This is a genomic window from Polaribacter sp. 2305UL8-11, from assembly GCF_058147165.1.
Window position 1 is genome coordinate 1 of the sequence record NZ_JBYVJW010000002.1, and the last position, 115343, is coordinate 115343.

Here is a 115343-nt window from a genome sequence, read left to right on the forward strand (position 1 = left end):
ATGTCCTGTTCAAATTAACTTTGGGAATATAACAAATCTTGATGTAAAAATTACCAACCATTTTTTGCCACATTACCCTTTTTTTATAAAATAAACCCTACTCTACCTCAAATTTTTCTTTTTTAAAATCTGTTAAGACTTTAGAAATTGCTTCGTCAATTCTTTTTTGTTCAGTATCGTATTTGGGGTTCAACCCTTTCTTTTCTGGAAAATTTTCGATAGTAACTGTTGTTGATGGAAATGCAAAATCTACACCCAATTCTGCTGCTAATTTTACAATAGCAATATGTAATCTATGTTTAGATGATTGTTCTATACCCCAAGCCAAACTTTTAAAATATACATTTACCATTATTAATAAAGCTGAGTCTCCAAAACCAGTAAATTCTACATTATAAGAATCAGACCTTGTTTCTGGGTGTGCAATAACAATTTCTCTTACACCTTTAACAAAAGCTTCTATCAATTCTGGAGGTGTATCATAACGTAAACCAAGATTGGTATTGTAACGTCTAAACAATCGTAAACCTTTATTATTAATTACAATTTCCGACAATCTACTATTTGGAATCTGGTATACAGAAGTATCTGCTGCACGCACTCTTGTAGAACGAAAACCAACTTTTTCTACAGTTCCAACTACTTCTCCAGCCTCTATCCAATCTTCTATATGAAAAGGTTTGTCCAGAAAAATCATTATTGTTCCAATCAGGTTTTTAACAGTGTCTTGAGATGCCAATGCCAAAGCCAAACCACCAATGGTAACACCAGCTAAAAGTGTAGTTGTGTTTACACCAAATAAAGTTAAAAGTTTAAAAAGACCTAGCACTAAAACAATACCTGTAAAAAAACTATGTAAAATAGGCACTAATTGATCATCTAACCTGCTATGAGTCCTTTCTGTAAACTCAGAGTAAATTCGCATAACAACTTGAACTAATTTTAGAAAAACATAAATCCAAAAAACAGTTTTTGCAATATTTAGTCCTAGAAATACCCAAGTATTAATATCTAATCCAAATTGTAATGATGGAAAAACCTTATCAACAAAAGCAACAACAACTAATAAACTTATAGGTCTGGCTAATTTTTTTAAAACTTTGTCAACTTCTAAATTTGTATTTTTTGTAATTTGATGTTGAATTTTCTTCAAAACAAAAAAGGCAATTTTTCTAGCTAATAGAAAAATAAAATAAGCAAGTACAATAAGTAAAATTAAACCAATTAGTTGCCATAATTCTAACCCTAAAAACTTTTTATGACCAGATACAGGAATTATCTTTTGCAATTTTTGAACATACCAAGGAAAAACCTCCTTATATAACCCTTCAATTTTTGCAACAGTTTCTGAAGAATAATACCACTTATCTCCAATTTTCTCTACATAAATCTGTGGCATTCTTTGCGGAAATAAAACATATCTTTTGTAAGAAGAATACCCTATTGTATCTTGATAGTTTGGATTTACAGGAATTTTATTTACATCTACAAAAAGCCCTTTTCCATCTAAAACTTGTTTAATTTGAATTGCTTTTTTTACAGCTTTTTCTTCAGAAAGACCATAAATGGTTTTTGCCGCTTTTTTAGGTTCATAAGAATCTGATTGCAAAAAATACAGATGTGTGTAAATTGTTGCATGTGGGTTTCTTAAATCTATACGTACACTATCTTGAGGATTTGTCTGAGCAAATGCTAAAAAAGGGATAAATAAAAATATCAGAAATAGATTTCTCATAACCATATTTGTTAAAAGCTTGTTAATTTGAGTCGCAAATTTAAACCTTTTCTTTTTTTGTGTGTCAAAGAAGTGTAATTAAAAAAAATAATTTGTTTAAAATGAAAAATATAATAAGCATAATCTTTTTAGTATTTGCTTTTACATTTACTACACAAGCACAAAGAAAAGGTGGTAAAGTTTCTGCAGATAAAATGCTAAAAAAAATGACTAAAGATTTAAATTTAACTGAAGCACAGCAAAGTAAAATTAAACCTTTATTACTTGCTCAAATTGCAGAAAGAAAAGCGATGAATGAAAAAAGAAAAGCAATGAAAGATGCAGGAGAAAAACCATCTAAACAAGATAGAAAGAAAATGAGGCAAGATAGGATGGATGCAGAAATTGCTATGAACAAAAATATGGCGACTATCTTAGATAAAGAACAATTTGAGAAGTTTAAAAAAATTGCAAAAGAAAGAAAAGAAAAATCAAAAAATAAAAAAAGAAAGAAAAGAGACAGTAAATAACTAGTTTTGGGTTGATTAGTTTATACGAAAACTCGAATTCTTAATTGGATTCGAGTTTTTTTTTACAGTAACATTAAAGTGTTAAAAACCTGTTAATCAATTTTTTAAATTAAACTTTTCTCTTTTTATCCAGTCTAAGAAATAGATAAAAACAATAAATAAAATTTATTACCATGAAAAACTTAGCAACAATTTTAGCTTTTGTATTTGCTTTTACATTTACAACACAAGCTCAGAAAAAAAGAAGCAAAAAAATGCCAAAATTAACAGCAGAACAGCATGCAAATTTGGCTATTAAAAAAATGACTTTAGCTTTAGATTTATCAGAAAAGCAACAAAACCAGATTAAACCTCTTTTGTTGGCTCAGATTTCTGAAAAGCAAAAAGCAATGCTAAAAAGAAAAGAAGCTAGAAAAAACAAACAAAAACCAACTGCAGATCAAATTTATGCTTTGAAAAGTAAGCAGCTAGACAATCAAATTATGATGAAAAATAGCATGCAAAAAATCTTGAATAAAGAGCAATTTGAAAAGTTTGAGAAAATACAAAAAAGAAGAAAGATGATGGCAATGAAAAGATTAAAAAAAGGGAAAGAAAAAATGGAGAAAAGAAGAATGAAAAAGCGTAAAAATACAGAAGACGGAAAATAATTTTGGTTGATTAATTTCGTTGTAAAAGTCCTAATTTCAATTTAGAAATTAGGACTTTCTTTTTTATCTTATAAACTTGTAGTATTTTTAGCAAATGAAAAAAAGAATACTATTCTTGTCTATCCTTTTTTTAACAATAACTACACTTTCTTTTGGTCAACAAGAAAAAAGACTAAAAAGTCAACCTTCTAATTTTTTATCAAAATCTTACTACAGTATTAATTTCGGAGCTATTTTTTATCCATTTTCTAATAATAATTTAATAGATGGTTATAAAACCTCAACTTTTAGTAGAAATTTTTTTTCTGGAAGAATGCTATTAGGTCATAAAATAACTCCCAATCTTGCTGTTCAATTTGGTACAATGAGACCTGCAGCTTGGTTTAAATATGACAATATTAATAATATTGGATATGATAGAAGTGTATGGATTAATGTATGGTCTTTATCTTTAAAAAAGAATTTTAATCTAAATAAAAAGTTTTCTTTATATGCAGAAGCTGGTATTGCAAATGTAACTAGAATTGGTTTCGAAATTAACGATATTCCTGTTTATCCTAGTGCTCATTTTGCAAGTATTATTTATGGTTTTGGCGCAAATTATAAATTAAGTGATAAATGGAGATTGTCTTTAAATTCAACTTTTGTCCCAGAATCTAAGAAAAACAACCAACCCTCTATTTCACAAATTTCTGCAGGTTTTGAATACCATATTCAATCGCTTCCAAAAGAATTGGCTTTGGCATATTCTAAAAACAAAAAATACTTTTTCCCAAATAATATTTTACAAGTAAGTTATGGAACTAGTAAAATTGGTTTTGGTGTCAATCGTTTTTTTGGTATGAGTTTAAAAGTAGGTAATTTTGAGAGTTTTGGAATTCCCGTTTTTTGGGTAGGAGAAGTCAAAGCTGCAAATGCTTATTCAATTACCTATCAAAGATTGTTATACAGGTCAGAACGTATTTTTTCTTTAGATTGGGGAGTTAGTGTAACCGCTTTTAATACAGAATTATCTAATAATCATATTTTTGCTTTTTCAATTTTCCCAACTTTTCGATTTTATTTACTTAGAAAACCAAGCTTTGATTTTTATACAAATTACTCTATTATTGGACCTACTTATTTAACAAAAGGCAATATAGATAACTTAAAAACAGGACCAAAAACTACCTTTCAAGACACTATGGGTTTTGGTGTTTTTTTTGGCGAAAAACGCACATACAACTTAGAGCTAAGAATTATGCACTATTCTAATGGAAATATTTTTACTGAAAATTCTGGAGTTGCAATTCCACTACAATTAACTTTAGGAAAAACGTTTTAAAAAATTAAGAGTTGTATTTTTAAACCCAATATGCAAAGAACAATCCGCACTTTTACTGTTGATGATATTAGCCATTTTAAAAATAATTTATTGTCTTGGTCACAACAATTTGAAACCATAATTTGGTTAGATTCTAACCACTATAAACAACAATATTCTAGTTTTGATTGCGCTTTAGCTGCAGATGATTTTACATCCATAAAAACCGATTATTACAACGCTTTCAACAAGTTAAAAGATTATCAAAACATAACCAAAGATTATATTTTTGGCTATATTACCTATGATGTTAAAAACGATGTAGAAAGACTTTCTTCTCATAATTTTGATGGTTTAAACTTTGCAGATTTGTATTTTTTTCAACCTAAAAAGCTCATCTTTATCAATGGAAACTCTGTAGAGTTTAAGTATTTAAAATTTATAGAAGATGAAATTGAAAGTGATTTTAATCAAATTATCAATCTTAAAAATCAAAAAAAGAATACTTCTAAAAGTGATTTAAAAATAAAGTTGAGAATTCATAAGGATGAATATCACTCTAAAGTATCAAAAGTTTTAGACCACATAAAAAGAGGAGATATTTATGAAGCAAATTTCTGTCAAGAATTTTACGCAGAAAACACTCTTATAAATCCTATAGAAGTTTATAAACATTTAAACAAGATTTCTGAACCTCCTTTTGCATCATTTTTAAAAATTGATACTCAGTTTGCTTTATGTGCATCACCAGAAAGATATTTAAAAAAAGAAGGAACTAAAATAATTTCTCAACCAATAAAAGGAACTGCAAAAAGATTGGTTAGCGAGTTTGATGATTTAAAATTGGCAAACGATTTAATGAGAGATGAAAAAGAACGTGCAGAAAATGTGATGATTGTAGATTTGGTAAGAAACGATCTCTCTAAAACTGCAAAAATTGGAAGTGTAAAAGTAGAGGAATTATGCAAAGTATATTCTTTTAAACAAGTGCATCAATTAATTTCTACGGTTGTTTCTGAAGTTGCAGAAAACACAAACCCAATAGATATTATACAAAGTACTTTTCCTATGGGAAGTATGACAGGAGCTCCAAAAGTTTCTGCAATGAAAATTATAGAAGAATTAGAAGAAACTAAACGTGGTTTGTATTCTGGAACCATTGGATATTTTACCCCAGAAAACAATTTCGATTTTAACGTAATTATTAGAAGCATCTTGTACAATGAAGAAGAAAAATATGTTTCTTATTCTGTTGGTGGTGCAATAACAGCAAAGTCTACCCCAGAAAAGGAGTATGAAGAATGTTTATTAAAAGCAAAAGCCATGAAGTATGTTTTGCTAAATTCTAACTAATTTTGAATATTACTGTTGTAAATTTCTAAATAAAAAAAAATTAAAGAGATGAAATTTAACACCAAAACAATTCACGGAGGTCAAAAACCAGAAGAAACTACTGGTGCTTTAATGCCACCTGTTTTTTTTACATCTACTTACGCCCAATCTAGTCCAGGAGTTCATAAAGGTTTTGAGTATTCTAGAGGTGCAAACCCTACAAGAACTGCTTTAGAAAATAATCTTGCAGCCATAGAAAACGGAAAATTTGCTTTTGCTTTTGCATCTGGTTTGTCTGCTATAGATTGTGTTTTACGATTATTAAAACCTGATGATAAAATTATTGCTGGTGATGATTTGTATGGAGGTACATATAGAATGTTTACAAAACTTTTTAAAAAATACGGTTTAGAATTCGATTTTGTAGATATGGATGATGTTGCCAATGTTACAACTGCTATAGATAATAAAACAAAATTGGTTTGGATAGAAACTCCTACTAATCCATTAATGAAAATTGCAGATATAGAAGAAATAGCATCAGCAGTAAAAAAAGTAAATCCTAACATTTTAGTAGCTGTAGATAATACTTTTGCAACTCCATATTTGCAACAACCTTTAAATTTAGGAGCAGATATTGTAATGCATTCTGCCACCAAATATTTAGGAGGGCATTCAGATTTAATCATGGGAGCACTAATTGTAAAAAATGATGCTTTAGCAAAAGAGCTACATTTTATTCAGTTTGCAGCAGGTGCAATTGCTAGTCCAATGGATTCTTTTTTAGCCTTAAGAGGCATAAAAACACTACATATTAGAATGCAAAGACATTGTGAAAATGGAAAAGCAGTTGCTTATTTTTTAAAAAATCATTCTAAAGTAGCAGAAGTGTATTACCCAGGTTTTAAAAACCATCCAAGTTTTAAAACTGCTAAAAAGCAGATGAGAGATTTTGGAGGAATGGTTTCTTTCCGACTAAAAGACGAACATAAAGAGGCAGCATTAAACTTTTTAGAAAATACAAAAATTTTTACGTTGGCAGAATCTTTAGGTGGTGTAGAAAGTTTGGTAAGCCATCCAATAACAATGACACATGCTTCGATTCCTGAAGCAGAAAGACTAAAAATTGGTATTACAGACTCTTTAATTAGGCTTAGTGTGGGTATTGAAGATGTAGAAGATTTGCTAAAAGATTTAGAACAAGCATTAAATGCATAAAAAAAGAGTGCCAATTGCACTCTTTTTTTATTTAAATACTAAATTAGGGGATATATTTAAATACTCTTGGGGGATTTAATAGAATAATGGTGTGCTAAAGTTTAAGTGATAAACCAACCCAAACTGAATATTTAACAACCATTCATTATTTTTATTTTCGAAAACTTCTGCTTGCAACCCATCAATTTTGTCAGAAAAGAAATATTGATAATTAAATTGTGCAACCAAATCTATTTTTGGTGAAATTTTATAGCGCGTTCCAAGTCCCATTTGTAAAGAAAAGGCTTGTCCAGATCCAATAGCTAACGCATTTTTTAAGGTATATTTTTGTGGTAAAACACTTATATCTTGTCGCCAATCTCCAAGTTCAGAAGTCAAACCATTTGTAAATGCAGAATATTTAAAACCAAAGGTAAAAAAGGGATTAAACTTATTGTCTGAATAAGGATATATAAACTCTTCTAAAGGCAATAAAAAGTACTCTAAACTAACACCAACACTTAGCATTCTAACTGTACCTTTCATTGATTTTAATTTTACACCAGCCGCAGATTTTTTCTTAGCCCATTGGCCTTCGTGTCTTAACTGAGTATTTCCTATATAATGTAACTCTGTCTTAACCATTAAATGGTTATGCAGTACATTGTTAGGATCCCAACGTAAAGTTCGGTTATAAAAACTTAAATAATGAGCGACAGAGTATGATATACTATTGTTGTTCCATTCGCTAGCGAAGTTTCCTCGCTCTCCATAATCGCTTTGTAAACTAGTAGAGCCAACAAATGCACCAATTTCATGGGTGTAATGTTGCGCCTTAATTTCTAGAATAAAAACAATTATGAAAATAATTGTTATAGGGGTTTTCAAGATTTAGGGGTCTTAAAGTAAAATTCAAATATATAGTAAAAATATACGAACTACAAAATTTTCTATTCTTTTTTTACAATAAACGTTTCGTTTAAGAAATAATTTGCCCTTAATTTTAGTTCTTCTGGATAATAAATTATTGTTTCTGGCTGGATCCTTTTTAAGAAGTTTCCTGTATCCCACTTTTTGTTATTATTAGAATCTATAATGGCTTTAATAATGTATGTTTTAGGCTCTAATAAGTCAAAAACTAATGTTTCAGATTTAGAAATAAACCTTCTTTCTACTAAATTTTGTTTTTTACCTTCTGTTAATTCTATAATAATGTTTTCTGAATTTGGGTTTGAAACAGACAAAGTAATTCTACCATAATCTTCTATTTCTTTTGTTTTTAAAGAATACTTTAATGTGTCATTTTTATGCTCAAAAATATCTGACAAAGCTTCTGGTAATAATGTTATTGTATATTTCTGTTCTGGTTTTTTATCAAAAATTAAGGCTACTTTGTTTTCTTTTTCGTCAATTATGGTTGTAAATTTTTTAGAAATGGTATCCTTATCAAACAAAGAAATTTTACTTGTATCTAAAGCTATAATAGGATTGTTTGTTTTTAAGAAAAAGGTATCTCTAAAATTTAAAGTACCTCTTAAAGATGCATTTATGGTTAATGAATCTATCTTCTTTTTTCTAAATTTTACAGTAACTGTATCTCTAAAATTAGCATTTGAAACTTCAAAGTTTAGTGAATCTTGCTCTATTGGAGTAAACCAATAATTTAAAGTGTCTTTATCTTTTTCAAATTTTGAGATACTTTTAAAATCTTTTGGAACATCTGACAAGACGTTTATTTTAAAATCTTTCTTTTTTCCTTCAAAACCGAATATGATTTTTCCTTTGGTAACTTCTTTTGCCCTTCTAAATTTATATTCTTGAATTTCTTTAAATAAAATAATCGGAGTTTCTATGACACTATCTTTAGGTAATGTAATTGTGTCTTTGTAAAAACCAATTTTATCTTCTTTAGGGTTAAAAATATAATCGCTAGAACTTTCTTTCAAAGCAATCATTAAATATTTTCCTTCTTGCAAATTGGTAAGTTCAAACCTAGTAGTATCTAATGTATTTGTAACGTAATTTGGTTTCTTTTTAAATACTATAGAATCTGTATAAGAGCTATCAATTTTATACAATAAAATGTTTATATTTTTAGGTGTTTCTTTAAGAACAGCATCTTTTATGTTTCCTTTAGTACTTAAAGAATCTATATAACTTCCTGTAGAAAAGACGTATTTAAAACCCTCTAAAACGTTGTTTTCATTATTATCTTCTACTGCATTTCCAAAATTAAAAATATAGGTTGTGTTTTTTTGTAAAGTATCTAAAATTTCTAATTTTAAAAATTTGCTTGCAGAACCTTGAGGTGTTACTAGTAAAGGATTTTTTAGAGGTGGAGAAACAACTAATTGCTTATTTAAATCTTTGAGTTTTACAAACTCATTAAAATAAATCTTCACCTCATTTTTATCAAAATTAACAGATTCGTAAGGTGGATTTGCAGTTACAAAAAGAGGCGCTTCTTCATCTTTTGGTCCACCTTCTGGCCTACCAGTTCTAGCACAATTAGATAAAATTATGATGGAAAGTGTTAAAAAAATAAATTTTAAAAATGGTTTCACAAAAAAGTAATTTTATACAAATTAACAATATATTTTCGACATTAAAATGATAATTTTTTATTCTGTATATGCCATTGTTAAAACACTAATCTTTACACCCTTTGTTTTCTGTAATTCTTTTGCACAAGCCTCTAAAGTTGCACCTGTAGTAATAACATCATCAATTAATAAAACGTGTTTATTTTTTAAAACCAAAGTATCTTTTAGTTGAAATTTAGTATCATTATTATTAAATCTTTCATACCTAGCTTTAAATGTTTGTGTTTTAGAGGTAGAAGTTCTTTGTAAAATATTTTCTAAAAAAGGTTTTTCTAAATAAAAACTTAATCTTTCGCCAAATTTTGTTAGTTGGTTATAACCTCTAATTTTTATTTTTTTTTGATGTAAAGGAACTGGAATAATTGCGTCTATTTCAGATAATTGTTTGTTTTCTTTTAACATTTCGCCTAACCAATTGCCAATAAAAACACCTACTTGTTCATTGCCTTTGTATTTTAATTCGTGAATTATTTTCTTAGTAATCCCCTCTTTTCTAAATAAAAGGAGAGCAAATCCTTTTTCGATAGCAATTCTTCCATCAAAAATTTTTGTTACTTTATTATTCTTATAATTTGTAAAATTAGTAAGTGGTACATCATGCCTACATAAAGTGCATAAATACAATTCATTTTTTAACAACAAATTGTCGCAACTTACACACAACTTAGGATAAAATATCTCAACTAAATCTTTAATAAAAGGAATCATTTTCTTAGCAATTCTTTTTAAAGATAAAAAAATATTTTTAGATACTTGTTTTTTGAAATAATTTCACAAAACAAGAACTCTTTTTGCTTGACAAATGTGCTTAAACGTGTATCTTTGCGCTCATTATGGCAAAACAAGAAGATCAATTTAAAAAAGTTTTATCGCACGCAAAAGAATACGGTTACGTGTTTCAGTCTTCTGAAATTTATGACGGTTTAAGTGCGGTTTACGATTATGCTCAAAATGGAGTTGAGCTAAAGAAAAATATAAGAGATTACTGGTGGAAAGCAATGGTGCAAATGCACGAAAATATTGTAGGTATTGATGCTGCAATTTTAATGCACCCAACTACTTGGAAAGCTTCTGGACATGTAGATGCTTTTAATGATCCTTTAATCGATAATAAAGATTCTAAAAAGCGTTACAGAGCAGATGTATTAATTGAAGACTATTGTGCCAAAATTGAGGGCAAAATAAATAAAGAAGTTGCCAAAGCAGCCAAACGTTTTGGAGATGCTTTTAATAAAGAAGAATTTCTTGCTACAAATGGCAGGGTTTTAGGTTATCAAGAAAAAATAAACACCATTTTATCAAGAATGGCTAAATCTTTAGAAAATGAAGATTTAGCAGATGTTAAGTTATTAATTGAAGAATTAGAAATTGCAGATCCTTTAACGGGTTCTAGAAATTGGACAGAAGTAAAGCAATTTAACTTAATGTTTGGCACCAAATTAGGTGCATCTGCAGATACTGCAATGGATTTATATTTACGTCCAGAAACCGCTCAAGGTATTTTTGTCAATTTTTTAAATGTGCAAAAAACAGGGCGTATGAAAATTCCTTTTGGAATTGCACAAACTGGTAAAGCTTTTAGAAATGAAATTGTGGCAAGACAATTTATTTTTAGAATGCGTGAGTTTGAACAAATGGAAATGCAGTTTTTTGTAAAACCAGGAACACAAAAAGAGTGGTATGAAGCTTGGAAAGAAACCCGATTAAAATGGCATTTAAGTTTAGGAATGGGTGCAGAAAATTATCGTTTTCATGACCATGAAAAATTGGCTCATTATGCTGATGCTGCTGCAGATATAGAATTTAATTTTCCTTTTGGTTTTAAAGAATTAGAAGGTATACACTCTCGTACAGATTTCGATTTAAAAGCACATGAAGAATATTCTGGTAAAAAATTACAATATTTTGACCATGAAGAAAATAAAAGTTATGTGCCTTATGTTGTAGAAACTTCTATTGGTTTAGACAGAATGTTTTTAGCTGTTTTTTCTAATTCTTTGCAAGAAGAAGCATTAGAAAACGGAACCTCAAGAACCATTTTAAAATTACCAGCAGTTTTAGCACCTTTTAAAGCAGCTGTTTTACCATTAGTTAAAAAAGATGGTTTGCCAGAAGTTGCTCGTAAAATTATGAGCGATTTAAAATGGGATTTCAACGTTTTTTATGATGAAAAAGATGCTGTTGGTAAACGTTATAGAAGGCAAGATGCAGCAGGAACTCCATTTTGTATTACAGTAGATCATGATACTTTAAACGATAATACTGTAACTATAAGACATAGAGATACTATGGAACAAAAAAGAGTTGCTATTGCAGATTTAAAAGAAATTATAAAAGCAGAAGTTGCTGTAAAGACTTGGTTGCAGAAAATGTAAGTCTTTTAAAAATTTTTATTAAAAATGCGATTGTAAAAACTACAATCGCATTTTTTTATAGAAAAAATTCAAGTTTTAAAGTTGATAATTTAAAACTTCAAGGTAACTCCAATTAAGAAATTTCTTGTGGCTTGTGGGTAATAACCTGCACCATCAACAGTGGTTGTAACACCAGGATTAGACCAAGTATCATCAAATGTAAAATAATACCCTCTATCTACATATTCAACATCAAAAATATTATTGATTAAAGCTGTAAATGTAATTGATTCGAATATTCTATTAGGGTTAATTTGATATACAATGTTTATATCATTTATAAAAAAACTATTTAAAACATCAGTATTAGAAATGGCACTGCTAAAATTACTTAGTAATTGTTTGCCAACATATTTAGATAAAAATGAAAACTGTAAATTTTCTAAAGGTTTATAGGTAAAGATGTTTCCTAAAACTATATCTGGAGAAAAAGAAATATCTGTATTTCCTAAGGCTTGTGGTTGTAAGTTTCCATCTTTAGTAATAAAAAAATCTCTGTTTTTATTTGTACTAAAAGCAGCATTTGGTCTAATAGAAATTTGATCTGAGATAGTAATGTCTGCATCAATTTCTAAACCTAATCTGTAACTGCTTCCAGATGTTGCTCTTACTGGCTGGCCAACATCATCTAAAGCACCTGTTAAGACTAATTGATTGTCATAATCCATATAATAGATATTGGTATTTAGTTTAATGTTTTCTGATTTTAAACGCCATCCAAATTCATAATCAAATAAGGTTTCTGGAGTGGTTACTCCACCCTCAAAATTGTTTCTATTGGGTTCTCTGTTTGCCACAGCAAAAGAAGCGTATAAATTATTTTTTTCATTTACATTGTATGTAAATCCTAATTTTGGGTTGAAGAAATCAAAATTTCTATCAACATCAATTGGGTCTCTATCTGAAGTTAAACCAGCAGTTTGATAACTCACAAAGCGTCCTTGTAAATCAATATAACCAGATAATTTTTTATTAATTTCAAAGTTTGCTTTTGCAAAGATGGAAACGTCTGTTTTTTTAGCATCAGAAAAATAATAACGATCTCTAATATTTGTATTTGGTGCTAAATCTTCTCCCCAAATTACTTCTCCAAAATGATCTCCTGTATAATTTGAATAAGAAATTCCCGTAATTAAATTTAAATTTTCTGTTTTATAGTTGGTGTTGAAATTTACCACATAATAATCGTTATCTAACCAACGTCTTACAATAACATCTGTTCCATCAACAATTAAATTGTTAAAGTCTGCTGCATCTTCTTTTTCTTTAAATTGCTCAAAATAACCAGCTCCTTTTGTGTAATTCAATCCAATATTTGTGCTCCATTGCTCACCCCATTTTTCATTCCAGTGTAATTGATAATGATTTTGAGTATAATTATCTGTTTCATTATCATATAAATAATGATTGTATCTTCTGTCTGAATTTCTAATATTTTCTGCTTGTGCAGTATTTAAACCATTGTTTACAATAAAATCTTCAATACCTTGAGTATCTCCAGTTAATCTAACTTTAGGAGTTCCGTACCAAGCTTGATAGGTTTGCTCTTCTCCACCAAAAGTAACTGCTTTTATCAAGGTATTTTCATCAGAATATGAACCTTGTAAAAAATATGATTTTAAATCAACAAAGGCTCTATCTATGTACCCGTCTGTAGATATCTTAGACAATCGTCCAGCAATTTCAAAATGTTCATTTAACTTACCTGTACTAAATTTTACAGTATGTTTTTTAGTGTTAAACGATCCAAAAGAATTGGATATTTCTCCAAAAGCTTTATTAGAAATAGCATCTGTTAAAATATTCAAACTTGCTCCAAAAGCTCCTGAACCGTTTGTAGATGTTCCAACACCACGTTGCAATTGCAAGTTTTCTGTTGAAGATGCAAAATCACCTAAATTTACCCAAAAAGTTCCTTGACTTTCAGCATCGTTATAGGGAATTCCGTTTACAGTTACGTTAATTCGTTCGCTATTTGAACCACGCACATTCATATAGGTGTAACCAATTCCTGCACCACCATCAGAAGATGAAACTACGTTTGGTAAATAGTTCATTAAAACAGGAATGTCTTGTCCTAAATTACGTTTTGCAATTTCTTTTTTAGACAAGTTAGAAAATGTTACTGGCACATCTGCATTTACACGAACTGCAGAAACCAAAACTTCGTCTAAAACAGAATATTCTGCTTTTAATTGAATTAGATAATTCTCGTCTTTTAAAAGTGTAATTTTTTCTGTAATAGACTTGTAACCTAAGTAAGAGACTTCAACAGTATAGTTTCCTTTTTTTAGCTGCATGCTAAAATTACCATCAAAATCTGTTGATGTTCCTTTTTTAATTTCTTTAACTAAAATAGATGCTCCAGCTAAAGGTTTTTTGTTTTCATCTACAACTTTTCCAGAAAGTGTAAATTGTTGGGCGTTTACAAGTATACTTGCAAACAAGAATAAAAAAATAGGTATTTTTTTCATTTTAAATAATTTAAAACGAATAAAAAGAGGTAATTATTCTTGTAATTAATATTGAATAATTGTTTTTTGCAACTTAAAAAAGTTGCTGTTTTCCTAAACAGCATTACCTGTTCCAGGTTCAATGGGTATGATCTCAGCCTTTTCCAGTATTCAGTCATAAGTATGCAGTTTGCAGTTTAACTGCCTACTGAATACTAAAAAACTGCCAACTAAAATTAGCACCCCTTTATGAGAACGCTGCAAAATTAAGTTGGATATTTTTATTATGAAATAGAAAAGTGATTTTTTTTAGAAGCTATTTCCAGCTTTCTGCACTCGCTTTTTTTATGCTGAAATAAATTCAGCATAAAAAAGAGCTCAAACAGAGAGCCTGTCTTGAGCTTGACGAAAGGCTCAATCTGGGCTAAACTTGTTTGTTAACTTTTAGTTTTACTCTAATCTTGGTTTTTTTCTAAGTGCTTTTTTTACAGAATTTCTAATTTTACTTTCTGCATTCTTTTTTCTAACACTTCTGCTTGGTTTTGTAGGTCTTCTTTTTTTGGGTGGTATTAAACTCTTCTTTACTAACTCCAAAAAACGTTTGATAACAATTTCTTTGTTTCTATGTTGAGAGCGAGTTTCATCACAAAATAAAATGAGAAAACTTTCTTTGGTTAATTTGGTTTGAAGTTTTGATTTTAAAAGCTCTTTTTCATTCTCAGAAAGCGATTCAGAATTTTCTAAATCGAAAGTCAGTTCAATTTTAGAAGAAGCTTTATTTACATGTTGTCCTCCAGCACCAGAACTTCTAATGGCTTTGAATTGCAACTCTTTTATGATGTTTTCTTTATCCATAAATAAAATAATTATATCTTCGAGCGCAGTCGAGAACTATTAAAACCTCTCGACTGCGCTCGAGGAGACAGGAATATAATTAATTTTATTTTGTAGTTACAATCAACTCTTAAGACTTAATATTAAAAGCGAAAGCAGTTTTAATTCTCTCTTACTTAATAATCAAAATTAGCACCAAAGTCAGAACTTTGATGCAAAAAATGCATATCAATATCTTGTAAGGTATCTGAAAAAGAAAATAGATTTTCTTTATTAGCAATAATTTTGTCAATTGCTTTTACAGCTTTTTTTAATCGTGTTTCTTTATCTCCTTTTAATAAAATATATGGTCTGTTATGGTCTTTTAAAGATTGTGCAAAAGCATTAAACATTTCTAAACGTAATTCTGGTCTGTCTCTTAAATCATCTGCTTCCCAAGGCGTGTCTATATAAGTTAATAAATACAAATCATATTGGTTTGTATTTGCAGCTTCGTTTAACTTTTCATCAACAAAACCCCCATAAAATTCTTCTGAATAAACTTTTGTTTCCAACAAATCTGTATCACAAATTAACACTTTATCTGCTTTTTTAGCCAAGGAGTTTTCCAATTTCATTTGTCCAATTGCAATCGGAATTAAATCTTCCTTTTCACAAGTCTTTCTTTCATTATTCCATTTGTTTTGCAAATATTCACGCGCAAATTCTGGTGCCCAAACTGTATTGTAGTGACGTGCTAAATGACGAGAAAGTGTTGTTTTTCCAGTAGATTCTGGCCCAAACAAAACAATTTTTACAAGATTGATGGGTTTTTGTTTAAGTTTTTTTTCCATGCTAAATATCCAAAAATGGCAATAAAGGTAAATCCAAAATACTGAAAACTTGTAAAAGTAAATCCTTTATACAAATATAAAGGTACAGAAATTAGGTCTCCAACAATCCAAAAAAGCCAATTTTCTATTTTACGTTTTGCCATTAACCACATACCTACAAAGAAAATTGCAGTTGTAATTGTATCTGCGTAAGCAACCCAACTTGTCCATTTATCGAATGTTTTGTAAACGATATAGACAAAAATTAAAGTAGCTAAAAATATAAAAACAGAAATTCTTTTTTCTTTATTTGTAGTTTTAGAAATAGGTGTAACATGTGTTTCATCTACTTTACGTGTCCAAATGTACCAACCATAAACACTCATTATAAAGTAGTATCCATTAATCATCATATCTCCTAAAAGCTCCCATTTTAGTAGTAAATACACAAAAATTGAGGTGCTAATCATTCCTGTTGGAAATACCCAAATTTTATTTTGTTTCGAAAACCAAACAGATAAAAATCCGAAAATTACAGCAATAATTTCGAGAACAACATCTATGGTTTCGTAGGTTTTGTATTGAGAGAAAAAGAAATCGAAAATTTCTGACATTTCTTATTTTTTTAGTTGATTAAAAAAGTTTTCATCATTTTCAAAAGCAGTACCAATAACTACCAAATCTGCACCCGAATTAAAAGCTGAATCTAATTGTTTTTTAGAGCGAATTCCACCTCCAACAATTATTGGAATTGATAAATTATTTGCCACAAGATTAATAATACTTGCGTCCACAGGCACTGTGGCTCCAGAACCAGCTTCTAAATAAATGAATTTTTTACCAGAAAATTCTCCAGCTAAAGCAGTGTTTAATATTAAGTTTAAATTATGTTGAGCAATTGGTTTTGTATTACTCACTTTTTGAGTAGCAGTTTCTTTATTACCATCTATTAAGATATAACCAGTTGGTAAAATTTCTAAATTAGTGTTTTTTAAAATTGGAGCAGCTGTAACTTGTTGCTCTATTAAATATTCAGGGTTTCTGCCAGAAAGCAAGGTTAAAAATAAAATTGCATCAGCTTTATTCGTGATTTGTTTTACATCACCAGGAAATAAAATAACAGGTAATTTTGTTATATTTTTTATTGCTGAAACTACTTTTTCTGTATCATTATTTTTATCTGTACTTCCACCTACAAAAATATGTGTAGCAATAGATTGATGCACTTTATCAAAAAAAGATTCAATATTTTTTAAATCGGTTTTTTCAGAATCAATTAAAACAGCCAATAATTTTTTGCTGTCTTTTTTTGCTTGTAAAATGTTTTGGTAGATATTCACGCATGCGAAAATACAAAAGATGGTTGTTATTAGTAGAATTATGAAGTAATCTATTTTTTTATAGTTACTTTCTCTCTTACTTTTTTTGCTTTCAATATTCTTTTTGCGGCATTCTCATTTTTTGGATTTAATGATAAGGATTTTTTATAGTTTTTTATTGAATTTTCCCAATCTTGTTTATCAAAATAAGCTTCACCTAAACTATCATAAAGGTTATAATCGTTAGGCATTAAGTTAATACCATATTTAAAAACTTTTATTGCTGTTTCTATGTTCTTTTTATTTTTTAGCCATTCATATCCTACTACATTTATCACCCAATTTATGCCCATATTCTGTAATTCTTTTTCAGAATACTTCTTAAGGTTCATTTTTTCTTGAAGAAATAAAACAGGATTATTAGCATTGTTGTATTTAGAATAATACTGATAAGCTATTGACTCTTTATTCTTAGGAAATAAATCAATCATCATTGTTTTATGGTTGCCTTTTTTTAATTCCTTTTTTAAATCTAATTCTACATACTTAGTAAAATCTGTATATAAATAAACCCTTATTGTAAGAGAAGTTAAATCATAAATTGTAGAAAATTGTGTAGAAGTAACTTCAGAACTTTCGGTTTTCATATGATTCATAACTTTGCTACAGTAATCTAAATTGGCTTTACCTTTTGTTTGATCTAAAAACTTTAAACCTTTTTGAAATCTTGGGATATCAACTTCTTTTAAAGATTTTATTTGGGAATAATAAAAGTTAGAAAATGATTTTTCTGATTCATCACCAGTAATTAATAACTCTCCTTCAACAATTAAATAGGTTCCAGATTTATCTACAAATACTAACATACTGCTTGAAAGAAAACTTAGATCTATAGTTTCTAAATATTTTTTCACTTCTTCTACTGTAGCCATAGATTGCATAATGTTTCTAAGCGCTTTAACAATTGATATTTTAGTTTTGCCTGCAGTATTAGTAATAGGTAATTCTGAATTTGCAAAACCATCAAACACTAAACCAGCTTCATTAATTGCTCCTTGTGCAAAGTTATTTATACGCCCCATATACATTACCCCGAATTTTTTATAACGATCAGCTACTTCAAACCAAAACTGATTGTTGGGACTTAAAAAATCTTCGTTATTACCAACAAATGTTCTTCCATTTTTTGTTATTTTGTACATACTACATGCACTTGTACTAATTGGTTGTATAAGAAGTATCAATACAATAAAAATTACAATTTTCATTTTTAATAGTTTTTATTCTGTAAACTTAATAATTTTCTTTAAAAAGATAATCTAATAATTGATAACCTAATTTTTCTCCGTTTTCAGAATTCGTAAAAAGTACATATCCATTTTTTTTATCTATGTCCATTAAGTAAAAGCAAGTGAAACCATCATTTGTTCCTCCGTGAAAATAGCTTGTAGTAAGGGGTTTACCTGCTGTTGTAAACCCTAAAGTGTAATATAGTTGTATTTTTGCTTCGGGTTTTGATAATGACGAATGATGTTTGAATAATTCCTTGTAACTATTTTTATTAAGTATCTTTTTATTCATTATACCAATCATCCATTTAGAAAAATCAATAGGTTCTGTTCGTATAGAAGAAGCAGGAACGAAAATTCCTTTGTCTTTTTTGTACCAATAATCTTTTTTTAAATCAATCCAATCACCATTATTTTTATAAGGTTCAGCTTTATTTTTAAGTGCATAGTCATCTTCTATAAATGTAGTATGTTTAAGCCCCAATGGTTTTGCTATTCTATTTTGAAAGGCAGTTTCTAAACCATTCCAATCTGTTTTAAGTATATGTTTTAGTACCATTGCTAAATATTGATAGCCTTCTCCTGAATATTCATAACTTGTTCCTGGTTCAAATTTTATAGTTAGCTTTTTATTGGGTTCGTTTTCTCTCCAATTTGGCAATCCTGAACGATGACTTAAAACCATACGAGCAGTAATTTTTTTATATCTATCATCATTTTCAATATCAGGATAAGGTAAATATTGATAAAGAGGTTTGTCTAAATCTAATTTTCTTTCTTCAACAAATGTCATAACAAAAGATGCGAAGACTGATTTGGATAATGAAGCACCTTCGAAAATAGTTTTGTTAGTAACAGGTATTTTTTTTTCTTTATTAGCATATCCGAAATTTTTATGATATGCTATTTTACCATCGTTAATAATTGCTATTGAAAGTCCAGGAATATTTAACGAATCCATTTTCGATTTAAGAAAAATATCTATTGAATTAATTGAAACATCAAATCCTGTCTGATTCTTTATTGTCTTCTGTGAATGACAATTTGTAAGTGAAATTGTTAAAAGCAATAAAACTGATAATCTTAATAAATTAGCTTTCATTCTTATATTATTTATAAGATATACTTTGTTTTTTATTAAGCGTTACAGTATTTTGTAAGAAAATTTGAAATTATAATCCGTAACTACCTTTAGTAGGCAAACACACAAGTAAAACCTTCAAACTCTAAAAACTCAATGGTATATGAGCTTTCTTCACCATTATAACGAATTTCACCAGTAGTTTTTTCATCTTCAAACTTAAAATCTTCAATATAAATATGGTGTAAAAACAACAGTTTTTTCTTACCATAAATTTTATACAAACTCTCTTTTGCACCCCAAACTATAGTCAATTTACTAATTTTAGCATCTACATTGGCAATTGTATTATATTCTTCTATTGGAGTAAACTTATGCGCAATTTTTAAAATTTTTTCACGTTGCTTTTCAATATCTATACCTACATGTAAATCATCAGAAACTATAATTGCTGTAAACGTAAAAGAATGCGTTATCGAAATAAATTTGCCGTCTTTTAAATGTGGTTTTCCAAATTCATCATAAATCAAATCAGCATCTGCATATCCTACTTTTTTTAATAAATGTCTAATACTTAAAAATCCTTTTTGATGTAATTCTGATTTCATAGAATTCAATCGTAATTCACTATTTTCAGAAAGTGTAATTCCAGTTTTTAAATCCTTAATAGATTCTTCAATCTTCCAAATCAAGACTTTAGTTGTTGAGCTAATCGTTAAAGTTTTATAAAGAGCCATAATATTTAAAAAAGTATATTGTATCTTTGCAATCGCAAAAATTAGAATATAAATATACAAAAATATGAGTGCAACTACAGCATACGTGCCATTTAAAGTTAAAGATATTTCTTTAGCTGATTGGGGAAGAAAAGAAATTGAATTGGCAGAAGCAGAAATGCCTGGATTAATGAGTTTAAGAGAAGAATATGGAGATTCTCAGCCTTTAAAAGGGGCAAGAATTGCAGGTTGTTTGCACATGACTATCCAAACTGCAGTTTTAATTGAAACTTTACAAGCTTTGGGTGCAGAAGTTACTTGGAGTTCTTGTAATATTTTCTCAACTCAAGATCAAGCTGCTGCTGCAATTGCTGCAACAGGAACGCCTGTGTATGCTTGGAAAGGAATGAATGAAGAAGAATTTGATTGGTGTATAGAACAAACGTTATTTTTTGGTGAAGACAAAAAACCACTAAATATGATTTTAGATGATGGTGGAGATTTAACCAATATGGTTTTGGATAAATATCCAGAATTGGCTGCAGGAATTAATGGATTGTCTGAAGAAACTACAACAGGAGTTCACAGGTTATATGAAAGAGTAAAGAATGGAACTTTACCAATGCCAGCCATCAATATTAATGATTCTGTGACAAAATCGAAATTCGATAATAAATATGGTTGTAAAGAGTCTGCAGTAGATGCAATCAGAAGAGCAACAGATATTATGTTAGCAGGAAAACGTGTAACAGTTTGTGGTTATGGAGATGTTGGTAAAGGAACAGCAGCTTCTTTTAAAGGTGCAGGTTCTATAGTTACTGTTACAGAAATAGACCCAATTTGTGCATTGCAAGCAGCAATGGATGGTTTTGAAGTTAAAAAATTAGAAACGGTTGTTGCAAATTCTGACATTATTATTACAACAACAGGAAACAAAGGTATTGTTAGAGGAGAGCATTTTGAAGCAATGAAAGACAAAGTTATTGTTTGTAACATTGGTCATTTTGATAACGAAATTGATGTTCCTTATTTAAATAACAATAGCGAAAAAGTAGAAATTAAGCCACAAGTAGACAAATACAATATCAATGGAAAAGATATTATTTTGTTGGCAGAAGGACGTTTGGTAAACTTAGGCTGTGCAACTGGTCACCCAAGTTTTGTAATGTCTAACTCATTTACAAACCAAACTTTGGCACAAATTGAGCTTTGGAATAATGCAGATGCTTACGAAAATAAAGTATACATGTTACCAAAACATTTAGATGAAAAAGTAGCAAAATTACACTTGGCAAAAATTGGTGTAGAGTTAACAGAATTGAGCAAAGACCAAGCAGAATATATTGGTGTTACTGTAGAAGGGCCTTATAAACCTGAGCATTATAGATACTAAATAGTTGTTGGTTTTTGGTTGTTAGTAGCAGCCTGAATTTAAAAACTAAATGTCATTTCGACCTTGTGGAGAAATCTCATAAAACACGAAAACTCTTTCACTTGAGCTGAATTTATTTCAGTTTCTTTGAAAGAGCTTTTTCAATATTGAGCTTGTCGAAATATGGGCGTTTTAACAGGCTAGAGATTTATCTTGAGCGAAGTTGAGAGCCTACTCACTTTTTATACTGAATTTATTTCAGCATCTTGCATTTTAAAAGAAGTAATTTAATTGTTACAACAGATACTAAATTGAGTTTAGTATAAAAAAAGAGCTCAAAAAGTCGTTCAATCCTTAACACGAGCTCAGTCTGCTAAAAAATATGTTGACTCTGATTAAAGATTAGTAAAACAATTTCAATTTTGTTTTTATTTGAAACCCTATAAATTAAGGAAATATGCTTATTTATAACACATTTATGTAAATCTAAATAAGAGGATTTAGGACAAATATGATTGTGTTTTGTAATATTTTCTAATAATTGATTTACTTGAAATTCTAATTTTTCAACAATTTCAATACCCCATTTATTAAAAACTTGTTCAATAATAATTAAGTAAGATTTTTCTGCATGTACAGACCAAACAATTTCCACTATACTTGTTTTAGTGTAGCAATTTTGCTTTTAATAGAAAGCATTACTTCTTCATGAGGTATTACCTTTCCATTTTCAATATCTTGCAAACCTTTGGAAATTGATTCTTTTTCAGCAGTAGAAAGTTTTAAATACCAATCATCATTGTTAGTTTCTTTAGATAAAAATTCACGTAATTTTTTAATAACAGAATTGTCTTGCAATTCTATAATTTGCTGAATTAACTGATATTTTTCTGATTGGATATTCATATTTCAAATATAGTAAAAGTTTTCGTTGTTTTTAATTACCTTTCAAAAAACAAAAAATCTAAATGAAACCAAACACTTCAACTTTAGAAAACCAATTAGCTCAAATAGAAAGCTACATTCCAGATTACGAGCGTATAAATACAAAAGTTTCAAAAGCCAATGTTGCTTGGCATTTGGATCATAGTTTAAAAGTAATTAATTCTGTGATTGGTGTTTTGCAAAAATCTGACCCAAATTTATACGAAGACAATTTTAGTTTTTTAGGAAAAGTATTGTTAAAGTTCAACTATTTTCCAAAAGGAAAAGCGAAAGCACCAAAACATGTAATGCCTCCAGAAATTATTTCAAAAGAGGCTATTATCACTCAATTAGCATCCGCAAAAGAGAATATCCATAAAATTGAAAGTTTAGATAAAAATGTTTTTTTTAAACATCCACTGTTTGGAAATGTAAATAAAAAACGAGTTTTACCATTTTTAAAAGCACACACAAATCATCATTTAAAAATTGTAAAAAGTATTTTGAAATAGTTATTTTGCACAAGCTTAATCAACCAAAATGCAACCAACCAAAAAAATAGGCTTACTACTTGGGCCATTGTTATTTTTTATCATTCAGTTTTTACCCATCACTTTAGTTTCAGAAAAAGCAGATGCAGTAATTGCAGTTGCTATTTGGATGGTTATTTGGTGGATAACAGAAACTGTAAATATCGCAGTAACAGCCTTGTTGCCACTTATTTTATTTCCACTTTTAAAAGTGATGGAAATTGCAGATGTTGGCGCAAATTATGGTAGCCCAATCATCTTTTTATTCTTTGGTGGTTTTGTGTTGGCTTTGGCTTTAGAGAAAGTAAATCTGCATAGAAGAATAGCGCTAAATATTGTGAAATTTACAGGTACAACTCCAGAAAAAGTAGTGTTAGGTTTTATGTTAGCGACAGCTTTTATGAGTATGTGGATTAGCAACACAGCCTCTACAGTTGTTATGTTACCTATTGCTATTTCTGTAATTCGGCTTTTAATAAAAGATAAAGATGGTTTTACAAAAGGTGATAAAAATTTTGCATTAAGCATTATGTTAGGCATCGCTTTTGCTGCAAATGCTGGCGGAATTGCAACTGTTATTGGTACACCTCCAAATTCGGTTTTAATAGGGTTGTTAGAGAACCAATACAACATTCAAATATCATTTGTAACTTGGATGAGTTTTGGTTTGCCTTTTTCAATAATCATGGTCACTGCTGTCTATTTTGTACTCGTAAAATGGATGTTTCCTTGTAAAGATATTTTGTTTAGTTCCTCAGCAAATTTAATTCATCAAGAAGTAGAGAAACTAGGCAACATATCAAAAGAAGAAAAAAGGGTCTTAGTTATTTTTGCAATCACTGTTTTTCTTTGGATTACAAGAACTATAATCAACAGTATTTTTCCAGAATTAAAATTGTCTGATACCATTATAAGTCTAATTGGAGCTCTTTCTTTATTTGCTATTCCAATAAATTCTAAAAAAAGAAATTTTATATTAGAATGGAAAGACACCGAAAAATTAGCTTGGGGAATTTTAATTCTTTTTGGAGGAGGTTTGGCTTTAGCAAAAGGAATGGCTTCAAGTGGATTAGTAGATTTGATAACACAAACAATTGCAGCAGGTAATTTTCCAGTTTTACTCACAGTTTCTCTACTAATTGTATTGATGTTATTTATGACAGAATTGATGAGCAATGTAGCTCTAGTTGCTGTTTTAGCACCAGTTGTAGCTGGAATTGCTATCGGGTTAAATATTCCTGTTTTAAATTTATTAATTCCTGTAACAATGGCAAGTAGTTGTGCGTTTATGTTGCCAATGGCAACACCTCCAAATGCCATTGTTTTTGCAAGTGGTTACGTAAAAGTAAATCAAATGGTAAGAGCTGGAATTGTACTAAACTTAATAGCTGTTGGATTATTGATTTTGTATTATCAATTTGTAATACCTCTATTTTTTTAGCTGTCTTTTCGAGTGAATTTTCGAAGAATGAGAAAATTAGTATCAATAAATCTATGATTTTTAAAATACTGATAATCAAAAACCTCGAAATTTGTTAATTAAATTCTCAAAATTAACAATAACGCATTTCTTTTTCTTGTAATTTTAGTTTGTGAAATCAGGCAAAGTAAATTTAGTAGAAAAATCTAAAAAAAGCTATAGAGTTGCGCGTCCAAAACAGACGGGTTTTTCTAGTCCTGCCACACATTACACAGAACCAAGAATCGATTTAAATGCAGAGTTAATTACCAATCCTTCTGCCACGTTTTATGTAAGAGTAATTGATGATAGTTTCAACGAATTTGATATTTTAAAGAATGATGTTTTAATTATTGATAAATCAATTATCCCCAAAAATAATCAACTCGCACTAATTATTATAGATGGTGGTTTTCAAATTGAAAAAATTGATAATAGCGCTAAAAAAGAGTTTCAGCTTTGGGGTGTAATTACTTATATTATTAAATCTACTTTGTAATGATAGCTTTAGTAGACTGTAACAGTTTTTATGCCTCTTGCGAACAGGTTTTTGAACCCAGTTTACAAGGAAAACCTGTTGTGGTTTTAAGCAATAATGATGGTTGTGTAATAGCTGCTAATAAAGAAGCAAAAGCATTGGCACACATTCCAATGTTTCAGCCTGTTTTTAAAATAAAAGAAATTTTAAAAGCGAATAATGTTACTTGTTTTTCATCAAATTATACATTGTATGCAGATATGTCTCAAAGAGTTATGGATACTTTAAGAGAATTTTCGCCAATCGTAGAAGAATATAGTATAGATGAAAGTTTTGTAGACTTGTCTCATTACCCAACAGATAAACTGCACAAAATTGCACATCAAATTAAAGAACGTGTGCATAAAAATACAGGAATTCCTGTTGGAGTTGGTGTTGCCAAAACAAAATCCCTCTCTAAAATGGCAAATAAATTTGCTAAGAAAATACCTAGTAATAAAGGTGTTTATGTGGTAGAAACAGAAGAAAAAAGAAAACATCTTTTAACTGTAAATAAAGTAAAAGACATTTGGGGAATTGGAAGAAAACATACCATTCGTGTAGAAAATACAGGTGCACAATGTGCCTTAGATTTTGCAGAATTACCTTTGGCTTGGGTACGTAAAGAAATGACAGTAGTTGGTGAGCGTTTATGGAGAGAGCTCAACAATTTTCCTTGTCATGAAATGGTTGTGCAAGTTGATAAGAAAAAAGGAATTGGTACTGCAAAATCTTTTGGTTACAAACTCACAGAGTATAGCTTAATTGAAGAAGCAACCAGTTATTATGTGGCAGAAGTAGCAGATTTACTACGTCAGCAAAATTCTGCTGCACGTTATTTAGAAGTTTTTTTACACACAAACTCTTTTAGTAATAGTGATAAGCAGTATTTTAACAAAACTGTAATTACTTTAGAGGTACCTACAAATAGTACTATAAAACTAACACAAGAAGCTATAAAAGGATTAAAAAGAATTTTTAAGCCTGGATATCGTTATAAAAAAGTAGGTGTAAATTTATTTGGTTTAATTGCAGATACAGACATTCAGACCAATCTATTTTATAAACCACAAAAAAGTGAATCAGAAAAGTTGACCAAAACTATTGATGCTTTAAACAGCAAGTTTGGTAAAAATAAAGTAAAATTAGCGTCAGTTGGCAATCGTGAAAAAGAATGGGCATTAATTAAAGAGCATAGAAGCCCAAGGTTTACCACACAATGGAAAGAGCTGTTAACCATTGGAAAAAACCCATCTTAAACAACAGCAGTAATTTAGTATTTCAACAAAAAAATGCTTTCAAAATAACGCTTATTCTTTTCCCTTTTCTTTAAAAATCTGCATCATTCTAAAATATAAAGTTTGTAACTGCTCCATTATTTTCTTGCAGCTTTTGGTAGATTTTCCAATTACTTCAATTAAAATACTATTATTTTTATTAGTATCATTCTTCTTAATATTAAAAGAACCGTTTGGAAAGTATACCGTTAAAAATTCTGTTTCTTCTTTTAGGTAAAGATCAAATTCACCCATAACCCAATTGGTAAAAAGAGTATAAACTTCTGCAGTATTAACAATTTCTTCTTTTACTAATCTGATTTTAGGAGGATTTAAAACTGATGTACTAAATTGTAAAGACATTTTATCTGATAGTTTTATCATTAAAGATTAATTATAAGCATGATTACTTTTTACATAATCAATTAAATTATCTATAGGTCTTTGTATGATACTGGTTGCACTTAGTCCATTTATTTTCAATTGATTTTTGATATATTTTTTAGCGTAAAAAGCAATCGATCCTACAAAATGAAGCGTAACAGTTTCTAATTCTTTTGAGTATTGTAAAATGTGGTTTTTTATAAACTTATCTATTCCTTCATTAATTAGATTTTTTATAAAAGAATGGTCTTCATTTTCAAATAAAAATAGTGCAAAATCTGCTAAATACTTATTTGGAGTTTTAGATTGATATAACTTTTTTAGTACTTTTTTTTCTTGCAGGTTGTATTTTTTTTCGAATGTAAGACGCAGTTCTAGTGGCATTTGTTTATAGTAATACGCTTTTAAAAGCTCTTTGCCAAAGTAATTTCCACTTCCTTCATCCATCACTAAAAAACCTAAAGAAGGAGATTTTGTTATAATAGAATTACCATTATAAAAACAACAATTAGAGCCTGTACCTAAAATGCAAACCACAGCAGGTTTATTGGTTGTAGCATAAACAGCAGCCATAGTATCTTCTTCTACAATTATGGTTGCATCTTTAAAACAAGAATTTAAAACAAGCTGAACACTGTTTTTACTTTTTGGAGTATTGCAACCTGCTCCAAAAAAATATATAGCTGCAATTTTATTTTTATATTCAGATAACTCTATGTTAGAGGTAATAATTTTTTTAATTCCTTTACTCTTTAAAATTGAAGGATTTAAACCTTTAGTTCTAATTTTTTTAGGTCTTTCTTTTAAAGAATCTATTAAAACCCAATCGCATTTTGTTGAACCGCTTTCTGCTATTAATACCATTAGTGTTTTTTTTATTGAATATTAATGTGAAATGATTTTAAATACTTCTTCCTGGAAATTCTGCAAAGAAAGTTTCAAAATTTCCTCTGTCAGAAATCGTAATAAAGCACTGCTTTCTATCTTTTCCTCCAAATGTAATATTTGTAGGATTTTTACCTTTCAATTTAATTTCTCTTAACGTTTTTCCTTCTGGAGAAAGCATAATTACTGTTCCTTTTCCATATCTACACACATATAAGTTGCCTTTTGTATCACACCTCATTCCATCCATACCAAAATCTGAAAAAGTTTTAAAAAGCTTTTTATTAGTAAGAGTTCCATCAGTATTTATATCATAGCTCCAAATATTTCTTTGAACAGATTCATTTACATACAATGTTTTGTTATTAGGACTTACTTCTATACCATTTGTAGTGCCCATATTGTCTTCTAACAAAATAACTTTATGGTTCTTTATGAGCCATAATTTTCCTGTATTATTTTTCCAATTAGGGTCACTTGCATATAAATAGCCTACAGAGGAAATTGCCAAATCATTAGGTTGATTCATTGTAGAATCTGATGCAAAAACATGTATATTTTTATCGTTATTTTTTACTTGTAGAATATTATGATTTACATAATCTGCAATAAACATATTGTCGTTTTTATCAAAACGAATTCCATTACCAATACTGTTTTCTGGTAGTTTTATAAAAAGAGAAGCTATACCATTTTTGTTAACCTTTCCTATAGTGCCTTCTTCTTTAAAATTAACAGCATATAAATTACCTTTGCTGTCTACTGCTGGACCTTCTATACCTTTTGTGAATAGAAATTCTTTTGTAAAATCGATACTTTTATCAGACAGTTTTTCTTTTTTACACCCAAGTACAATACTAGCCAGCAATATTAAAGCTATTCTAATTTTTAATACGTTTCTAATCAACATCTTATTTTTTAAAGTGTACTGCTAGTTTTTTTAATCCAGTAATAATAGCTAGTTCTGTGTCTGCAATTGGTTTGTCTAATTCTTCAATTAATTTTAATTCTTTTTTGCAGTTACTATTTGATAATTTTCCTGAGATTAATCTATTTTTAAATAGTAAAGAAATTGTTGCCAAGTTTTTAGAAAGAGGCTCTAAATTAGCAAGTGTTGGATTGTTATTTATTTGTTGAAACTCAACATCATTTTCAATCCATTTGTTAAAATAGGTAATTAATTTTGTTTTATTTTCTTCTGATTTTTCAGCTAAAAAATCATCAACAGTATCATTAAAAGGTTTTACATCTTCTGCATCTACATTACAGGCATCTACAAACTGTGTAAATGGCGAATATGACTTGTATTCTTTACCACCTTTATTTCTTTGATACGCTTTTAAAGGTTCGCAAATCTTAGTTAAATTCACTAAAGAATTTATATCTTGATAATTGCTAATATTTCTTAAAATAACATTTTTGTTTCTAATATGTGTTATACCTAATTCTTCTAATCTGTTATTTATTATAGCCAATCTTTTATGCATATTCTCTACATCTCTTACATTTCTAGCAGACCAAAAACGCTCTGCAATAGCTGCTGTTCTTGGCCAAATTCTAGAATCTATAGTTAATGGAGTTACCAATTCTGACCACATAGTAGCCTCGCCACCTAAAATGTTTTTTAATTGATTTACAGTTAAATCATTCTCTTTTTTAATTGGTTCATTTAAATAATGATGCTCAGTAGATTTTAATAAATCTATGTAATATCCTTTAGACAAAACTGTTTTATAACCTTGTTTAGCAGCTTTTAGCATAGCTTCTTTTCCTCTCCAAGAATGGATTACTACGTCTTTTGGTAATGTTGGTTGAAAAATCTCGTCCCAACCCATCATTATTTTGCCATTTTTCTTTAAAATTTTCTGAACTTTAATATTAAAATAGTTTTGTAAATCATGATTGCTTTTTAAATTATGCTTCTTCTTAAAAGATTGAATTTTTTTATTTTCATCCCAATGTTTTCCTTCGTTCTCATCTCCACCAATATGAAAATATTTATCTGGAAAAAGTGGTGCAATTTCAGAAAATACATCTTCTAATACTTCATAAGTTTTATTATTTGTAGGATCTAAAGTTGGGTCAAAAATTCCTGCATAACGTTCAATTGAATAGACAGTATCTTTACTCCCCAACTCAGGATAAGCTGTTAGCCATGCAGTAGCATGTCCAGGAACGTCAAATTCTGGAACAACTCTAATACCCAAATCTGCAGCATAGGCAACAACTTCCTTTATTTGATTGTGAGTATAATATTGCCCATCAGAACCTAAGCCATGTAACTTAGGTCTAGACTTTACTTCTACTCTAAAACCTTGATCATCTGTTAAATGCCAATGAAAAACATTTAATTTTACAGACGCCATTGCATCTAAATTCCTTTTTAAAACACTGACAGGTTGAAAATGACGTGCAACATCTATCATTAATCCACGCCAAGGAAATCTTGGAGCATCATTAATATCTACACCTTCAAAAAAATAATTCTTTTTATTGTAAGACGTAAGCTGTAGCAATGTTTCTAAACCTCTTATTGCACCAATATCTGTTGTTGCAGTAATTGTTATTTGATTCTTTTTTACAGAAAGCTGATAAGATTCGTCTTCATACAATTCTAATTTACCAACTCTTTTATAATTTACTAATACAGACGGGTTTTTGATTTCCGAAGTTTTAACAGCAAACCCCTTTTCAATAAAAACACCAGTTCTTCCAGACAATCTTCTTACAAAACTAGTAGTAGCTTTAAAAATTTTACTATTTTCTGTATCTTTTATACCAATTGTAAAATTAGAATCAATTAAAAATTGTTGCCCATTTTCTGAAATTTCTTGTGGCCAAGGCATCAAATTATATTTCTCTGATAACTTGTTTTGAGAAAATAAAAACTGATGAAAAACACCAAGAAGAATAACTGTAATAAGATTTTTCATAGATTATTTAAGTTTAATATATTTTTCCACAATTTTTCTATTAATTCCTGCAGCATCAACTTTTTCTATTCCTGATTGGATTAAAGTGTCTCCTTTTATCTTAATTTTAAATGGGAATTCATGATTTTTTAGGGTCTTAAAAGTGGTGTATTTAAGTAATTCTGTATACTTATTGTTTTTTAAAGTGTAAGTCCCTGCTCCACTATAAAAGTTTTTATTCCCAGAATTTTCTTGATTAAAAAAAGAAAAATGGGATTTATTTATTATTTTGATAAAAGTGGTATTTGATAAGTCTTTTAACTTTAAAGAGTCATTTTCTACAATTTCTGCATAAACCATTTTCCAAGTTCCTTGGATAGAATTGGATTGATTAACAGAGGTTTTCACCTCTTTTTTTGTACAAGAAAAAATAGATACAAATAAACTTAAAATAAAGCTAAAATTCTTCATGTTTAAAAATGATACCTTTTAAAAGCCTCTATAGCTGCATAATCTGCCAAGCCAAAATCGTTGTATTTTTTTGCTGTTAATCTGTTTCTATCCTCTACTCTTACCCAAAATTCTCTTGAATCATCACCTTGAAACATAACTCCATCTTTTTGAGATTGATGATAGAAAATAGCATGCCTTTTTCTTAATACTTGGTCAGGACTCATTGGTACAGCCATTTCAATTTCATGAGATTCCCATTCGTGCCAAGCACCTCTGTACAACCAAACCCAACAGTCTTTCATGTATTCTTTTTCATCTTTCATTTCTTCTAACGCCATAAAAAGAGCATCTAAACATACTTTGTGAGTTCCATGAGGGTCTGCCAAATCTCCTGCAGCATATATTTGGTGTGGCTTTACAGCATCAATAATACTCTTCATTACTGCTATATCATCTTCAGACAAATTGCCTTTTTTAATTGTTCCTGTTTCATAAAATGGAAGGTTTAAAAAATGTACATTGTTATCAGGAACATTAAAGTACCTTGTTGCTGCCAAAGATTCACTTTTTCTAATAGCTCCTTTTAACTTTCTAACGGCTAAAGTATCTATGGTTTCATTTCCTTTCTTATCTTTTAAAAACTGAATAATAGCATCTAAATCTTTAGATTCTCCATTTAGTGTTTTAGATATTTCTGCAAATTTTAAAGCTTCCTCATCAGAAACTGCTATATTTCCTGATGTTTGATATGCTACATGAACTTCATGACCTTGTTCTACTAACCTATCAAAAGTTCCTCCCATAGAAATAACATCATCATCTGGATGTGGACTAAAAATAATAACTCTTTTTCTGGTAGGGTTTGCTCTTTCTGGTCTATGAGAATCATCTGCAAAAGGTTTTCCTCCTGGCCAACCAGTAATTGTATGCTGTAACTTATTAAACATTTTAATATTTAAATCATAAGCAGAGATTTCTTCAGTTAAAAGTCCAGACATTCCATTATCATTATAATCTTTGTCTGTTAATTTTAAAATTGATTTATCTAAAAGATTACTTAGCCAAGTAACCGCTTTCAGTTTTAAGTTATCATCCCAATTACAAGTTTTAACCAACCATGGAGTTTTTACACGAGTTAATTCTGACGAAGCTTCTTCATCTAGAACAAACGTTGTATTGTTATGCTGTTGCAAATATGTTGCAGGTACAGAAGAACTAATTTCTCCTTCTATAGTTTCTTTTATTATTTTGCTTTTATTTGCTCCCCAAGCAAGAAGTACAATTCTTTTCGCATTTTTAACAGTGCCAATACCCATAGTAATTGCTTTTCTAGGCACATTTTCTATGCCTAAAAATGAAGGTGCAGCATCTATTCTTGTAATGTGATCTAAAGTAATGATTCTAGTTCCAGAATTTAAATGAGATCCTGGCTCGTTAAAACCAATGTGTCCTGTTCTTCCAATACCTAAAAGTTGAAAATCTAACCCCCCAGCATTTTTTATTTTCATTTCATAATCTATACAATACTGAAATAAGTTTTCTATAGGTACAGTACCATCTGGAATATTTATATTTTCGGGTAAAATATTTACATGGTTAAATAAATGTTCATGCATAAAATAAAAATAACTTTGTATGTTATTCTTATCCATAGGAAAATATTCATCTAAATTAAATGTAATTACATTTTCGAAACTTAAACCCTCTTCTAGGTGCATTCTAACTAATTCTTCGTAAACTTTTATGGGCGAAGAACCTGTTGCTAAACCTAACACACAATTTTTACCTTCTTGTTGTTTACTTTTAATTAATGATGCAATTTCTTTAGCTACTAATATAGAAGCTTCTAATGATGATTTAAAAATTACGTTATGTATTTTTTCGAATCTAGTATCTTCAAATTGACCAGCAGGTTGATATTTTGTTTCTATTTGTTGAAGCATATAAGAGTTTTTAATATTTTTCCTATTTTGAATAAAAGTATTGTAGGTAACAGATTTTTTATAATTTTTTCGACCAAAAACAGAAAATAACCTATAAAAAACAACCGGAAAATAGTGTGGTCTTTTTCCGGTTGAATCTAATTCAAATCAAATATTAAACAAATTATTATTTTTAGTTTTTATCCCACCAAATAGAGGTTGTCATTTCGTCTGCTCCTTGGGCAGCAATTGCTGCTTTTACATTTTCTGCATTAGAAACAGCCTCTGTACTAGAATAAGGTAATCTTTTAGGCACCACACCATTGTTAGGTTGTGTTACCCAAAATTTTGTATTATCTGTAAGGTTAGGTATAAGGTTTGTTCTTCTAACTAACGCCCAACCTTCATACCCATTCATTAATGCGTTTAACCATCTTTGGTTCCATACCATTTTTAATTGGTCTGTGTTACTACCAGATAAAGTTGCGATAGGTTCATTAGTTATAAAATTAGATGCATCTGAGGCTGCTACTTTCCAAAAATTCATACTTGATTTAATTCCATTTTGATACAATGTATTTGCATTACCCCCATAACCTAATAAAGATGCTTCTGCTTGTAAAAAGTAAGACTCACTTGCAGATAAAACTTTTACAGGAACAATATCTGCAACACCTGTTGTAGAAGTACCAATAATTAATGAAGATGGAGAAGATAAATCGTTTCTACTTAATTGTGTTCTAGAACCAATCGCAGAACCAGCGTAAACACCTCCATTAGCAGAAGGCATTGCTATAGTTTTTAATCTTGGATCATTGTTATTGTTTAAAAGATCTATGTATCTTTTTGCAAAAGTAAATTTAGAACCAATACCACCAAAACCATGATATACGTCTTCGAAACCACCATCTAAAAATGATAAAATTAATGGCGAGGTTGACCTTTTTAATAATGCTTGATTTGATTCATCTATTAAGGGATTTGATAAACAATCGTTAATAACTTGATCTATGTATGTTTGATCTCCATCTGCAATAAATGCATCTCTACCACGTAAAGCTAATCTTAAACGCAATGTGTTTGCAAAAGCTTTCCATTTTTGAGGATCACCTTGATATACATAATCTCCATTTGAGCCGTCAATTGTTGTAGTAGAACTTCCTATGGCATCCATTTGAGCTTTTAAAGTATCTATAATTCCCTTATAGATCTCTTTTTGAGAGTCGTAAGTTGGTTTAGGGTTCTCTAAAATTAATTTAGCACCAATTACATCACTATAAGGGATATTTCCATAAATGTCTGTCATTTTTTGAAAAAACCAAGACATCATTATTTTAGTTACAGCTACACCATTTGTATCGCCTGCATCTGTATAAGTTTTTAGTAAATTTCTACTACTTAAGGTAACTTTTTTGTAAGAGTTGTCAAAAACTCCATTTGTCCAACCTTGGTTGTTTTGAAATGCGTCTGCACCAAACCAAGCACCAGCATAGTTGTAGCTAAATTGATTTGCAAACTGGCTAGAGTAAATTAAATTTCCTCTCCAAGTAAGAAACCTAGGTTCTGCAAATTCGTAGTATTGTACTGCAGCCATAATACCTTCTACAGGAGCAGTTGTTGGACTGTAAGGATCTGTATTAATTTCTTCGAAATCTTCTGTACAACCTAAAAAAAAGGTTGATGCTATAAAGATTACAGCTATAAATTTTAATGTTTTCATCTTTTTTTTAGTTTAGAATGATACGTTTAATTTTAGTCCATGACTAGATGTTGATGGGAAGCCAAAATATTCTACACCACTAAAACTGTTATTAAAACCAGTTTCTGGATCAAAATTAGTTGTGTTTTTATGTAAGATGGCTAAATTTCTACCAAAATAACTTAAAGACAATCTAGATACTTTTAGTTTATCTAATATTTTTTGAGAAAAATCATAACTAACAGATAACTCTCTTAATTTTACAAAACTAGCATCTTGTACCCAACGTTCAGAAATTCGACCTAAACGTCCCCAATATTCTTGAGGGTTTACACCTCTAGATGCTACGTTTGGATTTAAAGTTCCATCTATTACAGCTCCATTTGGCACCATAATTCCATTACCTCCTGTAAAAAACTCTCTACCTTGTAATGTTATAGCATCTGTTCCTGCTGTTGCACGAGACATATCTGAAAAAGAAAATACATCTCCACCAAATTTAGCATCTAGCAATACAGATAAAGAAAAGTTTTTATAAGTAAATGAATTTCTTAAATTGGCTAAAGCATCAGGGTTTGTTTCTCCAATTTTACCAATTTCACCAACTTTTGGCAAACCACTAGCATCATATACAATGTTTCCTTGCGTATCTCTTTCATAAGTAGAACCAAATAATGTCCAAAGAGATTCTCCTAATTTTGCTCCAACTTGTACAACATCATTAAATTGTCTTTCTCTAACTTGTACTTCTATTCCTTGAGCAAGTTCTTCAATTCTATTATTATTTTTAGAGAAGTTTACATCTGCTGTCCAAGTAAAATTTTTATTTTTTATAATATCTGCAGATAATCCTAATTCTATACCTTTATTATTAATTAAACCCGCATTTACTTTTTGCTCATTAGCACCACTTGATGGAGTTAATGATAAGCTTAATATTTGGTTTTTTGTATCTATTGTATAATATGTTGCATTTAATCGAATACGATCTTCTAAAAAACGAGCATCAAATCCTAACTCTAAATTCGTAGAAATTTCTGCAACCAAATTTGGATTTTTTAATGAAGCTCCTGCTCCTGCTCCTTCTTCATTTACGCCAAAGAAATAAAATAATTGGCTATTAAATTCTGCAGAAGAAATTAGGTATGTATTTTGTAATTGATAAGGATCTGTAGCATTACCTGTCTTAGCAAAACCACCTCTTAATTTAAGAAAAGAAAGTGGAGAATTTTCTACGATACTTGGTATTGCTTCATTAACTACTAAACTTGCACCAACTGATGGGTAGAAAAAAGAAGCATTGTCTATAGGTAAAGTTGATGACCAATCGTTACGTGCAGTAAGCTCTACAAAAGCATAATTTTTATAACCTAATGTTGCAGAACCAAAAACCGAATTAGATTTACTTCTTGTTAATCTTGGGTTTATATTTTTGGATTTAAAGTTGTTGAAAGAAAAGAAATTTTCTTGTACAAAAGTTTCACCTGTATTTACAATAGACTTAAAACTACTGTTTGTTTGGTTTAAACCAAAAGTTGCTCCCAAAGAGAAATCTGCATTTAACTCTGTGTCATAATTTAACAACAAATCGTAACTAGTTAAGTTTGAGGTTGTATTAAATTCATCTAACTTACCATTTGGTGCAATATCAAAAGCACCTTGTCTTCTATATATAAAGGCGTTTGTATTTGATACATCTTGAGAAACTCTTGCGTTTAATTTTAAATCTTTAAGTAAATCAATTTCTAAACTTACTAATCCTAAATATCTGTTTGTTTCATCTTCGTTTAACAATGTGTTGGTAGCATAATAAGGATTCATTGTAAAACTACCTGCCCATGTATTTGGAGTTCCGTCTGCTTTCAAATAATTATTTGCCAATAAAGAATTGGAAATATTTCTTGGTTTAAGGGATAGTGCCTTTACTGTATTAGACTGTCCGTCTGTTAGTTCTGGTCTATTTTCACCATTTTGCTTTGTATAATCTAATTTTCCAGAAACCCTAATTTTATCAGAAATATCTACTCCAGCTTTAATACCAAAATTATGCTTTTTTAAAGTAGTTCCTTTCTGAATAGAAGTGTTATTTAAATTACCATAAGACAGTTTAAAATCTATACCATCTTTGGCTTGAGAAACAATGATACTATTTGTTAAAGTAGTACCTGTTCCGTAAAAATCTTTAAAATCTCCAGGATTTGCAGAATATGCAGCAGTTCCAACACCATCAAATCTAGTCTTTTGACTATTGTCTAATTTTGGTCCCCAACTTCCTGCATCAGTAATATTATATTCTAAAGTATTTGTTGCAGTATTAAACCTTCCTTGCCCATATTGATTTTGAAGTTTTGGACTAATTAAAACATTATCAATAGAAACTGCAGAACTTATGTCTACTTTTACTTTTCCTATTTTACCAGATTTTGTTGTTATCAAGATAACTCCATTTGCTCCTCTGTAACCATATAATGCAGTTGCATTACCAGATTTTAAAATTGATATTCTTTCGATGTCATCTGGATTTAAGTTAGATAAACCATCACCAAAGTCAAAACCACCAGCAAAATCTCCTTGAGCAACATTAGAGTTACTAACAATTACCCCATCTATAACAATTAAAGGTTGGTTACTACTACTTAAAGAGCTAATACCTCTAATTGTTATATTAGTAGAAGAACCTGGACCTGTAGCTCCAGATTTAATATCTACACCAGCTAATTTACCTCTTAAAGCTGTTGCTATATTAGGATCTGAAACTTTTGTTAGCTCATCATTTTTAACCTCTTCTACTAAATACCCTAATTTTTTAGCGTCTCTTTCTACACCAAATGCTGTAATAACAATTTCGTCTAATTGCCCTGCTTCTTCTTCTAAAATAACATTAATTGTATTAGACTTGCCTACTAATACTGTTTTTGCTTTCATACCTAAATAAGAAAAGCTTAAAATTTCTCCAACAGAAGCTTTAATAGTGTATTTACCATCAAAATCTGTTTCTGTACCTCTTGTTGTACCTTGTACAATAACACTAACTCCAGGTAGCGTTGTTCCATCTAATTTAGATGTTACTTCACCTGAAATGGTTTTTTCTTGTGCAAATCCATTAAAGGAGAAAGCAAAAGAAAAAATTGCAATAAGTATTGTGTAAATTTTTTTCATGAATTATTTGAGTTAATTAAATTAATCTTGCATAAAAGTATCATTAATGCATCTCTCTAAAAAAATTTAATATACAAACAACATCAATTTAACAACGAATGACATTTTTTTACGTATAAGTTAGTAGCTGTATAATTTATTCGTAAAATTAAGTTAGATTTTATGTTACATTTGCTTAAATTAAACTCATTTTTCAAATTATTCTTATTGAACATTGCATTTAAAAACATAGGATTTAAAATTCCAATTAAATATCATTTTATATTTTGGGTTAGTTATTTTCTACTAAACGTAGTTAGGTGGGGAAGCTATTTTAATGATTATTGGTACTCTTTAAAATCTAATTTGGTTGAGTTTCCATTACACATACTTATAGTATATTTTAATATTTATTTTTTATTTCCAAATTTTATACTAAAGAAAAAATATTTTAAGTTTTTTCTTTACTTTACTCTTTCACTTGTTTTTTTATATGTGATTAGAACAGGGTTTAACTACCTGTTAGTTTCTGAAAATATTTGGCCAGAAGCAGAAGGTATTCAGAAAGCATTTACATTTAACCATATTGTAGCTGTTATTCTTGGAGAGGTTTATGTAATTGCTTTTGTGGCAACAATAAAACTAATATTTGATTGGATTGACGAGAAAAACCGAGTAGAAAACCTACAAGCAACTCAATTAAAAACTGAACTTCAATTTTTAAAAGCCCAAATACAGCCACACTTTTTTTTTAATACACTTAATAATTTGTATGCTTTAACTTTAGAAAAATCTAAACAAGCCCCAGATGTTGTTTTAAAATTATCTGAAATTATGGAGTATATTTTATATGACGCAAAAGAAACAAAAATTAGATTGCTAAAAGAAATCAATTACATTCAGAATTACATAGATTTAGAAAAATTACGTTTTGGAGACAAAGTAAACGTACAAATAAACATGCAAGGTAATCTTGAAAACCAAAACGTACCTCCCTTACTATTTTTACCTTTTATAGAAAATTGTTTTAAACATGGGACAATAGAAAATAATAAACTAAATATTTTAATTGGTTTTGAAGTTACAGATACTGGTTTATTAATATTTTCTGTAGTTAATAATTATAATTTGTTTACAATAAAAAATAAAAATCACGGAATAGGAAATAAGAATGTTTTAAGAAGACTTGAGTTGCTATATAAAGATAATTTTACGTTAAAAACTAGCACTGAAAAGCAAAACTATATTGTAGAATTAACAATCCAATTATAATTTTAGTACTTTTAATTTATGAATATAAAATGTGTAATTATAGATGATGAACCTTTAGCTATTAAAGTTGTTGAGAATCATTTAAAAGAATTTCAAAATTTTGAAATTATTAAAACCTATAATAATCCTATAGAGGCCTTATCATTGCTAGAAAAAGAAAAAATTGATGTAATTTTTCTTGATATAAATATGCCAAAAATGAATGGGTTAGATTTTGCAGAAATAATAGGTTCTAAAACAAACGTTGTTATTACTACTGCTTATAGAGAATATGCTGTAGAAAGTTACGATTTAAATGTTCTAGATTATTTAGTAAAACCGATACCATTTAATAGGTTTCTAAAAACAATTAATAAAATTACACAGCAAGTATACTCGCAAAAAGAAGGAACACAAAAAGAAGAGGAGTCTAGTAACGAGTCTTTCATTTTTTTAAAGGTGGATAAAAAACTAGTAAAAATTAAATTTGATGATATTTTATATGTCGAAAGTTTAAAAGATTATATTAAAGTTTTTACAACTATAGAAAACTATCTTGTACATAAATCTTTAACAAGTATTACAGAAGAATTACCAGAAAGTAGCTTTTTAAGAATTCATAGATCATATACAATAGCTATAGATAAAGTTAAAAGTATAGAAGGTAATTTAGTAGAAATAGCTACTGCTAGAATTCCTATTGGAAGAAAATATATACACCACGCAAAAAAAATTATATTAAATATGGACTAATTTTGTTTCTTAAATAAAACTGTCTGTAACTAATAAACTGTTATTGGTAGAAATAATTTTATTTTTAATTATCATATTACATAATTTACATTTGATAACGTACAACAAATACATCAATATTTATGTCTACTAATACTACATCGAATTCTAAAACTCAAAATAACACATTAATAGCAATTATAATTATTGCTGGTCTTTTTTTTATTTTTGGCTTTGTAACTTGGATAAATGGAGCTTTAATTCCGTTTATGAAAACTATTAATGAACTTACAGATGCACAATCTTATCTTGTAGCATCTGCATCCTATATATCTTTTGTGGTTATGGCTTTACCAGCATCACGTATAATTAACAAAATAGGCTATAAAAAAGGGATGTCTTTAGGATTGGTAATAATGGCTATTGGTGCTTTAATTTTTATCCCAGCAGCAAACGCAAGAACTTATTGGGTATTTTTAGTAGCTATTTTTATTCAAGGTGCTGGAATGACTTTACTACAGACAGCTTCTAATCCCTACATAACAATATTGGGACCTATAGAAAGCGCAGCAAAACGTATTGCAATTATGGGAATTGCAAACAAAGTTGCTGGGAGTTTAGGCTCTGTTATATTTGGTGCTATATTATTATCAGGAATAAACGATATAAAAGAAAAATTAGATGTTGTTAGCAATGAAGAAAAAGCAAGCTTATTAGATAAAATGGCAGACAGTGTTATTACACCATATATTGTAATGGCAATTGTTTTATTTGTGCTAGGTGTTTTAATTAGAAAAGCGCCATTGCCTAATGTAGAAGCAGCACCTATAGAATCTTCTGAATCTGGTATAAAAGAAAAAACTAGTATCATTCAGTTTCCTCATTTATTATTAGGTGTTTTAGCATTATTTTTATATGTAGGAGTAGAAGTTATAGCTGGTGATACTATCATTTCTTATGGAATTTCTTTAAATATACCTGTAGAAGAAGCTAAATTTTTTACACTCTATACATTAATGGCAATGGTTGCAACATACGCTTTAGGTGTGTTTTTAATACCAAAATATATAAGTCAATCTTTCGCTTTAAAAATAAGTGCCATTTTAGGAATTATTTTATCTTTTTGTATAGTTTATACAACAGGATTCACCTCTGTACTTTTTGTGGCTGCATTAGGTATTGCAAACGCATTGGTTTGGCCAGCTATTTGGCCACTAGCATTAACAGGTTTGGGTAAATTTACCAAAACAGCATCAGCTTTATTAATAATGGCAATTTCTGGAGGAGCCATAATTCCTCCATTATATGGTGCTTTAGTAGATCACAAAAAAGAAGAACTAATTACAAACGGAGTAAATGAAGTAAGTGCTATTGCAGAAGCTTCTTCTTTTGGATATTGGATTTTATTACCTTGTTATCTTATAATCCTATATTATGCTTTTTGGGGTCATAAAGTAGGATTGTCCAAAAAATAATATCAAATTTTGATAAAAGAAAGAATAGAATCTGTTGATGTTTTAAGAGGATTTACAATAACTGCAATGGTTTTGGTAAACACACCAGGAACTTGGGGCAGTGTTTATGCTCCTTTATTACATGCAGAATGGCATGGATTAACACCAACCGATTTTATATTTCCATTCTTCCTTTTTATAGTAGGAATTTCTATCTACTTTGCATATAAAAGTAGTGCAAACAACCTATCAACCTATAAAAAAATAACTATTAGAAGTTTAAAACTAATAGGTTTAGGACTTTTTTTGAATTTATTCTTACCTTATTTTCCTTTCATTCAAAAGTTTGATACCCTTCGATTTTTGGGAGTTTTACAAAGAATAGGAATCGTTTTTTTTATTTCTTCAATCTTATATTTAAATTTTAATTGGAAAATTTTGTTTGGAATAGGAGTATTTATATTGATTAGCTACTGGGTGTTTTTAGCTTTTATACCTCTACCCAATGGAACATTACCAACATTTAATAGAGCTCCAAATAATTGGGCAAACTATATTGATTTTAATCTTTTAGGAAAACACATGTGGCAGCCAGATTATGATCCTGAAGGTGTATTAAGTACATTACCTTCTATTGTAACTTGTATTACTGGTATCTTAATAGGTAAATTATTAGAGGGTCTTAAAAAAATTAAAAAATTGTTTTTAGCTTCTCTTGTACTTTTAATTTCTGGATATCTTTTTGATATTGTATTTCCAATAAATAAGGCTATTTGGAGCAGTAGTTTTGTTTTAGTTACTAGTGGCTGGGCTACTTTAACTCTTGCAGTTATTTATTATTTAAAAGATATAAAGAAATTAAAATTTGGTAATATTTTTAAGTATGTTGGCATGAATGCAATTACAATTTACTTTTTATCAAGTTTTATATCTAAAAGTATGTACTTAATTAAAGTTAATGAAAATAGTAATCTTCATAGCTATATATATCAAAATTTATTTGTACAATCTTTTTTTTCAGAGCAGTTTTCTTCGCTCTTATATGCATTATCTGTAGTCTTATTTTATTTAGGATTAGAATATTTAATGTTTAAGAAAAAGATTTTTATAAAAGTATAGACGTTTTTAAGTGTAATAGATTATCTAATTAAACTAAAATTACCTGTTCTTATTTTTACCTTATTATTTTGGCCGATTAAAACTACTCGAAACCAAAAATCATTAGATGCTAATATTTTTCCATTGTAAGTGCCATCCCAACCTAAACTGTTGATTGTAAATTTTGCTATTGGTTTTCCAAATCTATCAAAAACACTTACTTCTCCACTTTTATAAAAGCCTTTGTCAATTCCTTTTATTTGCCAGTAATCGTTGTTATTGTCTCCATTTGGAGTAAAAAATGTTGGAAAACTTATTAAAGAAACTTCAAAAAGTAAACTTCCACAACCATCTTTGTCATTGACTTCTATGGTGTAATTGCCACCTTTAAGATTTTCAAAATTTGGATTATTTTGATAATCAATTAAAATGTTCGAATTTTCATCTAACAATCTAAACTCATAATCTCCTAAACCTAAATTTGAAGTATCTATTTTTATAAAATTGTTATCAGAATCATCTTGAACATTAATATCATTAATATTAATAGTCGATTTTGAAGATTCTTTTATAGTTATACTTGCTTCATCAGAATCGCAGCCATAAACAGAAGTTGCAATAACTGTATATTTTCCTCCTTTAAAAATGGTTGTATTAGCTGTATTACCAACAATCATATTGTTTTCATCTCTCCAAGTATAAGTATAGTTTACATTGGGATTTTCTACACCAATTTGCAATTGAGGATTGTTGGTCATACAGATAATATCTTCATCTATAACACTTACTGCTGGTTTTTCTCTTACAATAAAATCTATGGTTGTTTCTTCATAACAAACATCGTAAATAGGATTCTCTACGCGAACTCTAATGGTTTGTGTTGATGTGTTAAAAGGATTTGGTAATGGACTTGGTAAAGCCACATTATTTTCATCAAAATACTTTACAATCAGTCCTGTTTGAGTTCCTAAAATGGTGCTTTCTATAGTTGATGTATCAAAAGCAAAAATACCGTCAAAATTTGTATCACATTCTTCTTGAGTCGCAATTGTATTTGCAATTGGCACAGAATTAACTATAAATTCTATAAAAGTTTCATCAGAGCATTTGCCATCTTTATTCTGTGAAATTGTATTTTTTATAACTGCTTTAATTTTTTGGGAAGCTGTTATAAAAGGATTTGGTAGTGGGCTTGAAAGTTGAACACCACTTTCATCAAAATATGTTACTTCCACATTGGTTTGAGAACCTATAATTGTATTTTGAATTGTGGAGGTGTCAAAAGAAAAGAAGCCATCTCTATCATTATCGCATTCTGGGTTTACAGTTACAGGGTTTGCAACAGGAACTTTTTCTACATTTAAAGTAATGTGAGCACCTAAACCAAGACAAGAGTTGTCAACTTTGCTATCAACTCTTATATAAATAGTTTCTTGATTTGGTGAGTCTGTATTTTGATAATTTGAAATGTTAGTAATTTTATTTTCCTCTGCTAATGCATCATTTTCATTTTTATAATAAGTGATTTCTAATTGTTGATTTGCAGGAAAAAGGTTTATAATATCGTTGCTTATGCTACTAAAGTCAAAAGTAGCTATACCATCTGCTAAGTTAATACCATCATCGCATTCGTAAAACGATTTTGAAAAATTCAAAGGAATTTCTGTTGTAGAAACAAACAAATCAACTTCACTAACTCTGAAACATCCATTGCTGTTTTCTACTCTTGCCCAAATTTTATCGATACTTACATTTTCGTTTTTATATTTTGTGATATTGGTAATTGCTGTTCCTTTATTTTCCGCTTCAACTTTTTCTTCGTAAAAGGTAATGGTATAATCTTCTGGGTTTGATATAATTTTTTCTTTTACTTCATTTAAATTAAAAAAACTAAAACCATCAATATCGCTATTATCACATTGTTTTAAAGAGACTGAAGTGTTAATATTTGGAGCTTTAAAAATTTCAACCTCTTTAGGTATCGTATAAATGGTATTGTCTATATGAGTAACTATTGCTGTTACATTATAAATTCCTGCACTTGTAAATTGATGATTTACATCTATTTGATTTGATGTATTATTAGCACCAGAATTTGGATCATCAAAATTCCAAACTACAGATTTAATTTCTGATTGATTTGTTAAACTAAAGTTATTTGAAAAATTAGAACAAGTATTGTCATTTGTTATTTCGAAAGGGAGTATTGTTTTTTTAGTTCCTCTAACAGTTACGTAAAAATTTATCCCATTTCCATTAGTTGTTAGGTTTGACATTTTCTCAAAGCTTCCATTTGTATTATAAGGACAATTACCTCTAAACCAAGACTCATTTTTATCATTTGCTGTCCCAGATACAAATAGAAGACCATCTCCATATTCAATGCCTCTTTGAACTTCTACTAAAATGAATTTTACATCAGCAGGAACTGTTATTGGGTTTTCAAAATCAATTGAATATATTCTCGAGCTTTCAGAATTCCAAGAAAATGCAGGAATTACAGTTTTTTGGCTACTGCCAATTAAATCTGTTTCAGAAAAAGAGTCAGGAAAATTTTCATCAACTGCATAAATATTAAAGGTTACATTAGCTAACCAACCAGCACCTAATATTCCAATATCACCTATATTAATGATAAATTCTTCATTTTCAGAGATACCAAACTCAGATAAATTAAATTTTCTAGACCAAGACATTGAACCTCCTTTACAGGATGGCATAGTAGTTTTTATAAGATTATCTGTGTTATTATGAGTTAAATAAATATTATCTCCTGAATTAAACATACTTCTTTTTTCTCCAGTAACATTGATAAAAAAATTAGCATTAGGTTTAGATACATCTAGTTTATCTGTAGTTATATATGTGTAATGTTTTCTACAACCGCTAAACCAAGAAACATCATTATCTTGTAATGTGCCTGCAATTAGTGCTTTTTTATAATTAGGATTATAAATATCATCAATTTGGGAAACAACAACTAGTATTTTTTTAAATTTCGACGGAACAACTATAGGAGTTTTAAAGTCAATACTAACTTTTTCTGGAATGTCTCCTATTTCTGTTGTAGTTATAGTAACACCACCCAAATATTTCTGATTAGAGCTAGGGAAATTTTCATCAATACCAATCACTCCAATACTTATTATTGCTCCATTGTAAGCATTGCTTATTGCAGTTTGAGCAGATCTAATAACAAATTGCTCTGAAGTAGAAATTCCAAAATCTTCTAAATTAAAAACTCTTGCCCAATATTCTTCATCTTCGCATGATTCCCAATTTGTTTTTATTGGAGTATTTCCAACATTATGAGATAACGTAATTTGTGAATTTACACTTAAAGCAAAAGTCAAAATTACGATTAGAGGTAAGAGTTTTTTCATAGCCGACAAATATAAAAAAATTACCCCAACCAACCCTCTCTATCTAAACTTCTGTATTGTATAGCTTCTGCAATATGATCTGGAGAAATAGTTGGTTCATTTGCCAAATCTGCAATAGTTCTAGAAACTTTTAAAATACGGTCATAAGCCCTTGCAGAAAGATTTAGTTTTTCCATAGCAGTTTTTAAGAGTGATAAACTTTCTGGAGATAATTTACAAAATTCACGAATTTGTTTTACACTCATTTGTGCATTGTAATGCACGTTTTCAAAATCTTTAAATCGTTCTGATTGTATTTCTCTTGCAGCTGTTACTCGTTTTCTAATTATTACTGATGATTCTCCTTTTCGTTCTTCAGATAATTTTTCAAAAGGCACAGGAGTAACCTCAATATGAATATCTATTCTGTCTAAAAGTGGACCAGAAATTTTACTTAAATAACGTTGCATTTCCTGTGGAGAAGATGTCATAGGAGAATTTGGATCATTAAAAAAACCTGATGGACTAGGATTCATACTTGCCACTAACATAAAACTACAAGGATAAGTTACAGTGAACTTAGCTCTAGAAATGGTAACATCTCTATCTTCTAAAGGTTGACGCATAACTTCTAAAACTTCTCTTTTAAATTCTGGTAATTCATCTAAAAATAAAACACCATTATGTGATAAAGAGATTTCTCCAGGTTTCGGATATTGTCCACCTCCAACTAGTGCAACATTTGAGATAGTGTGATGTGGACTTCGAAATGGACGTTGATACAGCAATCCTTCATTTTTAGTTTTACCCACTACAGAATGAATTTTTGTAGTTTCTAAAGCTTCATGTAAAGTCATTGGAGGCAGAATACTTGGTAGTCTCTTAGCTAACATGGTTTTTCCAGATCCTGGAGGGCCAATTAAAATGATATTATGACCACCAGCTGCTGCAATTTCCATACATCTTTTTATAGATTCTTGTCCTTTTACATCAGAAAAATCAAACTCTGGAAAATCGATATTTTTATAAAACTCAGCTCTTGTATCTACAATTGTCGGCTCTATTTTTTTGTCATCATTAAAATGATGGATGACTTCCATAATATTATCAACACCTAAGATTTCTAAATTGTCTACAATAGCAGCTTCTTTGGCATTTTCTTTAGGCAGAATTAAATATTTGAAACCTTCTTCTCTGGCTTTTATGGCAATTGGCAAAGCACCTCTTATGGGTTGCAAACTTCCATCTAAAGAAAGTTCTCCCATAATAACATAGTCATCAATATTTTCTGATTTAATTTGATTTGAAGCAGCTAAAATTCCGACAGCCAAAGTTAAATCGTAAGCAGCACCTTCTTTTCTAATATCTGCAGGTGCCATATTTATAATAATTTTTTTCCCAGGAAGTTTATAGGAATTATTATTCAATGCAGCAGAAATTCGATAAGAACTTTCACTTACAGCTTTATCTGGTAAACCTACCAAATGATAGCCTATTCCTTTATCAATATTAACTTCAACCGTAATTGTGGTGGCTTCTATACCAAAAACTGCAGATCCATAGACTTTTACTAGCATTTTTTTCTTTAAAAGTAAAGATTTTTTTAATACCTGTAAAATATTATTTAAGCAGAATTTCTACTTGCATTAATATTTCCAAATAAAGAACGCATCACCATTTTTTCATACACTTCAATTTCTTTAATACTTCCACCAGATTTTTGAAGTTCTTGAATCTTCTTTAATGCATACTGTTGTATGGTTAACAAAGGCAATACAATTTGCTCTCTCATTTCTATAGATGCTTTGCCTACAGGAAAGTTTTCCATCAGTTCAGAATGTCCAGTTAATTTTAACAACAACCTTTTTGTGGTTTTGTATTCTTCAAAAATTAGTTTCCAAAACTCTCCAAACTCTTCATCATCTGCCATATATGCAGTTAAACCAAAGAAAGATTTTGTTAAACTCATCATACTATTTTCTAATAGTGTTCTAAAAAAATCTGAGTTGTTGTAAAAGTCTACAACTTCATCAAATTTACCTGCATCTTCATATTTTTTTAGTGCTGTACCAACTCCAAAGAAACCTGGTACGTTTTGTTTTAACTGACTCCAACTACCTACAAAAGGAATGGCTCTTAAAGCAGAAAAGTCTAGAGTATCAGAATTTGAACGTTTACTAGGTCTACTTCCTATATTTGTTTTTGCGTAGTATTTTAACGTACTCATTTTTTCTAAATACGGTAAAAATTTTGGATGATTTTTAAAGTCTACATAGGTTTGATAACTTGTATCAGCCATATCATTCATCAACTCTCTATGCTTATTATTTAATTGATCTTTATTGAAAATATCATTTTTAATACCAGAACTTAATAGTTGCTCTAAGTTATACTGAGAGGAGTTTAAAGTGCCAAAATTTGAACTAATAGTCTGACCTTGAATAGTTAACTGAATTTCTTTATCTTCTATTGTAGGCCCTAATGAAGCATAAAATTGGTGCGTTTTTCCTCCTCCTCTTGCAGGTGGTCCTCCTCTTCCATCAAAGAAAATAACTTCTATATCAAACTCTCTAGATACTCTTGTTAAGGCTTCTTTTGCTTTAAAAATACCCCAATTTGCCATTAAATAACCACCATCTTTTGTTCCATCAGAAAAACCTAACATAATGGTTTGTTTGTTTTTTCTTTTAGACAAATGGTATCTGTAGGTTTTATTAGAATACAAAGTACGCATTACATCCTCAGAATTTATCAAGTCTTCTACAGTTTCAAAAAGCGGAATTACATCTACAGAAAGCTCGTTTTCAAACCCACATAAATTTAGCATTGCAAAAGTTTCCATCACATTTAATGCAGTTTGGTTGTTGCTAATTATGTAACGATTTGCACCACGCTCTCCATTTCTTTGTTGAATTTGTTTTAACGCATAAATAGATTCGATTGTTTTTACAGAAACTTCGTCTGTTAAAATTTCTGGATTTATACTCCCTTTTACTTCTGCAAGAATTTTAATTTGCTCTTTTTCGGATAAACTTAAATAGTTTTCTGGAAAAGTTTGATCTCCCGATTTTTGTAAATCTTTTACAATTTGTACAAATGCTTGATGATGTACTCTACTGTCTTGTCTTATATCTAAAGTTGCAAAATGAAACCCAAAAATTCTTACTTTATTTATAAAATCGTTTAATTCTTCTACAAATAAAGATTGGTGTTTTTCTACAATAATTTCTCTTGCTGCATACAATTCTTCTAAAAGAATTTTTTGAGAGAAATTGACTTTAACATAGCTTCTTACAACGTGTTTATACAGCCTTTTTTCTACTCTCGCCAAAATTTCTTGTACCCCATCAAAAGTAAAACGTCTTTTTAAACGTCTTACATCTCTATAATAGCTTCTTAAAATAGTTTGACGTAATCTTTCTGCAACATCTAATGTTATTTTTGTAGTTACAAAAGGATTTCCATCTCTATCTCCTCCAGGCCAAAAACCAAGGTCTATAATTTCATTTTCTATTGGTTTCCCATCATAAATATGATGCTGAATGTAATTGTAAATTTTAGGTACAGAATGATAAAAAACGTTTTCTAAATACCAAACCAAACTCACAGCTTCATCAAAAGGAGATGGTTTTTCTTTTTTGTAAAAAGGTGTTTTACCTAATTGTGCCAACAATTTTTTTATCAATAGTAAATCATCATTTTGTATGGCTTTATCTAAGTCTGTAATTATACCTAAAACTGTGCCTGGATAAAATTGTGTTGGGTGAGCTGTAAGTACAACTCGTACTTTAAAATCTTCTAAATATGCTTTTAACGCTGCTTTTTTATTACTTAATGTAGCAGATTCTTTAGAGCTTCTTAGGGTTCCAAAACCATCCATATTATTTACTACAGGAAATGCTGCATCTTCAATAGCATCAAACAATACAACTTGGCGTTCTATAAACTGAATAAAACGAAACAACAAATCTGTTTTCTCTTTTTCTGTAGGGTTTTCTTGATATTTTTTAAAAAAATGATCTACAATTTCTGTAGGATTTTTTTCTAATTGAAAACCTTTGTCACAAACCTTATGTAAAAGTGGCAATAAAACTCCTGTATCATCTATGGTGTCAAAAGGTAGTGTTGTAAAAATACTGTTGTAAATTTGATATTTAGACAACACATTTTCATTAAATCTTTCTAACTTAGGTAAACTGCTCATTTTTCTTTGATTTTACGGAATAAAATTACGAAAAACTCAAATGACAAAGCCTACTTTTTTATCAATAATCGCTCTATTATTTACGAAAACGATATAAATTTTAGTGTTTTTTGATTGAATGTTTATTTTTTATCATAGTTTATTGATTTTGTTTTTATTTAAACCAAAAAACCTTCAGTGTAAAACTGAAGGTTTGTATATACTTAAAATAAACTGTTTATAATTTTAACGATTTTAGTTTTTCTACCAACTTTTTATCAGAAGGTCTTGGTGCATTTGCATTGACAATATTTCCTTGAGGGTCTATTAAAATAAAACGCGGAATTCCTTTTATCATATAATTTTTTACAAAGTTAGATTCCCAGTTATTATCTGCAAATAGTTGTGTACCTCCTAACTCTTTGTCTACAATCATTTTTTTCCATTTTTCATGATCTTTTATTCTATCAATAGAAATGCTTACAAATTCTATATTTTTATCATGAAAATCTTTTTCTACTTTCTTTAAAGAAGGTATTTCTGCAATACAAGGTCCACACCAAGTTGCCCAAACATCTACATAAACGTATTTTCCTTTTAAATCGTCTAAAGACATTTCTCCTCCTGCATTGTTTTCATATCCATTAAATTTAGGAGAAGGGTTTCCTGCTGCCAACGCTTTTAATTTTTTGTAATCTTTTGCTATAATTTTATTATTAGCCTCGTTTGTAGAGTTTTTAGAAAAAATAGCATAATAATCTTCTAAATTTTCTGTGTACGTAATTCCGAATTGAGCATCATCATACAACAGTTTATTTCTAATAATGTCATTTTTTATATTTGCTACGGTTTGTAAATAAGCAATGTCTCTAGCTATAGAGTCTTTTTCTATAATTTTATTAGCTTCTTTTCTATGCAAACTCGAAACAATTCTTCTGTAGTTAGAAGATGATAAAAAGTCTTTTTCATTTTCTAATTCTACAGCATTTAATTCATCAAAAAAACCTTCAGATGCATTAAAACCTTTATCTTTTGCATAGTACCTATGTGCAAATTCATAATCAGACAATGTACTTAAATACTCATAATTTATGTTTCTTAATTCGTCTGCTTTGAAGTTATCTGAAATACCATCTGTCTCTTTTAACAAGTTTTCCTGTGCTGTTTTTCTCTTTGCTAAAGCTGCTAAAAAATCTGCTTCTGTTTTAGAATAAAGTTCTTTAGAACTTTCTTTTTTAATGCTTTTTTTCTTTTGCAAGTAATTGTTTATGCTGCTTCCATTTCCAGAAATAGAAAATGTAGAGTCTAATTTCTTTGCATTATAGTTAATTTGAATTTGATCTCCTTTATTTAAATATAATTTTACTGTATTTCTGTCTTGCCAAAAATAATATTTATTACCGTTTTTAATATGAATGGTATCTGTAAAAGAACCATTTTCATCTAAAACAACTTCGCTTTTCTCACCAGGATTAAATTGATTGTAAAAAGTTAATTTATTTGATTTTGCCTCAGTAATTTTTCCTGAAACAATTGCATAATCTACTTTTTTTTCTGGTACACAAGATGCCAATGCAATGATTGCTATTAAAACCCAAATTTTCTTCATAATTATAGTGTTAATTTAATTTTTTAAAGATACAAAACCTTTTGTAATTGTTTTATATTGAAATTTTTAAGATTGATGTTGATTGTTCTTTTGCTGTAAATCTATTGTCTTGACGCAAACCAACTACCCAAATAATCGTTTTGTTATCGTTGCAAAGCAACCATGTATTTTGTTTTTCTAAAAGTGATAATTTTTCGTCTTTAAAATACTTGCTAAGTTTCTTTTTTCCAGACATTCCTTTAGGATAGAAAAAATCGCCATTTTCCCATTTTCTTAACTTTAAAGGAAAAACCAAAGCATTTTTATCAACATAAATCGTTTGTTTATTTTCTGTTGATTTTTTATGTACTTCTTCTAACTTTAAATGAATAGGTTGTGTGATTTCTGAGGTACTTTCTTTAATTTCAAAAGTTATTTTGAGCGGATTTGAAAAATCTCTTTTAGATAGAATTAAAAACTCTCTATCTTTTAAAAGTACGTGTGTTTTAGAAAAAACTTGTTTCCCAGATTGTGCATTTAATAAACCATAGACATCTTCCCATTCTGTAAAATGATAATCCTTTAAAAGTTGATATACATAAGGTTTAGGGTTTGATAGTTTTAAAATTTCTGCAATGTTTAGTTTTAAAACATCTACTTCTTTTGAAATAATTTTTTTAGAAAGCTGTGCAACTCTATCTTTTACAACCTGTTCACTTTCTTGTAAATGCTTTGCAGTATTACTAAAACTATCTAATAAACTAGGGTTTATTTCTTTTAAAATAGGCACTATTTGATGCCTAATTTTATTCCTGATATATTTTGTAGAAGCATTGCTTTGATCTTCTCTCCAATTGATGTTATTCTTTTTTGCGAAATCTACAATTTCTTCTCTAGAAAATTTTAAAAGCGGACGAACAACGTTTTTATTTATTTCAGGAATACCTGTTAACCCCTCTAAACCTGTACCTCTTGTTAAATTAATTAAAAAAGTTTCTAAATTATCATCTGCATGATGTGCTGTTAAAATAAAATCGAAATTGTGTTTTTCTACAATTTCTTTAAACCAAGAATAACGTAAGTTTCTTGCTGCAATTTGGGTAGATTGCTTGTTTTTTTTTGCAAACTCTATAGTTTTAAAGTGAGTTGTAAATACTTCTAAGTTCAACTTTTCTCCTATTTTTTTTACAAACATTTCATCTAAATCACTTTCTTGGTCTCTTAATTTAAAGTTGCAATGTGCTAAAGAAATTGTAAAATTTAGTTTTAATAAAAGTTGTGTTAAAACCACAGAATCTACTCCTCCAGAAATAGCTACCAACAATTTTTTATCCTTTAAAAAAGGAAAAGTAGCATGTATATGATTTGAGAATTTTTGTAGCATTTGCCTTTAATAAACTATTCTTGTTTTGTTAACCAAACACGAATTTCTTTTCTTAAAGAAACTTCTGGTTTTGGCAAAGGAATGGTTCTACCAAACTGTTTGCTTCTATTAAATTTAGAAAAAGTAATTTTTTGCTGTTTCCATACTTCTGGATACAATTTTAAAAATGCATTAAACATGTTTTGCTCATTTGGTTTTTGGTCTAAACTAGCCAAACATTTGCTAAAAAATACTTCTTTATCAAAATTCATTTAATGCTTAAATTTTATAAAAACTTTTTAATAGATCTTATAATTCCATAATGTATCCCTTCATGAAAATTGTTAAACGGAATCGCATTTTCTATAGAACTTAACACAAAACCTGTACTTGTTGGGTATTCATTATAAGACTCAAAAATCCCTGCATTAAAATCTTCTTCTAAAGTATCTGGCAAACCAATTAACAAATCTTTTACTTCTTCAAACTCTTCTTCTGTAAAAGTTTTTGTTGGCGATGTTCCTTTTCTGTGCGCCTCAATTAAATCGTCTGGACACAAACAATTTAAACCTGATAATTTATAATGCAATAGTTGCTGAGTTACAACCAAATGTGCCACATTCCAAGCTATGTTGTTTTTAAATCCTTCTGGAATTTTATGAATTTGTTCTAAAGACAACCCATCTAATTCTTTTAAAACAAGTTGTCTCGATTTTTTTAAAATATCAAATTGTACTTTCATTTTTTATTTCTATTTAAATTCTTCTTCAAATGAATCATCCCACTTGAAAGCATTTATAATCCACCCTTTATTATTTTTATAATATGTAAATATTAAACGAATTGCACTTTTATTATACTGTACAATATAAGTTTCTCGAATTGCAAAATTAGATATTGTTTCATTTTTTACCTTTAAAAAACCTATAGATTTACCAAATCTATTTTCGATAATATTTATATATTTTATTGTTTTTTCTTGTAAAGCTTCCATTTCATTGTTTGGTAAAGGCCAATAAGGCTTTAAATAACTAAATGCAGAAGAAATTTTATTTTCTTTGAATAAGTTTGAAATTTTTTCTGAGTTTTTTTGAGTTTCAGAAATATCTTTCAAAAATTTAGTTTGAGCAGAAAGCCTAAAACTTAATACCAAAAAAGCAATTAGAACAATTGTTTGTTTCATAGTTTTTATTTGTAATATTAATATGTAATTTTGATGTAAATATAATTTATTAAAAATGAAGAAAGTCTATTTTTTACAAACTTGTGATACCTGTAGAAGAATTCTAAAAGAAGTAAATACAGAAGGTTTTGAGCGTCAGGAAATAAAAGCCAACAATATTACAGTTGCTCAACTAGAAGAAATGTATGAACTTTCTGGGAGTTATGAAGCATTGTTTAACAAGCGTGCAAAATTGTATAAATCTATGGATTTGAAAAATCAGAATCTTTCTGAAGCCGATTATAGACAGTATTTACTAGATGAATACACATTTTTAAAACGCCCTGTTTTTATCGTTAATAACGAAATTTTTATTGGAAATAGCAAAAAAGTTGTTGAGGAGTTAAAACAGAAGATTGGTTAAAAAGTTGCCACGAATTTATAAATTATAAAATACTTCTTTTAAAGTACTCTGTTATTCTTTTAAAAATAGAAATGGCAAATTCAATTAGGATTTGTATAATTTCATTAAATTTTGAGCCTCAGTTTCTGCACTCCAATTTTTTATAATTTCTTCTCTTGCTTGAGTTCCTAATAATGGTAATTCTCCTTTTATTTTTTGTTGAAGCATCATTTCTAACTCAACTACATTTCCTGCTTCAAATAAATATCCATTTTTAGAATGATTAATTAATGAAGAATGCACTCCCACATTTTTAGTCGCAATTACAGAACATCCACAAGCCATGGCTTCTGCAGTTACTAAAGAAAACCCTTCAGAAAAACTCGGAACTACTGCAATTTTTGAAGCTTGATAATAGGAAACAATATCCGAAGTTTCATCTATAAAATACACTTGGTTTTCTATAGAATGTTTTTTTGCAATTGTTTTTAATTCTTCTAAAAAAGCAGGTTTATCAACCTTACCAACAATTACCAATGCCCAATTTTTGTTTTCTTTTAAAATTTTAGAAGCTTCTAACAATACAGTTTGTCCTTTTGCTTTTCTAACTCTTCCTGCACATAAAATGATGTTTTCTTGCGAAATATTTTTTAAAGAGATATTTTCATTAGGAACAAATGTATCAACATTTACTCCATGACCAACAATTGTGTTTTCTATTCCCAAATTATTGCTCATAGATTTTATAAGCGTAACTACTTTGTCTGCACTTTTTAATAATTTTAAGGTAAGATGAGATGGTTGTGATTCTGCATGACGTGTGGCAATCAAGGTAAACTTTGCGCCTAAAGCCCTAAAAACAAGCATTCTAATAATTTCGTTATTTCTATGACAATGCACAACAACTTCTCTCTTTGAAAAAAGTATTTTTTTTAAATTCGTAAAAGAAATGTTGGTTCCTTTTACAGTATTTCCATAAATATAAGTCTCATAATTTTCTTCAAAAAAAGGAAGTACATTTTCAATACTTCTGGTTACTCCAGTTCTACGTTTATGAAAATGTGTATGAATTAAAATAGGCTTCAAGTTTCTGCGAAATTGTTTAAAAGTTTAAAAAGATTTCTCCATAAAGTCGAAATGACAAGTATACGTATTTTTACAAGTACCAAACTTAGGCAAATTTACGCTCTACAATCTCCATAAAACGAGTTTCTAATTCTTCTTGACTAGACCAATCGTAATCTGGTTTTACCATATTTTTAATAAACTTTTTTGCTTCTTTTTCAGAATTATAAGTGTTTAATTGAGAAACAACCCTATTAAAATCTTCTTGACTACCATCAAACAAATTTTTAACAAAAGCAATTCTGTCATTTAAACCAATTTGAATGTTTGTAGACAATTTATCATTTAATGATTTTGCAGCTACAGGTGTATCAAATATATCTGCAATCTCATCAACAGAAATAATATCTTGTAACTCTTCTTCTAAAGATAAATTTTTATTTTCTTCTACCCTAACTACATCACTTTTATCGTTATTGGTGCTAACTTCTGGTGTAAACATCAAATCTTCTATAGCATCAAAAGGTTGCTCTATAATTTCTTCTACTTCAGGTACAGGTTTTACAGCTTCTTTCTGTTCTTCTAATTGGTACACCACTTTTTCATCATCTTCAGAAATGACTTCAACCTCATCTTTCATTTCTTTTAATTCTAATGCTTTTTCAACTTCTGTAATTAATTCTTCTTTTGTTTCTGATGCATTAGGAGTTGTATTTATATATTCTTCAACAAATGCCAACAAAGATAATTTCTCATAAATGGCTTTCGATTTTTCTTTTAAAGCAAAAACATCATTTTTATTCTTCATTTTTAAGATGCTGTGTGCAAGGCTTATTAAATCGTTTTCTAATCTTTTGTGCATAAGTTGTAAGTTGATTTTATTTTTTACTCGTAAATATTCATAAATTTGTTGAAACTCAACATAATATTAAATCTCATTCTAAAACGCCTAAAATTACAAAATGTTTCTTGAAAATACAGTAAATCATACAGAACAATTTGGTTGGATTGAAGTAATTTGCGGCTCTATGTTTTCTGGGAAAACAGAAGAACTTATTAGACGTTTAAAACGTGCACAATTTGCAAAACAACGTGTAGAAATTTTTAAACCTGCTGTAGATGTTCGTTATGATGAAGAAGAAGTAGTTTCTCATAATGACAATAGAATTAGGTCTACACCTGTTCCTGTTGCATCTAACATTAGGTTGCTAGCAAATGATGTTGATGTTGTTGGTATTGATGAAGCACAGTTTTTTGATGATGAAATTGTGGCAGTTTGTAACGATTTGGCAAACAGAGGAATTCGAGTTATTGTAGCTGGTTTAGATATGGATTTTAAAGGAAACCCATTTGGGCCAATGCCAGCATTAATGGCAACTGCAGAATATGTTACAAAAGTTCATGCAGTTTGTACACATACAGGAAACTTAGCACATTATAGTTTTAGAAAAGCACAAAATGATGATTTGGTTTTATTAGGCGAAACCCAAGAATACGAACCTTTAAGTAGAGCTGCTTACTACAAAGCTTTAAAAAATCAACAAAAAGAAAAAAACAATGTCATTTCGAGCGCAGTCGAGAAATCTCAAAAAAATACTGAATCTATTTTAAAAGATTCTGAAACACCTTAAGAATAGATGAATAATAACGTTACAGTTTTAGAAATCGATTCAAGTGCATTATTGCACAACCTAAATTATTTCAAACAAAAATTACAGCCTAAAACTAAAATTTTGGCAGTAGTTAAAGCTTTTGGTTATGGAAGTGATAGTGTACAAATTGCTAAATTTTTAGCAGATAAAGTAGATTATTTTGCTGTTGCTTATGCAGTTGAAGGAATTGCTTTGAGAGAAGCAGGTATTAAATCACAAATTTTAGTGTTGCATCCTCAAATACCTAACTTACAATCGATTATAGATTATAGATTAGAACCTAACCTGTACAATTTTAAAATATTTAATGCTTTTTTAAAATTAGCTGATGAAATTCCGTTAATGAATTACCCAATTCATATAAAATTTAATACAGGGTTAAATAGATTGGGTTTTTGGCATACAGATATTCCTAAAATTATTAGTAGTTTAAAAGAAACCAATCACGTAAAAGTGCAATCTTTATTTTCTCATTTAGCAGCTAGTGAAGATTTAGAAGAGCAAGAATTTACCATTAATCAAATAAATAACTTCGCTTACATCGCTCAACAATTTTATAAACATTTAGGTTACGAACCTATGCTACATATTTTAAATACTTCTGGAGTTGTAAATTATGCCAAAGCTGAATTTGATATGGTAAGAGTAGGGATTGGCTTATATGGTTTTGGAAATGATGAAAAAGAAACTGCACAACTTAAAAACACGCATAATTTAAAATCGATTATTTCTCAAATTCATTTAATAGAACCTGGAGAAACTGTAGGTTACAACAGAGCTTTTGTAGCTAAAAAGCCTACAAAATCTGCTACGATTCCTGTAGGTCATGCAGATGGTTTGTCAAGAAAATTAGGAAATAAAAAAGGGTATGTAATCATCAACAATCAAAAAGCACCCATTATTGGCAATGTTTGTATGGATATGATTATGGTAAACGTAACTAAAATTGATTGTAAAGAAGGTGATGAAGTCATTATTTTTAACACCCAAAATATGATTCAACATATTGCTAATGCATCAGAAACTATTCCTTATGAAACGCTAACTGCTATTTCGCAACGTGTTAAGAAAGTGTTAAAACAATAATTTTTTTACTACATTTGTTTTTAGTATAACTAATAAAAATCAATTAATAATGGGAATGCTTAAAGAATTTAAAGACTTTGCAATGAAGGGAAACCTTGTAGATATTGCAGTAGGTTTTGTTATGGGTGCAGCTTTTAAACAAGTTGTTACTTCTTTTACAGGAGGAATTGTTTCTCCGTTAATCGGATTAATTTTTAACACAGACTTTAAAGATTTAAAATGGGTTGTTAAAGAAGGGGTTGCAGATGATGCAGGAAAAGTAGTTGGTGAAGTTGCAGTTTTATATGGAGATTTCTTAACAAACGTATTGGATTTTATTATTGTTGCTTTTGTAATGTTCTTAATTGTAAAAGGTGTAAATGCCACTAAAAAGAAAGAAGAACCAGCTCCAGAAGCTCCAAAAGGACCAAGTCAAGAAGAATTATTAGAACAAATTAGAGATTTATTAGCTAAGAAAAAATAAATTTCACAATTTATATCTTTCCAAATCCCAAGCAATAGCTTGGGATTTTTTTATTTCTATACTTTTTTAAATTAAAAATGTAACCTTTTTGTAAATTGATGGTTTTAAGAATAGAAACTAACCAAAAACCAACCTTGAAACATTTAACTGACGAAGAACTCATGTTACAAATTGCCAATGGCAAATTAGAATTGTTATCGATTCTATTTGACAGGTATCATGTACGGATTTATAATTTTTTCAATAAAATGGTTCAAAATAAAATGGTTAGTGAAGATTTAACTCAAGATGTTTTTTTAAAAGTTATAAAGTATAAAACTTCTTACAAAAACGGAAATTTTGCAGCTTGGATATATACAATTGCTCGCAATATATTTTCAACTCATTATCAAAAAACAAAAAAAGAACGTTCTAATGTTATTGATGATGATACACTTAAAACTAATGAAACTACAGTTTCTGACAGTAGACAAGAAGAGTTAGATCATTTACAGAAAGCATTGTTAAAGCTATCTAATTCTGATAGAGAATTGATTGTGATGCATCGTTTTCAAGAAATTAAATACGAGCAAATTGCTCAAATTGTAGGCAGCAATGAAAATGCTGTAAAAGTAAAAGTGCATAGAGCATTAAAAAAGTTAAAAGAAATCTATTTTCAAACAGCAGTATGACAAAATGTAACGAAATACAAGAAAAATTATCACAATTTATTGAAGGTGATTTACCAGAAGTTGCAAATTCTGAAGTAAAAAAGCACTTAAAAAACTGTGATGCTTGTCAAAAAGAATTGGAAGAAATCAAATCATTTTTATCAATTTTAAATAAAAATGATTTGGAAATTCCATCTACTAAATTAAAAACAAGTTTCGAAAAAATGTTGGCGCAAGAAATTGAAAACAGCAAACCAAAAGTTGTGCAATTACAGCCAAAACAAGATTGGAAATCATTTTTAAAAGTAGCAGCAAGTGTTGCCATTATTATTAGTGCATTTTTATTTGGAAAACACCAGTCTACAATTACAAAAATTGCCAATGCTAAAGAAGAAAATAAACAAGAAGTGTTAGCTATGTTAGAAAACAATTCTGCAAGCAAACGAATTTTAGCAGTTACCAATGCAGAAGAGTTTACAAAAGACGATTCTAAAATTATTGAAGCCTTAATTAACCGATTATTATTTGATAAAAACGCAAACGTACGTTCTGCTTCTGCAGAAGCTTTGTCTAAATTTTCGAAAGAAATAATTGTTAGAGACGCTCTAATTAAAGCTTTGGTAACAGATAAAAACACATCTGTACAAATAGATTTAATTCAAATTTTAGCCAAAATTCAAGAAAAAAGAGCTATTAAACCAATGGAAAACATACTCGATAACGAAGAAACTCCAGATTTTATTAAACAAGAAATAAAAATTAATTTACCTAATTTATTATAAACAAAACACCTAGAAATTATGAAAAAAATAGTAGCACTTATATTATTAGTTAGCACAATTGCTTCCGCACAAAAAAAAGATTTTAAATACTCTTTAACTGGTATTAACAAAGTCGTTTTAAGTAGCGATTCTAGAATTGTTTTAACATCTAGTAACGCAAATCAGTTAGTAATAGAAGACAATAATGGCAATCACAAAAGAAACAATCGTAATCATTGGCATAAAGAAGATGCTAAAAAAGAAGACAAAAGAAAAGGGCTAACAGCCATTTATCCTGGAGGAAAAGACAATACAGATGGGTTTGGGTTTTCAGTTATAAAAGAAGGAAATGTGTTATATGTATCAGATTTAAAATCTATGCACCAAAGACATGGTATAAAAATAACCTTACCAAAAAATATGAATTTTTCTGTTGATGCTGGTAATTTAGGTTCTATAGACATAGATGGTTTTACTGGTGAAGTGGAAGCTTCTGCAAATGTTGGTAAAATTAAAATGAAAAATGTTACAGGACCAATAACTGTTAATGCCAATGTTGGTAAAGTAGATATCGATTTTAATACCGTAAGTCAGAAATCGCCAATAACAATTAGAACTTCTGTTTCTGAAATAGATGTTGCTTTACCTGGAAATACAAAAGCAGATTTAGAATTAAGAACACAAGGCACTGTGTATACCAATTTCGATTTTGAGGTACCTGCAAAAAAAGGTTTAAAAAATGTTAGTGGCAGAAAAAGCATTGTAAGTAAACTAAACAACGGAGGTGTAAAAATTCTTATTAGATCTTCTATGGGAAACATTTATTTACGTAAAAAGTAAAATTGTCTTATCGAGCGCAGTCGAGATATAATATAATTATCTCAATTAAATAACTCTCGACTGCGCTCGAACAGACATCAAAAACACACTAATTCACACAATTAAAAAATACTAAAAAATGAAAAGATTTCTCTTATTCATAGGATTGTTATTGACTTTTAACAACCTAGCAGCACAAAAAAAAGTAACAGAAAACACCAAAGCAAATGGTATAGAAGATGTATATGTAAATTTAAAGTTTGCAAATAATATTATTGTAAAAAACTGGAGTAAAAATGAAATAGCAGTAGAAGCAACTGTTAACATAGATGACAATAAATACAATGATTATTTCTCTTTAAAAGCCGATAAAATTGGTAATACTTACAAAGTAAAATCTGATTATGGAGATTATTTTAAGAAATACAGAAGCTATTACAGTCATAAACATTCTCATAAAGAAGATAATAAAGAAGATGATAAAGACAATAAAAAAGACGATGATGATTGCCACAGTCATAAACACAGTAATATTGTAAACTACGTAATTTATGTTCCTAAAAAAATGGAACTAAAAATAAAAAGTATTTCTGGAAGTGTTACAGCAGAAGACTATGCAGGAATTTTAAATTTAGATTTAATTAGCGGAAATATTACCGTAAAAAAACACTCAAAAGATATGCGATTAAAAACCATTAGTGGTGATATAGATATTTTTATTTCTGATGCAAAATTTGAAGCTAAAACTTTAACAGGAGGTATTTATTCTGATTTAGATATTGATTTTAATCAAAACAAAAAGAAAAGAACTTATGGTTCTAAAATAGTTGCCACTATTAAAAAAGGAACTGCTTATTTAAAATTAAACACCATTAGCGGAGATATTTACTTACGAAAAATATAACATCAACCTAAACTTTGTTTAAACAACCATTTTCTTTTGAGAGTGGTTGTTTTTGGTTTGGTTTGTTTCTAAACTTTAAAAACGCTAATTTCGTTGTCACAGTTTTAAATTACCAATTAAAACTTGCTACAACATTAACCTTATTTATTAGTTAGAAAACAAATGAGTTGGATAAAAATAATAAATTACGAAAATGCTGAATCTCGATTAAAGAAAATTTATGATCGAGTAAAAGGCCCAAATAATAATGTTGACAATATTTTATTAGTTCATAGTTTAAGACCACATTCTTTAATAGGTCACATGACACTGTATAAAAATGTTTTACATAATTCAAATAACACACTACCCAAATGGTATTTAGAGGCAATTGGAGTTTATGTAAGCCATCTTAACAATTGTGATTATTGTTTTGAACATCACTTTGCAGGCTTTAAAAGAATATATGATAATGATGCTGTATCAGAAAAATTTAAACAAGCTGTTATTGATGACAATCTAGAAAATATTTTTGAAGACAAGTATCTTGCTGGGTGTCATTATGCAAGAGAATTAACTTTAAATCATAACAATATAGTAGAAGAACATATTAATTTATTAAGACAAAAAGGTTTTTCTGACGGAGAAATACTTGAAATTAATCAAGTAGCAAGTTACTTTAATTACGTAAATAGAACAGTTGTTGGTTTAGGAGTAGACACCAAAGGAGATATCATTGGCCTCTCACCAAATAATAGCAACGACCCAAATAATTGGAATCATGAATAAAAAAGAAACATCAATAGTTAAAGGATATGAGCATGTATTTTATAAACCTGCAAACTATCCAGTAGAAGAAATGATAAACCGTAGCAAATCGTATTACGATTGGTTAAATAATAGACGCTCTGTTAGAGAATTTTCTGACAAACCTGTTCCAAAAGAAATTATTGAAAACCTAATACTATCAGCTTCAACAGCGCCTTCTGGTGCACACAAGCAACCTTGGACTTTTTGTGCTATCTCTAATTCAGAATTAAAGTCAAAAATAAGAGAAGCTGCTGAAGCAGAAGAAAAGTTAGGCTATGAAAGTCGCATGAGTGAGCGCTGGAAAAAAGATCTTGCCCATTTAGGAACAGATATGCATAAGCCATTTATAGAAACTGCACCATGGGTTGTTATTGCTTTTAAAAAAGTTTATGAGTTTGATAAAGATGGAACAAAACACAACAACTATTATGTAAACGAATCTGTTGGTATAGCCTGTGGTATGTTTATATCTGCAGTTCAAAACGCAGGATTGGTTACACTAACACATACCCCAAGTCCAATGAATTTTTTAGCAAAAATACTTGGAAGACCCTCTAATGAAAGAGCTTACATATTATTTCCAGTAGGTTATGCCCAAGAAAAAGTTTTTGTACCTAAACTAAATAGAAAAAAAATTGAAGAAATAAGCTGTTTTTTTGAATAGAAAATATTAGTAGACGCTCTATCAATTTTTATTTTTTTTTTAAAAAAGGGTTCAACTCTAAATAAGTTAAACCCTCTTAAATTCTATTTACACAAAATCTTGGACAGTGTTAAATTAATTTTTCAAAATCTCCAAAAACAAACCTCTTCCTATTTCTTTAGCTCCTAAACTTGCCAAATGCTCATTATACACTTGGCAATCTATTAATTTGTAATTTTTGTTTTTAACCAAATGAATAAACGCCATTTTTGAAGCATTAGAAACTTTACTAAACATGCTTTCTCCACAAAAAATATTGTTTATTTCTAAACCATACAAACCACCTACCAATTCCATTTTTTTGTCACTTTGAGCGTAGTCAAAAGGTCTCCAAACCTCAATAGACTTTGCAATTCCTTTTTTGTGTAAGTTAATATAGGCTTGCTCCATATCATCAGTAATCCAAGTACCAAAACCATCTTTTCTATCAATATTTTTGCAGTTATAAATTACTTCTTTAAAAGCTGTGTTTTCTGTAATTATAAACTCATTTTTGTTGATGATTTTTCGCATCGATTTAGAAATTTTTAAATCATCAGCAAACAAAACCATTCTTTTATGTGGGCAATACCAAACAATTGGTTCATCTTCTGAGTACCAAGGAAAAATTCCATTTTTATAGGCACAAATAAGCCTTTCTTCACTTAAATCGCCACCCAAAGCAATAATGCCATCTTTGGTAGTAAAATTATAAGGAGGAAATTCTATTTTTTCTGTAAGCCAAACCATGCTTTTTCTTTGGTATAAATTTACAAATTTCATAAAAAAGCGTTAATCTAAGTTCAATTTTAACTTTATTAATTTAGAAGTGCTTATTTTTGCAACCTTACTAAAAAAATTCTTCTTGAAAAAAAAGCATAAAAAAAGAAAGAAAAACACAGCATTCATAGGCAAAAGACTCCATAATTATTATGGTAGAACTGGTTTTTATGTATTTGTTTGGGAAAGTGTAAAAAAAGCTTTTTTACCCATTGTTTTAGTGGTGGTTGGTTTGTTTTTGTTTAATAGATATGTGTACGATATTAATGAAGGTTTAGAAACCATTACAGAAACCTTTTCTAGATTGGGTATTTTAATTACCTTTTTTATCTCTGAAACTTTATTGGGGTTAATTCCTCCAGAGATATTTATTGCATGGTCTAAAAAAACAGCAGAACCTATTTTAAACTTAACACTTTTAGCAACACTCTCTTATTGTGGTGGTTTAATTTCTTACTTCTTAGGAAGAATGACATTAAAAATAGACGCTGTAAAAAACTATTTAGAAGTTAAAATGGCTGCCAATTTAAAAAACACCAGAAAATGGGGTGGTTTTTTAATCTTAGTTGGGGCATTATTACCTTTACCATTTTCAATTGCATGTTTAGCTGCTGGTATGATTAAATACCCATTTAAAAATGTTGTTTTCTTTGGATTGTTTCGTTTTGCAAGGTTTGCAATTTATGCCTGGGCAATTTTTAAAGTAGTTACTTAAAATTATTAGATTTACAATATGGGATTAACAAACAACGATATTTTTAAAAAATTAAGAGTAGCTCATAAACTACGTGATACAGATATTATAGAAATCTGTGCTTTGGTAGATTTTAAAGTAACAAAAGGAGAATTAGGAGCAATTTTCAGAAAAGAAGATCATCCAAAATATGTAGAATGTGGAGATCAGTTTTTGCGTAACTTTTTAAATGGGTTAATCATTCATTTACGTGGCCCAATGCCTAAAAAGGAGTAAGCAGTATTCAGTATTCAGTATTCAGTATTCAGTATTCAGTATTCAAAAGTAAAAAGAGAGAATTCAAATTATGAATTCTCTCTTTTTATTTATTTTGATTCTAAAATCTAACTTCTATTTTAAAAAGGTAAATCGTCTGGTTCTTCGTTTGAAACATTAGATGCTGGCTGAAACTGATCTACAGGAGGCAAATTGCTTGGAGCTGCTGCTTGACTTAAATTTTCTATTCTCCATCCTACAATAGAATTAAAATATTTAGCTTCTCCTTGAGGATTAATCCACTCCCTTCCTCTTAAATTGATTGAAATTTTAACATCTTGACCAACAGAATAGTTATTTAACAAATCTGTTTTATCTTGATGAAATTCCACACTAATCATTTGCGGATATTGGTCATCTGTAGTAACTACTACATCTCTTTTTCTAAACCCATTTGCACCAAATGTTTGAACGTCTCCTATTAATTTAATTTTTCCAATAACTTCCATAATACTTACTTAACTATTTAATTAAAAGCACTTTCCAAGCACTTTCTACATCATTCTTTTTTAAAAAATCTTGAGCAAATGTATGTTTTTTTGTGGTTTTTATCCCCATAAATTGCGGATGTTCTTTTGCAAAGTTATTAACAGTTTCTGTATCTGGCAATTGCGTTACATTACCTAACATTCCTAAATTATTACCTGTTAAAATAGTACTATTTCTAATTTCTGATGGAATTGCATCTACCCCAATTCCTAAAGTTGTGATTGGTTTCGGAATTTCAAAAAAACCATCTCTTGCTCTTGAATAATAACTACCTCCTGCTCTTGCTACCAAATCAATTTTATGTTGATCTATACTTCCATTTTCATCTAAAACATCTTCAGAAATATGCACTTTTACAACCTCGCAAACTATTAAATTTCCTGCACCTCCTTTATCACCTGTAAAAATTACATCATTTACTTTACACTCAAATTGCACAGGAGATTCTGCCACCCTAAAAGGTTTTATTTTATCTGAAGTTAACATTGTAAAACCTGCTTTTTCGAATTCATTTATACCCTTAGGATATTCTGAACTACTCAAAGACATTTGTTGCACAATAGCATAATTTACAACATTAATTACTACTTCTTTGGTTATCAAAGCATTTTCTAAAGTATGCTTTGTAGTATTATCTCTAACTCTTCTTGCTGGAGAAAAAATTAAAATTGGTGGGTTTGCGCCAAACACATTAAAAAACGAAAATGGCGATAAATTAGGATTTCCATCAGCATCAATAGTGCTTGCAAAAGCAATAGGTCTTGGTGCAATTGCGCCTAATAAATAACTGTGTAATTTTTGAGTTGATATTTTTTTTGGGTCGATACTTAACATAACAAATTAAAACTTTAGAATGTATGTGAAAAATTGTTAGGTAAAGATACTATCAAATCTTTAAACGAGTTATATTGTTGAAACCTTTATATTTGTTTTGATGAATTTTTTAACAAACAGACTTTTATTTAAAAGAATCTCAGTACTAATTTCTTTAGTAATTGTTTCACTAATTTTATGGAACACCTATATTTTCTTTCAAAAATTTAAAAATGAAGAACGTATAAAAATGGAGATTTTAGTAGCTGCTCAAAAAGAAGTTGTGAATAACCCAGATTTGAATGCTAATGTAGATTTGCCTTTAAAAATTTTAGAGAATATAAATAACATTCCTATGATTATGGTAAGCGAAAACGGAGAAATCGAGCATCAACATTTAGATTCTATAAAGTTATTAGATCCTGGTTTTTTAAAATCTGAGTTAGAAAAAATGAAGTCAGAAAATGACCCCATAGAAATCAGTTATAATGGTAAAAACAAGAAATTAATTTATTACAGAAACTCAGATGTTTTAAATAAACTCACCTATTATCCTTTAGCATTAATTTTAATTTTGATATTATTTTTGTCTGTTGTTTATCTTTTTTACAATTCAAATAAAATTGCAGAAACTAATAAGTTATGGACAGGAATGGCTAAAGAAACTGCACATCAAATTGGTACGCCTTTGTCTTCTTTATTAGGTTGGATTGCAATTCTTAAAACCGAAAATGTAGACAAAACTTATGTGAACGAAATTGAAAAAGATGTGGCACGTTTAAACACTATAGCCAACCGTTTTTCTAAAATAGGCTCTATTCCAGAACTAAAAAAACAGAATGTTGTTGCTATTTCTAAACAGGCTTTCGATTATTTAGAATCTCGTAGTTCCAAACAAATCTCTTTTTCTTTTACATCTGCAAATGAAGAAATTTATGCCAACTTAAATACAGAACTTTTTGGTTGGGTAATTGAAAATCTGATTAAAAATGCTATTGATGCAATGTTAAGGAAAGGAGCATTAAAATTAGCTATAGAAAATACTACTAAAAAAGTAAAAATTACAATTTCTGACACAGGAAAAGGGATACCTAAAAAATTATACAAACAAGTTTTTAAACCTGGTTTTACAACAAAAAAACGTGGTTGGGGCTTGGGTTTATCGCTCTCTAAAAGAATTATTGAAGATTACCATAAAGGAAAAATAGCTGTGCAAAAATCGGAAATTGGAAAAGGAACTACTTTTGAGATTTTGTTGGATAAAGTTTAGTTTTTTCTGATTTTTCTAAATTTTACCATTATATAGCCAAAGACTAAACCACTAAGCATCCAAAAAATAAATTTAGTTAATGTAATTTTAAGAGTAATTTTTTCACCATCAATTAAAGGCCAAAAAAATGCCATTGCAATAAACATCCAAATACCCCAACCTAAGCCCAGCTTTATCCATTCTTTCATATTACTAAAATTTTTCTGCAATACTCTCAGCCAAAGCAACAAACTCATCATTGGTTAATTTTTCCTTTTTTACAAATTGCATGTCAGCCATTTCGTTTATCGGAATTAAATGCACATGTACATGAGGTACTTCTAAACCAATAACACTAACTCCAATTCTTTTACAAGGAACCGCTTTTTCTATGGCTTTAGCAACTTTGTATGAGAAATCCATTAAGTCTAAATATTCTTCTTTCCTTAAATCAAAAATCTTGTTTTCTTCTTTCTTAGGCACAACTAATGTGTGTCCTTTTGCATTAGGATTGATATCTAAAAAAGCAATAAAATTATCATTTTCTGCAACTTTATAACTTGGTATTTCTCCAGAAATTATTTTGGTAAATATGCTCATTTGGTTAGTGATTAGTAATTAATAAATATAAAAAAGAATTCGAATTTTAGAGATTCTAAAATCCGAATTTATAAGTGATTCTTGTCATTTAGACTTCATTACATTTCGTTGATAATGACAAATTAACTTTTATCTCGAAATTTCTACAATTTCAAATTTCATAATACCACTTGGCACTTGAATTTCTGCAATTTCTCCAACTTTTTTTCCTAACAAACCTTTTCCAATTGGCGAGTTTACAGATAATTTTCCGTTTCTAACATCGGTTTCAGAATCTGCAACCAATCTGTATTTAAACTCCATTCCGTTTGCAGTATTTTTAATAACCACATTAGAGTGTATCAATATTTTAGAAGTGTCTAATTGAGATTCATCTAAAATTCTTGCATTAGCAATTACGTTCTTTAATTTTGCAATTTTAAACTCTAAATGAGATTGTTCTTCTTTTGCTGCATGATATTCTGCATTTTCACTTAAATCTCCTTTATCTCTTGCATCTGCAATTTCTTGTGTTACTCTTGGACGTTCTACTTGCTCCAATTCTACCAATTCATCTTTCAATTTTTTCAATCCTTCTGCTGAATAATAAGATATATCGCTCATTTTTTGCTGTTTTAAAATTCTTCCTTATTTTTTGATAAATAATCAAAAAAATTCACTTTCATCAATAAAAAACCTTTTACAATTTTAAATTAAAAATCCCATTACCTAAATAGGAATGAGATTAGATTACAAATGTACAAAATATTTGTAAATTGCAATCGTTATTATTCAAACGAATCATTAGCATGATAAAAAAAACACTTCTTTTATTTACTTTTTTAGGATTTTTAAATTGCTCAAATAATGATAATTTAGGGGGATGTATTAGAACTTTGCCTGTTAATATTACAAACGATTTAAATAATCCTCAATTAATAAATGTGTTAGTTCCTGGAGGTTTTGCAGAATTATCTGGTGGTTCTAAAGGAATTCTTTTACTAAATGTAAACGGAAGTGAATTTGTTGCTTATGATAAATTATGTCCTGCTAATGATTGTAACAAACCTATGACTTTTGAAAGGGGAATTGTATTAAAATGCCAATGTGATGATAGTGAATATGGAGTTGGAAAAGGTATTGGAGGAGCCCCTCAAACAAGTGGTTTTTTTTGTCCTGCTATAGAATATAGGGTCATTAAAAATGGAAGTGTAATTCGAATCACAAATTTTTAATAGTATACTTTATCTAAGTTGTGTATTTTTGCTAAAACACAACAACTTTTACAGTGAAAAATTACTTTTCTTCAGATTTTAAATTAGGCGTTTTAGGTGGTGGTCAATTAGGGCGCATGTTATTGGCAGAAACTCAAAAACTCGATATTCATACCTCTATTTTAGACAATAACAAAAATGCACCTTGTGCAGAAATTTGCAACACTTTTGTTGTTGGAGATTTATTAGATTTTGATGCGGTTTACAAGTTTGGAAAAACGGTAGATTTACTAACTATAGAAATAGAAAACGTAAATTTAGATGCGTTAGATAAGTTGGAAGCAGAAGGTTTAACGATTTATCCAAAACCAAAAGATTTAAGAATTATTCAAAGTAAAGCTAGGCAAAAAAACTTTTATGTAGATCATCAAATTCCTACAGCAGCATTTTCTCATTATGCATACTTAGAAGAACTAAAACATTCTTACGAAAATAACATTATAGATTTTCCTTTTGTATGGAAAGCTGCACGTTTTGGCTATGATGGAAATGGAGTTAAAATTGTTAGAAATATAGATGATTTAAACAGTTTACCAAAAGTAGAATGTATTACAGAAAAACTCATTCCTTTTAAAAATGAATTGGCTGTAATTGTAGCAAGAAATGCAGATGGTGCAACAACAACTTATCCTGTTGTAGAAATGGAATTTCATCCAGAAGCCAACCAAGTAGAATATGTTATTTGTCCTGCAAGAATACACTCTCAAGTAGCAGAAAAAGCAAGAGAAATTGCTTTAAAAGTAGTAAGTGATTTAGATTTTATAGGCTTATTGGCTGTAGAAATGTTTCAAACTACAGATGACAAAATCTTAGTAAACGAAGTGGCTCCAAGACCACACAATTCTGGGCATTATTCCATAGAAGCAAGTTACACCAATCAATTTGAACAACATTTAAGAAGTATTTTAAACCTTCCTTTAGGAAATACAGATAGCAAAGTTGCAGGAATTATGGTAAATTTAGTGGGTGAAGAAGGTTTTTCTGGTGATGTTGTTTATGAAAATATAGAAGACATTTTAAAAATTGATGGAGTTACACCTCACATTTATGGGAAGAAAGAAACACGTCCTTTTAGAAAGATGGGACATGTTACTATTGTAAACCCTGATATTGATAAAGCAAGAGAAATAGCTCAAAAAGTTAAAGAAAATATTAGAGTTATTTCTGAATAAAACTTGAATTTGTACAAAAAACCCACATGTCTCATTTATTAAACAAGTATTTTTTAGTAGTTAATTTTAAAAAAATAAATACCACAGTATAATATGCAGGATATAATTATTTATAAAACAAATAGTAATTCTGTAGAAGTTAAAATACAATTTGATGGAGACACGTTATGGCTTTCTCAGTCTGAAATATCACTATTATTTGAGAGAGATCAATCTGTTATTTCAAGACATGTTAACAACATTTTTAAAGAAGGTGAACTTGATAAAAAAAGCAATATGCAAAAAATGCATATTGCAAATTCAGACAAACCAGTTACTTTTTACAATTTAGACGTTATAATTTCTGTCGGTTACAGAGTTAACTCAAAAAAAGGAACTCAATTTAGAATTTGGGCTACAAACGTATTAAAAGAAAATCTTACAAAGGGATATTCTGTAAACGAAAAGCGTTTAGAACAACTCCAAAAAACGATTCAGCTCGTACAAAGAACATCAAAATTAACGAGTGACACAGAAGGTCTGATTGATGTTTTATCTGATTATTCTTCAGCATTAGATATTTTAGATAAGTTTGACCATCAGTCTTTAACTAAAGATAGAGTAAATAATACTGTTTCTTATCAAATAGATTATAAAGAGGCAAAAAAAGCTATTGAAAAGTTAAAAATAAAATTTGGGGGCTCTAATTTATTCGGAAACGAAAAAGACCAATCCTTTAAAAGCTCAATTGCAACAATAGACCAAACATTTAATGGTGTAGAATTGTACAAAAGTATCGAAGAGAAAGCCGCAAATTTATTATATTTTGTAGTTAAAAATCATTCGTTTACAGATGGGAATAAACGTATTGCTGCATGGTTATTTGTTTGGTATTTAAATAAAAACAAATATTTGTATAAAGATAATAACGCTAAAAGGATAGAAAATAATACTTTAGTTGCACTAACTTTAATGATTGCAGAAAGCAATCCAAATGAAAAAGAAATGATGATAAATGTTATTATTAACTTAATAAATTAGAAATGGTAGGAATAATAATGGGAAGCGATTCAGATCTTCCAATAATGCAAGAAGCAATAGATATTTTAGAGAGTTTTGATATTCAAATAGAGGTAGATATTGTTTCTGCTCACAGAACTCCAGAAAAATTAGTAGACTATTCTAAAAACGCACATTTACGAGGTATAAAAGTAATTATTGCTGGTGCAGGTGGTGCTGCACATTTACCAGGAATGGTAGCTTCTATGAGTCCATTGCCAGTAATTGGAGTTCCAGTAAAAAGTAGAAATTCTATAGATGGTTGGGATTCTGTTTTATCTATTTTACAAATGCCTGGAGGCGTTCCTGTTGCTACTGTTGCTTTAGATGGTGCAAAAAATGCAGGTATTTTAGCAGCGCAAATTATTGGTGCTTCAGATAAATGCGTTTTAGATAAAATTATAGCTTACAAAGAAGGGTTAAAATTGAAGGTAGAAAAAGCAGCAAAAAAAATTCAAAATTCTTAGATCAAACATTAAAATTAACTTAAATGTTAAATATTGAATACCCAAAACATGAATCCACTTTTACAAAATTTTGATACAGCTCCATTTTCTAAAATTACTAATGCACATTATAAACCTGCAATTAAAAAGGGCATAGAGCTAGCCAAAACAGAAATAGACATTATTGTTAAAAATGATGAAAAACCAACTTTTGAAAACACCACAGTTGCTTTAGATTTTACAGGAGAAAAACTAAACAGAATTACATCTATTTTTTTCAATTTAAATTCTGCTGAAACCAATGATGAAATTCAAAAAATTGCACAAGAAGTTTCTCCTTGGTTAAGTGAGTTTAGAAATGATATTACTTTAAACGAAGAATTATTTAAAAGAGTAAAATTTGTTTTTGAGGATAGAAAAAATTTAGATTTATCTTCTGAGCAAAAAATGCTTTTAGAAAAACAATATAAAAGCTTTGCTAGAAATGGGGCAAATTTAAATGACTCTGACAAAGCAGAATTAAGAAAAATAGACGCACAACTCTCTAAATTATCATTACAATTTGGTGAAAATGTATTGGCAGAAACCAATGCTTTTGAATTGCATTTAACGAATGAAAAAGATTTATCTGGTTTGCCAGAATCTGCTAAAGAGGCTGCACATCAATTAGCAAAAGAAAAAGGTAAAGAAGGGTGGGTTTTTACCTTAGATTACCCAAGCTACATTCCTTTTATGACCTATGCAGACCATAGAGAATTACGTAAAAAAATGGCAATTGCTGCTGGTAAAAAAGGGTTTCAAGACAATAAAAACAATAACGAACAAATTGTTTTAAACATTGTAAATCTGCGCCATAAAAGAGCAAACCTGTTAGGTTATAAAACACATGCTCATTTTGTTTTGGAAGAAAGAATGGCAGAAACTCCTGAGAAAGTAATCGATTTTTCGAATGAACTATTAGAAAAAGCAAAACCTGCTGCAGAAAGAGAATTTAAAAATTTAGAAAATTATGCTAAAAAATTAGATGGAATAGATCAACTCCAAAAATGGGATGGTGCATATTATTCAGAAAAATTAAAAAAAGAAATTTTTGATTTAGACCAAGAATTGCTAAAACCCTATTTTCAATTAGAAAATGTAATTGATGGTGTTTTTGAAATTGCAAATCGTCTTTTTGACTTACATTTTGAAGAAGTTTTTACAATTGACACCTATCATGAAGATGTAAAAACGTATAACGTAACTGATAATAATGGCAATTTTATTGCTGTTTTTTATGCTGATTTTCATCCAAGAGCTGGCAAAAGAAATGGTGCTTGGATGACTTCTAACAAACCGCAACAAATTAAGAACGGAATTAACGAAAGACCTCATGTTTCTATTGTTTGTAATTTTACAAAACCTACAAATACAAAACCTTCTCTACTTACTTTTAATGAAGTAACTACGTTGTTTCATGAATTTGGCCATGCTTTACATGGAATGCTAGCAAACACTACTTATAACAGTTTGTCTGGAACTTCGGTTTCTTGGGATTTTGTAGAATTGCCAAGTCAAGTTTTAGAAAATTGGTGCTATGAAAAAGAAGCTTTAGAACTATTTGCCAAACATTATAAAACTGGTGAAATTATTCCAATGAAATATGTAGAAAAGATTAAAGAATCTGCCAGTTTTCATGAAGGGATGCAAACTTTAAGACAACTAAGTTTTGGTTTGTTAGATATGAGTTGGCATTCTAAAAACCCTTCAGAAATTACCTCTATTAAAGAATTTGAAAATGAAGCTTTTGCAAACACCAAATTATACCCAGATGTTGCAGAAAATGTAATGAGCACTGCTTTTTCTCATATTTTTCAAGGTGGATATTCTGCTGGTTATTACTCTTACAAATGGGCAGAAGTTTTAGATGCAGATGCTTTTGAGTATTTCTTAGAGAAAGGAATTTTTAACAAAGAAGTAGCTACCAAATTTAAAGATTATGTGCTCTCTAAAGGAGGCACAGAAAAACCGATGAAATTGTACAAAAAATTTAGAGGTGCAAAACCAAAACCAGATGCACTTTTAAAACGCGCTGGTTTGTTATAATTTCTTGCAACGAATTAACAAAAAGTTTTATAAAATTGATTTTTCATTTGTTATTTTTAACCAGTGAAAAATCAATTTTTATTTTTATTTATTTTTTGTGCGCAGTTTATTTTTTCTCAAATAAATATAAAAGGTACTGTATATGATAAAAATGAACCTTTAGAAGGTGCTGCTGTATATATTAACAATACAATGTTAGGCACTACAACAGATAATAAAGGTCAGTTTTCTTTACCTGTTAAAGAAGGAAAATATCAACTAATTGTATCTTTTTTAGGTTTTAAAACCATAAATTACAATCTAAACACCAAAATCTACAAAAAACCATTAACCTTTGCTTTATTAGAAGATGAAAATGTTTTGGATGAAATCATTATCAAAAAAACGATTTATGATGATGAATGGAAATACAATTTACAAAGATTTGAACAAGAATTTATTGGCAGAACAGAACTAGCAAAAGATTGTAAAATTTTAAATCCAAAAGTAATTCATTTTGAATACAATGCAAAAGAAAACATTTTAACTGCCTACCCAAGAAAACCTTTAAAAATAATGCACAAAGGCTTGGGCTATTTAATTACCTACGATTTAATCGATTTTCAAATTAACAAAAATTACGTTTCTTATTTAGGTTATTCTAGATATGAAAATTTAAAAGGAAACAAAAGAAAACAAAAACGTTGGAAAGAAAATAGATTAAAAGCTTACAATGGCTCAGCTATTCACTTTTTAAAATCTGCGATACAGAATAAAATTTACAAAGAAGGATTTATCGTAAATCAATTTAAAAGAGTGCCTAACCCAGAAAGACCTTCTGAAGAGACAATTAAAAAAGCAAGGCAACTGGTTAGATTGTCTAAATCTAGGGTTAATTTTTCAAAAAATATTACAGTGCCTCAAAATGCTTTAGATTCTGCAATTGTTGTATTAAGAAAAGTACGTTTACCAAAGTTTAAAGATTATTTATACAAATCTAAAATATTGCAAACCGATATTATTTCTCTAAAAGATAGTATTCCTTATTTAGATTTTGAACACAACATTTCTGTAGTGTACACGAAAGAAAAAGAAGAAAATGGGTTTATTTTAAGAAATGCATTTAGCAAACCAAGAAAAGCATTATACCAAACATCGAGTATTATTCCATTAAAAAGACCTTCTGCCATAAGCAAAGATGGTGTGCTTCATAGTCCTTTAGATGTATATTATGAAGGATATTGGTCTTATGAAAAATTTGGAAATGCTTTACCTTTAGATTATATTCCGAAAGAAAAATAGTTCGTAAATTTATCAGTATGAAAAAAATACAATACACAATTCTTCTTATATTTATTTCATTTACGTCTTTACAAAGTCAGGATATTCTTTTTAATATTAAAGAAATAAAATTAGAGAAAAACTATAAAAATATTAGTGGTTTAGGAAAATATCGTTACGATTCTATTTCTTACACAAAAGCAAAAAACCAAAAAACACACGCATTTTTAAAACTTAATTACAAGAGCGATTCTCTTGTAATTGAAGGCTATATGTGTAAAAATAAATTAATAAATCAAAAAAAATACCCAGTAATTATTTATAATAGAGGTGGTACAGGAAATTTTGGAAAGTTATCTGTAGAAGATTTTCCTGATTTTTATTACCTAGCTAAAAGCGGTTTTATTGTAGTAGGAAGTAATTATAGATATGTAGGTAAAAAAGGAAAATATGACCAAATTGCTGGTAATGATATAGATGATGTTATTAACCTATACAAGCAAATTATAAAATTAGAATATGTAGATGCTAATAATGTTTTTATGATGGGGATTTCTAGAGGTGGCTTAATGACCTATAAATCTTTATCTAAAATAAATCTTAATGCTGCTGCTGTTATAGGAGGAGTTGCAAATTTTAAAGCAGGAACTAAAGACAGACCCATATTTTTAAAAGGATGGGATGATTTAAGTGATGAAGAAAATTACTTAGGTTTTAGGAATGTTCTTCCTAATTTTGAAGAAAAAAAGGAATTTTATTTTAGAGAAAGAAATGCTTTAACATGGGCAGATAAAATAAAAACTCCTCTATACATTCTACATTCTAGGCAAGATGGAAGAGTAAAAGTTTCGCAAGCATTAGGTATGGCATCTAAGTTACAAGAACTAAATAAAAAGTATCAATTAAAGGTTTATGATAAAAAAAGTCATTCCTTACCCTATTCTAAATTTGACTCTTTTGATGAAATTATCAGTTGGTTTCAACAGCATTTAAAAACAGCAAAAAACTAAGATTTATTTTTGCTTTCAATCCATTTGCTCATGTATTTTGTAGCCTGTAAAGTTTGATGTTGTAGCAAATTTCCTAAGAAATTCTGAGTTCTATGCTGTTCTAAGTTTTGTTGTAATTTTTCAATTTGATTGATAAAAGGCTGGCTAAATTTTTCTTTATCATAAATATTATTGATGATTTCTACACCAGTTTTTTGAGCTTTTCCCCATAAAATTTTATCTTCATACAATGCCATGGCTTTTTGGGCAAAATCATTCCAATTGTTAGTTATAAAACCATTCCAAGGTAAATTTTTATGCATTCCTTCTGCACCAATTTTGGTAGTTATAGATGGTGTACCACAAAGCATGGCTTCTGTTAATTTCCCTTTTATACCTGCTCCAAAACGTAAAGGTGCTAAAACTACTTTGGCTTTTTTTACAACTTCTTGAGAGTTTTCAGCAAAACCTTTAATGATAAAACCTTCCTTTTTATTGTGTAATTCTTGTATTTGTTGATTTACATAAGAACCATAAATATGCATTTCTACATTTGGAAGATATGCTCTAACTTCACTCCAAATTTCTTTTTTTAAAGTGATAACTGCATCAACATTTGGTTTATGTAAAAAATTACCAATAAAAACAAAATGCGCTCTTTCTTCAAATGGTTTCCATTTTTTAATTTGACTTTCATCAATATTATCTAATAAAAAAGGCAAATAATAGAGGATTTTTTCATCAATTTTAAAAACAGATTTTAGCAAATCTATTTCGAAAGTGGATATGATTAAAGACAAATCGCATCGTAAAATACTAGCAATTTCTCTTTTTGCTTCTTCCGATTTTAGCAAAGCTTCATTAGTAAACTCTTCTCCTTTTTTTAATTGTTGATGCCTTACTTTTCTTAAAAAATGTAGATCTTCTGTATCTAAAATTCGGAGTGCATTTGGGCAATATTCTGCAACTCGCCAACCAAATTGTTCTTCCATCATAAAACGATCAAAAAGTACAATTGTGGGTTGTAGTTTGGTTATAAAATTATCGAAAGACGTATTATTTAACTCAATAGTAACTCCCTTAACTCCTAGAGTAGATAAATGTAAAGCATTCTCATTTTTTTGAGCTGGAGATGCAAAAGTTATTTCCCAGTTTTTTGCTAAAAATTGTTTAATAAGCTGTAACATTCTACTACCAGCAGCAGAAGAATTGGGTTCTACCCAAACATACCCAATAATTAAAACCCTTTGTTTTGCCAATTATTTCGCATTCATTTGTTGCTTGTAATCTGCTTGTATTTTTTTACCCCAAGCTACAATTGCATCTATTTGTGCTTGAGTTAAATTCGCTTCAGAATGCGTCCAAGTATAAGAATTTAAAGGCATTTCTCCTTTTTCTACTTCTTCATACAACTCATCCATTTTATGTTCTTTCTTCTTTAAAGAATAATTACTCCAATTCGAAAAATTTAAATGTTTTTTCCCATCTTTAACATGGTCTGCCAACCAGTAATTTATTGGAGTAATACTGTTATACCAAGGATATTTTGTTTTGTCTGAATGACAATCAAAACAACTTTCTTTTAAAATTTTAAGAACTTCTTCAGGCGGATTTGTTTCTGCAATAAATGCATTTACAGTATCTATATTTCCATCATTTTTTTCAGGACCAAAAAACTGTGCTATAACTAATGCAACTAGTAAAATAATACCTATTTTTTTTAGAATTTTCATTGGGTAAATTTTAAGATTTAAAACAGGGTAAAACTACTAAAATCTAACTTTATTCTATAAAAATATCCGTATTTTTGTCAACTATTATTAAAAACTAAATCGAAAGGTTAAAGTATTCGCAAAAAACATCTCTTATGAAATACGATATTATTGTTATTGGTTCTGGTCCTGGAGGATATATCTCTGCAGTTAGAGCTTCTCAACTAGGAAAAAAAGTAGCTATTGTAGAAAAATATGCAACTTTAGGAGGAACATGCTTAAATGTTGGTTGTATTCCATCTAAAGCATTGTTAGACTCTTCTCATCATTATTATGATGCTGTGCATCATTTTGAAGAACATGGGATTTCTGTAGAAAAACCTTCTTTCGATTTCGGAAAAATGATAGAAAGAAAAGCAAAAGTGGTAGAAACTACAACTGGAGGTATTAAATACTTAATGGACAAAAATAATATTGATGTTTACGAAGGTTTAGGTTCTTTTGAAGATGCTACTCATGTAAAAATTTCTAAAAATGATGGTTCATCAGAAGTAATTGAAGGAACAAACATCATTATTGCAACAGGTTCAAAACCATCAACTTTACCTTTTATTTCTATCGATAAAGAACGTATTATAACTTCTACAGAAGCATTAAAATTACCTGAAGTGCCTAAACATTTAATTGTAATTGGTGGTGGTGTTATTGGTTTAGAGTTGGGGTCTGTTTACAAACGTTTAGGTGCAGATGTTACTGTTGTAGAATATGCTCCTAAAATTACACCAACTATGGATGCTGATGTTTCTAAAGAACTTCAAAAAGTACTTAAAAAACAAGGTATAAAATTTAATGTAAGCTGTGGAGTTACTGCTGTAGAAAGAAATGGAGATGAAGTAATTGTAAAAGCGAATAACAAAAAAGGTGCTGAAGTAGAATTTAAAGGAGACTATTGTTTGGTTGCTGTTGGTAGAAAAGCCTATACAGAAGGTTTAGGTTTAGAAAAAGTTGGTGTAGAAGTTAACGAACGTGGGCAAGTTGAAGTAAACAGTCATTTACAAACAAACGTTAAAAATATTTACGCCATTGGTGATGTTGTAAAAGGAGCAATGTTGGCTCATAAAGCTGAAGAAGAAGGTGTTGTTGTTGCAGAATATTTAGCTGGCGAAAAACCACATATAGACTATAATTTAATTCCTGGTATTGTATATACTTGGCCAGAAGTAGCTGCTATTGGTAAAACAGAAGACGAATTAAAAGAGGCAAAAATTGACTATAAAGCTGGTAAATTTTCTATGCGTGCTTTGGGAAGGTCTAGAGCAAGTGGAGATATAGATGGGTTTGTAAAAGTTTTAGCAGATAAAAATACTGATGAAATTTTAGGTGTACACATGGTTGGTGCAAGAGTTGCAGATTTAATTATGGAAGCAGCTGTAGCTATGGAGTACAGAGCTTCTGCAGAAGATTTGGCAAGAATTTGTCATGGTCATCCAACCTATTCTGAGGCTGTAAAAGAAGCTGCAAAAGCTGCTTGGGATGGAAAACCTTTAAATGCTTAAAACTATTTTGTTCTAAAATTGATATAAAAGGCTGTCTAAAAAGTAGTTAAGTATGTCAAACTGAGCTTGTCGAAGTTTTATAATTCATTGATTATCAATCATATTTCGACAAAGCCTGTCTTAAGCGAAGACGAAAGGCTCAATATGACAAATAGTTAATTTCTTGACTTTTCTGACAGCCTCTTTTTTTTGAAATTTATTCTTTAAACCAACTCGAATATTTTACATAGTTGTTGGCAATCCTGTCTATTTCTCCAGAAATTAATTCTTTAGAAATATCTTTTACTTTTTTGGCAGGAACTCCTGCATAAATACTTCCACTTTCTATATGTGTGTTTTTAGTAACCACTGCTCCTGCTGCAATAATTGAGTTCGATTCCACAACACAATCGTCCATAATTATACTTCCCATTCCTACCAAAACATTGTCATGAATAGTACAACCATGTACAATGGCATTGTGCCCAATAGAAACGTTATTACCAATTGTGGTTGGCGATTTTTGGTATGTTGCATGAATTACAGCTCCATCTTGGATATTTACTTTATTGCCAATTTTTATAAAATGTACATCTCCTCTAATGACAGCATTGTACCAAATACTGCATTCTTTGCCTAATGAAACTTCACCAAGAATGGTTGCATTTTCTGCCACAAAACAATCTTCTGGTATTTGTGGATGTTTGTTATTTACGGGTTTTATGATGGGCATGTTTAAGGTTTAAGGTTTAAGGTTTAAGGTTTAAGGTTTAAGGTTTAAGGTTTAAGGTTTAAGGTTTAAGGTTTAATTTAGAATATTTCTATAACAAAAAAAAACAGTGTTACATTTAATTCACAAATTTTTGTTCCAGTTTCCATATTGATTTCTCTTCCCTTTGGGAAGAATAAGATGGGCTTTTTTTACTTAAAATACGACAATAAATTCGCTTTTTGAGAAGCAGAAACCAAGATTTCTTTTCCACTAGAAACAATTACGCTTCCTCCTTTTCCTTTTTTGTATTTGGTAATGGCATTTACATTTACCAAATACGATTTATGAATTCTTGCAAACGTATAATCTTTTAAAGCCTCTTCAAAATATTTTAAGGTTTTACTTACTAACTTTTTAGAGTTTGCCAGATGAATTTCAGTATAATTATCATCTGCTTTGCAAAATACAATATCATTAATATCTAAAACTTCAAAACCATCTTGTTGTGGAATCGTTATTTTTCCTTTCGCAGAATTTGTTTTTGGCGCTAATATTTGATGCTGTAATTCGTTTTCTTTTTCCTTAATCTCTGTTACAATATTTACGGCTTTTATCAACTCATCTATAGAAATAGGTTTTAGCAAATAATAACTTGCGTGGTTGTTTAAAGCCTCTATTGCATAATGGTCGTAAGCAGTTACAAAAACGGTTTCAAAAGTTCTGTTTTCTACTTTTTCTAATAAATCGAACGCATTTCCAAAGGGCATTTCTACATCTAAAAATACCAAATCTAAATCATGTTTTTGAATCAGTTTGTAACCTTCTTCTATATTTTGGGCTTCACCCAACAATGTAACATTTGGGCAGTATTTACTTAAATAATTTCGGAGAATTTCTCTGCTTATTTGTTCGTCTTCTACTATTATGGCTTTTAATTTCATAAATTTTATTTTTTAGAAGCAGAAACCTGCTTTTCGCACTCGCTTTTTTTTGTTTTGTTCTCGATACAAATTTGCAGAAAAAGCAAATTTACTCGAACTGACAACAAAAAAAGAGCTCAAACAAATGCTACAATCAGGGCTAAACTTGTTTGCTAACTTTAGGCTTTTTTCAATAACAACTCCACTTTTGTACCTTCTCCATTTTCTTGTATGTCAGCAACTTCTACAGAAATTCTTTCTTTGTACATATCATTTAGAATGGCAATTCTGTTTTTTATGGTACTCATTCCTTTTGACTTCTGTTTCAGTTGATTCTTGGTTTTTAATTCTTGAGAATGTTTTCTACCAATTCCATCATCTTTAATTATAATTTGTACAGTTTCATTGTCTTTTTTGTTAATGCTGATTTCTAAATTTCCCTTTTCTTTTTTATAACGCAAACCATGCCAAATGGCATTTTCTATATAAGGTTGCAATAACATTGGTGGAATTGAAAACTGGTCTAAATTAATGGTTTCATCTACTTTAATTTGATAATCGAACTTGTCTTTAAATCGATTATGTTCTAACTTTACATACAGTTCTAACAATTCTATTTCTTTATGCAGAGGAATAAAATCCTCATCAGAGTTTTCTAAAACAGAACGCATTAATACAGAAAATTCCGACAAATAACGATTTGCATTTCGTTCATCATTAACAGCAATAAAACTGTTCACAGAATTTAAAGCATTAAAAATAAAATGTGGGTTCATTTGAGAACGCATAGATTTTAATGCCAATAAATTGTTGGCTAATTTCTGTTGTTTTATATTTCTAAACATAAAATAAGCGAGTAAACACATCAACAAAAATCCACCAATTAATGCATAAATAATAACTCTTTGTCTTTGGTTACTTTCTTCTGACAAACGTTGGTCTACGTAAGCTAAACTAATTTTACTTTGTGCCAATTCTTTGTCTTTTTCTAAACTTGTAATTCTATTTTGGTTATCTGCTATTTTTTTTGAAAATCGTTTTACTTGCTGAATTTCTTGTTCTTTTCTAACGTAAAGAGAATCTACCAAAGCCACATATTTTTCGTAGTTTTTTAATGCTTTGTCATACTCACCTAAATTTGCAAACACTTCAGAAATTTTTCTTGTAGCATCTTTTTGCACAACAATATCTTTATTATTGTCTGCATCTTCTATACTCTTTTTTAAAAAAGGAATAGCTTCTTTGTAATCTTGTTTTAAAATATAAGCATTCCCTATTTTGTAGTTTATTTTTTGAGAAGTAATAGAATCTGGTTCGTTATTTACTTCTTTTTCTGTACTAATTTTTGATGTTGCTTTTTTTAAACTTTCTTTTCTTAACTTAATCTCATCATCATAACGTTTGTTTTGATTGTAAAAATTGGCTACTTTTTCTTCTTCTTTTAAAGCCCTTTTTACATTTTCTTTAGAAGCTAGATTTAAAGAATTTTTAAATTTTAAATCTGCCTGAACAATGTTACCTTGTGCTGCTAAACCTTGAGCAATTTTAGAGTTTAAATCTGTAATTTTAGAAACTGTATTACTTTTTTGGGCTTTAGATAAAGATTGTTTGTAATAATTTATAGCTGTATTGTGTTTTTTTAACGCCAAATTTGCATCACCCAAACCCTCAAAAACAATAATATTTTGGTAATCACCCAACTTTTCTTTAGTTAATTCTTGATAATTTTTTATACTTAAATTATAGTCTTTTAATAAATAATAAGCATTTGCCAAAGCTATTTTTGCAGATCTATTTTCTTTTATTTGTATCGATAATTTATAGTTATTTACAGCTAAATCGTATTGTTTCCAGAACAAATAAATATCTCCTAATAATTTATAAGTAGCAGCATTTCTATCTCTAGTTTTTTTACCCTTTAAAGCTTTTTCTATAAAAGAAACACTTTTATTTATATCTAATTTTTTATAATATTTTGCAGAATCTAGGTGTTCAAAATAATGGTCTTCTTTTTTTTTCGATATTATTTTTTTTCTAGAATAGTTATTATTTACCTCATCAAAACCTTCTACTAATACCTTAATATCTTCATCAGATTTAATAGTAACAAAAACAGTATCAAAATCTGGATGAGAGACTATTAATTGATCTCCAACTTTAGCTTTTATTAAGTAATTTTCATTTATTACAGAATAAGGGTAATTTCTGCCAGCAACAGAAACATCTGCATTTTTTATAGGTTTTCTACTTTCTTTTGCTTGCACAACCACTTTAACAGAAAACTGTTTATTTTCTAAAATAGCATCCGATTGTGAGAAAGCGATTGCAGAAATGGTTAAAAAGAGAAAAAATAGTTGTTTATGTAATTTCATTTTTCTTTTTGTTAAGGTAAACATACATACAAAAAATCATCCAAAAAAACGCGATTGTAGTAAAATTCATTGAAAATTACTCTTTATAAGCAGGTTTACTCATCCAAAAACCGTTTTACGCACTCAAAATGCCTGTTTACTCATTATCGTTTTTTTAAGAATTAAGTTGATGGTATTATTGAGGCATAAAACCTAAACCAAACTTTTAAACATCTGTAAACCTAAAAAACAATCTTAAATTAAACATTATGAAAACATTTGTATTAAAAGTCGTTGTATTGCTATTCTTAACCCTATCATTAAAAAGTTTTGCATTACATGAACCAGAAACCAAAAAACAAACCATTAAAGTAGCCTTACTTTTAGATACTAGCAATAGTATGGATGGTTTAATTAATCAAGCCAAAGCACAACTTTGGGAAATTGTAAATGAGCTTTCTTATGCTAAATACGGACTTTTAAAACCTAATTTAGAAATCGCTTTGTATGAATATGGAAACTCTAATTTGTCTAGCAAAGAGGGCTATATTAGACAAGTTTTACAGTTTAGTAACGATTTGGACGAAATCTCAGAAAAATTATTTTCTCTAACCACAAATGGAGGAAATGAATTTTGTGGTCAAGTTATTAAAACCTCTATAAATGAATTGGCTTGGGGTAAAAACAAAAATGATTTACGTGTTATTTTTATAGCTGGTAATGAACCTTTTACACAAGGAAAAATAAATTATAAGGAAGCAATTACAGATGCTAAAGAAAAAGATATTGTTGTAAATACTATTTTTTGTGGAAACTATACCAATGGTGTTTCTGGAATGTGGAAAGATGGTGCAGATTTAGGTGGTGGAGATTATATGACCATTAATCAAGATAAAAAAATGGTACATATTGTAACTCCTTATGATGATGAAATTATCATTTTAAATAAAAAATTAAATAAGACCTATATTTATTATGGGGTGCAAGGTTATGCTAAATATTCGAATCAAAAAATGCAAGATGCTAATGCATTAACCATTAGTAAGGAAGTAGAAGTAAAAAGAGCAGTTAGTAAAAGTGGGCGTTTGTATGATAACGCTACTTGGGATTTGGTAGATGCTGATAAAAAAGGCAAAATGAATTACAGTAAGATTAAAAAGAATAAACTACCAAAAGAATTACAAAACAAATCTGAAACTGAAATTAAAGCTTATGTAAAGCTAAAAGCGAAAGAACGTACTCTAATTAAAGCAAAAATTAAAGAATTAGATAAGAAAAGAAGAAGTTATATCATCAAAAAACAAAAAGAAGGTATCCAAAAAGACGCTTTAGACAATGTCATGCTTAAAGCCATAAAAAGACAGGCAAAGTTAAAAAATTATTCTTGGTAAATTATTGGTTAGTTGATTTTAAAAGCCTGTAAAAACTTATTTTATGGGCTTTTTTTTATTTTGTTAACAGATGTTGGCCAATAGAAATTGTACTACTTTTTAAACCATTAATTTCTTTTAAAATAGCAACAGTGGTTTTAAATTTTTTGGCAATAGAATATAAAGTATCTCCTTTTTTTACTTCGTAATAATTAGCAATTGCATACGTTGGTTTTTCCATTTTTTCTAAAGAATTTTTGATCTTAAAATCTTTCTTTTTTACATTATCAAATTCATACAATTTGTATCTTTCTATAATACTAATTAATTTATTTGGATACTTTCTATCTGTAGCATAACCTGCCTTTTTTAATCCTCTTGCCCAGCGTTTATAGTCTTTAGAACCATACTTAAACAAAAAAGCATATCGTTTTCTTTTGGTTAAAAACTCTGAGTGGTCATTATAAGAGGTTTCTACATATTGGTATTTTCTAAAACATTCTTGAGCTTCATCATCATCATGATATACACGTTCTCCTTTCCATTTTGTGTGGCACTTAATTCCGAAATGATTGTTAGATCTTTTCGCTAGGTTTCCATTTCCACTTCCAGATTCTAAAATACCTTGTGCAAGAGTAATACTAGCAGGTATTTTATGTACATGCATTTCTTTAACAGCAATTGCAGCATATTTTTCGATGTATTTTAGTGTAGTCTTATTAAGATTAGGCTTTGTTTTTTTTAATTTTTTTACGTGTTTTTCTTCTTTAACAGAAGGTAGCTTTATAGGTTTGGGTTCATTTAAAACAACTCCAGGACTTTGTTTTTTAGTAACCACTTGCTTTTTAGAACCACAACTTGCCATAAGCAATAAAACCACAACACCTAAAAGGACTTTTAATTTCATAAACATTTAATAATTTGTTGATTTTTCTTTTTTAATTTTTGATTAAATCCTTTAATTCCTTGGATACCTCCTGTATGAATTGCCAAAATTTTACTTCCAATTTTAAAAGTATCTTTTTGGATTAAATCCAGTATTCCAAAAATCATTTTTCCTGTGTAAATAGGGTCTAACAAAACCCCTGTTTGTGATTTAAAGTCGTTTATAAAACGAATCAAATCTACATTATATTTTGCGTAACCACCAAAATGATAATCCATTTGTAGATTCCAGTTTTCTTTTTTTACATAGGCATGAATTTCATCAACCAAAAAGTTTCCTTTTAAAGCTGGAAAACCCATAATTTTTTGATGTTTTTTACTCGCATTTATCAACCCACAAATAGTACCTCCTGTACCTACTGCAGCACAAATATAATCGAAATTCGCATCTTCTTCAGTTAAAATTTCTTCACATCCTTTTATGGCAAGATGGTTGGTACCTCCTTCTGGAATCAAATAAAAATCGCCAAATTTTTCTTTTAATTGCTTTATAAAATACGTTTCCGATTTTAAACGATATTTTTCTCTTGAAACAAACTCAAAAGTCATTCCATTTTTATGAGCTTCTCTTAAAGTGGAGTTTTTTTTTAAAGTTTCTTCCAAGTTATTAGCCAATTCATCTCCTCTAATAACACCTATGGTTTTAAAACCATTTATATTTCCTGCAACTGCTGTAGCTACAATATGATTAGAGAAAGCTCCTCCAAAAGTAAGCAATGTGTTTTTTTGTTCTTTTTCTGCTTTTTGCAGATTGTATTTTAGCTTTCTAAACTTATTTCCAGAAACAAAAGGATGAATTAAATCTTCTCTTTTTATAAATAGCTCTACTTTCTTTTCTTCTAAAACAGGAAGAAATATTTGTTGATTTTTAGAAATAAAAGTGGAATTAAAAAAAGTCAGAAGATTAAAATTTAGATGTACTACAAAAGTAACAATTCGATTCTTAATCTAAGAAGTCTGTTTTAACATTCTTAATTAAAAAAACCAAACTATATTTACATTTTAATATCTTTGTTTCCCAAAAAATCCTAAAGAAAAAGATGAAAAATATAAAGTTATTATTTCTAACTATCTTATTCATTACAAGCAACTTCACTTTTTCTCAGCAAGGGGCTTTAGACACTTCTTTTAACTCAGGTACTGGGTCAAATTCTACTATAGAAACTATTGCTATACAACCAGATGGTAAAATTTTAATAGGAGGTTCTTTTACTTCTTATAATGGCACCAATATAAACAGATTAGCACGTTTAAATTCAGATGGTAGCATAGATCCTACTTTTAACATAGGCATTGGACCTTCTGGAATTGTTTCTAAAATTAAAGTGGCTACAAATGGTAAAATTTTTATTGCTGGAAGTATTTCTAGTTACAATTATCAAAAATGCGAGTTTATTGTAAAACTGAATAGCAATGGTACAAAAGATAATTCTTTTAATGTGAATCATAACTCTAATAAAATTAGCCCAGCTTATGATTTTCATTTGCTACCAGATGGAAAAATTTTATTAGTAGGTATTTTAAATGATTTTGTAAGTAGTGGTAAAAGAACATTAGTTCGTTTAAATTCAGATGGTAGTCATGATACCTCTTTTAATGCTAATGGAACTGGTTTCGAAGCCAATATTTCTGGAGTAACCCCAAATATCAAAACTGTAGACACCCAATCTGATGGTAAAATTATAGTAGGTGGTTTTTTCTATAAATACAATGGCACTTTTTCTAGATTTATAGCTCGTATAAACACAGATGGAAGCTTAGATACTACTTTTAAAAACGGGAACTCTGTTTTTTCTGGACCTTCTAATAAAATTACTACTTTAAAAGTACTCGATAATGATAAAATATTGGTAGGTGGAGAAAATGCTAGCTATAATAGAACTACTATTAATTATTTAATGTTACTAAATGCTGATGGTACTTTAGATAAAAACTTTAATCATGGTTCTGGTGTTGGTACACCAAGTGATTTAAGTGTACATAAAAATGGAAAAATAGTAGTTGTTGGTGTAAAAGGAGTTCGTGTTCATAATACAGATGGGCAAATAGACACCAATTTTAAAAACGAAGGTGGTTTAGGACCTAACAAAAGAGTTAAAGCTTGTGCCATTCAAGAAAATGGAAATATTTTAATTGGAGGAGATTTTACTTTTTATGACACCACTGCAATAAATAGAATTGCTAGAATAAATGCTAGTGTAACTCTAGATACAGATAATTTTAATATCAAAAATTACAAAGTAAAAATATACCCAAACCCTGCTAATAATACTTTAGCAATTTCATCAAAAAATAATTTTGACACATATAGCATCTATTCTTCTGATGGTAAAAAAATAAAATGTGGAGTTTTAAATAATGAATCTAAAATTTTTATTAAAGATTTACAAAGTGGGGTTTACTATTTAAAATTAATAGGAAACACAGCTAATACCTTTGCTAAATTTGTAAAACAATAAGAATTTATATTGTAGATTACTTTAACAAGTTCTACTCAATAATCTTTTCAAAATCCTCAAAAGCCACATAATAAGGCTGGTCTTTAAAAACAGGACTTTCTACACTTTCTGCATTGGCAATACCAACTCCAGCAAACCAAACTTTAGCGTTTTGTTTTTTAGCATGATTTTTAAAGGTTTCCATCCAAATAGAGTCATACTCATTAGGGCTTTGCAAATTATTGGTTGCTTTTACCAAAACAAAAATGGTTGGCTCTCCTTTTTTAAACAATACAAATTGAGGATGCCTTTTTAACTGACTATTAATTGCCTGAAACTCATAACCCATTTGGGTTAATTTCTCTCCTACTATATTCATTGCTAAATTATGCAACTCTTGTGGTGTTAAAATCTGCATTATTTTTATTAATTAAAAATTAAATTAACCTGTCATTTAGATCTTGTGGAGAAATCTTAAAATTCATTATTGTTTTTGAGATTTTTCGACTTCTCTACGTTTCGCTCAAAATGACAATTCTAAATTTTTTCTAAGATTATTTCTTCTTATTACGTTTGTTGTAATTTTTATCTCCCCTTGTTTTTGGTTTTTTATATTTCTTTGCAATTTCTCTTCTGTAAGAACCTCCTAAGTTTACTTTACTGTTCTTTTCACTTTTTTCATGAAAAGCAGGTCCAGGCACATATTCTAAAGCTGTTCTGTTTCTAGATTGCTCTCTATCTTCTCTTGGGCGTTCTTCTTCAGTTAATAGTTTAGAAATTTCTACGGCTTCTGGAAGCTCCAAAACCGGAATTTTATAATCCATCAATTTTTCTATTTCTGCTTTAGCAGCTTGCTCTTTTTCTGTAGATAATAAAATAGTTTTACCTGCTTTTTCTGCACGTCCAGTTCTACCAATTCTATGCATATAATTTTCTGGGAAATCTGGCGTATCAAAATTAATTACATGAGAAACTTCATCAAAATCTAAACCACGAGCCATTACATCTGTGGCAACTAAAATTCGGTTATTACCTTCATCAAACTGTCTTATAGAACGTATTCTGTAATTCTGTGTTTTGTTAGAGTGAATCACACAAGTATCATTACCAAAAATATCTTCTAAATGTTTAAATAATAAATCTGCAGTTCTTTTAAAAGCAACAAAAATTAATACTTTATTAAAAACTTGTTTATCACTTAAAAGATGATGCAATAAATTAACTTTGGTAAAAAAGTTGGGTACATTGTAAGAAATCTGTTCTATATTATCTAATGGAGTTCCACTAACAGCTACAGAAATTTTAGTAGGACTTTTAAAAAAATCATAAATCAATGCATCTACATCTTCTGTCATAGTTGCAGAAAAAAGTACGTTTTGTCTTCTTTCTGGTATCACATCAAAAATGTTCATCAACTGAAACCGAAAACCTAAATCTAACATCACATCTACTTCATCTATTACCAATTTTTGAATAGATTTTAATTTCAAAGCATTGCTCAAAGCCAAGTCATATAAACGTCCTGGAGTAGCTACAATAATATCTTGACCTTGTAAAATGGCTTGTTTTTGCGTGTTGATATTTGTACCTCCATAAACACCTAAAACTCTTGTATTAATATATTTTGCTAATTTTTCGATTTCATCTACAACTTGTATCACTAACTCACGAGTAGGTACTAAAACCAAAACTCTTGGGTGTTGTTGTTTAGAAAATTTTAAATCTTGCAAAATAGGCATCATATAAGCAAAGGTTTTTCCTGTACCAGTTTGTGCAATTCCAACCACATCTTTTCCAGACCTAACTACAGAAAAAGCCTGTTCTTGAATTGGAGTTGGATGAACAAACCCCAAATCATCAATAGCATATTGTAATTGATTTGAGATACCTAAATCTTGAAAAGTCATTCTAAATAATTTTCTGCAAAGGTACGTTTTATAAAATGCTAAACAATAGCATTCTGATTGTAGATTTTTAGTAGTTTTGCTGATAATAATACAATTAACTAATGATCACAGATACGCATACACACTTATATTCAGAACAATTTGAGGGGGAAAGAGAATCCGTGATTCAACGTGCAAAAAACGCAGGTGTTTCACGGTTTTTTATTCCTGCAATAGATTCTTCCTACACAGAAAGTATGTTTTCTTTGGAAAAAAATTATCCAAATGATGTTTTTTTAATGATGGGTTTACACCCAACTTCTGTAAAAGAAAATTATTTAGAAGAATTGGCACATGTAAAAAAATGGCTCGATAAAAGAGCTTTTTATGCGATTGGCGAAATTGGCATCGATTTGTATTGGGACAAAAGTTTTCTTACTCAACAACAAGAGGCTTTTAGAACTCAAATAAAATGGGCAAAAGAAAAAAAAATGCCAATTGTAATACATTGTAGAGACGCTTTTGATGAAATTTTTGAGGTTTTGGAAACTGAAAAAGATGAGGATTTATATGGTATTTTTCATTGTTTTACAGGCACAAAAGAACAAGCTGAAAAAGCCATTTCTTACAATATGAAATTAGGAATTGGTGGAGTTGCCACTTTTAAAAATGGTAAAATAGATAAATTTTTAAATGAAATAGATTTAAAACACATTGTTTTAGAAACAGATGCTCCTTATTTAGCACCTACTCCATACAGAGGAAAACGAAACGAAAGTGCTTACATTACAAATGTTATTGATAAATTAGTAGCTATTTATGGCATTTCTTTTAATGAAATTGCAGAAATTACCACTCAGAATTCTAAAGCTATTTTTGGGGTTTAATTTCTTAATTTTTACATCTCAAATTTGTGAAAATCCGTGAAATCAGTGTCAAAAAAAATTAAATCAATACAATTGCAAACAGAAATCACATACCACAAAACACCCATTGGAATTGCAAAAATTGTGGGAGATGAAAACGGAATTCAATCTGTTGCTGTTTTAGATGATGACGCAATTGATGAAGATTTACTCAATTCTAAAGTCCCCAATTGTTTGCAAGATTGTGTTTTGCAATTAGACGAATATTTTAGTGGAAAAAGAGCCAGTTTTAACCTTACAGTAAACCCCAAAGGAACCCCTTTTCAAAAAAAAGTTTGGAAAGCTTTATTAAATATTCCTTATGGAAAAACAAAAACATATTTAGAACAAAGCAAAGTTTTAGGTGATGTAAAAGCCATTAGAGCAGTAGCATCAGCAAATGGTAAAAACCCACTTTGGATTATTATTCCCTGTCATAGAGTTATTGGTTCTGATGGTTCTTTAACAGGTTATGCAGGTGGTATTTGGCGAAAAAAATGGTTGCTTGCACATGAAAATCCTGTAAAACAACAATCACTTTTCTAGATAAAGAACATTCATCATACAAAAAAAGCTATTTTTACGTTAGCTATTTATAGTTAAAAGATGCTTCAAAAATTTCTTTTCTTTCTGCTTTTGTTTGTTGGGTTTTCTATCCATTCTCAAATCATTTCTAAAGATTTTAGGAGCAAAAAATTTTTAATTAAAAAAGATACGATTCAATTTGATTCTGTAGCTATTAATTCACAGAAATTTAAAGTACTAAATGCAACTTTAAACGTAATTAAAAAAGCAGCATACAAAGTAGATTTTAGCAATGCTATTTTAATTATCAATTCAAAAAAATACTCAGAAATTACAATTGAATACTTTAGATTTCCAGATTTTGTAAGCAAAACATACAGTCCTTTTGATGATGCATTAATTTTGCCAAACAAAACAAATACTGGCAAACTGTACAGTTTAACTACAAACAAAAAACCATCAGATATTAAATTATTTGACGGTTTACAAACCCTAGGTTTTTTTACAAGAGGCCTTACTTCTGGAAACAATCAAAATGCTGTTACAAATTCGGCTTTAGATTTAGAAATTTCAGGTAAACTCTCTAAAAAAGTGTCTTTAAGAGCTAATATTTTTGATACAAATATTCCTATTCAACAAAATGGATATTCGCAAAATTTAACCGATTTTGATCGAGTTTTTATAGAGTTATTTGCAGATAATTGGAGTGTTAGAGCTGGAGATATTTTGCTTCAAAACCAAGAGAGTTATTTTATGCCAATTATGAAACAAGTAGCTGGTTTACGAGTCCAAGCCAACATCAACAAAAACTTAAAAGTAGCTGCATCTGGTGCTGTAGTTAGAGGTAAATTTAACAGTTATAGGGTTACAGGTAGAGAAGGTAACCAAGGGCCTTACAAAATTTTTGGTGTTAATAATGAACCTGCTATTTTAATTATTGAAGGTACTGAAAGAGTTTTTATAAACGGAATTCAAATAGAACGTGGTTCTGACAAAGATTATGTTATGGATTATAATTTGGCAGAAATTACATTTAACACCACTTTCCCTATTACAAATGATATGAGAATTGCTGTAGAATTCCAGTATGCAGATAGAAATTATACTCGGTTTTTAACTTATGAAGAAGTGGAGTTTAAAGGTGATAAATGGAATTTTAGTGGGTATTTTTTTAGTGAGAATGACGCAAAAAACCAGCCTTTACAACAAAGTTTAACAGACGATCAAAAACAAATTTTAGCAAATGCTGGTAATGATAAAAATTTAATGGTAGCAGAAAGTGCTTTTATAGATGATTTTGACGAAAATAAAGTACTCTATAAAAAAGTAATAAATGGTGCTGTAGAAACTTTTGAATATTCTCAAAACCCAAATGACGTACTTTATTTTGTAACGTTTACAAATGTTGGGCAAAATAATGGAGATTATCAATTGGATAGAAGTACTGCTGTTGGAAATATTTTTAGGTATGTAGGTGCAAATCAAGGTAATTTTAGTCCCATAACTCGATTAACGGCTCCAAATAAATTTCAAACTTTAGTGTTTAAAACTAATTACGATTCTAAGAAAAAAACTAAAATAAATTTAGAAGTGGCTGTAAGTAATAATGATGCCAATTTGTTTTCTTCTAAAGACGATGAAAATAATTTAGCACCTGCTATTTTATTTAACTGGGAACAAGTTTTAATAGACAAAAAATGGCAATTAAAAAGTAAAATTTCGCACGAATTTGTGCAGAAAAATTACAATATAGAAATGCGTTGGGAGCCAGTAGAATTTAATAGAGATTGGAACCTTTTAACCAATAACGCTACAAAAAATTATTTTCAATCAGAATTTAAACTTCAAAATAAAAAGAATGATTTTGTTTTGTATAGATACAACCATTTAAATTACCCAAATACTTTTAATGGAAACAAGCACGAATTACAGTCTAAAATGAAAGTAAACAAAACTACTTTTTACGCCAATGGTAGTTTTTTAGAAAACACTTCTACACTAGAAGACAACTCCTTTTTTGTAGCCAAAGCTAAGATTGAGCAAGATTTTAATAAAAAATGGTTAGGTGCTTTTATAAACTTTGAAACCAATAGTAGAAAAAATATAAATACCAAAAAATTTATAAATACAAGCCATCGTTTTAACGAATATGAAACCTATTTTGGTATTGGAGATAGCACAAAGGTATTTGCAAAAATAGGTTTTAACTACAGAAATAACGATAGTATCAAATCAAATGCTTTTACAGAAATTAACAATAGAAAAACGTTTTATTTAAACACTAAATTAATTCAGAATAAAAAAACTAACCTAAGTATTTTTGCCAATTATAGACTTACAGAAAACCAATTTACAGAAGATGAAAAGACATTAAATTCTAAAGTTGTTTTTAACCAAAAATTGTTTCAAAACTTTATAAATTTAGGAACTATTTATGAAACGTCTTCAGGAAATATAGCCAGACAAGAATATATTTACGTAAAAACAGAACCTGGCTTGGGGTATTATACTTGGATTGATTATAATAATGATGGCATTCAAGATTTTGATGAATTTGAGATTGCCGAGTTTCAAGATCAAGCTTCTTATTTACGTTTACCAAAACCAAATTTACAATTTATTGCTACTCAAAAAGCTAAACTCACACAATCTTTAACTTTAAATCCACGTAATTGGGCTGCTAAAAAAGGAGTGCAAAAAATAATATCAAAACTTTACAATCAAAGTTTTTTAAGTGTAGCCAATGAGCAACAAAGAGTTGGAGACAGTTTTAATTTTAATCCTTTTAACTTTGATGAAACTAAATTAATTGGACTTAATTTTAGTTTTAGAAACAGTTTATATTTTAACAGAAATCTGCAAGATTACAGTGTGACTTACACCTATGGAAAAAACAGAAACAAACAACAGTATTTAATTGGTAGTCAAGAAAATAACATCAAATTACATCAACTAGATTTTGCCCACAAGTTTGCTTCTTTTTGGTTATTTGAGTTGATGGGAAAATCTTCTGAAAATGATTTACAAACCGAAAATTTTAACAATAGAAATTATACCATTTTCGGGAATGAGATTCAGCCTAAAATTAGCTTTTTATACAACCAAAACAACAGGCTTTCTGCTTTTTATCATTATAAAAACAAAAAAAATCAATTACAAGATTTCGAGACTTTAAATCAACAAAAATTTGGTGTAGAATATTTCTACATTTCAAGTAAAAAAAATCAAGTTTCTGCGAATGCAAATGTGTTTTTAAATAATTTTACTGGCAATTCAAACTCACCAGTTGCATATCAAATGCTAGAAGGGTTACAAGCTGGTAAAAACTATACTTGGAATGTTCTTTTTAATCATAAAATAAATACATTTTTAAATTTAAACTTAAATTATTTAGGCAGAAAAAGCGAAAACTCAAGAACCATACACACTGGAAGTGTGCAATTGAAAGCCATTTTTTAACGTTTATATACACTCTTTTTAATACATTTGCTAAAAAATTAAGAACTAAAAAAAGATATGAAAAAATTAGGATTACTATTTTTACTTTTTGCACTTACATTTACTTCCTTAGCTCAGGAAAAAGAAGATCCATACCCTCAAGATACAGATAAGAAAACAGAAATTAAAATTAATGTATTAACACTTCTTGTTGCAAAATGGATAGATTTTTCTTATGAAAGATTAATAGATGAAGAATCTTCTTATGGTATTTCTGCAACACTAAATACAGATACTAAAGAGTCTGATTTAAATTATGCATTAACCCCATTTTACAGACGTTATTTTTCAGGAAAGTTTGCACGAGGTTTTTTTGTGGAAGGTTTTGGTATGCTTTTTTCTGCTGAAGATAGAAATCTTTTTAGTAGTAATAGTAATGGCACTGAAACTGGTTTTGGAGTAGGAGTTTCTGTAGGTGGTAAATGGGTTTCTAAAAAAGGATTTACAACAGAACTATTTTTAGGAGTTGGTAGAAATATGATTGACAGTAACAATAATAACGCAGTTGGTAGAGTTGGTATTTCTGTAGGTTACAGATTTTAAACGATTTAAACATAATAAAAATGAAAAAATTACTTTTAGCATTCGGACTTTTAATTAGTTCTTTAACTTATGCGCAACAAGAAATTAAGTTAGATGTTGCAGACGCTTTAATTATAAAAAGTTTAGAGTTTTCTTTTGAAAATTATCTTACAGAAAGTTCTTCTTTTGGAGTTTCTGCACTTTTTAATTTAGAAAAACAAGATGTTGCTTTTAGATATAATGAGAATATGATGATTACTCCATATTATCGTCATTACTTTACTACCAATGAACAATGGAATTTCTTCGGAGAAGGTTTTGTTGGTATTAATTCAGGAAAGTCTGAATCTATAAAGGATTCTGGTAATTATGACAGAAAATATACAGATGGTGCTTTAGGTATTGCTGTGGGTACTAAATACATTTCTAATTCTGGTTTAGTTATTGATGTTTACGGAGGTTTAGGAAGAAATTTATTTGGTTCTGACTCTCCTATTTTAGTGCCAAGATTAGGCTTAAATGTAGGTTGGAGATTCTAACCAAACCATTTATAAAGTAAATAAGAGAGTCTTTTTAAAGGCTCTTTTTTTTGCTATAAAAACAGCAAATCTCTCAATTTTAAAAATGATGAATTTAAACAAAATAAGCTTATTTTTACCCAAAAATGATTGAAAACGAAAGAAAAAGACTTGTTTTTGCTAAAAATCGTTCATTTTTTTGTATATTGGAAATATCATTAAAAAACGATATTATTTACTACTTAAAACACATATCAGATTTCGAATTTCTTTCTACAGAAAATCAATCTTGTAAATTTATCCCTTTCGTTTTCTAATTTTCCAAACTTCACATTTTAGCAAAATTTATTTTGAAGAGATTATTTTCTCTCAAAAAACTATTCTTATCATTTAATTTCATTAAAAAATAATATTTATATATGAGACAACTTAAAATTGTTAAACAAGTAACCAATCGCGATGCAAAATCTTTAGAAAAATATTTTCAAGAAATTAGTAAAATCGGTTTAATTACTGCTGATGAAGAAGTTGAATTGGCACTAAAAATTAAACAAGGAAACAGCAGAGCATTAGATAAATTGGTGAAAGCAAATTTAAGATTTGTAGTTTCTGTAGCAAAACAATATCAAGGACAAGGTTTAAAATTATCGGATTTGATTAACGAAGGAAATTTAGGTTTGGTAAAAGCTGCAAAACGTTTTGATGAAACCAGAGGTTTTAAGTTTATTTCTTACGCTGTTTGGTGGATTCGTCAATCTATAATGTCTGCATTAGCAGAACAATCTAGAATTGTACGTTTGCCTTTAAATAAAATTGGAAGCATTAGTAAAATAAAGAAAGTTTATGCAAGGTTAGAGCAAAACGAACAACGTTTTCCAACAAACAAAGAAATTGCTAAACAATTAGATATGACAGAACGTGAAGTTGCACAATCTTTAAGAAATTCTAGAAGACACGTTTCTATGGATGCACCTTTTAAAGAAGGTGAAGATTCTAATTTGTACAACGTTTTACAATCTGATAAATCTCCAAGACCAGACAAAAAACTAATGAAAGAATCTTTAACAACAGAAATTAACAGAGCTTTAGAAAGTTTGTCTTATAAAGAAGCTAAAGTTATAAAAATGTTTTATGGAATAAATAGAACTACTGCTTGTAGTTTAGCCGAAATTGGAGAGGAGTTCGATTTGACAAGAGAACGTGTAAGGCAAGTTAAACAAAAAGCAATTAGACGCTTACAATCAAAATCTAAAACACAGGTTTTAAGAACGTATTTAGGCTAATTTTTTTTTATAAATGATGTATGCACTTTTTTAAACTTTTTAACTTAAAAAGCTCAAAGAGTTCTTAAAACAACATCAAACAATAGAATAATTTTTCTCTAATTAAAGACAATTTTTAGTAAATTTTAAAAATAAAAAGAGGCTGTCTGAAAAGTTAATTTAGCTGTTATTTTGAGCCTTTTATCTTCGCTCAAGACAGGCTTTGTCAAAAAATATATGTAATTGATTTTGAATTATTAAGATTTTTCCATTACAGTCCAAATGACAAATTTTAATACTTTTAAGACAGTCTCTTCTTATGATTCTATTCTACCCACAGCACAACTTACAAAAGATTTTGCTTTGTGTACTAAGGTATTTTTATCACCCACTTCTGGGTAGCCTAACTTAGAGAGTTTTGTTTTTATCGCTTCTAAATTTGCATTTTCTGATGTAATAGAAACAATAGATTTTTCTACATCAATATCTATTTCTTTTACTCCTTCTAAGGCTAAAATTCCTTTTTTAATGGTTGCTGCACAACCACCACATTTTAAATTTTCAATTTGTATCTCTGTCTTCATTCTTTTTAATTTTCTGTCTTCCATTTTGTGTAACCTCCAGCAACATTATACACATCAAAGCCTTTTTCTTTTAAGATTATTGCTGCTTTACCACTTCTGTTTCCAGTTCTACAAAAAAGGTAAACTGGTTTATTTTTATTTAATTGAGTTGTAGCTTTTGATACAAAATCAGCATCAAAATAGTTTACAAAAAGTGCTGATTTTATACTTCCTTGCTCGACTTCTTTCGGAGTTCTTACATCTATTAATTGTATTCTTTCTTTAGCAAGTAATTCTTTTAAGTCTGCTGTTGTTATTATTTTTACCTCTTGTTTTTGACCACAATTGATAAAAAGAAAACTCGAAAAAAATAAACAAATTAACTGTTTCATCTCTTTATTTTAAAGTTGATGGACAAACAGCATCTGTTCTTTTGATATTTGTGTTTCTAATAGCTGCATAACCTCCTGCAACATCAATTACGTTATGAAAACCTCTTGCTTTTAATATAGAAGCTGCAATTACAGAACGATAACCTCCTGCACAGTGTACATAGAAATCTTCTTTTTTAGGAAATTCAGAAATATGGTCGTTTAAAAAATCTAAAGGTGTGCTTTCTGCCACTTGTATATGTTCGCTTGCAAATTCTCCAGGCTTTCTAACATCAAAAACAGGGTTATTTTCTTTTATTTTTTGCTCTAAAACATCCGCAGAGACAGAAACTAAAGTATCAACTTCTTTTCCAGAGTTTTTCCAAGACTCAAAACTTCCGTCTAAATATCCTAAAACATTATCAAAGCCAACTCTAGATAAACGTGTAATTGTATCTTCTTCTCTACCAACTGGAGTAACCAACAAAATGGGCTGCTTAATATCTTTTATTAATGCACCTACCCAAGGTGCAAAACCTCCATCAATACCAATAAAAATAGATTGTGGAATAAATCCTTGTATAAATTCTGTTTGATGACGAACGTCTAAAACAATTGCGTCTGTTTCGTTTGCAATAATCTCAAAATCTTTAACAGATAAAGGTTTTGCACTGTTTTTAATTACATCATCTACATTTTTATATCCTTCTTTGTTCAATTTTACATTTAATGGAAAATAAGCTGGAGGAGGCAATAAACCGTCTGTAACTTCTTTTACAAACTCATCTTTAGTCATATCTGCTCTTAAAGCGTAATTGGTTTTTTTCTGGTTTCCAATTGTACCAACTGTTTCTTTACTTAAGTTTTTACCACAAGCAGAACCTGCTCCATGTGCAGGGTACACAATAACATCATCTGCTAAAGTCATCACTTTACTCCTTAAACTATCATATAAAAAACCTGCCAAATCTTTTTCTGTAATATCTCCTTTTTGTGCTAAATCTGGGCGTCCAACATCACCTAAAAATAAAGTATCACCACTAAAAAGTGCGTGGTCTTTTCCGTTTTTATCCTTCAATAAAAAACAAGAACTTTCCATAGTATGTCCAGGAGTGTGTAAAACTGTAATTGTAATATCTCCAACTTTAAATACTTGATTGTCTTTTGCAATTGTGGCTTCAAAATTTGTTTTTGCAGAAGGCCCAAAAACAATTTTTGCTCCTGTTTTTTCTGATAAAGTTACATGCCCACTTACAAAATCTGCATGAAAATGCGTTTCAAAAATATATTTAATTTTTGCATTATTTTTGGCTGCTCTATCTATATAATCTTGTACTTCTCTTAGTGGGTCTATAATTGCAACTTCGCCATTACTTTCTATATAATATGCGCCTTGTGCTAAACACCCTGTATAAATTTGTTCTATTATCATTTTAAATCTCTTATCTATTTAACAAATCAAAATAACATTGAAAAACTATTTTTATCAATGATATTTGTCAGTTTAGTTGTATGCCTGATGAATATATTTCGCATACTTTTCTTGTTTTTTTCTATTACCTGTTTTATAAAATTTTACAGCGTCATTGGCTCTCATAAAAAAGTGATTGATATCTATTATTGATAACAATCCGCTTTTAAACAAATCATCTCTTACAGATCCTTTTACACCTGCAAAGAAAAAAGTTATACCTTTCTTTTTGTAAAATCTTAACCGTTCTTTTAGCATTTCAACTCCAGTACTATCTACCCTATTAATACTTTCTGCATCAATAACAATTAGCTTTAAGGCATCTCCTTTTTTTAAAGCCATTTCATCTAATTTATCTCTAAAATAACTTGAATTTGCATAAAATATTTGTGCATCAAATCTAAATACAAGAATATCATCTTCTATAATAACTTCTTCAAATCTATTTCTATTTCTATAAAAATTAGAATCTGGAACTTTTCCTAATTCTGCTACATAAGGTCTTGATGTTCTAAATATTAAGACGATTAAAGACAAACCTACTCCAACAATTATTCCATACTCAATTCCTAAAAATAATGTAGAAATAAAGGTGGCAAACATCAGCCAAAAATCTAAGTGATTTGCTTTCCATAAAAAAGCGGCTTCTTTAAAATTAACCAATCCAAAAACTGCTACAATAATAATTGCTGCCAAAACTGTTTTAGGCAAATGATAAAATAATGGTGTTAAAAATAACAAGGTTAAAACCACCATTACTACAGAAATTAATGCAGCCATTCCTGTTTTTGCACCACTTTCTTGGTTGATTGCAGAACGTGAAAAACTTGATGTACTTGGATATGCTTTAAACAAAGAACCTACCATATTTGCCAAGCCTAAAGCAATTAATTCTTGATTGGGTCTTATTCTATATTCATCTTGTTTTGCTTCTAAAGATTTTCCAATAGAAATGGTTTCTAGATAACCAACCATAACTAAAGTTAATGCAATGGGCAATAATTCTTTTATTTGATCGATATCAAATTCTGGAATTCCGAAAAATGGCAAACCAGAGGGAATCTCTTTTACTATGGAAACATCGTTAAATGATTTTCCAAAATATTTCATTATTACAATACCAAGAATTACAACAAATAATGCATTTGGTATTTTTTTATTGATTTTCCTAAAGATGATAATCACAATTACAGATACAATTCCAATAACTGTAGTATGATAATTATAATCAGAAATTTGCAGCCAAATGTCTTCCAAAACAATATGAATTTGATCACTTTGAATAAAATCTACGCCTAATAAATTTCGGAATTGATTAAAGCCAATAATCAGTGCTACTGCAGATGTAAAACCTGTAATTACTGGTTTTGATAGAAAGTTTACAATGAATCCTAAACTAAAAATACCCATTATAAATTGAATAGCTCCTACCATTAAAGCCAATAAAATAGCTATAGCAATGTAACTATCTGAGCCTGCTAATGCTAGAGTAGAAACTCCTGTAGCTACAATTAGAGAATCCATTGCTACTGGCCCTATTGCTACTTGTCTTGATGAACCAAAAATAGCATACATTACTTGTGGTACTAATGCACAATACAAACCATAAATGGGTGGTAAACCTGCAATTAATGCATAAGCAATTCCTTGTGGTATTAAAATAATACCAACAGTAATACCTGCAACTAAATCGCCTTTAAAAAGAGACGTGTTGTAGTTGGGTAACCACTCTAAAATAGGAACAATTTTTTTGATATTCATTTTTAATATTGACTAAAAAACTAAAGGAAAACAAAACCTTTATTCTCTTGTTTTCTTTATCTCTTAATTTAAAACAGTTCTCCTTGATTTCTTCCTTTTATTCTCCCAAGGTGTTTGTAGGCCAAATCTGTAACTTCTCTTCCTCTTGGTGTTCTCATGATAAATCCTTGTTGAATTAAAAAAGGTTCATACACTTCTTCTATGGTTTCTGTATTTTCGGAAACTGCTGTAGCAATAGTGCCTAAACCTACTGGTCCTCCTTTAAATTTATCTATAATTGTTGCCAAAATCTTATTATCCATTTCATCCAAACCATGTGCATCTACATTTAATGCTTTCAATGCATATTTTGCAATTTCAATTGTAATGGTTCCATCTCCTTTTATCTGCGCAAAATCTCTAACTCTTCTTAACAGAGCATTTGCAATTCTTGGTGTTCCTCTACTTCTACCTGCTATTTCTATGGCAGCTTCCATAGATATTGGAACTTTTAAAATGTGTGCACTTCTTTGAATAATTGTGGTTAATAACTCGGTTTTATAATAATGCAAACGACTGCTAATTCCGAATCTAGCTCTCATTGGTGCTGTTAGCAATCCTGAACGAGTTGTTGCTCCAATAAGTGTAAATGGTTCTAAATTGATTTGAACTGTTCTGGCATTTGGACCAGATTCAATCATAATATCAATTTTATAATCTTCCATTGCAGAATATAAATACTCTTCTACAATAGGGCTTAATCTGTGAATTTCATCAATAAACAGCACATCACGTTCATCAAGATTAGTTAATAAACCTGCTAAATCTCCTGGTTTGTCTAAAACGGGTCCAGAAGTAACTTTTATACCAACTTGCAGTTCATTTGCTAAAATATGTGCTAAGGTTGTTTTACCTAAACCTGGAGGTCCGTGAAACAATGTATGATCTAAAGCTTCATCTCTTTGGTTGGCTGCTTTAACAAAAACTTTTAAATTATCAATGGCTTGATCTTGCCCTGTAAAATCATCAAAAGAAAGTGGACGTAATTTTTTTTCTACATCTAAATCTTCGTTTGATAAATGTTCGTTTTCAGGGTTTAAATTTTCGTTCATAAAACAAAGATAATAGAATTTAAGGTGATAAAATAATCTCTTTAAAAGCAAAAAACCTTTCCAAGATGGAAAGGTTTTATATAAATATTTTCATTTATTTATGATGGTTCTTCCCCATCTAATAAAGGTGTCGTTTGTAAAACAAAATCTTGTCCATGTAAATAATCACTATCATCATCATTTGGATCTACTTTCTTGCTATAGTCGTAAGCCCATCTATGAACTTCAGGAATTTTACCTGGCCAGTTTCCATGAATATGTTCAACTGGTGTTGTCCATTCTAATGTATTAGAATTCCAAGGATTTTGTGTTGCTTTTGCTCCTCTTTTCATTGAGATAAAGAAGTTTGCAATAAAAATAATTTGAGCAATTCCTCCAATTAAAGCAAAAATAGTGATGACTTTATTAATATCTGCTAAATCATCAAACATTGGAAATGCTGTATTTGAGTAATATCTTCTTGGTAAGCCTGCTAAACCAATAAAATGCATTGGCCAAAATACACCATAAGCACAAACTATTGTAATCCAGAAGTGCCAGTAGCCTAATGTTTTATTCATCATCCTACCATACATTTTTGGAAACCAATGATAAATACCTGCATACATTCCGAAAATTGCAGAAACTCCCATAACTAAGTGAAAGTGTGCCACAACAAAGTAAGTATCATGAATAGCAATATCTAAAGCAGAGTCTCCTAAAACTAACCCTGTTAAACCACCTGTTACAAATGTAGAAACTAGACCTATTGAAAATAACATTGCTGGATTCAATTGTAGGTTTCCTTTCCACAAAGTAGTGATATAGTTAAATGCCTTTACAGCTGATGGAATTGCAATTAGTAAGGTTGTAAATGTAAATACAGATCCTAAAAATGGATTCATTCCAGAAATAAACATGTGGTGACCCCAAACAATTGTAGATAAAAATGCAATTGCCATAATAGAACCAATCATTGCTCTATATCCAAAAATCGGTTTTCTAGAGTGTGTAGATATAATTTCTGATGTAATACCTAATGCTGGTAATAATACAATATAAACTTCTGGGTGACCTAAGAACCAGAACAAGTGTTCAAACAATACTGGTGATCCTCCTTGATAATGCAATACCTCTCCAGAAATAAAGATGTCTGATAAATAAAATGATGTACCAAAACTTCTGTCAAAAATTAATAATAATGCTGCAGATAATAATACTGGGAAAGAAACTACCCCAATAATTGCAGTGATAAAGAATGCCCACATTGTTAGTGGCAATCTTGTCATTTTCATCCCTTTGGTTCTTAAATTAAAAATTGTAACAATATAATTTAAAGATCCTATTAAAGAAGATGCAATAAAGATAGCCATAGAAACTAACCATAAAGTCATACCTGCTCCAGATCCTGGAATTGCTTGTGGTAAGGCACTTAGTGGAGGATAAATTGTCCATCCTGCAGATGCTGGACCAGCTTCTACAAATAATGAAATTACCATGATTATACTTGATAAAAAGAATAACCAATAAGAAATCATATTTAAAAAGCCAGAAGCCATATCTCTAGCCCCAATTTGTAATGGAATTAATAAGTTAGAAAAAGTACCACTTAAACCAGCAGTTAATACAAAAAATACCATTATTGTACCATGTATTGTAACTAATGCTAAATACATATCTGGATTCATTACTCCATCTGTTTGATGAGGTCCTAAAAATGCTTCAATAATTGAAAACGATTTTTCTGGCCATGCAATTTGCATACGGAATAACATAGACATAAATACACCAATAATTCCCATAAACATACCAGTTACTAAGAACTGTTTAGAAATCATTTTATGATCTTGACTAAAAATATATTTTGTTACAAATGTTTCTTTATGATGATGATCTGACATAATCTTATTTATTTGTAGTGTCTTAATTTAATTATTTAATAACTGATGCTAGTGTTGGCTGCTCTGCAAGCCATTTATCATATTCTTCTTGTTCTACAACAGTAATTTTCATTTGCATACTGTAATGAGAAGCTCCACAGATTTTGTTACATAATAACAAATAGTCGAACTCATAAGGGTCTTCTCCTTTTGCTTGTCTTATTTTGTTAATACCTCTTGTTTTTTCGATAACTTCTGATTGTTGTCTCATTTCTTCTGTAGTAAACTTTGGCGTAAAACCAAATTCGGTTACCATACCAGGAACACAATTCATTTGTGCTCTAAAGTGAGGCATGTAAGCTGAGTGTAAGACGTCTTGAGAACGGAACTTGAAATGAATTTTTCTACCTTTTGGTAAATACAATTCTGTAACCTGCTTGTCGTCTTGAGAATTTTTATCATTCATATCAACACCCATTGTGTTTAAGCCTTTAATGTAATTTACATTTCCTAAACCTAAGGTATTATCTTCTCCTGCATAACGTGCATCCCATCTAAATTGTTGAGAATATACCTCTATAACTATGGCATCTTTGTCATCAGATAAATCCATGATATCATTCCATTGCCACAAACCATAGCTTATTAATCCTACCAAAACAATAGCAGGAGTAACTGTCCAAATTAATTCTAATTGATGACTATCTGCATAAAATTTTGCTTTTCTATTTTTATTACCTCTATATTTAAATGTGAAGTAAAAAATTAAGAATTGCATTATAAATTGTACAATACCAATTAACCAAAAAGTAATATTAAACAAATTATCATCATGTTCTCCTTCTACAGAAGCAGATTCTGGCAACATGATAACATTCATAAAAATTAAACAATAAATCATTATTGCATAAAAGAATGCCATGAAATATAAGGCATATTTACCTTGTTTAGCATTGTCTTCATCTGTAGCAATAACACCTCTAAAATTTAATATTCTAGTAACTTGCCAAAAACTGACACCAATTGCAATACCTATAAAAATATAAAATAGAGCTAGCATATTTATCTCGTCTTAATTATTTTAATTCAAATTATTTATTAATGATGGTCTGCAGATTCACCTCTGTGTTCTATATTGTAATAGTGAAAATGCTCACTCTCTTCTAAGAATGGGTTTCCTTTTGGAATTGGGCTTGCTTTGGCAAATGAGCTAAATGTAGCGTATATAAAAATTCCTAAGAAAAATAATAGTGCACTTAATTCTGCAATACCAAATGACCATTGAGCACCTACTGTTGCTGGCATTATCATTACAAAAATATCTAAATAGTGTCCTGCAAGAATTACAATACCACCAATAAAAACAAACCAAGGAATACTTTTGTAATCACTATTTAACAATAGTAAGACTGGAAATGCAAAATTCATTCCTACCATGGCTAAAAATGGCAATTTGTATTCTTCAAATCTCATTGCAAAGTAAGTAGTTTCTTCTGGAATGTTTGCATACCAAATTAACATAAATTGTGCAAACCATAAATAAGTCCAAAAAACAGAAAAACCAAACATGAACTTTGCTAAATCATGAATATGACTATCATTTACTCCTGGTAATGCTCCTTTAGAACGTAAATATATGGTTACAAAAGCAATTACAGTTAATGCACTTACTAATAAACTTGCTAATACATACCAACCAAATAATGTTGAGAACCAGTGTGGATCTAATCCCATAATCCAATCCCAAGACATCATAGATTCTGATAACATAAATAAGAAAATAAATCCTACAGATACGTTGTAATTTAATTTAAAAGTTTTACCTCCATCATTTGCAGTATCTTCTTTGATAGAATTTCTACGTATAAACCATCTGTAAGCATTCCATATTGCTAAATAAACAATACTTCTAATTGCCCAACCTGGAACATTCATCCACCAAGATTTACCATCTACAATAGGATCGTAATTTGGACTTGCAGGATCAAAAACACCATCTCCCATCCAAGCAAATAAATGGTTCCAATGCATTACTGAAGCAACAACAATAACAACCATTATAACTGATGTTGGAATTAAGTTCGCAGTAATTGCCTCCATCACTCTAAATAAAACAACAGACCAACCTGATTGTGCAACTCTTTGTGATGCATAAAATGCCAATACCAATAAAGAAATTCCTAAAAAGAAAATTAACGACACGTATAATGCTGACCAAGGTTTATTTTGTAATTGATGCAAAACATGTTCTGCATGGGTATCATCATTATGAGCACCATGATCACTCATTTTACTATCACTATGTTGTTCGGTTGTATTATGATGGTCATTTCCTTCTTGAGCATGTGTATTTTTTACATCTTCTTTATGATGACTATCTTTTGTCTCATTATGAGAAACTCCATGGTCGTTTCCATGTGAATCTTGTTGAGCAATAATTTCTTTAGCATCTTCTAAAGTAGTTTGAGAACCACTGTAAAAACTATATGCAATACCCAATGCACCTAATAAAATTAGTGCTAATGAGAATGTTTTTAATTTACCTGAGAATTGATACATATCTTTCGTATTCTTTCTTTTTGTAATTATTTTAATAAATCTGCACGTAATTGCTCTACATACTGGACAGTTTGCCAACGTTCTGTATACGTTAATTGACTAGAATGAGATCCCATTAAACCTTTACCATACATTAAAACATGATAAATACTACCTGCAGTTATATCTCTATCTTTATAATTTGGAATTCCAGAAAACTTTTCTGTTTCTGATAAATATCCATTTCCATCACCTTTTTTACCATGGCAAGAAATACAATAAATATCATACATCTTTTTACCATTTTTTAAATTCTCTTCAGAAGCTTCTAAAGGATTCTGCAATGTTGTTTTTGCCAACTCATACCCTTCATTTGTATCTGCTATATCGTAAGTAGGATGTCCTCCTCTAGCAATAGTTCCAGCTACTGGCTTTAAATTTACAGGAGCATTTTTAATTCCGTTTGCTCCATTAGGATTGTAAGGTACAGACTCATACATATCTGGCATATATTGTACTTGAGGTTCTCTCCTATTGTTGCAAGAAATGATACCTGCAAAAATTACTAAAGCAATAATTAATTTAATTTTTTTCATTATCTATCTATTAATGCTTGTCTACTATATTAATTTCTACAGCACCTGTTGCAGTTAACAATGATGTTAATTCATCTTCGTTATTATGTACAGGTATTTCCATTAAAAAATGATCGTCTGTAGTTCTTGGATCTGGGTTTTCAGCTTTTTTAAATGGCCATATTCTACTTCTCATATAAAAAGTAATTACCATTAAATGCGCTGCAAAAAACACTGTTAATTCAAACATAATTGGCACAAATGCTGGCATATTTTCTAACCAAGAAAAACTAGGTTTACCTCCAATATCTTGTGGCCAATCTTGAATCATCATATAATTTGTCATCCAAATAGCAACAGACAAACCTGTAATTCCGTAGAAAAAAGCGGTAATAGCCAATCTAGTTGGTGCTAATCCCATAGCTTTGTCTAAACCATGAACTGGAAATGGACAAAATACTTCTTCTATATGATGGTGCTCTGCTTTTACTGCTTTTACTGCATCTAAAAGAATCTCGTCATCATTATAAAATGCATGTATAACTTTTGATGATTCCATAATTATCCGTTTAATAAATTTTTAGCTTGTAATGCCCAATTATCTCTTTCTGCTCTTCCAGGAAAAGTTCCAGTAATTGAATCTAACAAGTCATATTCTTCTTTTGTCATTTTACTAACTTGCTCGAAAGTATATAAACCAATTTCGTTTAAAACACCTTCTAACTTTGGTCCTACACCACTTATTAGCTTTAAGTCATCTGCAGTTTGTGTATTTGGATCAAAACGCCCAATAGTATCTAAAAGATTACTTACTTTATCTGTTTTTACTTCTGTAGCTACGTTTGATAAAACAATTTGTGGTTTTGTTGGAATACCTTGTTCTCTTCTTTTCTTATAAAATTCTCCAGAAGATTTCAAAATTGTTTTTACCTCTGCTTGCGCGATAACTGGGAATGTTCTTGCATATAATAAGAATAATACAAAGAAGAATCCTATAGTTCCAATAAAGATACCAACGTCTACAAATGTTGGCTCAAAACGCCACCAAGTTGATGGTAAATGACCTTTACTTAATACAATTGCGATGATATCAAAACGCTCAAACCACATACCAATATTAATAAATATTGAAATGATAAAAGACCATATAAAGCTTCTTCTAATTTTCTTGAACCATAATAACTGAGGCGTTAAAATATTGAAGAATAATAACGAATAAAATGCCCAAGCATAAGGTCCTGTTGCAGCACCTACAGATAAGTATGTGTAGTTTTCATAAGGCGATCCTGTATACCAAGCAATAAAAAACTCTGTTGCATAAGCTACAGCTACAATTCCACCTGTTAAGATGATTACAATGTTCATATACTCTACGTGTAAACGTGTAATATACTCTTCCATATTTGTAACCTTACGCATAATACCTAATAACGTTTGTACCATTGCAAATCCTGAAAAGATTGCTCCAGCAACGAAATAAGGAGGAAATATTGTTGAGTGCCAACCTGGATTGATGGATGTAGCAAAGTCCATAGATACAATTGTATGTACAGAAAGTACTAATGGAGTTGCTAAACCAGCCAATACTAAAGAAACTTCTTCAAAACGTTGCCAATCTTTAGCTCTACCAGACCAACCAAAACTTAATAATGCATAAATTTTCTTTTGGAAAGGTTTTACAGCTCTGTCTCTAATCATTGCAAAATCTGGTAATAAACCTGTCCACCAGAAAACTAATGATACAGATAAATACGTTGATATTGCAAAAACGTCCCATAATAATGGTGAGTTAAAGTTTACCCACAATGATCCAAATTGATTTGGAATTGGCAATACCCAATATCCATTCCATGGACGTCCCATGTGAATAATTGGAAACAATCCTGCTTGAAAAACGGCAAAAATTGTCATTGCTTCTGCAGAACGGTTTATAGCCATTCTCCATTTTTGACGGAATAATAAAAGTACAGCAGAAATTAATGTTCCTGCGTGACCAATACCTACCCACCATACAAAGTTAGTGATATCCCAAGCCCATCCAATGTTCTTGCTTAATCCCCAAACTCCAATACCAGTTCCTACTGTGTAAAAGATACATCCAAATCCCCAAAGCATTGCTGCTAAAGAAATATAAAACGCCATGTACCAATTCTTATTTGCTTTCCCTTCTATAGGTTTTGCAATGTCTTCGGTAATATCGTGATAACTTTTATCACCTAATACTAAAGGTTCCCTTATGGGTGCTTCGTAATGAGACATATTTATTACTTAATTTTATAATTTTAGTTAAAAGTTGAATGTTTTTAAAGTTGAAAAGTAGTTTTTTTTGACTTTTTAACTCTGAACTTTAAAACTTTCTAACTCATTTACGCTTCGTTTGTGTTTTTAACTTTAACTTGATAGATTACATTCGGTTTTGTCTGTAAATAATCTAACACGCCATAAGCTCTTTTATCTTCTACTAATGCTGTTACTGAGTCTTTTTCGTTGTTAATATCTCCAAAAACCATAGCTCCTGTTGTACAAGCAGATGAACAAGCTGTTTCAAACTCGTCTGTATTTACAGCTCTTCCTTCTTTTTTAGCTTTTAGAATAGTTGCTTGTGTCATTTGAATACACATAGAACATTTTTCCATAACTCCTCTAGAACGAACTACAACATCTGGATTTAATACCATTTTACCATACTCGTTATTCATGTTAAAGTCAAACTCGTTATTATTTGCATAATTAAACCAGTTAAAACGACGAACTCTATATGGACAGTTGTTTGCACAATATCTTGTACCTACACATCTGTTATATGCCATTTGATTTTGTCCTTGACGACCATGTGATGTTGCTGCAACTGGACAAACCGTCTCACAAGGAGCATGATTACAGTGCTGACACATCATTGGTTGAAAAGTAACCTCAGGGTTTTCTGCTTCAGTTTCTAATGCTTCATACATTTCACCTCTGCTTAATCCTAATTCTTTAGCTTCTTCTCTAGTTTCTACTTCAGAAGAATAATATCTATCAATACGCAACCAGTGCATATCTCTACCAACTCTAACTTCTTTTTTACCTACAACTGGCACATTGTTTTCTGCATGACATGCAACAACACAAGCACCACAACCAGTACAAGAAGTTAAATCTATTGATAAATTAAAGTGATGACCAATTTCTCTATTATGCTCATCCCAAATATTAATACTGTTTGCTTCTACTTCTTGATGATCATAAGAAACATAAGCAGGTTTATTCCAACCTTTTTTATGATCTTTTGGATCTACAGTTTTGTATTCTTTTAAAGACGCTACTTTTAAAATATCATGACGTCCTGCAATTGTTTTTTGTACTTGAGTACAAGCAAATTTATGAGTTCCAGATACTTTATCAATCTTTACATTATATTGTATGTTATTGCTACCATTATATAAAGGGTATGCATTAACACCTACTTGCATTTCTTCTTTTAATCCAAACGTTTTACCAAAACCTAAGGCTAAACCTACAGAACCTTTTGCTTGTCCTGGTTGAATCATTACTGGTACTGTAACTTCTTTTCCATTAACAGATACTTTTGCATAATCTCCATCAATAGCACCATTGTCTTTTACTGGATTTGAAAAACCTAACTCTTTAGCATCTGCTATAGACATTGTTAAGTAATTATCCCAAGAAGCTCTAGTAATTGGGTCAGGAAATTCTTGTAACCAAGGATTGTTTGCTTGCTTACCATCACCTAAACCAGTTTTTGTATATAAATTTAATTCGAATCCTGATGCTTTTTTTGCTGACGCTGATAAAGCAGCAGCTGCATCAGCAACTGATATTGAGCTTTCGAATAAAATATCATTACTTATGATTTCTTTAGTAAAGAAACCATTATGTAAAGCAGTGTTCCAAGAACTACCTCCTAAAACATTTTCAGAAGCGAAAGCTTTTAAATAATCGTAATATTTTGTTGTATTTCCAGACCATTTTAATAACGTATCTTGAAGTTGACGTGTATTAAATAATGGCTGAATTGTTGGCTGCATTAAACCATAGGTAACTTCATCAAATTGAGTATCTCCCCAAGATTCTAAAAAATGCGACATTGGTAATGCAAAATTAGAAGCGTTTACGGTTGCATTGTTTTCTGTTGATAATGCAACTGATAATTCTAATTTTTTTAATCCATCAGAAAAAGCTGATGCATTTGCTAAAGAATAAACAGGATCTACATTGTAAGAAATTAATCCTGCAATTTTTCCTGATTTCATATCTGAAACTAGTTGCGTAACTGCTGCATCATTTCCTTGACGGATATTTAATGTATTTACAGTGTCAATAATTTCACTATTTAATACTTTATTAATTTCTAAAGCAATTAATTGTGCGTTTTTATCATTTAATCCCGTTAAAACAACACCTTTAGAACCAGCTTTCTTTAATTCTGAAGCCATTTTCTTTACATCAGCATCTACAGGAGTTGATTTTGAAGCTACAGCATTACCAGTAATTGCATTGTATAAATTGATTAATGCAAATACTTGATCAGAAGGTTTTACAACCACTCTTTTATCTGCATTTGCACCCGTTAAAGACATGTTACTTTCGAACTGAACATGATAAGACATGTGTCCTGTTTCAGGCTTCCTACCATTTACGTAAGATTTCTCAAATCCTCCATGGAAATCACCTAAAAAATCTGCTCCAAAAGAAACAATTGTTTTTGCTTTATCTAAATGATAGTTTGGTAATGCACGTCTGCCATACATTGCCATAAAAGCATCTGTAGCTCCAGACTCTGAAACCGCGTCATAAATAACGTGTTTTACATTTGGATTAGCAACAATAAAATCTTCAATAATTTTAGTTGTTGATGGGCTTGCTAACGTTCCTGTTAATAAAACAACAGGCTTATTTGCTTCTTTTAACTCATATAGTTTTGCAGCAATTGTAGCATCTGCATCTGCCCAAGAAATTTTTTCACCTGCTTTTGTAGGTTCTTGTAAACGAAGTTTTTCATCATATAAAGAAAGAACAGCAGCTTGCACTCTTGCACTAGTTGTTCCGTTTGCTTCTTTATTAGGCATAATTTGAATTGGACGACCTTCTCGTGTTTTAACCAACACATTTGCAAAATCGTAACCATCTGCCATAGAAGTTGCGTACCAATCTGCAACACCTGGAATTACATCGTCTGGTTTTACTACATAAGGAATTGACTTTACGACTGGCCCTTGACAAGCAGCTAAAGATGCAGCTGCAGTTGTAAATCCAACATATTTTAAAAAGTCTCTACGAGACGTAGAAGAATTTTCTAATGTTTCTTTATCACCTAAAAATGTATCTGTTGGAATTTCTTCTACAAATTCATTTTTACTTAACGTTTCAACAATAGAACTATCTTTTAGTTCCTCAACACTTTTCCAGTATTTTTTGTTTGAAGCCATTTATATTTAGTTATTAGTTGTTAGTTTTTAGTTGTTAGTTTTCACTAAAACCAAACGCTATCTTTCTTCTTTAATTAATAGTGACATTTACCACACTCTAAACCACCTAATTGTGCAGCAGTAACTTTTTCTACACCATATTTCTCTGCTAACTGCTTGTGGATTTTAGCATAATACTCATTGCCTTTTAAATCTACTTTTGTTTCTCTATGACAATCTATACACCAACCCATAGTTAATGGAGAGTATTGATACATTTCATCCATCTCCTCTACTGGTCCATGACATTTTTGACATTTTAAACCTTGTACTGTAACGTGTTGAGAGTGATTAAAATACACAAAATCTGGAAGATTATGAATACGAACCCATTTTACAGGTTTTGTTTCTCCTGTATACTCTAAATTATCTGCATCCCAACCAGCAGCTGTATATATTTTTGCAATTTCTTTGTCTAACTCTTCTTTACCATACGTTAAACCATCCCATTCTATTTTGGTTCCTTCTGCAACTTCAGAAATTCCTTTATGACAGTTCATACAAACATTTACTGATGGTATTCCTGAATGCTTGCTATGTTTTGCTGATGAGTGACAATATTGACAGTCTATTTTATTTTCTCCTGCATGAATTTTATGAGAAAATGCAATTGGTTGAAGTGGTTGATAACCTTCATCTACACCAACTTTAAATAAAGTTCCGAAAACTAAATACGCTCCAACTAAAAGTAAAAATATTGTAGAAATTACCTTTAAAAAAGTATTTTCTTTTACACCAACCCAAAGTTCTTGTAAATCTCTTCTTAAGTTAGACTGATTTTCTGGACTTCTATTACCTTTTAACTCACTAACTTGTTTCAACAAGCTTGCAATCATTAAAAAAGCAACAACAATTGCACCTGCTAAAATGTAAATTAACCATTCTGGAGCACTTCCAGGAGTTGGTGCAGTAGGATCTACTACAGCCACGCCAGTAGCAGAAGCTTTTACAGGATCTCCTACAGTTGTGTAATATAGGATATCATCTATGTTTTTTTCTGACAACTGAGGAAAAGCAGTCATTGGAGAACCTTTATATTCTTCAAAAATTGCAATTGCATCTGCATCTCCAGAAGCTCTTAGCTCTGCATTATTCTTAATCCAAGCTTGTAACCAAGATCTGTCTCTTCTTTCAAGTACTTTACCTAACGCAGGTCCAATTAGCTTTTTATCTAATTTATGACAAGAAGCACATAAAGATTTAAATAACTTTCTACCTTCTTTTTGTGTTGCTTCATCAATTTCTTGTGAAAAAGAAGATAAACTAAATGCAAAAATTAAGAGAAAAATAAAACTTTTAAAAAGTTTTGTGGTTAGTCTATTGTGCAATGCTACACTTTTCATATTTAAACTTTGTTTAAAAATATCTAATTTAAAATGATAAAAATCATTTTTTTCGTTCTACAAAAGTACTACATATTGCTAAATTCTGAAAAAGGAAAAGAATGTTAAATATTAATTTATAATTGTTCTAAATAAGGTGTTTTATCAATATATTCTAAAACAACTCGTTATTTTTGTAGAAAGTTAAAATCTTATGAAAAACTACTCTAAAATTCTGTGTGTTACGATTGCTTTTTTCGCATTTAGTTTATCTGGATATGCGCAAAATGCTACAAATTCTTCTAAAGAAGTAAAGAGTTTAATAGCAAAAAAGAAAGCGTATAATAAAAAAAATGGTTTTGGTTACAGAATTCAGCTTTACAATGGTAACGAAAATACTGCAAGAAGATATAGAGCACGTTTTAAAGTTGAGTTTCCTGGAAACTACACAAAACTAACTTATGATGCTCCAGAATGGAAAGTTCAAGTGGGTAATTATAAGACAAAATTAGAAGCCGATAAAGATTTATTAAAATTTAGAGAAAAATTTTCTGGAATTATTGTAATTCCTATGGGAAGGTAATTTTAGTGTTTAAAACTAAAAAAAAAAAAATTCTTTCATATAACAATAAAGCCGAAATTCAATATGAATTTCGGCTTTATTTTACCTATTTATAGAAGTTAAATTTATTTCAGCTTCTTTTTAACTGCTACTTCTTTGTAAGCTTCAATAATATCTCCTTGTGCAATATCATTATAATTCTTAATTTGAATACCACAATCAAAACCTTTTGTTACTTCTTTTACATCGTCTTTAAAACGTTTTAGTGCTGCTAAAGTTCCATCGTGAACTACG

Annotated in this window: 106 protein-coding genes (1 of these 106 running past the window's edge); 45 read left to right on the top strand and 61 right to left on the bottom strand. The window is 29.5% G+C overall.

Annotated features, from left to right (window positions below):
• Positions 1–97 precede the first annotated feature (97 nt).
• Positions 98–1735: a mechanosensitive ion channel family protein gene (locus ACY2RW_RS01665; protein ID WP_490120957.1), complete on the bottom strand. Its 1638-nt coding sequence runs from the start codon at positions 1733–1735 to the stop codon at positions 98–100.
• A gap of 101 nt (positions 1736–1836) precedes the next feature.
• Between ACY2RW_RS01665 and ACY2RW_RS01670 the strand changes: the two genes are divergently transcribed.
• The 5 genes from ACY2RW_RS01670 (at position 1837) to ACY2RW_RS01690 (ending at position 6747) form a co-directional block, all read left to right on the top strand.
• Positions 1837–2244, top strand: coding sequence for a DUF4890 domain-containing protein (locus ACY2RW_RS01670; protein WP_490120958.1), 408 nt, complete (start codon positions 1837–1839; stop codon positions 2242–2244).
• A 173-nt stretch (positions 2245–2417) separates the two neighbouring features.
• Positions 2418–2894 carry a hypothetical protein gene (locus ACY2RW_RS01675; RefSeq protein ID WP_490120959.1) on the top strand — a complete coding sequence of 159 codons (477 nt, stop codon included), beginning with the start codon at positions 2418–2420 and terminating at the stop codon, positions 2892–2894.
• 94 nt (positions 2895–2988) lie between these two features.
• Entirely contained in the window at positions 2989–4218 is a 1230-nt protein-coding gene (locus ACY2RW_RS01680) for an acyloxyacyl hydrolase (RefSeq protein WP_490120960.1), read from the top strand.
• Between the two features lie 30 nt (positions 4219–4248).
• The gene (locus ACY2RW_RS01685) at positions 4249–5550 is read left to right on the top strand and encodes an anthranilate synthase component I family protein (protein ID WP_490120961.1); all 1302 of its coding nucleotides are present in this window, start codon (positions 4249–4251) and stop codon (positions 5548–5550) included.
• Between the two features lie 48 nt (positions 5551–5598).
• Positions 5599–6747, top strand: a complete 1149-nt coding sequence (locus ACY2RW_RS01690; RefSeq protein ID WP_490120962.1) for a cystathionine gamma-synthase — start codon at positions 5599–5601, stop codon at positions 6745–6747.
• Between the two features lie 75 nt (positions 6748–6822).
• Here the strand turns inward: ACY2RW_RS01690 and ACY2RW_RS01695 are convergent, their stop codons facing one another.
• The 3 genes from ACY2RW_RS01695 to ACY2RW_RS01705 all read right to left on the bottom strand — a co-directional run bounded on the left by ACY2RW_RS01695 (position 6823) and on the right by ACY2RW_RS01705 (position 10037).
• Complete coding sequence (locus ACY2RW_RS01695) at positions 6823–7614, bottom strand: THC0290_0291 family protein (protein ID WP_490120963.1); 792 nt, start codon at positions 7612–7614, stop codon at positions 6823–6825.
• Positions 7615–7676: 62 nt separating this feature from the next.
• Positions 7677–9290, bottom strand: coding sequence for an Ig-like domain-containing domain (locus ACY2RW_RS01700; protein ID WP_490120964.1), 1614 nt, complete (start codon positions 9288–9290; stop codon positions 7677–7679).
• 57 nt (positions 9291–9347) lie between these two features.
• Positions 9348–10037, bottom strand: coding sequence for a ComF family protein (locus tag ACY2RW_RS01705; RefSeq protein ID WP_490120965.1), 690 nt, complete (start codon positions 10035–10037; stop codon positions 9348–9350).
• Positions 10038–10162: 125 nt separating this feature from the next.
• On the opposite strand from ACY2RW_RS01705, the gene ACY2RW_RS01710 reads away from it, so the two are divergent.
• Complete coding sequence (locus ACY2RW_RS01710) at positions 10163–11704, top strand: glycine--tRNA ligase (RefSeq protein ID WP_490120966.1); 1542 nt, start codon at positions 10163–10165, stop codon at positions 11702–11704.
• Positions 11705–11793: 89 nt separating this feature from the next.
• On the opposite strand, the gene ACY2RW_RS01715 is transcribed toward ACY2RW_RS01710, so the two are convergent.
• The 8 genes from ACY2RW_RS01715 to ACY2RW_RS01750 form a co-directional block, all read right to left on the bottom strand.
• Entirely contained in the window at positions 11794–14217 is a 2424-nt protein-coding gene (locus tag ACY2RW_RS01715; RefSeq protein ID WP_490120967.1) for a TonB-dependent receptor, read from the bottom strand.
• Positions 14218–14646: 429 nt separating this feature from the next.
• Positions 14647–15051 carry an alternative ribosome rescue aminoacyl-tRNA hydrolase ArfB gene (gene arfB, locus ACY2RW_RS01720; protein WP_490120968.1) on the bottom strand — a complete coding sequence of 135 codons (405 nt, stop codon included), beginning with the start codon at positions 15049–15051 and terminating at the stop codon, positions 14647–14649.
• A gap of 155 nt (positions 15052–15206) precedes the next feature.
• Positions 15207–15863 carry an AAA family ATPase gene (locus tag ACY2RW_RS01725; protein ID WP_490120969.1) on the bottom strand — a complete coding sequence of 219 codons (657 nt, stop codon included), beginning with the start codon at positions 15861–15863 and terminating at the stop codon, positions 15207–15209.
• A complete protein-coding gene (pnuC, locus tag ACY2RW_RS01730) occupies positions 15824–16456 on the bottom strand; it encodes a nicotinamide riboside transporter PnuC (protein WP_490120970.1) in 633 nt (210 codons plus the stop codon). Before pnuC ends, ACY2RW_RS01725 begins: the two co-directional genes overlap by 40 nt.
• 3 nt (positions 16457–16459) lie before the next feature.
• On the bottom strand, positions 16460–17182 hold the full coding sequence (locus tag ACY2RW_RS01735) for a phosphoglycerol geranylgeranyltransferase (protein ID WP_490120971.1): 723 nt from the start codon (positions 17180–17182) through the stop codon (positions 16460–16462).
• A gap of 50 nt (positions 17183–17232) precedes the next feature.
• A complete protein-coding gene (locus tag ACY2RW_RS01740) occupies positions 17233–18429 on the bottom strand; it encodes a tetratricopeptide repeat protein (protein WP_490120972.1) in 1197 nt (398 codons plus the stop codon).
• A gap of 25 nt (positions 18430–18454) precedes the next feature.
• Entirely contained in the window at positions 18455–19411 is a 957-nt protein-coding gene (locus ACY2RW_RS01745; RefSeq protein WP_490120973.1) for a serine hydrolase domain-containing protein, read from the bottom strand.
• Positions 19412–19641: 230 nt separating this feature from the next.
• Positions 19642–20268 (bottom strand): 4'-phosphopantetheinyl transferase family protein, encoded by a 627-nt coding sequence (locus tag ACY2RW_RS01750; RefSeq protein ID WP_490120974.1) that lies wholly within the window; start codon positions 20266–20268, stop codon positions 19642–19644.
• Positions 20269–20332: 64 nt separating this feature from the next.
• On the opposite strand from ACY2RW_RS01750, the gene ahcY reads away from it, so the two are divergent.
• On the top strand, positions 20333–21640 hold the full coding sequence (gene ahcY, locus ACY2RW_RS01755) for an adenosylhomocysteinase (protein ID WP_490120975.1): 1308 nt from the start codon (positions 20333–20335) through the stop codon (positions 21638–21640).
• A gap of 352 nt (positions 21641–21992) precedes the next feature.
• Here ahcY and ACY2RW_RS01760 read toward each other — a convergent pair whose 3' ends face one another.
• Positions 21993–22274 carry a type II toxin-antitoxin system RelE/ParE family toxin gene (locus tag ACY2RW_RS01760; RefSeq protein ID WP_490120976.1) on the bottom strand — a complete coding sequence of 94 codons (282 nt, stop codon included), beginning with the start codon at positions 22272–22274 and terminating at the stop codon, positions 21993–21995.
• Entirely contained in the window at positions 22274–22525 is a 252-nt protein-coding gene (locus ACY2RW_RS01765) for a hypothetical protein (protein WP_490120977.1), read from the bottom strand. Before ACY2RW_RS01765 ends, ACY2RW_RS01760 begins: the two co-directional genes overlap by 1 nt.
• Before the next feature lie 62 nt (positions 22526–22587).
• Here ACY2RW_RS01765 and ACY2RW_RS01770 point away from each other — a divergent pair, with 62 nt between their 5' ends.
• The 4 genes from ACY2RW_RS01770 to ACY2RW_RS01785 all read left to right on the top strand — a co-directional run bounded on the left by ACY2RW_RS01770 (position 22588) and on the right by ACY2RW_RS01785 (position 26308).
• Complete coding sequence (locus tag ACY2RW_RS01770) at positions 22588–23055, top strand: DUF1569 domain-containing protein (protein ID WP_490120978.1); 468 nt, start codon at positions 22588–22590, stop codon at positions 23053–23055.
• 28 nt (positions 23056–23083) lie between these two features.
• The gene (locus ACY2RW_RS01775) at positions 23084–24514 is read left to right on the top strand and encodes an SLC13 family permease (RefSeq protein ID WP_490120979.1); all 1431 of its coding nucleotides are present in this window, start codon (positions 23084–23086) and stop codon (positions 24512–24514) included.
• Between the two features lie 151 nt (positions 24515–24665).
• Positions 24666–25031, top strand: coding sequence for a S24 family peptidase (locus ACY2RW_RS01780; protein WP_490120980.1), 366 nt, complete (start codon positions 24666–24668; stop codon positions 25029–25031).
• Positions 25031–26308 carry a Y-family DNA polymerase gene (locus ACY2RW_RS01785; protein WP_490120981.1) on the top strand — a complete coding sequence of 426 codons (1278 nt, stop codon included), beginning with the start codon at positions 25031–25033 and terminating at the stop codon, positions 26306–26308. Before ACY2RW_RS01780 ends, ACY2RW_RS01785 begins: the two co-directional genes overlap by 1 nt.
• A gap of 51 nt (positions 26309–26359) precedes the next feature.
• Here ACY2RW_RS01785 and ACY2RW_RS01790 read toward each other — a convergent pair whose 3' ends face one another.
• From ACY2RW_RS01790 to ACY2RW_RS01825, 8 genes are all read right to left on the bottom strand, one after another.
• Positions 26360–26710 (bottom strand): hypothetical protein, encoded by a 351-nt coding sequence (locus tag ACY2RW_RS01790; RefSeq protein ID WP_490120982.1) that lies wholly within the window; start codon positions 26708–26710, stop codon positions 26360–26362.
• Between the two features lie 6 nt (positions 26711–26716).
• Positions 26717–27574 carry an N-acetylglucosamine kinase gene (locus ACY2RW_RS01795; protein WP_490120983.1) on the bottom strand — a complete coding sequence of 286 codons (858 nt, stop codon included), beginning with the start codon at positions 27572–27574 and terminating at the stop codon, positions 26717–26719.
• A gap of 37 nt (positions 27575–27611) precedes the next feature.
• On the bottom strand, positions 27612–28505 hold the full coding sequence (locus tag ACY2RW_RS01800; RefSeq protein WP_490120984.1) for an SMP-30/gluconolactonase/LRE family protein: 894 nt from the start codon (positions 28503–28505) through the stop codon (positions 27612–27614).
• Position 28506: 1 nt separating this feature from the next.
• Positions 28507–30528, bottom strand: a complete 2022-nt coding sequence (locus tag ACY2RW_RS01805) for a beta-N-acetylhexosaminidase (RefSeq protein WP_490120985.1) — start codon at positions 30526–30528, stop codon at positions 28507–28509.
• Positions 30529–30531: 3 nt separating this feature from the next.
• Positions 30532–30978, bottom strand: coding sequence for a hypothetical protein (locus ACY2RW_RS01810; RefSeq protein ID WP_490120986.1), 447 nt, complete (start codon positions 30976–30978; stop codon positions 30532–30534).
• 2 nt (positions 30979–30980) lie between these two features.
• On the bottom strand, positions 30981–32903 hold the full coding sequence (nagB, locus tag ACY2RW_RS01815) for a glucosamine-6-phosphate deaminase (RefSeq protein WP_490120987.1): 1923 nt from the start codon (positions 32901–32903) through the stop codon (positions 30981–30983).
• A gap of 172 nt (positions 32904–33075) precedes the next feature.
• The gene (locus tag ACY2RW_RS01820) at positions 33076–34602 is read right to left on the bottom strand and encodes a SusD/RagB family nutrient-binding outer membrane lipoprotein (RefSeq protein WP_490120988.1); all 1527 of its coding nucleotides are present in this window, start codon (positions 34600–34602) and stop codon (positions 33076–33078) included.
• Positions 34603–34614: 12 nt separating this feature from the next.
• Positions 34615–37740 carry a SusC/RagA family TonB-linked outer membrane protein gene (locus ACY2RW_RS01825; RefSeq protein WP_490120989.1) on the bottom strand — a complete coding sequence of 1042 codons (3126 nt, stop codon included), beginning with the start codon at positions 37738–37740 and terminating at the stop codon, positions 34615–34617.
• Positions 37741–38214: 474 nt separating this feature from the next.
• Between ACY2RW_RS01825 and ACY2RW_RS01830 the strand changes: the two genes are divergently transcribed.
• The 4 genes from ACY2RW_RS01830 to ACY2RW_RS01845 all read left to right on the top strand — a co-directional run bounded on the left by ACY2RW_RS01830 (position 38215) and on the right by ACY2RW_RS01845 (position 42275).
• A complete protein-coding gene (locus ACY2RW_RS01830; RefSeq protein ID WP_490120990.1) occupies positions 38215–38991 on the top strand; it encodes a sensor histidine kinase in 777 nt (258 codons plus the stop codon).
• Between the two features lie 18 nt (positions 38992–39009).
• Positions 39010–39723, top strand: a complete 714-nt coding sequence (locus tag ACY2RW_RS01835) for a LytR/AlgR family response regulator transcription factor (protein ID WP_490120991.1) — start codon at positions 39010–39012, stop codon at positions 39721–39723.
• 122 nt (positions 39724–39845) lie between these two features.
• Positions 39846–41177 carry a sugar MFS transporter gene (locus ACY2RW_RS01840; protein WP_490120992.1) on the top strand — a complete coding sequence of 444 codons (1332 nt, stop codon included), beginning with the start codon at positions 39846–39848 and terminating at the stop codon, positions 41175–41177.
• Positions 41178–41186: 9 nt separating this feature from the next.
• Positions 41187–42275 (top strand): acyltransferase family protein, encoded by a 1089-nt coding sequence (locus tag ACY2RW_RS01845; protein WP_490120993.1) that lies wholly within the window; start codon positions 41187–41189, stop codon positions 42273–42275.
• 20 nt (positions 42276–42295) lie between these two features.
• Here the strand turns inward: ACY2RW_RS01845 and ACY2RW_RS01850 are convergent, their stop codons facing one another.
• The 8 genes from ACY2RW_RS01850 to ACY2RW_RS01885 all read right to left on the bottom strand — a co-directional run bounded on the left by ACY2RW_RS01850 (position 42296) and on the right by ACY2RW_RS01885 (position 53933).
• The gene (locus ACY2RW_RS01850) at positions 42296–45637 is read right to left on the bottom strand and encodes a T9SS type B sorting domain-containing protein (RefSeq protein WP_490120994.1); all 3342 of its coding nucleotides are present in this window, start codon (positions 45635–45637) and stop codon (positions 42296–42298) included.
• A 20-nt stretch (positions 45638–45657) separates the two neighbouring features.
• The gene (locus ACY2RW_RS01855; protein ID WP_490120995.1) at positions 45658–47193 is read right to left on the bottom strand and encodes a YifB family Mg chelatase-like AAA ATPase; all 1536 of its coding nucleotides are present in this window, start codon (positions 47191–47193) and stop codon (positions 45658–45660) included.
• Positions 47194–47240: 47 nt separating this feature from the next.
• The gene (locus ACY2RW_RS01860) at positions 47241–49820 is read right to left on the bottom strand and encodes a phosphoenolpyruvate carboxylase (protein ID WP_490120996.1); all 2580 of its coding nucleotides are present in this window, start codon (positions 49818–49820) and stop codon (positions 47241–47243) included.
• A gap of 217 nt (positions 49821–50037) precedes the next feature.
• Positions 50038–51408 (bottom strand): TlpA family protein disulfide reductase, encoded by a 1371-nt coding sequence (locus tag ACY2RW_RS01865; RefSeq protein WP_490120997.1) that lies wholly within the window; start codon positions 51406–51408, stop codon positions 50038–50040.
• Positions 51409–51460: 52 nt separating this feature from the next.
• A complete protein-coding gene (tilS, locus tag ACY2RW_RS01870; RefSeq protein ID WP_490120998.1) occupies positions 51461–52771 on the bottom strand; it encodes a tRNA lysidine(34) synthetase TilS in 1311 nt (436 codons plus the stop codon).
• Positions 52772–52785: 14 nt separating this feature from the next.
• Positions 52786–53022, bottom strand: coding sequence for a hypothetical protein (locus ACY2RW_RS01875; protein ID WP_490120999.1), 237 nt, complete (start codon positions 53020–53022; stop codon positions 52786–52788).
• A gap of 14 nt (positions 53023–53036) precedes the next feature.
• Positions 53037–53492: a DinB family protein gene (locus ACY2RW_RS01880; protein ID WP_490121000.1), complete on the bottom strand. Its 456-nt coding sequence runs from the start codon at positions 53490–53492 to the stop codon at positions 53037–53039.
• 9 nt (positions 53493–53501) lie between these two features.
• Entirely contained in the window at positions 53502–53933 is a 432-nt protein-coding gene (locus ACY2RW_RS01885) for a hypothetical protein (protein ID WP_490121001.1), read from the bottom strand.
• 55 nt (positions 53934–53988) lie between these two features.
• Here ACY2RW_RS01885 and ACY2RW_RS01890 point away from each other — a divergent pair, with 55 nt between their 5' ends.
• On the top strand, positions 53989–54336 hold the full coding sequence (locus ACY2RW_RS01890; protein ID WP_490121002.1) for an arsenate reductase family protein: 348 nt from the start codon (positions 53989–53991) through the stop codon (positions 54334–54336).
• A gap of 84 nt (positions 54337–54420) precedes the next feature.
• Here ACY2RW_RS01890 and ACY2RW_RS01895 read toward each other — a convergent pair whose 3' ends face one another.
• Positions 54421–55401: a glycosyltransferase family 4 protein gene (locus ACY2RW_RS01895; RefSeq protein ID WP_490121003.1), complete on the bottom strand. Its 981-nt coding sequence runs from the start codon at positions 55399–55401 to the stop codon at positions 54421–54423.
• Between the two features lie 85 nt (positions 55402–55486).
• Positions 55487–56188, bottom strand: coding sequence for a DUF8457 domain-containing protein (locus tag ACY2RW_RS01900; protein WP_490121004.1), 702 nt, complete (start codon positions 56186–56188; stop codon positions 55487–55489).
• A gap of 154 nt (positions 56189–56342) precedes the next feature.
• Between ACY2RW_RS01900 and ACY2RW_RS01905 the strand changes: the two genes are divergently transcribed.
• From ACY2RW_RS01905 to ACY2RW_RS01945, 9 genes are all read left to right on the top strand, one after another.
• A complete protein-coding gene (locus tag ACY2RW_RS01905) occupies positions 56343–57011 on the top strand; it encodes a thymidine kinase (protein WP_490121005.1) in 669 nt (222 codons plus the stop codon).
• A 6-nt stretch (positions 57012–57017) separates the two neighbouring features.
• A complete protein-coding gene (gene alr / locus ACY2RW_RS01910) occupies positions 57018–58118 on the top strand; it encodes an alanine racemase (RefSeq protein ID WP_490121006.1) in 1101 nt (366 codons plus the stop codon).
• A 55-nt stretch (positions 58119–58173) separates the two neighbouring features.
• On the top strand, positions 58174–58581 hold the full coding sequence (gene mscL / locus ACY2RW_RS01915; RefSeq protein WP_490121230.1) for a large conductance mechanosensitive channel protein MscL: 408 nt from the start codon (positions 58174–58176) through the stop codon (positions 58579–58581).
• Between the two features lie 98 nt (positions 58582–58679).
• Entirely contained in the window at positions 58680–59252 is a 573-nt protein-coding gene (locus tag ACY2RW_RS01920) for an RNA polymerase sigma factor (RefSeq protein ID WP_490121007.1), read from the top strand.
• Positions 59249–60013 (top strand): zf-HC2 domain-containing protein, encoded by a 765-nt coding sequence (locus ACY2RW_RS01925; RefSeq protein ID WP_490121008.1) that lies wholly within the window; start codon positions 59249–59251, stop codon positions 60011–60013. Before ACY2RW_RS01920 ends, ACY2RW_RS01925 begins: the two co-directional genes overlap by 4 nt.
• 18 nt (positions 60014–60031) lie before the next feature.
• The gene (locus tag ACY2RW_RS01930; protein WP_490121009.1) at positions 60032–60832 is read left to right on the top strand and encodes a DUF4097 family beta strand repeat-containing protein; all 801 of its coding nucleotides are present in this window, start codon (positions 60032–60034) and stop codon (positions 60830–60832) included.
• A gap of 118 nt (positions 60833–60950) precedes the next feature.
• Positions 60951–61715: a DUF4097 family beta strand repeat-containing protein gene (locus ACY2RW_RS01935; RefSeq protein ID WP_490121010.1), complete on the top strand. Its 765-nt coding sequence runs from the start codon at positions 60951–60953 to the stop codon at positions 61713–61715.
• Positions 61716–61877: 162 nt separating this feature from the next.
• Positions 61878–62483 carry a carboxymuconolactone decarboxylase family protein gene (locus ACY2RW_RS01940; RefSeq protein ID WP_490121011.1) on the top strand — a complete coding sequence of 202 codons (606 nt, stop codon included), beginning with the start codon at positions 61878–61880 and terminating at the stop codon, positions 62481–62483.
• Positions 62476–63168 (top strand): nitroreductase family protein, encoded by a 693-nt coding sequence (locus ACY2RW_RS01945; RefSeq protein WP_490121012.1) that lies wholly within the window; start codon positions 62476–62478, stop codon positions 63166–63168. The genes ACY2RW_RS01940 and ACY2RW_RS01945 overlap by 8 nt, the downstream gene beginning before the upstream one ends.
• A 114-nt stretch (positions 63169–63282) precedes the next feature.
• Here the strand turns inward: ACY2RW_RS01945 and aat are convergent, their stop codons facing one another.
• Positions 63283–63936 (bottom strand): leucyl/phenylalanyl-tRNA--protein transferase, encoded by a 654-nt coding sequence (gene aat, locus ACY2RW_RS01950; protein ID WP_490121231.1) that lies wholly within the window; start codon positions 63934–63936, stop codon positions 63283–63285.
• 115 nt (positions 63937–64051) lie between these two features.
• Between aat and ACY2RW_RS01955 the strand changes: the two genes are divergently transcribed.
• Together ACY2RW_RS01955 and ACY2RW_RS01960 are read left to right on the top strand one after the other, a co-directional pair.
• Positions 64052–64681 carry a YqaA family protein gene (locus ACY2RW_RS01955; protein ID WP_490121013.1) on the top strand — a complete coding sequence of 210 codons (630 nt, stop codon included), beginning with the start codon at positions 64052–64054 and terminating at the stop codon, positions 64679–64681.
• Positions 64682–64699: 18 nt separating this feature from the next.
• Positions 64700–64936, top strand: coding sequence for a DUF1456 family protein (locus ACY2RW_RS01960; protein ID WP_490121014.1), 237 nt, complete (start codon positions 64700–64702; stop codon positions 64934–64936).
• Between the two features lie 119 nt (positions 64937–65055).
• Here ACY2RW_RS01960 and ACY2RW_RS01965 read toward each other — a convergent pair whose 3' ends face one another.
• Together ACY2RW_RS01965 and ACY2RW_RS01970 are read right to left on the bottom strand one after the other, a co-directional pair.
• Positions 65056–65424 (bottom strand): DUF3127 domain-containing protein, encoded by a 369-nt coding sequence (locus ACY2RW_RS01965; protein ID WP_490121015.1) that lies wholly within the window; start codon positions 65422–65424, stop codon positions 65056–65058.
• A gap of 13 nt (positions 65425–65437) precedes the next feature.
• A complete protein-coding gene (locus tag ACY2RW_RS01970; protein WP_490121016.1) occupies positions 65438–66298 on the bottom strand; it encodes a flavin reductase family protein in 861 nt (286 codons plus the stop codon).
• Positions 66299–66398: 100 nt separating this feature from the next.
• Between ACY2RW_RS01970 and ACY2RW_RS01975 the strand changes: the two genes are divergently transcribed.
• Positions 66399–67547, top strand: coding sequence for a sensor histidine kinase (locus ACY2RW_RS01975; protein WP_490121017.1), 1149 nt, complete (start codon positions 66399–66401; stop codon positions 67545–67547).
• Here ACY2RW_RS01975 and ACY2RW_RS01980 read toward each other — a convergent pair.
• The 3 genes from ACY2RW_RS01980 to greA all read right to left on the bottom strand — a co-directional run bounded on the left by ACY2RW_RS01980 (position 67544) and on the right by greA (position 68729).
• A complete protein-coding gene (locus ACY2RW_RS01980; protein WP_490121018.1) occupies positions 67544–67735 on the bottom strand; it encodes a hypothetical protein in 192 nt (63 codons plus the stop codon). The two genes, ACY2RW_RS01975 and ACY2RW_RS01980, sit on opposite strands and share 4 nt — an antisense overlap.
• A gap of 4 nt (positions 67736–67739) precedes the next feature.
• Positions 67740–68126: an HIT family protein gene (locus tag ACY2RW_RS01985; protein ID WP_490121019.1), complete on the bottom strand. Its 387-nt coding sequence runs from the start codon at positions 68124–68126 to the stop codon at positions 67740–67742.
• Positions 68127–68255: 129 nt separating this feature from the next.
• The gene (gene greA / locus ACY2RW_RS01990; protein WP_490121020.1) at positions 68256–68729 is read right to left on the bottom strand and encodes a transcription elongation factor GreA; all 474 of its coding nucleotides are present in this window, start codon (positions 68727–68729) and stop codon (positions 68256–68258) included.
• Positions 68730–68914: 185 nt separating this feature from the next.
• Between greA and ACY2RW_RS01995 the strand changes: the two genes are divergently transcribed.
• From ACY2RW_RS01995 to ACY2RW_RS02025, 7 genes are all read left to right on the top strand, one after another.
• Positions 68915–69340 carry a Rieske (2Fe-2S) protein gene (locus ACY2RW_RS01995; RefSeq protein WP_490121021.1) on the top strand — a complete coding sequence of 142 codons (426 nt, stop codon included), beginning with the start codon at positions 68915–68917 and terminating at the stop codon, positions 69338–69340.
• A gap of 53 nt (positions 69341–69393) precedes the next feature.
• Positions 69394–70551, top strand: coding sequence for a 5-(carboxyamino)imidazole ribonucleotide synthase (locus ACY2RW_RS02000; RefSeq protein WP_490121022.1), 1158 nt, complete (start codon positions 69394–69396; stop codon positions 70549–70551).
• Positions 70552–70644: 93 nt separating this feature from the next.
• Positions 70645–71571, top strand: coding sequence for a virulence RhuM family protein/type II toxin-antitoxin system death-on-curing family toxin (locus ACY2RW_RS02005; RefSeq protein ID WP_490121023.1), 927 nt, complete (start codon positions 70645–70647; stop codon positions 71569–71571).
• Between the two features lie 2 nt (positions 71572–71573).
• Positions 71574–72056: a 5-(carboxyamino)imidazole ribonucleotide mutase gene (purE, locus tag ACY2RW_RS02010; protein ID WP_490121024.1), complete on the top strand. Its 483-nt coding sequence runs from the start codon at positions 71574–71576 to the stop codon at positions 72054–72056.
• Between the two features lie 48 nt (positions 72057–72104).
• The gene (locus ACY2RW_RS02015; protein ID WP_490121232.1) at positions 72105–74120 is read left to right on the top strand and encodes a M3 family metallopeptidase; all 2016 of its coding nucleotides are present in this window, start codon (positions 72105–72107) and stop codon (positions 74118–74120) included.
• A 63-nt stretch (positions 74121–74183) separates the two neighbouring features.
• Positions 74184–75401: a carboxypeptidase-like regulatory domain-containing protein gene (locus tag ACY2RW_RS02020; protein WP_490121025.1), complete on the top strand. Its 1218-nt coding sequence runs from the start codon at positions 74184–74186 to the stop codon at positions 75399–75401.
• Between the two features lie 17 nt (positions 75402–75418).
• Positions 75419–76390: an alpha/beta hydrolase family protein gene (locus tag ACY2RW_RS02025; protein WP_490121026.1), complete on the top strand. Its 972-nt coding sequence runs from the start codon at positions 75419–75421 to the stop codon at positions 76388–76390.
• Here the strand turns inward: ACY2RW_RS02025 and ACY2RW_RS02030 are convergent.
• Positions 76387–77628: a glycosyltransferase gene (locus ACY2RW_RS02030; RefSeq protein ID WP_490121027.1), complete on the bottom strand. Its 1242-nt coding sequence runs from the start codon at positions 77626–77628 to the stop codon at positions 76387–76389. The two genes, ACY2RW_RS02025 and ACY2RW_RS02030, sit on opposite strands and share 4 nt — an antisense overlap.
• A complete protein-coding gene (locus ACY2RW_RS02035; RefSeq protein WP_490121028.1) occupies positions 77629–78102 on the bottom strand; it encodes a heme-binding domain-containing protein in 474 nt (157 codons plus the stop codon). It abuts the gene before it with no gap.
• A gap of 134 nt (positions 78103–78236) precedes the next feature.
• Between ACY2RW_RS02035 and lpdA the strand changes: the two genes are divergently transcribed.
• Positions 78237–79637 (top strand): dihydrolipoyl dehydrogenase, encoded by a 1401-nt coding sequence (gene lpdA, locus ACY2RW_RS02040; RefSeq protein WP_490121029.1) that lies wholly within the window; start codon positions 78237–78239, stop codon positions 79635–79637.
• A 196-nt stretch (positions 79638–79833) separates the two neighbouring features.
• On the opposite strand, the gene ACY2RW_RS02045 is transcribed toward lpdA, so the two are convergent.
• The 3 genes from ACY2RW_RS02045 to ACY2RW_RS02055 form a co-directional block, all read right to left on the bottom strand.
• Positions 79834–80349, bottom strand: coding sequence for a gamma carbonic anhydrase family protein (locus tag ACY2RW_RS02045; protein ID WP_490121030.1), 516 nt, complete (start codon positions 80347–80349; stop codon positions 79834–79836).
• Positions 80350–80537: 188 nt separating this feature from the next.
• Positions 80538–81269, bottom strand: a complete 732-nt coding sequence (locus ACY2RW_RS02050; protein WP_490121031.1) for a LytR/AlgR family response regulator transcription factor — start codon at positions 81267–81269, stop codon at positions 80538–80540.
• Between the two features lie 158 nt (positions 81270–81427).
• Positions 81428–83620 carry a tetratricopeptide repeat-containing sensor histidine kinase gene (locus tag ACY2RW_RS02055; RefSeq protein ID WP_490121032.1) on the bottom strand — a complete coding sequence of 731 codons (2193 nt, stop codon included), beginning with the start codon at positions 83618–83620 and terminating at the stop codon, positions 81428–81430.
• A 248-nt stretch (positions 83621–83868) separates the two neighbouring features.
• On the opposite strand from ACY2RW_RS02055, the gene ACY2RW_RS02060 reads away from it, so the two are divergent.
• Entirely contained in the window at positions 83869–84990 is a 1122-nt protein-coding gene (locus tag ACY2RW_RS02060) for a vWA domain-containing protein (protein ID WP_490121033.1), read from the top strand.
• A gap of 55 nt (positions 84991–85045) precedes the next feature.
• Here the strand turns inward: ACY2RW_RS02060 and ACY2RW_RS02065 are convergent, their stop codons facing one another.
• Together ACY2RW_RS02065 and ACY2RW_RS02070 are read right to left on the bottom strand one after the other, a co-directional pair.
• Positions 85046–85876, bottom strand: coding sequence for a glucosaminidase domain-containing protein (locus tag ACY2RW_RS02065; protein ID WP_490121034.1), 831 nt, complete (start codon positions 85874–85876; stop codon positions 85046–85048).
• Positions 85873–86790 (bottom strand): 1-aminocyclopropane-1-carboxylate deaminase/D-cysteine desulfhydrase, encoded by a 918-nt coding sequence (locus ACY2RW_RS02070; protein WP_490121233.1) that lies wholly within the window; start codon positions 86788–86790, stop codon positions 85873–85875. Before ACY2RW_RS02070 ends, ACY2RW_RS02065 begins: the two co-directional genes overlap by 4 nt.
• A 164-nt stretch (positions 86791–86954) precedes the next feature.
• Here ACY2RW_RS02070 and ACY2RW_RS02075 point away from each other — a divergent pair, with 164 nt between their 5' ends.
• Entirely contained in the window at positions 86955–88373 is a 1419-nt protein-coding gene (locus ACY2RW_RS02075; RefSeq protein ID WP_490121035.1) for a T9SS type A sorting domain-containing protein, read from the top strand.
• A 31-nt stretch (positions 88374–88404) separates the two neighbouring features.
• Here ACY2RW_RS02075 and ACY2RW_RS02080 read toward each other — a convergent pair whose 3' ends face one another.
• Entirely contained in the window at positions 88405–88770 is a 366-nt protein-coding gene (locus ACY2RW_RS02080) for a DUF8840 domain-containing protein (RefSeq protein WP_490121036.1), read from the bottom strand.
• A 136-nt stretch (positions 88771–88906) separates the two neighbouring features.
• A complete protein-coding gene (locus ACY2RW_RS02085; RefSeq protein WP_490121037.1) occupies positions 88907–90259 on the bottom strand; it encodes a DEAD/DEAH box helicase in 1353 nt (450 codons plus the stop codon).
• 101 nt (positions 90260–90360) lie between these two features.
• Between ACY2RW_RS02085 and ACY2RW_RS02090 the strand changes: the two genes are divergently transcribed.
• The 6 genes from ACY2RW_RS02090 to ACY2RW_RS02115 all read left to right on the top strand — a co-directional run bounded on the left by ACY2RW_RS02090 (position 90361) and on the right by ACY2RW_RS02115 (position 97489).
• Positions 90361–91125 carry a TatD family hydrolase gene (locus ACY2RW_RS02090; protein ID WP_490121038.1) on the top strand — a complete coding sequence of 255 codons (765 nt, stop codon included), beginning with the start codon at positions 90361–90363 and terminating at the stop codon, positions 91123–91125.
• A gap of 45 nt (positions 91126–91170) precedes the next feature.
• Positions 91171–91689 carry a methylated-DNA--[protein]-cysteine S-methyltransferase gene (locus ACY2RW_RS02095; protein ID WP_490121039.1) on the top strand — a complete coding sequence of 173 codons (519 nt, stop codon included), beginning with the start codon at positions 91171–91173 and terminating at the stop codon, positions 91687–91689.
• A 60-nt stretch (positions 91690–91749) separates the two neighbouring features.
• On the top strand, positions 91750–95127 hold the full coding sequence (locus tag ACY2RW_RS02100) for a DUF8818 domain-containing protein (protein WP_490121040.1): 3378 nt from the start codon (positions 91750–91752) through the stop codon (positions 95125–95127).
• A gap of 57 nt (positions 95128–95184) precedes the next feature.
• The gene (locus tag ACY2RW_RS02105) at positions 95185–95709 is read left to right on the top strand and encodes a DUF3575 domain-containing protein (RefSeq protein ID WP_490121041.1); all 525 of its coding nucleotides are present in this window, start codon (positions 95185–95187) and stop codon (positions 95707–95709) included.
• Between the two features lie 20 nt (positions 95710–95729).
• On the top strand, positions 95730–96227 hold the full coding sequence (locus tag ACY2RW_RS02110) for a hypothetical protein (protein WP_490121042.1): 498 nt from the start codon (positions 95730–95732) through the stop codon (positions 96225–96227).
• Between the two features lie 398 nt (positions 96228–96625).
• Positions 96626–97489 carry a sigma-70 family RNA polymerase sigma factor gene (locus tag ACY2RW_RS02115; RefSeq protein WP_490121043.1) on the top strand — a complete coding sequence of 288 codons (864 nt, stop codon included), beginning with the start codon at positions 96626–96628 and terminating at the stop codon, positions 97487–97489.
• Positions 97490–97785: 296 nt separating this feature from the next.
• On the opposite strand, the gene ACY2RW_RS02120 is transcribed toward ACY2RW_RS02115, so the two are convergent.
• The 13 genes from ACY2RW_RS02120 to ACY2RW_RS02180 all read right to left on the bottom strand — a co-directional run bounded on the left by ACY2RW_RS02120 (position 97786) and on the right by ACY2RW_RS02180 (position 114508).
• Positions 97786–98052 carry a heavy-metal-associated domain-containing protein gene (locus ACY2RW_RS02120; protein WP_490121044.1) on the bottom strand — a complete coding sequence of 89 codons (267 nt, stop codon included), beginning with the start codon at positions 98050–98052 and terminating at the stop codon, positions 97786–97788.
• Positions 98053–98057: 5 nt separating this feature from the next.
• Positions 98058–98423 carry a rhodanese-like domain-containing protein gene (locus ACY2RW_RS02125; RefSeq protein ID WP_490121045.1) on the bottom strand — a complete coding sequence of 122 codons (366 nt, stop codon included), beginning with the start codon at positions 98421–98423 and terminating at the stop codon, positions 98058–98060.
• A gap of 4 nt (positions 98424–98427) precedes the next feature.
• On the bottom strand, positions 98428–99834 hold the full coding sequence (locus ACY2RW_RS02130; RefSeq protein ID WP_490121046.1) for an MBL fold metallo-hydrolase: 1407 nt from the start codon (positions 99832–99834) through the stop codon (positions 98428–98430).
• 72 nt (positions 99835–99906) lie between these two features.
• A complete protein-coding gene (locus tag ACY2RW_RS02135) occupies positions 99907–101634 on the bottom strand; it encodes a SulP family inorganic anion transporter (protein WP_490121047.1) in 1728 nt (575 codons plus the stop codon).
• Between the two features lie 68 nt (positions 101635–101702).
• Positions 101703–102725 carry a Holliday junction branch migration DNA helicase RuvB gene (gene ruvB, locus ACY2RW_RS02140; protein WP_490121048.1) on the bottom strand — a complete coding sequence of 341 codons (1023 nt, stop codon included), beginning with the start codon at positions 102723–102725 and terminating at the stop codon, positions 101703–101705.
• Positions 102726–102823: 98 nt separating this feature from the next.
• Complete coding sequence (locus ACY2RW_RS02145) at positions 102824–104605, bottom strand: cytochrome c oxidase subunit I (RefSeq protein ID WP_490121049.1); 1782 nt, start codon at positions 104603–104605, stop codon at positions 102824–102826.
• A gap of 31 nt (positions 104606–104636) precedes the next feature.
• Positions 104637–105644 (bottom strand): cytochrome c oxidase subunit II, encoded by a 1008-nt coding sequence (locus tag ACY2RW_RS02150; protein WP_490121050.1) that lies wholly within the window; start codon positions 105642–105644, stop codon positions 104637–104639.
• Between the two features lie 38 nt (positions 105645–105682).
• Positions 105683–107143, bottom strand: a complete 1461-nt coding sequence (locus tag ACY2RW_RS02155) for a quinol:cytochrome C oxidoreductase (RefSeq protein ID WP_490121051.1) — start codon at positions 107141–107143, stop codon at positions 105683–105685.
• A 26-nt stretch (positions 107144–107169) separates the two neighbouring features.
• On the bottom strand, positions 107170–107718 hold the full coding sequence (locus ACY2RW_RS02160) for a c-type cytochrome (RefSeq protein WP_490121052.1): 549 nt from the start codon (positions 107716–107718) through the stop codon (positions 107170–107172).
• A gap of 10 nt (positions 107719–107728) precedes the next feature.
• Positions 107729–108256 carry a DUF3341 domain-containing protein gene (locus tag ACY2RW_RS02165; protein ID WP_490121053.1) on the bottom strand — a complete coding sequence of 176 codons (528 nt, stop codon included), beginning with the start codon at positions 108254–108256 and terminating at the stop codon, positions 107729–107731.
• Between the two features lie 2 nt (positions 108257–108258).
• A complete protein-coding gene (locus ACY2RW_RS02170; protein WP_490121054.1) occupies positions 108259–109956 on the bottom strand; it encodes a helix-hairpin-helix domain-containing protein in 1698 nt (565 codons plus the stop codon).
• A 107-nt stretch (positions 109957–110063) separates the two neighbouring features.
• Positions 110064–113126: a TAT-variant-translocated molybdopterin oxidoreductase gene (locus ACY2RW_RS02175; protein ID WP_490121055.1), complete on the bottom strand. Its 3063-nt coding sequence runs from the start codon at positions 113124–113126 to the stop codon at positions 110064–110066.
• 74 nt (positions 113127–113200) lie between these two features.
• A complete protein-coding gene (locus ACY2RW_RS02180; RefSeq protein ID WP_490121056.1) occupies positions 113201–114508 on the bottom strand; it encodes a cytochrome c3 family protein in 1308 nt (435 codons plus the stop codon).
• 193 nt (positions 114509–114701) lie between these two features.
• Between ACY2RW_RS02180 and ACY2RW_RS02185 the strand changes: the two genes are divergently transcribed.
• Complete coding sequence (locus ACY2RW_RS02185; RefSeq protein ID WP_490121057.1) at positions 114702–115070, top strand: SPOR domain-containing protein; 369 nt, start codon at positions 114702–114704, stop codon at positions 115068–115070.
• A 104-nt stretch (positions 115071–115174) separates the two neighbouring features.
• Here the strand turns inward: ACY2RW_RS02185 and infB are convergent, their stop codons facing one another.
• Positions 115175–115343, bottom strand: partial view of a translation initiation factor IF-2 gene (gene infB / locus ACY2RW_RS02190; protein WP_490121058.1) — the final stretch only. The gene runs 2624 nt beyond the window's last position; only the last 169 of its 2793 coding nucleotides appear in the window; its start codon lies beyond the right edge, outside the window — the gene reads right to left on this strand; its stop codon occupies positions 115175–115177.

Bases quoted from the DNA above. Each gene is read 5' to 3' on its own strand.
- ACY2RW_RS01665 (WP_490120957.1), bottom strand. From the start codon at position 1,735: ATGAGAAATCTATTTCTGATATTTTTATTTATCCCTTTTTTAGCATTT.
- ACY2RW_RS01670 (WP_490120958.1), top strand. From the start codon at position 1,837: ATGAAAAATATAATAAGCATAATCTTTTTAGTATTTGCTTTTACATTT.
- ACY2RW_RS01675 (WP_490120959.1), top strand. From the start codon at position 2,418: ATGAAAAACTTAGCAACAATTTTAGCTTTTGTATTTGCTTTTACATTT.
- ACY2RW_RS01680 (WP_490120960.1), top strand. From the start codon at position 2,989: ATGAAAAAAAGAATACTATTCTTGTCTATCCTTTTTTTAACAATAACT.
- ACY2RW_RS01685 (WP_490120961.1), top strand. From the start codon at position 4,249: ATGCAAAGAACAATCCGCACTTTTACTGTTGATGATATTAGCCATTTT.
- ACY2RW_RS01690 (WP_490120962.1), top strand. From the start codon at position 5,599: ATGAAATTTAACACCAAAACAATTCACGGAGGTCAAAAACCAGAAGAA.
- ACY2RW_RS01705 (WP_490120965.1), bottom strand. From the start codon at position 10,037: ATGATTCCTTTTATTAAAGATTTAGTTGAGATATTTTATCCTAAGTTG.
- ACY2RW_RS01710 (WP_490120966.1), top strand. From the start codon at position 10,163: ATGGCAAAACAAGAAGATCAATTTAAAAAAGTTTTATCGCACGCAAAA.
- ACY2RW_RS01715 (WP_490120967.1), bottom strand. From the start codon at position 14,217: ATGAAAAAAATACCTATTTTTTTATTCTTGTTTGCAAGTATACTTGTA.
- arfB (WP_490120968.1), bottom strand. From the start codon at position 15,051: ATGGATAAAGAAAACATCATAAAAGAGTTGCAATTCAAAGCCATTAGA.
- ACY2RW_RS01725 (WP_490120969.1), bottom strand. From the start codon at position 15,863: ATGGAAAAAAAACTTAAACAAAAACCCATCAATCTTGTAAAAATTGTT.
- pnuC (WP_490120970.1), bottom strand. From the start codon at position 16,456: ATGTCAGAAATTTTCGATTTCTTTTTCTCTCAATACAAAACCTACGAA.
- ACY2RW_RS01740 (WP_490120972.1), bottom strand. From the start codon at position 18,429: ATGAAAATTGTAATTTTTATTGTATTGATACTTCTTATACAACCAATT.
- ACY2RW_RS01745 (WP_490120973.1), bottom strand. From the start codon at position 19,411: ATGGATTCGTTAAATATTCCTGGACTTTCAATAGCAATTATTAACGAT.
- ACY2RW_RS01750 (WP_490120974.1), bottom strand. From the start codon at position 20,268: ATGGCTCTTTATAAAACTTTAACGATTAGCTCAACAACTAAAGTCTTG.
- ahcY (WP_490120975.1), top strand. From the start codon at position 20,333: ATGAGTGCAACTACAGCATACGTGCCATTTAAAGTTAAAGATATTTCT.
- ACY2RW_RS01765 (WP_490120977.1), bottom strand. From the start codon at position 22,525: ATGAATATCCAATCAGAAAAATATCAGTTAATTCAGCAAATTATAGAA.
- ACY2RW_RS01770 (WP_490120978.1), top strand. From the start codon at position 22,588: ATGAAACCAAACACTTCAACTTTAGAAAACCAATTAGCTCAAATAGAA.
- ACY2RW_RS01775 (WP_490120979.1), top strand. From the start codon at position 23,084: ATGCAACCAACCAAAAAAATAGGCTTACTACTTGGGCCATTGTTATTT.
- ACY2RW_RS01785 (WP_490120981.1), top strand. From the start codon at position 25,031: ATGATAGCTTTAGTAGACTGTAACAGTTTTTATGCCTCTTGCGAACAG.
- ACY2RW_RS01790 (WP_490120982.1), bottom strand. From the start codon at position 26,710: ATGATAAAACTATCAGATAAAATGTCTTTACAATTTAGTACATCAGTT.
- ACY2RW_RS01795 (WP_490120983.1), bottom strand. From the start codon at position 27,574: ATGGTATTAATAGCAGAAAGCGGTTCAACAAAATGCGATTGGGTTTTA.
- ACY2RW_RS01800 (WP_490120984.1), bottom strand. From the start codon at position 28,505: ATGTTGATTAGAAACGTATTAAAAATTAGAATAGCTTTAATATTGCTG.
- ACY2RW_RS01805 (WP_490120985.1), bottom strand. From the start codon at position 30,528: ATGAAAAATCTTATTACAGTTATTCTTCTTGGTGTTTTTCATCAGTTT.
- ACY2RW_RS01810 (WP_490120986.1), bottom strand. From the start codon at position 30,978: ATGAAGAATTTTAGCTTTATTTTAAGTTTATTTGTATCTATTTTTTCT.
- nagB (WP_490120987.1), bottom strand. From the start codon at position 32,903: ATGCTTCAACAAATAGAAACAAAATATCAACCTGCTGGTCAATTTGAA.
- ACY2RW_RS01820 (WP_490120988.1), bottom strand. From the start codon at position 34,602: ATGAAAACATTAAAATTTATAGCTGTAATCTTTATAGCATCAACCTTT.
- ACY2RW_RS01825 (WP_490120989.1), bottom strand. From the start codon at position 37,740: ATGAAAAAAATTTACACAATACTTATTGCAATTTTTTCTTTTGCTTTC.
- ACY2RW_RS01835 (WP_490120991.1), top strand. From the start codon at position 39,010: ATGAATATAAAATGTGTAATTATAGATGATGAACCTTTAGCTATTAAA.
- ACY2RW_RS01840 (WP_490120992.1), top strand. From the start codon at position 39,846: ATGTCTACTAATACTACATCGAATTCTAAAACTCAAAATAACACATTA.
- ACY2RW_RS01850 (WP_490120994.1), bottom strand. From the start codon at position 45,637: ATGAAAAAACTCTTACCTCTAATCGTAATTTTGACTTTTGCTTTAAGT.
- ACY2RW_RS01855 (WP_490120995.1), bottom strand. From the start codon at position 47,193: ATGCTAGTAAAAGTCTATGGATCTGCAGTTTTTGGTATAGAAGCCACC.
- ACY2RW_RS01860 (WP_490120996.1), bottom strand. From the start codon at position 49,820: ATGAGCAGTTTACCTAAGTTAGAAAGATTTAATGAAAATGTGTTGTCT.
- ACY2RW_RS01865 (WP_490120997.1), bottom strand. From the start codon at position 51,408: ATGAAGAAAATTTGGGTTTTAATAGCAATCATTGCATTGGCATCTTGT.
- tilS (WP_490120998.1), bottom strand. From the start codon at position 52,771: ATGCTACAAAAATTCTCAAATCATATACATGCTACTTTTCCTTTTTTA.
- ACY2RW_RS01875 (WP_490120999.1), bottom strand. From the start codon at position 53,022: ATGAATTTTGATAAAGAAGTATTTTTTAGCAAATGTTTGGCTAGTTTA.
- ACY2RW_RS01880 (WP_490121000.1), bottom strand. From the start codon at position 53,492: ATGAAAGTACAATTTGATATTTTAAAAAAATCGAGACAACTTGTTTTA.
- ACY2RW_RS01885 (WP_490121001.1), bottom strand. From the start codon at position 53,933: ATGAAACAAACAATTGTTCTAATTGCTTTTTTGGTATTAAGTTTTAGG.
- ACY2RW_RS01890 (WP_490121002.1), top strand. From the start codon at position 53,989: ATGAAGAAAGTCTATTTTTTACAAACTTGTGATACCTGTAGAAGAATT.
- ACY2RW_RS01900 (WP_490121004.1), bottom strand. From the start codon at position 56,188: ATGAAGAATAAAAATGATGTTTTTGCTTTAAAAGAAAAATCGAAAGCC.
- ACY2RW_RS01905 (WP_490121005.1), top strand. From the start codon at position 56,343: ATGTTTCTTGAAAATACAGTAAATCATACAGAACAATTTGGTTGGATT.
- alr (WP_490121006.1), top strand. From the start codon at position 57,018: ATGAATAATAACGTTACAGTTTTAGAAATCGATTCAAGTGCATTATTG.
- mscL (WP_490121230.1), top strand. From the start codon at position 58,174: ATGCTTAAAGAATTTAAAGACTTTGCAATGAAGGGAAACCTTGTAGAT.
- ACY2RW_RS01920 (WP_490121007.1), top strand. From the start codon at position 58,680: ATGGTTTTAAGAATAGAAACTAACCAAAAACCAACCTTGAAACATTTA.
- ACY2RW_RS01925 (WP_490121008.1), top strand. From the start codon at position 59,249: ATGACAAAATGTAACGAAATACAAGAAAAATTATCACAATTTATTGAA.
- ACY2RW_RS01930 (WP_490121009.1), top strand. From the start codon at position 60,032: ATGAAAAAAATAGTAGCACTTATATTATTAGTTAGCACAATTGCTTCC.
- ACY2RW_RS01935 (WP_490121010.1), top strand. From the start codon at position 60,951: ATGAAAAGATTTCTCTTATTCATAGGATTGTTATTGACTTTTAACAAC.
- ACY2RW_RS01940 (WP_490121011.1), top strand. From the start codon at position 61,878: ATGAGTTGGATAAAAATAATAAATTACGAAAATGCTGAATCTCGATTA.
- ACY2RW_RS01945 (WP_490121012.1), top strand. From the start codon at position 62,476: ATGAATAAAAAAGAAACATCAATAGTTAAAGGATATGAGCATGTATTT.
- aat (WP_490121231.1), bottom strand. From the start codon at position 63,936: ATGGTTTGGCTTACAGAAAAAATAGAATTTCCTCCTTATAATTTTACT.
- ACY2RW_RS01960 (WP_490121014.1), top strand. From the start codon at position 64,700: ATGGGATTAACAAACAACGATATTTTTAAAAAATTAAGAGTAGCTCAT.
- ACY2RW_RS01965 (WP_490121015.1), bottom strand. From the start codon at position 65,424: ATGGAAGTTATTGGAAAAATTAAATTAATAGGAGACGTTCAAACATTT.
- ACY2RW_RS01970 (WP_490121016.1), bottom strand. From the start codon at position 66,298: ATGTTAAGTATCGACCCAAAAAAAATATCAACTCAAAAATTACACAGT.
- ACY2RW_RS01975 (WP_490121017.1), top strand. From the start codon at position 66,399: ATGAATTTTTTAACAAACAGACTTTTATTTAAAAGAATCTCAGTACTA.
- ACY2RW_RS01980 (WP_490121018.1), bottom strand. From the start codon at position 67,735: ATGAAAGAATGGATAAAGCTGGGCTTAGGTTGGGGTATTTGGATGTTT.
- ACY2RW_RS01985 (WP_490121019.1), bottom strand. From the start codon at position 68,126: ATGAGCATATTTACCAAAATAATTTCTGGAGAAATACCAAGTTATAAA.
- greA (WP_490121020.1), bottom strand. From the start codon at position 68,729: ATGAGCGATATATCTTATTATTCAGCAGAAGGATTGAAAAAATTGAAA.
- ACY2RW_RS01995 (WP_490121021.1), top strand. From the start codon at position 68,915: ATGATAAAAAAAACACTTCTTTTATTTACTTTTTTAGGATTTTTAAAT.
- ACY2RW_RS02005 (WP_490121023.1), top strand. From the start codon at position 70,645: ATGCAGGATATAATTATTTATAAAACAAATAGTAATTCTGTAGAAGTT.
- purE (WP_490121024.1), top strand. From the start codon at position 71,574: ATGGTAGGAATAATAATGGGAAGCGATTCAGATCTTCCAATAATGCAA.
- ACY2RW_RS02015 (WP_490121232.1), top strand. From the start codon at position 72,105: ATGAATCCACTTTTACAAAATTTTGATACAGCTCCATTTTCTAAAATT.
- ACY2RW_RS02025 (WP_490121026.1), top strand. From the start codon at position 75,419: ATGAAAAAAATACAATACACAATTCTTCTTATATTTATTTCATTTACG.
- ACY2RW_RS02035 (WP_490121028.1), bottom strand. From the start codon at position 78,102: ATGAAAATTCTAAAAAAAATAGGTATTATTTTACTAGTTGCATTAGTT.
- lpdA (WP_490121029.1), top strand. From the start codon at position 78,237: ATGAAATACGATATTATTGTTATTGGTTCTGGTCCTGGAGGATATATC.
- ACY2RW_RS02045 (WP_490121030.1), bottom strand. From the start codon at position 80,349: ATGCCCATCATAAAACCCGTAAATAACAAACATCCACAAATACCAGAA.
- ACY2RW_RS02050 (WP_490121031.1), bottom strand. From the start codon at position 81,269: ATGAAATTAAAAGCCATAATAGTAGAAGACGAACAAATAAGCAGAGAA.
- ACY2RW_RS02055 (WP_490121032.1), bottom strand. From the start codon at position 83,620: ATGAAATTACATAAACAACTATTTTTTCTCTTTTTAACCATTTCTGCA.
- ACY2RW_RS02060 (WP_490121033.1), top strand. From the start codon at position 83,869: ATGAAAACATTTGTATTAAAAGTCGTTGTATTGCTATTCTTAACCCTA.
- ACY2RW_RS02065 (WP_490121034.1), bottom strand. From the start codon at position 85,876: ATGAAATTAAAAGTCCTTTTAGGTGTTGTGGTTTTATTGCTTATGGCA.
- ACY2RW_RS02075 (WP_490121035.1), top strand. From the start codon at position 86,955: ATGAAAAATATAAAGTTATTATTTCTAACTATCTTATTCATTACAAGC.
- ACY2RW_RS02080 (WP_490121036.1), bottom strand. From the start codon at position 88,770: ATGCAGATTTTAACACCACAAGAGTTGCATAATTTAGCAATGAATATA.
- ACY2RW_RS02085 (WP_490121037.1), bottom strand. From the start codon at position 90,259: ATGACTTTTCAAGATTTAGGTATCTCAAATCAATTACAATATGCTATT.
- ACY2RW_RS02090 (WP_490121038.1), top strand. From the start codon at position 90,361: ATGATCACAGATACGCATACACACTTATATTCAGAACAATTTGAGGGG.
- ACY2RW_RS02100 (WP_490121040.1), top strand. From the start codon at position 91,750: ATGCTTCAAAAATTTCTTTTCTTTCTGCTTTTGTTTGTTGGGTTTTCT.
- ACY2RW_RS02105 (WP_490121041.1), top strand. From the start codon at position 95,185: ATGAAAAAATTAGGATTACTATTTTTACTTTTTGCACTTACATTTACT.
- ACY2RW_RS02110 (WP_490121042.1), top strand. From the start codon at position 95,730: ATGAAAAAATTACTTTTAGCATTCGGACTTTTAATTAGTTCTTTAACT.
- ACY2RW_RS02115 (WP_490121043.1), top strand. From the start codon at position 96,626: ATGAGACAACTTAAAATTGTTAAACAAGTAACCAATCGCGATGCAAAA.
- ACY2RW_RS02120 (WP_490121044.1), bottom strand. From the start codon at position 98,052: ATGAAGACAGAGATACAAATTGAAAATTTAAAATGTGGTGGTTGTGCA.
- ACY2RW_RS02125 (WP_490121045.1), bottom strand. From the start codon at position 98,423: ATGAAACAGTTAATTTGTTTATTTTTTTCGAGTTTTCTTTTTATCAAT.
- ACY2RW_RS02130 (WP_490121046.1), bottom strand. From the start codon at position 99,834: ATGATAATAGAACAAATTTATACAGGGTGTTTAGCACAAGGCGCATAT.
- ACY2RW_RS02135 (WP_490121047.1), bottom strand. From the start codon at position 101,634: ATGAATATCAAAAAAATTGTTCCTATTTTAGAGTGGTTACCCAACTAC.
- ruvB (WP_490121048.1), bottom strand. From the start codon at position 102,725: ATGAACGAAAATTTAAACCCTGAAAACGAACATTTATCAAACGAAGAT.
- ACY2RW_RS02145 (WP_490121049.1), bottom strand. From the start codon at position 104,605: ATGTCAGATCATCATCATAAAGAAACATTTGTAACAAAATATATTTTT.
- ACY2RW_RS02150 (WP_490121050.1), bottom strand. From the start codon at position 105,644: ATGCTAGCTCTATTTTATATTTTTATAGGTATTGCAATTGGTGTCAGT.
- ACY2RW_RS02155 (WP_490121051.1), bottom strand. From the start codon at position 107,143: ATGTATCAATTCTCAGGTAAATTAAAAACATTCTCATTAGCACTAATT.
- ACY2RW_RS02160 (WP_490121052.1), bottom strand. From the start codon at position 107,718: ATGAAAAAAATTAAATTAATTATTGCTTTAGTAATTTTTGCAGGTATC.
- ACY2RW_RS02165 (WP_490121053.1), bottom strand. From the start codon at position 108,256: ATGGAATCATCAAAAGTTATACATGCATTTTATAATGATGACGAGATT.
- ACY2RW_RS02170 (WP_490121054.1), bottom strand. From the start codon at position 109,956: ATGTCTCATTACGAAGCACCCATAAGGGAACCTTTAGTATTAGGTGAT.
- ACY2RW_RS02175 (WP_490121055.1), bottom strand. From the start codon at position 113,126: ATGGCTTCAAACAAAAAATACTGGAAAAGTGTTGAGGAACTAAAAGAT.
- ACY2RW_RS02180 (WP_490121056.1), bottom strand. From the start codon at position 114,508: ATGAAAAGTGTAGCATTGCACAATAGACTAACCACAAAACTTTTTAAA.
- ACY2RW_RS02185 (WP_490121057.1), top strand. From the start codon at position 114,702: ATGAAAAACTACTCTAAAATTCTGTGTGTTACGATTGCTTTTTTCGCA.